This is a genomic window from Dehalobacter sp. DCA, assembly GCF_000305775.1.
Taxonomy (GTDB): Bacteria; Bacillota; Desulfitobacteriia; order Desulfitobacteriales; family Syntrophobotulaceae; genus Dehalobacter; species Dehalobacter alkaniphilus.
In genome coordinates this window covers 2757057-2872399 of record NC_018866.1, presented here as the reverse complement: position 1 = coordinate 2872399, position 115343 = coordinate 2757057, and the positions used below count along the sequence as shown (strand labels likewise).

General features: G+C 44.3%; 106 protein-coding genes and 1 pseudogene (1 of these 107 only partly in view). 78 read left to right on the top strand and 29 right to left on the bottom strand.

Features of this window, described 5'->3' with window-relative positions; all coding sequences use genetic code 11:
* From DHBDCA_RS13755 to phoU, 8 genes are all read left to right on the top strand, one after another.
* Positions 1 to 366: the end of an ATP-dependent DNA helicase gene (locus tag DHBDCA_RS13755; RefSeq protein WP_015044838.1), read on the top strand. Its footprint begins 1986 nt before the window's first position; the window shows 366 of its 2352 coding nt (coding positions 1987-2352); the start codon falls outside the window, past its left edge; its stop codon occupies positions 364 to 366.
* Positions 367 to 605: 239 nt separating this feature from the next.
* A complete protein-coding gene (locus DHBDCA_RS13750; protein WP_015044837.1) occupies positions 606 to 1442 on the top strand; it encodes a phosphate ABC transporter substrate-binding protein in 837 nt (278 codons plus the stop codon).
* Positions 1443 to 1875: 433 nt separating this feature from the next.
* Entirely contained in the window at positions 1876 to 2571 is a 696-nt protein-coding gene (locus tag DHBDCA_RS13745) for a response regulator transcription factor (protein ID WP_015044836.1), read from the top strand.
* Positions 2571 to 4340 carry a two-component system histidine kinase PnpS gene (locus DHBDCA_RS13740; protein ID WP_015044835.1) on the top strand — a complete coding sequence of 590 codons (1770 nt, stop codon included), beginning with the start codon at positions 2571 to 2573 and terminating at the stop codon, positions 4338 to 4340. The genes DHBDCA_RS13745 and DHBDCA_RS13740 overlap by 1 nt, the downstream gene beginning before the upstream one ends.
* A gap of 229 nt (positions 4341 to 4569) precedes the next feature.
* Entirely contained in the window at positions 4570 to 5436 is an 867-nt protein-coding gene (gene pstC / locus DHBDCA_RS13735; protein ID WP_015044834.1) for a phosphate ABC transporter permease subunit PstC, read from the top strand.
* Positions 5436 to 6281, top strand: coding sequence for a phosphate ABC transporter permease PstA (gene pstA / locus DHBDCA_RS13730; protein ID WP_015044833.1), 846 nt, complete (start codon positions 5436 to 5438; stop codon positions 6279 to 6281). The genes pstC and pstA overlap by 1 nt, the downstream gene beginning before the upstream one ends.
* A gap of 19 nt (positions 6282 to 6300) precedes the next feature.
* Positions 6301 to 7077 (top strand): phosphate ABC transporter ATP-binding protein PstB, encoded by a 777-nt coding sequence (gene pstB, locus DHBDCA_RS13725; protein ID WP_015044832.1) that lies wholly within the window; start codon positions 6301 to 6303, stop codon positions 7075 to 7077.
* A gap of 14 nt (positions 7078 to 7091) precedes the next feature.
* Positions 7092 to 7769 (top strand): phosphate signaling complex protein PhoU, encoded by a 678-nt coding sequence (phoU, locus tag DHBDCA_RS13720; RefSeq protein WP_015044831.1) that lies wholly within the window; start codon positions 7092 to 7094, stop codon positions 7767 to 7769.
* Positions 7770 to 7975: 206 nt separating this feature from the next.
* Here phoU and DHBDCA_RS13715 read toward each other — a convergent pair whose 3' ends face one another.
* The gene (locus DHBDCA_RS13715) at positions 7976 to 9871 is read right to left on the bottom strand and encodes an ASKHA domain-containing protein (protein WP_015044830.1); all 1896 of its coding nucleotides are present in this window, start codon (positions 9869 to 9871) and stop codon (positions 7976 to 7978) included.
* 300 nt (positions 9872 to 10171) lie between these two features.
* Here DHBDCA_RS13715 and DHBDCA_RS13710 point away from each other — a divergent pair, with 300 nt between their 5' ends.
* Positions 10172 to 11071: a DUF445 domain-containing protein gene (locus DHBDCA_RS13710; RefSeq protein ID WP_015044829.1), complete on the top strand. Its 900-nt coding sequence runs from the start codon at positions 10172 to 10174 to the stop codon at positions 11069 to 11071.
* Between the two features lies 1 nt (position 11072).
* Here the strand turns inward: DHBDCA_RS13710 and DHBDCA_RS13705 are convergent, their stop codons facing one another.
* Both DHBDCA_RS13705 and DHBDCA_RS13700 read right to left on the bottom strand, forming a co-directional pair.
* Positions 11073 to 12710 (bottom strand): putative manganese-dependent inorganic diphosphatase, encoded by a 1638-nt coding sequence (locus tag DHBDCA_RS13705; RefSeq protein WP_015044828.1) that lies wholly within the window; start codon positions 12708 to 12710, stop codon positions 11073 to 11075.
* A 15-nt stretch (positions 12711 to 12725) separates the two neighbouring features.
* A complete protein-coding gene (locus tag DHBDCA_RS13700) occupies positions 12726 to 12923 on the bottom strand; it encodes a DUF1653 domain-containing protein (protein ID WP_015044827.1) in 198 nt (65 codons plus the stop codon).
* Between the two features lie 271 nt (positions 12924 to 13194).
* Here DHBDCA_RS13700 and queD point away from each other — a divergent pair, with 271 nt between their 5' ends.
* The 5 genes from queD to DHBDCA_RS13675 all read left to right on the top strand — a co-directional run bounded on the left by queD (position 13195) and on the right by DHBDCA_RS13675 (position 18550).
* Positions 13195 to 13620: a 6-carboxytetrahydropterin synthase QueD gene (gene queD, locus DHBDCA_RS13695; protein WP_015044826.1), complete on the top strand. Its 426-nt coding sequence runs from the start codon at positions 13195 to 13197 to the stop codon at positions 13618 to 13620.
* A gap of 6 nt (positions 13621 to 13626) precedes the next feature.
* On the top strand, positions 13627 to 14295 hold the full coding sequence (gene queE, locus DHBDCA_RS13690) for a putative 7-carboxy-7-deazaguanine synthase QueE (RefSeq protein WP_015044825.1): 669 nt from the start codon (positions 13627 to 13629) through the stop codon (positions 14293 to 14295).
* Positions 14296 to 14299: 4 nt separating this feature from the next.
* Complete coding sequence (gene queC, locus DHBDCA_RS13685; protein ID WP_015044824.1) at positions 14300 to 14959, top strand: 7-cyano-7-deazaguanine synthase QueC; 660 nt, start codon at positions 14300 to 14302, stop codon at positions 14957 to 14959.
* 224 nt (positions 14960 to 15183) lie between these two features.
* Entirely contained in the window at positions 15184 to 16788 is a 1605-nt protein-coding gene (locus tag DHBDCA_RS13680) for a glucose-6-phosphate isomerase (protein ID WP_015044823.1), read from the top strand.
* A 13-nt stretch (positions 16789 to 16801) separates the two neighbouring features.
* Positions 16802 to 18550 (top strand): phospho-sugar mutase, encoded by a 1749-nt coding sequence (locus DHBDCA_RS13675; protein WP_015044822.1) that lies wholly within the window; start codon positions 16802 to 16804, stop codon positions 18548 to 18550.
* Between the two features lie 35 nt (positions 18551 to 18585).
* Here the strand turns inward: DHBDCA_RS13675 and DHBDCA_RS13670 are convergent, their stop codons facing one another.
* Positions 18586 to 19224 (bottom strand): putative ABC transporter permease, encoded by a 639-nt coding sequence (locus DHBDCA_RS13670; protein WP_015044821.1) that lies wholly within the window; start codon positions 19222 to 19224, stop codon positions 18586 to 18588.
* A gap of 169 nt (positions 19225 to 19393) precedes the next feature.
* Here DHBDCA_RS13670 and DHBDCA_RS13665 point away from each other — a divergent pair, with 169 nt between their 5' ends.
* From DHBDCA_RS13665 to DHBDCA_RS13640, 6 genes are all read left to right on the top strand, one after another.
* Entirely contained in the window at positions 19394 to 20332 is a 939-nt protein-coding gene (locus tag DHBDCA_RS13665) for a CorA family divalent cation transporter (RefSeq protein WP_242824923.1), read from the top strand.
* A 193-nt stretch (positions 20333 to 20525) separates the two neighbouring features.
* Complete coding sequence (locus DHBDCA_RS13660; protein ID WP_015044819.1) at positions 20526 to 21419, top strand: GGDEF domain-containing protein; 894 nt, start codon at positions 20526 to 20528, stop codon at positions 21417 to 21419.
* 212 nt (positions 21420 to 21631) lie between these two features.
* Positions 21632 to 22363, top strand: a complete 732-nt coding sequence (locus tag DHBDCA_RS13655) for a LytTR family transcriptional regulator DNA-binding domain-containing protein (RefSeq protein WP_015044817.1) — start codon at positions 21632 to 21634, stop codon at positions 22361 to 22363.
* A 22-nt stretch (positions 22364 to 22385) separates the two neighbouring features.
* Positions 22386 to 23951, top strand: coding sequence for a sensor histidine kinase (locus DHBDCA_RS13650; protein WP_015044816.1), 1566 nt, complete (start codon positions 22386 to 22388; stop codon positions 23949 to 23951).
* On the top strand, positions 23944 to 25137 hold the full coding sequence (locus DHBDCA_RS13645; protein WP_015044815.1) for an HDOD domain-containing protein: 1194 nt from the start codon (positions 23944 to 23946) through the stop codon (positions 25135 to 25137). The genes DHBDCA_RS13650 and DHBDCA_RS13645 overlap by 8 nt, the downstream gene beginning before the upstream one ends.
* Positions 25138 to 25254: 117 nt before the next feature.
* Positions 25255 to 25530 carry a histidine kinase gene (locus DHBDCA_RS13640; protein WP_015044814.1) on the top strand — a complete coding sequence of 92 codons (276 nt, stop codon included), beginning with the start codon at positions 25255 to 25257 and terminating at the stop codon, positions 25528 to 25530.
* 6 nt (positions 25531 to 25536) lie between these two features.
* Here DHBDCA_RS13640 and DHBDCA_RS13635 read toward each other — a convergent pair whose 3' ends face one another.
* The 3 genes from DHBDCA_RS13635 to DHBDCA_RS13625 all read right to left on the bottom strand — a co-directional run bounded on the left by DHBDCA_RS13635 (position 25537) and on the right by DHBDCA_RS13625 (position 30171).
* Positions 25537 to 27951, bottom strand: a complete 2415-nt coding sequence (locus DHBDCA_RS13635) for an ABC transporter ATP-binding protein (protein ID WP_015044813.1) — start codon at positions 27949 to 27951, stop codon at positions 25537 to 25539.
* Positions 27948 to 29675 carry an ABC transporter ATP-binding protein gene (locus DHBDCA_RS13630; RefSeq protein ID WP_015044812.1) on the bottom strand — a complete coding sequence of 576 codons (1728 nt, stop codon included), beginning with the start codon at positions 29673 to 29675 and terminating at the stop codon, positions 27948 to 27950. Before DHBDCA_RS13630 ends, DHBDCA_RS13635 begins: the two co-directional genes overlap by 4 nt.
* 64 nt (positions 29676 to 29739) lie before the next feature.
* Positions 29740 to 30171: a MarR family winged helix-turn-helix transcriptional regulator gene (locus tag DHBDCA_RS13625; protein ID WP_015044811.1), complete on the bottom strand. Its 432-nt coding sequence runs from the start codon at positions 30169 to 30171 to the stop codon at positions 29740 to 29742.
* Between the two features lie 304 nt (positions 30172 to 30475).
* Here DHBDCA_RS13625 and DHBDCA_RS13620 point away from each other — a divergent pair, with 304 nt between their 5' ends.
* The 5 genes from DHBDCA_RS13620 (at position 30476) to DHBDCA_RS13600 (ending at position 36896) form a co-directional block, all read left to right on the top strand.
* Positions 30476 to 31045 (top strand): DUF4342 domain-containing protein, encoded by a 570-nt coding sequence (locus tag DHBDCA_RS13620; RefSeq protein ID WP_015044810.1) that lies wholly within the window; start codon positions 30476 to 30478, stop codon positions 31043 to 31045.
* Between the two features lie 128 nt (positions 31046 to 31173).
* Positions 31174 to 31863, top strand: coding sequence for a response regulator transcription factor (locus tag DHBDCA_RS13615; protein WP_015044809.1), 690 nt, complete (start codon positions 31174 to 31176; stop codon positions 31861 to 31863).
* A complete protein-coding gene (locus tag DHBDCA_RS13610) occupies positions 31847 to 33271 on the top strand; it encodes a sensor histidine kinase (RefSeq protein ID WP_015044808.1) in 1425 nt (474 codons plus the stop codon). The genes DHBDCA_RS13615 and DHBDCA_RS13610 overlap by 17 nt, the downstream gene beginning before the upstream one ends.
* A gap of 794 nt (positions 33272 to 34065) precedes the next feature.
* A complete protein-coding gene (locus DHBDCA_RS13605) occupies positions 34066 to 34737 on the top strand; it encodes a 4'-phosphopantetheinyl transferase family protein (protein WP_015044806.1) in 672 nt (223 codons plus the stop codon).
* Between the two features lie 44 nt (positions 34738 to 34781).
* The gene (locus DHBDCA_RS13600; RefSeq protein WP_015044805.1) at positions 34782 to 36896 is read left to right on the top strand and encodes a condensation domain-containing protein; all 2115 of its coding nucleotides are present in this window, start codon (positions 34782 to 34784) and stop codon (positions 36894 to 36896) included.
* 40 nt (positions 36897 to 36936) lie between these two features.
* On the opposite strand, the gene DHBDCA_RS13595 is transcribed toward DHBDCA_RS13600, so the two are convergent.
* The gene (locus DHBDCA_RS13595; protein WP_015042633.1) at positions 36937 to 38379 is read right to left on the bottom strand and encodes an IS4 family transposase; all 1443 of its coding nucleotides are present in this window, start codon (positions 38377 to 38379) and stop codon (positions 36937 to 36939) included.
* Between the two features lie 62 nt (positions 38380 to 38441).
* Between DHBDCA_RS13595 and DHBDCA_RS13590 the strand changes: the two genes are divergently transcribed.
* From DHBDCA_RS13590 to DHBDCA_RS13545, 10 genes and pseudogenes are all read left to right on the top strand, one after another.
* A complete protein-coding gene (locus tag DHBDCA_RS13590; RefSeq protein WP_015044804.1) occupies positions 38442 to 40766 on the top strand; it encodes an SDR family oxidoreductase in 2325 nt (774 codons plus the stop codon).
* Positions 40760 to 42484 (top strand): methyl-accepting chemotaxis protein, encoded by a 1725-nt coding sequence (locus DHBDCA_RS13585; RefSeq protein ID WP_242824922.1) that lies wholly within the window; start codon positions 40760 to 40762, stop codon positions 42482 to 42484. Before DHBDCA_RS13590 ends, DHBDCA_RS13585 begins: the two co-directional genes overlap by 7 nt.
* A gap of 115 nt (positions 42485 to 42599) precedes the next feature.
* The gene (locus tag DHBDCA_RS13580) at positions 42600 to 44042 is read left to right on the top strand and encodes an IS4 family transposase (protein WP_015042633.1); all 1443 of its coding nucleotides are present in this window, start codon (positions 42600 to 42602) and stop codon (positions 44040 to 44042) included.
* 94 nt (positions 44043 to 44136) lie between these two features.
* Positions 44137 to 44472 (top strand): annotated as a pseudogene (locus DHBDCA_RS13575) (HAMP domain-containing sensor histidine kinase); the annotation flags it as partial.
* Positions 44456 to 45958, top strand: a complete 1503-nt coding sequence (locus DHBDCA_RS13570) for a DUF3369 domain-containing protein (protein WP_015044801.1) — start codon at positions 44456 to 44458, stop codon at positions 45956 to 45958. The pseudogene DHBDCA_RS13575 and the gene DHBDCA_RS13570, both read left to right, overlap by 17 nt.
* Before the next feature lie 162 nt (positions 45959 to 46120).
* Positions 46121 to 47170: a bifunctional glycosyltransferase family 2/GtrA family protein gene (locus DHBDCA_RS13565; protein WP_015044800.1), complete on the top strand. Its 1050-nt coding sequence runs from the start codon at positions 46121 to 46123 to the stop codon at positions 47168 to 47170.
* Positions 47171 to 47529: 359 nt separating this feature from the next.
* Positions 47530 to 48588 (top strand): energy-coupling factor ABC transporter permease, encoded by a 1059-nt coding sequence (locus DHBDCA_RS13560; protein ID WP_015044799.1) that lies wholly within the window; start codon positions 47530 to 47532, stop codon positions 48586 to 48588.
* Between the two features lie 82 nt (positions 48589 to 48670).
* Entirely contained in the window at positions 48671 to 49480 is an 810-nt protein-coding gene (gene cbiQ / locus DHBDCA_RS13555) for a cobalt ECF transporter T component CbiQ (RefSeq protein WP_193352132.1), read from the top strand.
* Positions 49481 to 50272: an energy-coupling factor ABC transporter ATP-binding protein gene (locus DHBDCA_RS13550; protein WP_015044797.1), complete on the top strand. Its 792-nt coding sequence runs from the start codon at positions 49481 to 49483 to the stop codon at positions 50270 to 50272.
* Positions 50273 to 50350: 78 nt separating this feature from the next.
* Entirely contained in the window at positions 50351 to 51565 is a 1215-nt protein-coding gene (locus DHBDCA_RS13545) for a S1C family serine protease (protein ID WP_015044796.1), read from the top strand.
* A 122-nt stretch (positions 51566 to 51687) separates the two neighbouring features.
* Here the strand turns inward: DHBDCA_RS13545 and DHBDCA_RS13540 are convergent, their stop codons facing one another.
* Positions 51688 to 52875 carry a pyridoxal phosphate-dependent aminotransferase gene (locus DHBDCA_RS13540; protein ID WP_015044795.1) on the bottom strand — a complete coding sequence of 396 codons (1188 nt, stop codon included), beginning with the start codon at positions 52873 to 52875 and terminating at the stop codon, positions 51688 to 51690.
* Between the two features lie 203 nt (positions 52876 to 53078).
* Between DHBDCA_RS13540 and DHBDCA_RS13535 the strand changes: the two genes are divergently transcribed.
* From DHBDCA_RS13535 to DHBDCA_RS13515, 5 genes are all read left to right on the top strand, one after another.
* Positions 53079 to 54257 carry a GGDEF domain-containing protein gene (locus DHBDCA_RS13535; protein WP_015044794.1) on the top strand — a complete coding sequence of 393 codons (1179 nt, stop codon included), beginning with the start codon at positions 53079 to 53081 and terminating at the stop codon, positions 54255 to 54257.
* A gap of 130 nt (positions 54258 to 54387) precedes the next feature.
* Positions 54388 to 55062 carry a response regulator transcription factor gene (locus DHBDCA_RS13530; RefSeq protein WP_015044793.1) on the top strand — a complete coding sequence of 225 codons (675 nt, stop codon included), beginning with the start codon at positions 54388 to 54390 and terminating at the stop codon, positions 55060 to 55062.
* Positions 55063 to 55078: 16 nt separating this feature from the next.
* Entirely contained in the window at positions 55079 to 56557 is a 1479-nt protein-coding gene (locus tag DHBDCA_RS13525) for a sensor histidine kinase (protein WP_034378415.1), read from the top strand.
* A gap of 22 nt (positions 56558 to 56579) precedes the next feature.
* Positions 56580 to 57095, top strand: a complete 516-nt coding sequence (locus tag DHBDCA_RS13520; RefSeq protein ID WP_015044791.1) for a hypothetical protein — start codon at positions 56580 to 56582, stop codon at positions 57093 to 57095.
* A gap of 339 nt (positions 57096 to 57434) precedes the next feature.
* A complete protein-coding gene (locus DHBDCA_RS13515; RefSeq protein WP_015044790.1) occupies positions 57435 to 58277 on the top strand; it encodes a DegV family protein in 843 nt (280 codons plus the stop codon).
* 267 nt (positions 58278 to 58544) lie between these two features.
* Here DHBDCA_RS13515 and DHBDCA_RS13510 read toward each other — a convergent pair whose 3' ends face one another.
* Positions 58545 to 59498: a helix-turn-helix transcriptional regulator gene (locus tag DHBDCA_RS13510; RefSeq protein ID WP_015044789.1), complete on the bottom strand. Its 954-nt coding sequence runs from the start codon at positions 59496 to 59498 to the stop codon at positions 58545 to 58547.
* A 361-nt stretch (positions 59499 to 59859) separates the two neighbouring features.
* Here DHBDCA_RS13510 and modA point away from each other — a divergent pair, with 361 nt between their 5' ends.
* The 3 genes from modA (at position 59860) to DHBDCA_RS13495 (ending at position 62298) form a co-directional block, all read left to right on the top strand.
* Positions 59860 to 60666: a molybdate ABC transporter substrate-binding protein gene (gene modA / locus DHBDCA_RS13505; protein WP_015044788.1), complete on the top strand. Its 807-nt coding sequence runs from the start codon at positions 59860 to 59862 to the stop codon at positions 60664 to 60666.
* A 271-nt stretch (positions 60667 to 60937) separates the two neighbouring features.
* Positions 60938 to 61630: a molybdate ABC transporter permease subunit gene (gene modB, locus DHBDCA_RS13500; RefSeq protein WP_015044787.1), complete on the top strand. Its 693-nt coding sequence runs from the start codon at positions 60938 to 60940 to the stop codon at positions 61628 to 61630.
* Between the two features lie 2 nt (positions 61631 to 61632).
* Positions 61633 to 62298 (top strand): ATP-binding cassette domain-containing protein, encoded by a 666-nt coding sequence (locus DHBDCA_RS13495; protein ID WP_015044786.1) that lies wholly within the window; start codon positions 61633 to 61635, stop codon positions 62296 to 62298.
* A gap of 123 nt (positions 62299 to 62421) precedes the next feature.
* Here the strand turns inward: DHBDCA_RS13495 and DHBDCA_RS13490 are convergent, their stop codons facing one another.
* From DHBDCA_RS13490 to sleB, 8 genes are all read right to left on the bottom strand, one after another.
* Complete coding sequence (locus DHBDCA_RS13490; protein WP_015044785.1) at positions 62422 to 63837, bottom strand: DEAD/DEAH box helicase; 1416 nt, start codon at positions 63835 to 63837, stop codon at positions 62422 to 62424.
* Positions 63838 to 64120: 283 nt separating this feature from the next.
* Positions 64121 to 65278, bottom strand: coding sequence for an ABC transporter substrate-binding protein (locus tag DHBDCA_RS13485; RefSeq protein ID WP_015044784.1), 1158 nt, complete (start codon positions 65276 to 65278; stop codon positions 64121 to 64123).
* Between the two features lie 134 nt (positions 65279 to 65412).
* Positions 65413 to 65709, bottom strand: coding sequence for a TerC family protein (locus DHBDCA_RS13480; protein WP_256364970.1), 297 nt, complete (start codon positions 65707 to 65709; stop codon positions 65413 to 65415).
* Positions 65710 to 65910: 201 nt separating this feature from the next.
* Entirely contained in the window at positions 65911 to 66168 is a 258-nt protein-coding gene (locus DHBDCA_RS13475) for a hypothetical protein (protein ID WP_015044782.1), read from the bottom strand.
* Positions 66169 to 66205: 37 nt separating this feature from the next.
* A complete protein-coding gene (locus DHBDCA_RS13470) occupies positions 66206 to 66898 on the bottom strand; it encodes a Crp/Fnr family transcriptional regulator (RefSeq protein WP_015044781.1) in 693 nt (230 codons plus the stop codon).
* Entirely contained in the window at positions 66880 to 67017 is a 138-nt protein-coding gene (locus DHBDCA_RS15535; protein WP_015044780.1) for a hypothetical protein, read from the bottom strand. The genes DHBDCA_RS13470 and DHBDCA_RS15535 overlap by 19 nt, the downstream gene beginning before the upstream one ends.
* 41 nt (positions 67018 to 67058) lie before the next feature.
* Entirely contained in the window at positions 67059 to 68426 is a 1368-nt protein-coding gene (locus DHBDCA_RS13465; protein ID WP_015044779.1) for a PepSY1/2 domain-containing protein, read from the bottom strand.
* A gap of 10 nt (positions 68427 to 68436) precedes the next feature.
* On the bottom strand, positions 68437 to 69132 hold the full coding sequence (gene sleB / locus DHBDCA_RS13460; RefSeq protein ID WP_015044778.1) for a spore cortex-lytic enzyme: 696 nt from the start codon (positions 69130 to 69132) through the stop codon (positions 68437 to 68439).
* A 138-nt stretch (positions 69133 to 69270) separates the two neighbouring features.
* Between sleB and DHBDCA_RS13455 the strand changes: the two genes are divergently transcribed.
* From DHBDCA_RS13455 to nifJ, 7 genes are all read left to right on the top strand, one after another.
* Positions 69271 to 70002 carry a FadR/GntR family transcriptional regulator gene (locus DHBDCA_RS13455; RefSeq protein WP_015044777.1) on the top strand — a complete coding sequence of 244 codons (732 nt, stop codon included), beginning with the start codon at positions 69271 to 69273 and terminating at the stop codon, positions 70000 to 70002.
* A gap of 217 nt (positions 70003 to 70219) precedes the next feature.
* Positions 70220 to 70384: a rubredoxin gene (gene rd, locus DHBDCA_RS13450; RefSeq protein ID WP_015044776.1), complete on the top strand. Its 165-nt coding sequence runs from the start codon at positions 70220 to 70222 to the stop codon at positions 70382 to 70384.
* Positions 70385 to 70574: 190 nt separating this feature from the next.
* Positions 70575 to 71279 carry a response regulator transcription factor gene (locus DHBDCA_RS13445; RefSeq protein ID WP_015044775.1) on the top strand — a complete coding sequence of 235 codons (705 nt, stop codon included), beginning with the start codon at positions 70575 to 70577 and terminating at the stop codon, positions 71277 to 71279.
* Positions 71272 to 72678, top strand: a complete 1407-nt coding sequence (locus DHBDCA_RS13440; protein WP_015044774.1) for a sensor histidine kinase — start codon at positions 71272 to 71274, stop codon at positions 72676 to 72678. The genes DHBDCA_RS13445 and DHBDCA_RS13440 overlap by 8 nt, the downstream gene beginning before the upstream one ends.
* A gap of 134 nt (positions 72679 to 72812) precedes the next feature.
* Complete coding sequence (locus DHBDCA_RS13435) at positions 72813 to 73229, top strand: hypothetical protein (RefSeq protein ID WP_015044773.1); 417 nt, start codon at positions 72813 to 72815, stop codon at positions 73227 to 73229.
* A gap of 19 nt (positions 73230 to 73248) precedes the next feature.
* The gene (locus tag DHBDCA_RS13430; protein WP_015044772.1) at positions 73249 to 73809 is read left to right on the top strand and encodes a hypothetical protein; all 561 of its coding nucleotides are present in this window, start codon (positions 73249 to 73251) and stop codon (positions 73807 to 73809) included.
* Between the two features lie 263 nt (positions 73810 to 74072).
* Positions 74073 to 77624: a pyruvate:ferredoxin (flavodoxin) oxidoreductase gene (nifJ, locus tag DHBDCA_RS13425; protein ID WP_015044771.1), complete on the top strand. Its 3552-nt coding sequence runs from the start codon at positions 74073 to 74075 to the stop codon at positions 77622 to 77624.
* Between the two features lie 241 nt (positions 77625 to 77865).
* Here the strand turns inward: nifJ and DHBDCA_RS13420 are convergent, their stop codons facing one another.
* The 6 genes from DHBDCA_RS13420 to DHBDCA_RS13405 all read right to left on the bottom strand — a co-directional run bounded on the left by DHBDCA_RS13420 (position 77866) and on the right by DHBDCA_RS13405 (position 84267).
* Positions 77866 to 80073, bottom strand: coding sequence for a YhgE/Pip domain-containing protein (locus tag DHBDCA_RS13420; RefSeq protein WP_015044770.1), 2208 nt, complete (start codon positions 80071 to 80073; stop codon positions 77866 to 77868).
* A gap of 58 nt (positions 80074 to 80131) precedes the next feature.
* On the bottom strand, positions 80132 to 80713 hold the full coding sequence (locus DHBDCA_RS13415; protein ID WP_015044769.1) for a TetR/AcrR family transcriptional regulator: 582 nt from the start codon (positions 80711 to 80713) through the stop codon (positions 80132 to 80134).
* Between the two features lie 193 nt (positions 80714 to 80906).
* The gene (locus DHBDCA_RS15090; protein WP_015044768.1) at positions 80907 to 81077 is read right to left on the bottom strand and encodes a CDIF630_02480 family spore surface protein; all 171 of its coding nucleotides are present in this window, start codon (positions 81075 to 81077) and stop codon (positions 80907 to 80909) included.
* Between the two features lie 15 nt (positions 81078 to 81092).
* Complete coding sequence (locus DHBDCA_RS15530) at positions 81093 to 81263, bottom strand: hypothetical protein (protein WP_015044767.1); 171 nt, start codon at positions 81261 to 81263, stop codon at positions 81093 to 81095.
* Positions 81264 to 81378: 115 nt separating this feature from the next.
* Positions 81379 to 83772: a vitamin B12-dependent ribonucleotide reductase gene (locus DHBDCA_RS13410; RefSeq protein ID WP_015044766.1), complete on the bottom strand. Its 2394-nt coding sequence runs from the start codon at positions 83770 to 83772 to the stop codon at positions 81379 to 81381.
* A 195-nt stretch (positions 83773 to 83967) separates the two neighbouring features.
* A complete protein-coding gene (locus tag DHBDCA_RS13405; protein WP_021315824.1) occupies positions 83968 to 84267 on the bottom strand; it encodes a zinc-ribbon domain containing protein in 300 nt (99 codons plus the stop codon).
* Positions 84268 to 84617: 350 nt separating this feature from the next.
* On the opposite strand from DHBDCA_RS13405, the gene DHBDCA_RS13400 reads away from it, so the two are divergent.
* From DHBDCA_RS13400 to DHBDCA_RS13385, 4 genes are all read left to right on the top strand, one after another.
* Positions 84618 to 84893: a DUF1294 domain-containing protein gene (locus tag DHBDCA_RS13400; protein WP_015044764.1), complete on the top strand. Its 276-nt coding sequence runs from the start codon at positions 84618 to 84620 to the stop codon at positions 84891 to 84893.
* 142 nt (positions 84894 to 85035) lie between these two features.
* A complete protein-coding gene (locus DHBDCA_RS13395) occupies positions 85036 to 86094 on the top strand; it encodes an HD domain-containing phosphohydrolase (RefSeq protein WP_015044763.1) in 1059 nt (352 codons plus the stop codon).
* A gap of 49 nt (positions 86095 to 86143) precedes the next feature.
* A complete protein-coding gene (locus DHBDCA_RS13390) occupies positions 86144 to 87763 on the top strand; it encodes a sensor histidine kinase (RefSeq protein WP_015044762.1) in 1620 nt (539 codons plus the stop codon).
* A complete protein-coding gene (locus DHBDCA_RS13385; RefSeq protein ID WP_015044761.1) occupies positions 87748 to 88131 on the top strand; it encodes a PaaI family thioesterase in 384 nt (127 codons plus the stop codon). The genes DHBDCA_RS13390 and DHBDCA_RS13385 overlap by 16 nt, the downstream gene beginning before the upstream one ends.
* Positions 88132 to 88212: 81 nt before the next feature.
* Here the strand turns inward: DHBDCA_RS13385 and DHBDCA_RS15085 are convergent, their stop codons facing one another.
* Positions 88213 to 88362 (bottom strand): DUF1540 domain-containing protein, encoded by a 150-nt coding sequence (locus DHBDCA_RS15085; RefSeq protein ID WP_015044760.1) that lies wholly within the window; start codon positions 88360 to 88362, stop codon positions 88213 to 88215.
* 166 nt (positions 88363 to 88528) lie between these two features.
* Between DHBDCA_RS15085 and DHBDCA_RS13380 the strand changes: the two genes are divergently transcribed.
* A complete protein-coding gene (locus DHBDCA_RS13380) occupies positions 88529 to 89230 on the top strand; it encodes a hypothetical protein (RefSeq protein WP_015044759.1) in 702 nt (233 codons plus the stop codon).
* 3 nt (positions 89231 to 89233) lie between these two features.
* Here the strand turns inward: DHBDCA_RS13380 and DHBDCA_RS13375 are convergent, their stop codons facing one another.
* On the bottom strand, positions 89234 to 89590 hold the full coding sequence (locus DHBDCA_RS13375) for a LysM peptidoglycan-binding domain-containing protein (RefSeq protein WP_015044758.1): 357 nt from the start codon (positions 89588 to 89590) through the stop codon (positions 89234 to 89236).
* A 271-nt stretch (positions 89591 to 89861) separates the two neighbouring features.
* Between DHBDCA_RS13375 and DHBDCA_RS13370 the strand changes: the two genes are divergently transcribed.
* The 14 genes from DHBDCA_RS13370 (at position 89862) to DHBDCA_RS13305 (ending at position 101455) form a co-directional block, all read left to right on the top strand.
* Complete coding sequence (locus DHBDCA_RS13370; protein WP_193352159.1) at positions 89862 to 90314, top strand: MarR family winged helix-turn-helix transcriptional regulator; 453 nt, start codon at positions 89862 to 89864, stop codon at positions 90312 to 90314.
* A gap of 101 nt (positions 90315 to 90415) precedes the next feature.
* Complete coding sequence (locus DHBDCA_RS13365) at positions 90416 to 91399, top strand: beta-ketoacyl-ACP synthase III (protein ID WP_015044756.1); 984 nt, start codon at positions 90416 to 90418, stop codon at positions 91397 to 91399.
* Positions 91396 to 91629, top strand: a complete 234-nt coding sequence (gene acpP, locus DHBDCA_RS13360) for an acyl carrier protein (RefSeq protein ID WP_242824921.1) — start codon at positions 91396 to 91398, stop codon at positions 91627 to 91629. Before DHBDCA_RS13365 ends, acpP begins: the two co-directional genes overlap by 4 nt.
* Positions 91630 to 91642: 13 nt before the next feature.
* A complete protein-coding gene (gene fabK, locus DHBDCA_RS13355; RefSeq protein ID WP_015044754.1) occupies positions 91643 to 92593 on the top strand; it encodes an enoyl-[acyl-carrier-protein] reductase FabK in 951 nt (316 codons plus the stop codon).
* A gap of 87 nt (positions 92594 to 92680) precedes the next feature.
* Entirely contained in the window at positions 92681 to 93619 is a 939-nt protein-coding gene (gene fabD, locus DHBDCA_RS13350) for an ACP S-malonyltransferase (RefSeq protein ID WP_015044753.1), read from the top strand.
* Between the two features lie 69 nt (positions 93620 to 93688).
* Complete coding sequence (gene fabG, locus DHBDCA_RS13345; RefSeq protein ID WP_015044752.1) at positions 93689 to 94429, top strand: 3-oxoacyl-[acyl-carrier-protein] reductase; 741 nt, start codon at positions 93689 to 93691, stop codon at positions 94427 to 94429.
* A 15-nt stretch (positions 94430 to 94444) separates the two neighbouring features.
* Entirely contained in the window at positions 94445 to 95686 is a 1242-nt protein-coding gene (fabF, locus tag DHBDCA_RS13340; protein WP_015044751.1) for a beta-ketoacyl-ACP synthase II, read from the top strand.
* Positions 95687 to 95690: 4 nt separating this feature from the next.
* Positions 95691 to 96149, top strand: coding sequence for an acetyl-CoA carboxylase biotin carboxyl carrier protein (accB, locus tag DHBDCA_RS13335; RefSeq protein WP_015044750.1), 459 nt, complete (start codon positions 95691 to 95693; stop codon positions 96147 to 96149).
* A 39-nt stretch (positions 96150 to 96188) separates the two neighbouring features.
* Positions 96189 to 96611 (top strand): 3-hydroxyacyl-ACP dehydratase FabZ, encoded by a 423-nt coding sequence (gene fabZ / locus DHBDCA_RS13330; protein WP_015044749.1) that lies wholly within the window; start codon positions 96189 to 96191, stop codon positions 96609 to 96611.
* A 20-nt stretch (positions 96612 to 96631) separates the two neighbouring features.
* Positions 96632 to 97981, top strand: coding sequence for an acetyl-CoA carboxylase biotin carboxylase subunit (locus DHBDCA_RS13325; protein WP_015044748.1), 1350 nt, complete (start codon positions 96632 to 96634; stop codon positions 97979 to 97981).
* A gap of 35 nt (positions 97982 to 98016) precedes the next feature.
* On the top strand, positions 98017 to 98913 hold the full coding sequence (gene accD, locus DHBDCA_RS13320) for an acetyl-CoA carboxylase, carboxyltransferase subunit beta (RefSeq protein ID WP_015044747.1): 897 nt from the start codon (positions 98017 to 98019) through the stop codon (positions 98911 to 98913).
* A 21-nt stretch (positions 98914 to 98934) separates the two neighbouring features.
* A complete protein-coding gene (locus DHBDCA_RS13315) occupies positions 98935 to 99882 on the top strand; it encodes an acetyl-CoA carboxylase carboxyltransferase subunit alpha (RefSeq protein ID WP_015044746.1) in 948 nt (315 codons plus the stop codon).
* Complete coding sequence (locus DHBDCA_RS13310; protein WP_015044745.1) at positions 99879 to 100697, top strand: biotin--[acetyl-CoA-carboxylase] ligase; 819 nt, start codon at positions 99879 to 99881, stop codon at positions 100695 to 100697. The genes DHBDCA_RS13315 and DHBDCA_RS13310 overlap by 4 nt, the downstream gene beginning before the upstream one ends.
* A gap of 128 nt (positions 100698 to 100825) precedes the next feature.
* Positions 100826 to 101455 carry a biotin transporter BioY gene (locus DHBDCA_RS13305; RefSeq protein WP_242824920.1) on the top strand — a complete coding sequence of 210 codons (630 nt, stop codon included), beginning with the start codon at positions 100826 to 100828 and terminating at the stop codon, positions 101453 to 101455.
* 266 nt (positions 101456 to 101721) lie between these two features.
* Here the strand turns inward: DHBDCA_RS13305 and DHBDCA_RS13300 are convergent, their stop codons facing one another.
* Positions 101722 to 102978 carry a CapA family protein gene (locus DHBDCA_RS13300; protein ID WP_015044743.1) on the bottom strand — a complete coding sequence of 419 codons (1257 nt, stop codon included), beginning with the start codon at positions 102976 to 102978 and terminating at the stop codon, positions 101722 to 101724.
* 235 nt (positions 102979 to 103213) lie between these two features.
* On the opposite strand from DHBDCA_RS13300, the gene DHBDCA_RS13295 reads away from it, so the two are divergent.
* Positions 103214 to 104596: a citrate/2-methylcitrate synthase gene (locus DHBDCA_RS13295; protein ID WP_015044742.1), complete on the top strand. Its 1383-nt coding sequence runs from the start codon at positions 103214 to 103216 to the stop codon at positions 104594 to 104596.
* A 115-nt stretch (positions 104597 to 104711) separates the two neighbouring features.
* A complete protein-coding gene (locus DHBDCA_RS13290) occupies positions 104712 to 106121 on the top strand; it encodes an IS4 family transposase (RefSeq protein WP_015044741.1) in 1410 nt (469 codons plus the stop codon).
* 479 nt (positions 106122 to 106600) lie between these two features.
* Here the strand turns inward: DHBDCA_RS13290 and DHBDCA_RS13285 are convergent, their stop codons facing one another.
* Both DHBDCA_RS13285 and DHBDCA_RS13280 read right to left on the bottom strand, forming a co-directional pair.
* On the bottom strand, positions 106601 to 107737 hold the full coding sequence (locus tag DHBDCA_RS13285) for an MGDG synthase family glycosyltransferase (RefSeq protein WP_015044740.1): 1137 nt from the start codon (positions 107735 to 107737) through the stop codon (positions 106601 to 106603).
* Between the two features lie 195 nt (positions 107738 to 107932).
* Positions 107933 to 108382 carry an Hsp20/alpha crystallin family protein gene (locus DHBDCA_RS13280; protein ID WP_015044739.1) on the bottom strand — a complete coding sequence of 150 codons (450 nt, stop codon included), beginning with the start codon at positions 108380 to 108382 and terminating at the stop codon, positions 107933 to 107935.
* A 376-nt stretch (positions 108383 to 108758) separates the two neighbouring features.
* Here DHBDCA_RS13280 and clpP point away from each other — a divergent pair, with 376 nt between their 5' ends.
* The 7 genes from clpP (at position 108759) to DHBDCA_RS13245 (ending at position 115252) form a co-directional block, all read left to right on the top strand.
* Positions 108759 to 109388, top strand: a complete 630-nt coding sequence (gene clpP, locus DHBDCA_RS13275) for an ATP-dependent Clp endopeptidase proteolytic subunit ClpP (protein WP_015044738.1) — start codon at positions 108759 to 108761, stop codon at positions 109386 to 109388.
* A gap of 290 nt (positions 109389 to 109678) precedes the next feature.
* Positions 109679 to 110635 (top strand): UTP--glucose-1-phosphate uridylyltransferase GalU, encoded by a 957-nt coding sequence (galU, locus tag DHBDCA_RS13270; RefSeq protein WP_015044737.1) that lies wholly within the window; start codon positions 109679 to 109681, stop codon positions 110633 to 110635.
* A 153-nt stretch (positions 110636 to 110788) separates the two neighbouring features.
* A complete protein-coding gene (locus DHBDCA_RS13265) occupies positions 110789 to 111568 on the top strand; it encodes a hypothetical protein (RefSeq protein ID WP_015044736.1) in 780 nt (259 codons plus the stop codon).
* A gap of 211 nt (positions 111569 to 111779) precedes the next feature.
* The gene (locus tag DHBDCA_RS13260; protein WP_015044735.1) at positions 111780 to 112058 is read left to right on the top strand and encodes an autorepressor SdpR family transcription factor; all 279 of its coding nucleotides are present in this window, start codon (positions 111780 to 111782) and stop codon (positions 112056 to 112058) included.
* Positions 112059 to 112075: 17 nt separating this feature from the next.
* A complete protein-coding gene (locus tag DHBDCA_RS13255) occupies positions 112076 to 112744 on the top strand; it encodes an SdpI family protein (RefSeq protein WP_015044734.1) in 669 nt (222 codons plus the stop codon).
* Positions 112745 to 112853: 109 nt separating this feature from the next.
* Positions 112854 to 113528: a hypothetical protein gene (locus tag DHBDCA_RS13250; RefSeq protein ID WP_015044733.1), complete on the top strand. Its 675-nt coding sequence runs from the start codon at positions 112854 to 112856 to the stop codon at positions 113526 to 113528.
* A gap of 95 nt (positions 113529 to 113623) precedes the next feature.
* Positions 113624 to 115252, top strand: coding sequence for a cell wall-binding repeat-containing protein (locus tag DHBDCA_RS13245; RefSeq protein WP_041225824.1), 1629 nt, complete (start codon positions 113624 to 113626; stop codon positions 115250 to 115252).
* Positions 115253 to 115343: the final 91 nt, after the last annotated feature.

Below are 115343 nucleotides of genomic sequence, written 5' to 3'. Positions count from 1 at the left end.
GGAATATTCTCCGAAGGCATTGATCTGAAGGGAAGCAGGCTGATTGGTACGGCGATTGTAAGCGTGGGACTGCCCCAGCTAAGTGTTCAGCAGAATATCATTCGGGATTACTTTAACAGCAAAAACGGTCTCGGCTACGAATATGCGTATATGTATCCCGGAATGAACAAGGTGATGCAGGCTGCCGGCAGGGTGATTCGCAGCGAAAACGATATCGGTGCCGTTTTGCTTATTGACGAGCGGTACAGCAACAAGAAATATATAAAGCTGTTTCCAAAACACTGGATGCGGCGCAGAAACATCAAAGACAGCAAGTCTCTTGAGAAAAACCTGGGATTGTTCTGGCAGACATGGCAGTATAGGTAATCCCTAAAAAGCGGGAAAGAATGAGAGAAGTAATATAAGACATAAATATAGGACATAAATATAGGACATAGTAAGATGACTCAGAATAAATCGGAGGCATTTTTTTTATGCAATATTTACAGAATCGTTACAATTACGCAAAGTCTACGCAATAATAAATTGTTATTGTATATATAGCAAAAACATTGGAAGAGATCAGTTTATACTGAAAACTTTAATAATGAGAGGAAGAATTGAAAATGAAAAAACTGTTTACGCTTATATTGGTAGGTATTCTGGCTTTAGCTTTCACCGGCTGCGGAAGCAAAGACAGCACTTCCCAATCCGACCAACAGCAGGCACAGACTGAGTCCGCAGAAATTACCATCGCAGGATCCACATCGGTTCAGCCGATTTCCGAAGCACTCACAGAAGCATTCATGGCGAAAAACCCTAACATTAAAGTTAACGTCCAGGGAGGCGGTTCCGGAGCAGGAATCAAAGCTGCCCAGGAAGGCACCGCGGATATCGGATCTTCTTCCCGTGAGCTGAAACCTGAAGAGACCGGTCTGACGGAAACCGTTATCTGTAAGGATGGCGTTGCTATCGTAGTCAATTCCAAAAACGTAGTCAAAGATCTGAGTATCGAGCAGATTAAAAAGATTTATAGCGGTGAAACCACCAACTGGAAAGAAGTTGGCGGAGCTAGCCAGACAATCAATGTGATTACAAGAGAAGCAGGTTCCGGAACACGCGGAGCATTTGAAGAACTGGTCATGGGCAAAGATAATCCGATCAGTGACAAAGCAATTGTCCAGAACTCCACTGGTGCTGCGAGAACTTCTGTAGCCGGTGATGTGAATGCGATTGCCTATATTTCGATGGCAAGCATTGATGACACTGTGAAAGCAGTAACCGTAGAAGGTATTGAGGCCAATGCGAAGAATGTCCTGAATGGCTCGTACAAAATCCAGCGTCCGTTCCTCTATCTGACCAAAGCGGCGCCTTCGGGTGCAGTGAAGACCTATATTGACTTTGTCATGTCGGATCAAGGACAAAGCATCATTCAAAAAGAAGGTCTTGTATTGGTCAAATGACCCAAGATTCGTCCAATGCAACAGCTATATCCATAGAAAGAGTGCAGCATACTCAATCAATACAAATGAAGATAATTTGGGTCAGACAGGGTAAGTAATTATTTCACCCTGTCTGACCCAGTTAAACGTTTATCCCGAAGATTTCTCCATTAGCACTCATCGGGTTACACGATCGCTCATATCGCTTAAAAAATATTTTGATGAAAATGGGCTAGCCAAATAAGATTAAATATAGGGGATTGATCACCGATGGAAAGAACAAAAGTTGCATTTAGTGATGAAGCGTTTATTCAGACGTTTTGCACCGTTACGAATACATGTTTTTTTCATAGAGATGAAATAGTTTTTATGCTGTTATATAATATGAAATAGATATGGCTTATTCTTATTGATGAAACGTTATAAATGCGAAGCATTTATCGAGGAGGACGATATGAGCAAAAGAATCTTGGTTGTGGAAGATGAAGAAGCGATTGCCCGCCTGATCAGTTATAATCTTCAAAAAGAAGGATTTGAAGTTCAGGTTTCAGGAGATGGACTTGAAGCACTGGGGAAAATTCGATCAGAAAAACCAGATTTGCTTATTCTCGATATTATGCTTCCTGGAATGGATGGCTATGAAATCTGCCAAGCAGTCAGGAAAGAAGACAGTTCTCTCCCTGTTATTATGTTGTCGGCGAGAGATGATGAGCTGGATAAAATTCTTGGTCTGGAACTTGGCGGGGATGACTATCTGACAAAACCATTCAGTCCGAGAGAGCTTATTGCCCGGGTACGCGCTTTATTGCGGCGGGCCCAAACGACTCAGGCAGCACCTGACCACGAGACTTTTTTGATCGACAGGCTGGCTGTTGATTTTTCCGGACGTGAAATTAGCGTGAATGATCAGATTGTACCGCTTACGCCAAAGGAGTTTGAACTGCTGGAGTATTTAATCCGCCATCGAGGAAAAGTGGTAAGCCGAGATCAGCTGTTAGACAGAGTATGGAACTATGATTTCGCGGGTGATACCAGGATTGTTGATGTTCATATCAGCAGGCTTCGAGAAAAAATTGAGCCCGACCCTAAAAACCCGTCTTATATCCAGACGGTTCGCGGGGTCGGATACAGGTTTAAGGAGCGAGGCTGATGTTGAAAAGTCTGAAAATGAAATTCACAGTTGGCTTTATTGCACTAGCACTGCTTTCAATGCTTGTATCAGGCGTTTATCTTATCAAGGTGCTCGATAACTATTTTATTGAAAATCTGCAGGCTAAACTTTTGGTTGAGGCGAAATTGGTCAGAGAAATGGTTATCGATGAATTTGGTTCGCTGAATATGGTCTCGGATATTGAAAAAATTACCGGTGATCTTGCAAACGTTACTAGCACCAGGGTTACGGTGATCGATGCAAATGGCGTTGTTCTGGGTGATTCTGAGCAGCTGCCGACGCTTATGGAGAACCATCTCGGGCGTCCCGAAATCCACCAGGCGATCAGCGAAGGTGTCGGGATAGCGGAGAGAGAAAGTACAACGCTTAATACGCAAATGATGTATCTGGCGCTGCCTGTTGAGAAAGACGGGGAAATTAAGGGCTTTGTTCGCCTGGCACTTCCGATGACCGAAATTACGACGGCCCTATCCAAACTGTGGAGCATGCTGTTCATAGCTCTCTTAATGGCTACAGTAATCGCCGGCATCTTAGGGTTTAAGCTATCGCAGCGTCTGACAAAGCCAATTCAGGAAATGACAGCCGCAGCTCAAAATATTGCTGGGGGTGATTTCAGCCTGCGTACCTACACGACCAGTCAGGATGAGATCGGGAAACTTGGGCAGGCTTTAAATCAAATGGCCCAGCAGCTGAAAGAAATGATTGACGAAGTCTCAACCGGGAAAAGTAAGCTTGAAACGGTCTTAGCGAATATGGTCAGTGGCGTTATTTTTCTCAGAGAAGATGGTAAGATCGATTTGATTAATCCGGCAGCCCTGAAGATTCTGGAGATCGAACCGAAAAATGTCAATCGGCATCAGATTGAGATTATCAACAATTACCAATTAAGTACACTGATTGATACGGCACTGAAAACGCACAAGGCCGCCAAGGATCATTTATTAATATTGTCTCCGCACGAAAAAAATATTGAAGTCAATATTACGCCAATTCTCGGAAAGGGAAATACCAACATCGGAGCCGTCATGGTGCTTCATGATATTACGGATCTCCGAAAACTGGAAACAATGCGCAGGGATTTTGTTGCCAATGTATCTCATGAATTAAAAACTCCTGTCACCTCACTCAAAGGATATGCGGAAACACTGCTCGATGGTGCGCTTGATGACCCTGAGACGGCCAGAGAATTTGTCAGAATCATCTTGACAGAATCAGAACGGCTGCGGATGCTCGTTGATGACCTGCTGGAATTATCCAGAATTGAATCCGGGAAAGATTCGGTGGAATGGCAGAAAATTGATGTGAGTGCTTTACTGCATTCACTGGAGGTAAAGTTAAGACCCCAGCTTGAAGCCAGGCAAATCGAGCTTACTGTCGTTTGTCCAGAGAAGTTGCCATATGCCTGGGGAGATTACAGCATGATTGAGCAGGTGTTGACAAATTTGACGGACAACGCTATAAAATATTCCGCAATAGGGGAAAAAGTCAAAATTGTCGCTTCCCAAGAGTCTGACGGAATACTGTTTGAGGTAATTGATTCCGGGCCTGGAATTCCGGAGCATGATTTACCCCGGGTTTTTGAAAGGTTTTACCGGGTTGATAAAGGCAGGAATCGTAAACAAGGGGGGACGGGGCTCGGATTGGCGATTGTCAAACATATTCTGGAGACCCATGGCACGAGGATACAGGTGGAGAGTACGCTGGGGCGGGGCTCACGATTCTATTTTATGCTGACCCAAAAATCATAAGTCTACGAATATCAGGTTAAACTTTGGCTTTTAACCTGGATGCTTTTCTGTTTTTTCCAAATTAAACATATTGTAAATAATAGAGATGTCTTGATTATAAGGCATCTATTCTTTATTAATGTGTATATTTCCATATCGTACATTTACAAAATCGTTACAATTCCGCAAAGTCTTCTCAACAAATAATTGCTATTGTATAACTAGGAAAATCATCGGAGGAGACCAATCCATGCAGAAAAGCATTCACCTTAAAAAAAGTGAAATCATCGTTGAAAAAATACTTCTTCTCAGTGCTGTTGCTGCCATTTTTATCATTGCGCTGATCGCTGTATTTGTCATCATTTCGGGTTGGCCTGTTTTGCAGAAAACAGGATTTTTCAATTTTGTCCTCGGAACAACATGGGATCCGACTCATGGTATTTATGGGATCCTGCCAATGGTGGTCGGGTCCATACTTGTAACCTTGGGAGCGCTTGTTCTGGGAATTCCCTTCGGGGTCGCAGGAGCCATCTTTATGGCTGAGATTGCCCCGCCTAAAGCTGCTAAGCTGATAAGACCTGCAATCGAACTGCTGGCTGGGATTCCATCGGTTGTCTACGGTTTTTATGGCCTGGCAGTCATCGTTCCTTTAATCCGGAACCATTTTGGCGGAACAGGTTTTAGCATTTTGGCAGGATCCCTGATTCTGGCCATCATGATCCTGCCTACCATTCTGAATCTCTCCGAGACTGCGCTGCGTGCGGTTCCCAGCGAATATAAAGACGGATCTTATGCGCTGGGAGCAAATTACTGGCAGACTATCAAATGGATATCACTGCCTGTAGCCCGTTCGGGCATCATCACAGGGGTCGTCCTTGGCATGTCAAGAGCAATCGGGGAGACCATGGCTGTCATCATGGTCACAGGCAACGTGACGCGTATACCCGGGACTCTATTTGACCCGATCCGTACGCTCACAGGAAATATCGTGATGGAAATGGGGTATGCCTCAGGGGAACATCAACAAGCGCTATTTGCCACCGGTATCATCCTGTTTATCTTTATCATGATCTTAAACCTGATCGTACAGTTTGGTGCAAAAGGCAGGTGGCAATAATGAAAGCATCAGCCCGGCTGGAAGAAAAAATAGCAAAATTATTGCTCTGGTTATTTGCGATCTGTACGCTTCTGGTTTTGTTCAGTATTATCGCGCATATTCTGATCAACGGAATCAGCGGGCTAAGCTGGGATTTTATCACCCAGGAACCAAAGCGAATGGGCAAGGAAGGCGGAATTTTTTCCATCATTATCGGCACCATCTACCTGACAGTAGCAGGCATTGTTCTGGCAACACCTATAGGAGTTGGTGCAGCCATCTACCTGACGGAATACGTAAAAAAAGGCCGGCTGGTACAAATTATCCGTTTTGCCACAGAAGCACTGGCTGCTGTACCTTCAATTATTTTCGGTTTATTTGGATTTGTCCTGCTCGTCATTACCCTGAAGATGGGATGGTCCATTCTATCAGGTGCGCTGACACTGGCTTTTATGGTCCTGCCAACCATTATCAGAGCTGCTGAAGAAGGCATCAAAACAGTGCCGGACTCATACCGTGAAGGCAGTCTTGCACTTGGTGCAACTAAATGGTATACCATACGAAAAGTTGTTTTGCCTTCGGCGCTTCCCGGAATTGCAACCGGTGTTATCTTGGGGATTGGGAGGGCAATCGGAGAAACAGCGGCAGTCATCCTGACCGCAGGCAGCTCCTTAGGATTGCCGACTTCAATACTTGAACCAACCCGGACACTTTCCGTTCATCTCTATATCTTAGCGTCGGAAGGAATATCGACCAAGAATGCCTATGCAAGTGCTACAGTGCTCATTATCGTTATCATTATCATAAATTTTCTGGCCAATAGTCTTATGGGGAAGCTTGCAGGGCGAAACGGCCAGAGTCACTGACAGAGAGAGGTGGTAATCAATGTTAGCTAACTTAACAGAAACAAATAATAAAATGGTAACCAAAGACCTGGAATTGTATTATGGAAGCTTTCACGCTTTACACGCAATAAGCTTACCAATCCTTGTGAATCAGGTTACTGCGCTGATTGGACCCTCAGGGTGCGGCAAGTCCAGCTTCCTGAAAACGCTAAACCGGATGAATGACCTGGTCGAAGGAGCAACCGTCAAAGGAAATGTTTATCTCGACAATAAAGATATTTATACCTCGGATATTGATCCGGTGACACTCCGCAAACGAATTGGAATGGTTTTTCAAAAGCCAAATCCGTTCCCGATGTCGATCTTTGACAATGTCGCCTATGGACCGCGGGCTCATGGCCTGAAAGATAGGCAGAAACTGAGTGAAATTGTTGAAAAAAGCCTTAAGGAAGCAGCTCTCTGGGATGAAGTCAAGGATCGGCTGAACCGTTCAGGGCTGCAATTATCCGGCGGGCAGCAGCAGCGGCTTGTCATTGCGCGTTTACTAGCAGTGCAGCCTGAAGTCCTGCTGATGGACGAACCGGCATCGGCTTTGGATCCGATTTCCACGGCAAAGCTGGAAGACCTGATCCTTGATCTTAAAGAACAATACACCATCGTTATTGTTACCCATAATATGCAGCAGGCCGCCAGGATTTCAGACTACACGGCATTTTTCCTGAACGGGGAAGTCATAGAATACGGCGTTACGAAAGAACTGTTTACCAAGCCTCTGGACAAAAGGACTGAGGACTATGTCACCGGAAGATTCGGATAAGGAGGAAACGTATTATGACCCGAAATTCATTTGCAACATCGCTGGAAGAACTGAGCCATGATGTCCTCATGATGGGTAATCTCGTGGAAAACATCATCACCTCCGCGATGAAATCACTCGAGGAAAGAGACTTGAAACTGGCAGAGAAGGTCCTGGCGGATGATGACATTGTGGATAATTTTCAGCTTGAGATTGAAGACAAATGTTTAACCATGCTGGCCCTGCAGCAGCCTATGGCCGGCGATTTGAGAACCATCGGGACCGCGCTGAAGATTGTTACCGACCTCGAACGCATCGCCGACCACGCTGTCGATATCGCGGAAGTAACGATTAAATTAAGCGATGAGCCTTTGGTGAAGCCGCTGGTTGATATTCCTAAGATGGCAAAGCTGGCGCGGGAGATGCTCAGAGAAAGTATCATTGCGTATACGAATAAAGATTTGAAAATGGCGCAAAGCCTGGCAGTGAAAGAAAAAGAAGTAGACCAACTATACAGGTTGGTCTATGAAGATCTATTGCATTTAATGCAAAAAGACCAAAAAAATATTTCACAGGGTATCAATCTGCTGCTCGTTGCGCTTTCCCTAGAAAGGGTAGCCGACCATGTGACAAATCTGGGTGAATGGACCATCTATCTGGCCAGCGGCAAAAGAAAAGACCTGAATGATGATAATCTTGTTGATATGGAATGATTGATGTTGAATGATAAAGCAATTGATTTATCATGGAATTGAAAGGAAAGTATACGAACTGTAGATGATATAATAAATCTTCCCGTATAAAACGGGAAGATTTTGCTTTCCTGAATAAATTCGCATGGAGGGATATTTTTCTACAAAGTTATCCACAGCTTAAACACAATTGTGAATAAGCGTATATACAGGTATATAGTTTTACATCAATAACGCTGTCCTAAAGCGAGAGATTCCATGTATTCATCCTGGAAAAGCTCTTCGGTGGACAGCTCGATATGTTCGGCATCCCGGGCGAGACGATCTGCTCTGCTCATTTCAATGGTCGAAAGCAGGGCCATCTGGGCACCGTTGCCTGCAGCGTTGCCAATGGATTGGATTTTTTCGGCGGGGACCTGCGGCAGGAGGCCAATGCCAAGGGCGCTTTCTTTGGCGATATAGTTGCCAAACGCACCTGCCAAATGAATCATTTCAAGATCGTCCGGTTTGACACCGAGATGGATCATCAGGATCCGGACCCCTGCGAGCACGGCACCTTTGGCCAGCTGAAGTGCGCGGATATCCATTTGGGTGATCGTGATATTTTCCCCAGTGGCCGATTCTTTCCAGGCCAGGACAAACTCTCGAATCCCATTGTCATTCAGGATTCTGTCCCGAAGTGCCGGTGGTAGTTCCGAGGCGCTTGCGTGGTCGATGATGCGTCCCTGCGAATTGATAATCCTGGCTTTGTGCATTTCGGAAATTGCATCAATCAAACCGGAACCACAGATGCCGCGTACAGATTCATTTTCTTTGCCGATGACCTCAAGTTCCACGTCGTCCGTGATCTTAACGCGTTCGATTGCTCCGTCGGCAGCCCGCATGCCAAATTTAATTCCGGCACCTTCAAAGGCCGGACCAGCTGCAGTAGAACAGGTCAGAATCCTTCCCTTTCCAGCTAAAACCATTTCCCCATTCGTTCCGATATCGATAAAGAGATGAATGCCTTTCAATTGGTCAATCTGCCCCGAAAGCATGACACCGACCGTATCGGAACCGACATAGCCCGCGACAATCGGCAGGACGGTGACTGGTGCATCGCTTAGAATCCGGAGTCCCAGCTCGGAAGCCTTGACAGTGACCGACTGGCGGAAGCCCGGGATAAAAGGTGCAGGGCCCAGATAGGTCGGGTCAATACCGAGGAATAAATGGCTCATTGTAGTATTGCCGACGACAACAGCTTGGTAGATCTCCTCGAGGGCAATGCCTTTCTGCCTGCACATATTGGCGATGATCTGATTTAAACCTTCGACAACTTGTGTCTGCAATTGGACCAAACCGTTAGGGTGATCCGAGGCATAGGTGATTCTGGAAATGACATCAGCTCCCGCTCCCTGCTGGGGATTGGTTATTGCCTCACGTGCAATAACTTTTCCGTTGTTTAAATTCATCAAATAGGCCACTACGGTCGTAGTTCCAATGTCAATGGCCAAGCCGAAGGTCCGGTCCAGCGTATTTCCGGATTGGACAGCCAGCAGGTCATTTCCGGAAGTAACGGCCGTAACCTGGAAAGAAGCATCACGCAGAATTCTGGGCAATTTGGCAGCAATCCCGCGGTTAAAACGCAGCGAAGCAGCCGATGCGGGAAGTCCTGCGGCCAAACGTTCCCAATCGGAACGCTGATCTGAAGTGCTTGGAACACTCACGTGTACAGCATGTTTGTGTACCAGCGGTACAAGTTCAAAGACACGGTTGTCATCTTCAAGTCGTGTTTTGCGGTCAAACACATCTTTTTGTTCGATCAGGATGATCTGCCTGTCGGATTCGACAGTTCGTTTGCAGGCCAGGACAACACCAGCGTCAATTTGTTCAGCACTTAAGAATTTTTTTTCTTCCGGCAGCGGTTCAGTACGGTCTTCCGGGGGCAGGATGACGCGGCATTTGCCGCAGGTTCCTTTGCCGCCGCAGGCGCTATGAAGATCTACGCCGGCAGTGATTGCCGCCTGAAGTATGGTACTGCCGGATGGAACTTTCCCGACGCATTCGTCCGCTTGGCAGGCGGATTTTTGAAAAGTGACATTGACCATTTTCACCATCTTGGAACGATGTTTATCCTGACTCATTTGCTGAAACCCTCCCCAGTTATTGAGTGTATTTCTTTACTGGTATTTATCCCCGCTGCAATGTTCTTCATTGATTGAAATAATATTGATATGGATTCGGTGAGGTACCCTCAAATGGTATAGAACGCAGCCCAATACCCCGAGGGGGTATATAAGAAGTATACGTCAAATTCCCTTTGTTTGTCAACAATTATAGCTGTACAATTATAGCTATACAAATAATTGAATAATCGCTAAAATATACATTGGTATTGCGAATCCGTACTTATTTATTCCAATTTATTCAGAGGAGAATCATCAATGAATCTAATTCAAATTGCAGCAGGCCCGATTATCGGCGCTATAATCGGTTATGTCACAAACTACATTGCGGTTAAGATGCTCTTTCGGCCCATCAACCCGATTAAAATTGGGAATTGGACATTGCCGTTTACTCCCGGCATTTTTCCAAAGAGAAAGGGGCAGCTTGCCAAAGCATTGGGCAATGCGGTCGGGAACAACCTTTTAACCAGTAAAGATGTAGAGAATATGTTCTTGTCAGAAAACATAAAAAACGCAATCGTTCAGGAAATTGGCAGCTCACTTTATGAAATGGATGAGCATCATACTCTAAAAAATATCTTCGCTGGGTTTGTTTCACAGGATGCCTATCAGGTTCTGAGAGAACAAGCCGAAAACATCATTTGCAGCAAGATCATGTCCGGAGTTTCCAGGATGGATATCGGGACAATCATTGCACGGGAGGGCAGAAGAGCAATTAAGGAAAAGATCCATGGGACGATGCTCGCGTTGATGGTCAATGACCAATTGATTGCGTCCGTGGCTTCTCCGATCGGAGCAAAGGTAGATGCATACATCCAGGAAAACGGTCAGGACATGATCCGGTCAATCGTGAGAGAAGAACTGGCGGTTCTTGAGAATCAGCCCTTAGCGACATTCATGCAAAAAATTGAGATTGAGGAGAAACATCTTACCGGTATGGTTGACAGAATCTATTCGGTATTCGTGCAGAAAAAGCTTGGAGGCTATATCAAACAGTTTGATATAGCCGGTGTTGTCGAAAAAAAGGTAAATGATATGGATGTTCTGGAGATTGAGAGACTTGTGCTTTCGGTAATGAAAAACGAGCTGAACGCCGTTGTTAATCTGGGAGCCTTGATTGGTTTCGTGATTGGGCTGTTGAACTTATTGTTAAAATAAATCATTTGTCAACAGCCGCTGAAATTAAAGGAACAACCTGTTTCTTTCTGGAAACGATGCCGGGCAGGCAGACGCTGTTTTCACCCAGATCAACGTTAAAAGCAAGCGAGATTAATTCTTTTTCTTCTCCGGAAAATAAGACTTCTGAGGCCTGGTCAAGAATATCGGTCACAAAAAGCATCAGCAAATGGTAGCCTTTTTCGGCACAAAGCTGTTTCATGAACGCAATCAGCGAATCTTCCATCTCCGAGATCTTTTCCCTGTCCATGGTGAAGACCTGCCCGATTCCAACCCTGTATTTGCCAAAGGTATAATCTTTAAAATCCTGATAAAATATCTCCTTTAGTGTTTTTCCCTGCAGAGAAGAGCCTTCTTTGAACATTTGATTGGCGTACTTGTCCATATCGTCAATCCCGGCTATTTCTGCCAGCTTTTCGGCCGTCATCTTGTCGACGTAGGTACTGGTCGGAGATTTGAATTTCAGCGTATCGGACAGGATGGCGGAGCAAAGAATTCCGGCGATGCTCTTCGAAGGACGAATTCCCATCTCAAAAAACATATTGGCAACAATCGTCGAGGTACTGCCTACCGGTTCGTTACGAAGGAAAATCGGACTGGCCGTCTGAATATCACCGAGTCGATGGTGATCGATAATCTCAAGGATTTCTGCCTCTTCAATGCCATTGACAGTCTGGGATTTTTCGTTGTGATCCACCAGAATTACGTTTTTCTTTCTCTGTGAAATCAGATGATATCTGGAGATAAATCCTTGGATCCGGTTATTGTCATCAACAATTGGATAGCTCCGATATCTGGTTTTTAACATTTTATCCTGAATATCATCAATAAAGTCATCAATGTTAAACGATATAAGGTTCTGGCTGGTCATGACGGCACCTACCGGTATGCTCTGATTCACCAGTCTTACGGTCGTATAGGTGTCAATCGGAGTCGTCAACAAAACAATATTCCTGCTGCGGGCTTCTTCGATCAGCTCCTGTGACGGATCCCCGCCGCAGGTGAGGATCAGGCAGGTGGTACCGTATTCCAGAGCTTTCAACTGGATATCCAGCCGGTTTCCTGTGATCACAATATCACCCGGCTCAACAAACGAATGCAAGTCATCGGGTTCAACAGCAGCAACCACAACCTTGCCGGTCGTCTCGAAATCTTCTTGGGAACCGCAGATCAATGTCGCATTCAGCGTTTCGGCTATATTGCGCAGGGTCGTTCTCGTTGAAGCGATGGTGTTGTTGTCCAAGGCATCCATATAATTATTGGTAATATCGGATAGGGTTACAATTCCTAAAAGCCGCTCATGATCATCAATAACGGGAATCGTTTTGATATTGTTCTTTTTCATAAGGTGCCAGGCTGTTTTAATTGAAATATCCGATGATACGGGAAAAGCCTGATCAACGTTTAAATCTGCCACCTGGGTTTTGACTGTAAAAAGATGTTCCGGAATTTCGACGCCGAAATGCTTCAGAACAAATTCAGTTTCCCGGTTAATATCGCCGAGCCTTTTGGGCACAGCATTCACGCCGAGCTTTTTTTTAAGTTCCGCGTAGGCAATTGCAGAACATATGGAATCTGTATCCGGATTCTTATGACCGGTGACAAATACTAATTTATCCATCCTTTATCCTCCTCTTTATTCCGAATCTATTTCCCCGAATCTGGGGACAAGTTCTCCGTTCACTAGAACATTTTCAAAGAACATTGCATAAGGCCGTGCAAAAATAATTCCTTCCGAATTTTTATAAATCACCAATTTTTCTTCGGTCTCTGAGTGAATGGCGGTGAAGAGAACTTCATAAATTCCGCCTTTAAAATGCTTATATTTTGGCATTCGGATACCTCCAGCAACAAATGCTATCCTATCATTGTATAATAAAAAGTGTAAATTCAAAAGAAGCAATCTTCAAAAGCCGTCTTCCCCAAATACTAACAAAGCTCATTTACAGATCAGCGTTGGCATGATATGCTTAATTTATGAATAAAATAAAGACAGTTCGAAATCCATCCTGTCTCTAAACAAAACTAGGACCACTACCGTCTTGGGTAGTTTTTTGTTTGGAGAGCAGTAGCTCTTTTTTTGTTTCTTGGGGAGGTTGCATGATATGTACATGTTGAAGGTGGAAAGCGGTTTTGACAGCGCGCACTTTCTGGCAGGCCATCCAGGCAAGTGCCGGAACATTCATGGCCACAGCTGGCGAGTGGTTGTGGAAATTGAATCTGAAACACTCGCAGATGAAGGAGAAGCCAGGGGTATGATTGTTGATTTTAGCCAGCTGAAAGCGGATCTCAGGCAGCTGGCGGATGACTACGATCATGCCTTGCTTGTGGAAGACGGAACGCTGCAAAAAAGTACGCTGGAACATCTTATTCGGGACGGTTTCCGGGTCATTGAGGTGCCTTTCAGGACAACAGCCGAAAATTTTGCCAGGTGCTTTTACGAGGCTTTGGCCGGTAAAGGATATCAAATGACCAGGGTTAGTGTGTTCGAAACGCCCGCGAATTGCGCGGTCTACGAAGGCAGACGGTGATTTAAGATGAAATACAGAGTTGCAGAAATTTTTTCAAGCATTAACGGGGAAGGACCGCGAGCAGGAGAACTGGCTGTTTTTGTCAGATTTGCGGGGTGCAATCTGCAATGTACTTACTGTGACACCCGCTGGGCTAATGAAGCGGATGTTTCTTACCGGGAAATGACGGGAGCGGATCTCTATAAACAGATCCTGGCCACAGGTATAAAGAACGTCACGCTGACAGGCGGGGAGCCGTTGATACAACCCGGTATTGCAGCCCTGACCGACTTGCTGTGCCAGGATCCGGCACTTTCCGTCGAGATTGAAACGAATGGCAGCGTCAGCCTGAAGCCCTTTTGCACAGAGGCTAACCGCCGTCCCGGATTTACGATGGATTACAAGCTTGCTTCGAGCGGTATGGAGGAAAAGATGGTTTTAGCGAATTTTGAGCTTTTGACATGCCGGGATGCCGTGAAATTCGTGGTTGGCGATCAAAGCGACCTGGCAAGAGCGCGTGAAATCATAAGTACCTACGGCCTGATCAAGAAAACTGCGGTATTTATCAGTCCTGTTTTTGCACACATTGCGCCATCTGAGATCGTTAAATTTATGATCGAGCATAAAATGGAGGGGGTGCGCCTGCAGCTCCAGCTACATAAAGTGATCTGGGATCCGGAAAAGAGAGGAGTATAAGCTCATGCAAAAAAAAGAAAAAGCTTTGGTCGTCTTTAGCGGCGGACAAGACAGTACGACCTGTCTTTTTTGGGCCAGACAGTTATTTACAGAAGTCGTCGCCCTGTCCTTTGATTATGGGCAAAGACACCGGCTGGAATTGGATTGTGCCAGAGAAATATGTGCTAAGCATCAGATTGAGCATCATCTGCTAGATCTCGGTTTATTAAATCAGCTTGCACCGAATTCATTAACCAGGCCGGAGATTGAAGTTGAAAAAAATCTGCCGGGCGACCGGCTGCCAAACACATTTGTAGATGGCAGGAATATGCTCTTTCTGTCGTTTGCAGCTATATTTGCCAAACAGAGGGGAATAAGACATTTGATTACCGGCGTTTCGCAGAGTGATTACAGCGGTTATCCGGACTGCCGGGATATTTTTGTTAAGTCCCTGAATGTAACCCTTAATCTCGCCATGGATTACGAATTTGTGATTCATACCCCTCTGATGTGGGTCGACAAGGCGGAAACCTGGAAACTGGCTGACGATCTCGGTGTGCTTCCGATTATTCAAGAAGAGACGTTGACCTGTTATAACGGTATTAAAGGGGATGGGTGCGGGGAATGCCCTGCTTGCCTGCTGCGGAAAGAGGGATATCAAAGATATTGCAGCGGAGTGAAATAAATGAGCTTGAAAATCAAACCATGGACAAGATGAGATAAGGCTGCTGCACAATGAAAATGATCATTAGGCAGCAACCTTTTATTTGCTGTTTGACACGACAAATTGCGCAATACTTTTTCATTCATTTCAGCTATAATTAAAATATTATGCCTTACATCGTGCGAGGTATAGAATCGGAATGTCCAGGGTAGAGTATCATTACCAGCGGGTGAGGTGATTGCATTGTGACGTCACAATGGCAGAAATTCCGGGAATACTTTTATTTTGATGATGAACTGGGAATCCAAGTGGATGTTAGCCGTTCAGGATTTTCGGATACGTATCTGGATGATATGGAAATACGCCTGCAGGACATGTATTGCCAGATTCAGGCCTTGGAACAGGGAGCGGTTGCCAACCCGGACGAGCAGCGGATGGTTGGGCATTATTGGCTGAGTGATCCTGAATTAGCTCCGCAGCCGGAAATAGGCGCGGCAATCAAAGATACCCTGCACCGTATTCTATACTTTGCGCAGGATGTTCATGCGGGTACTATATGTGGTCAAAAAGGACGCCCTTTCCGGAACGTCATTGTTGTCGGCATTGGTGGATCTTCTTTAGGACCGCGTTTTGTTTCCGAGGCACTCGGAAAGAAAGGTGATCCGTGTTCGCTGTACTTTATCGATAACACAGATCCTGACGGTATGGACCGTATTTTTGCTGAGCTGGATGCTAAGGCGGATGCAACATTAACGATCGTAATCTCCAAAAGCGGCGGCACGGTTGAAACCCGCAACGGAATGGAAGAAGTTCGTCATTTTTACGTAAGCCGGGGGTTGGACTTCAGCCGTCATGCGGTCAGTATCACTCAGCCAGGAAGCGGATTGGATCAGATCCGGATGAAAGAGGACTGGCTGGACGCTTTCCCGGTTTGGGAATGGGTTGGCGGGCGGACTTCTGTCTTGTCTGCTGTGGGGCTGCTGCCGCTGGCTTTACAGGGGATTGATATTAGCGGTCTTTTAGATGGAGCTAAGAAGTGTAACGCTCTGACCAGGAATCCAGATGCGAAAAACAATCCTGCTGCCCTGATTGCCTTGGCGTGGTACGTCTTGACAGGAGGCAAAGGCGGGAAGCAGATGGTTATCCTTCCTTATAAAGACCGTTTGGAGCTTTTCCCGAAATATCTTCAGCAATTGATCATGGAGTCTCTGGGAAAAGAAAAGGACTTGGACGGAAATATTGTCCATCAGGGAATTACAGTACTCGGAAATAAAGGAACAAGTGATCAGCATTCCTATATCCAGCAGCTGCTGGATGGGCCCGGTAACTTTTTTGTGACCTTCATAGAAGTACTGAAGGACAGGGATGGAGACTCAATCCAGATTGCCGAGGAAAGCACCAGTGGTGATTATTTGCAGGCTTTTCTGCTCGGGACGAGGAATGCCCTGTCAAACAAGGGCCGAAAATCAATTACGCTGACAGTGAGAGACCTCAGCCCCGTAACGATCGGAGTATTAATTGCCCTATACGAACGTACGGTGAGTATGTATGCCCAGCTTGTGCATGTTAATGCTTATCACCAACCGGCTGTAGAAATGGCTAAAAAAGGTGCGCAGGAAATGATTCAATTAAAGAACCTGGCCCTGCGTGTTCTAAGGGCGTGTAAAACTGGAGGATTAACGGTTGAAGAAATTGCATTGGAAATTGAAGCAGACGGGTCTGTAGTAGACCGCGAAATGCTCTATAAGATTCTTAAGCATCTTGAAGCGAATCGGGGAAACAGGATTATAAGTCAAAAGAGCGGCAGTGAATTTGAGGCTTTATACCAGGTTGCGTCTGATCAACAGTGAGGAGAAAAGTAACATGTATTCAGAGCAAAAATATGACGATACCTTGAAATTTTGGATGAAAAATGATTACTTTGACGAGCTCAGCAGGAGGGAACTGGCGGAAATAACCGATCTGAAGGAGTTGGAGGACCGGTTCTATACGACGCTGGAGTTTGGGACCGGCGGCATCAGAGGGGTTCTCGGCGCAGGAACCAATCGTCTGAATCGTTATGTTATTCGCAAAGTTACACAGGGGCTGGCCGACACGATCTTGGAGCATGGACCGGAGGCGTGTCAGCGAGGGGTTGTCATTGCGTATGACAGCCGCTATTTTTCCAAAGATTTTGCGCTGGAAACAGCGTTGGTACTGGCAGTGAATCAGATTAAAGTCTACCTGTTTGAAAGTCTGCGGCCGACGCCTGAGCTTTCATTTGCTGTCAGGTACCTGCGGACAATTGCCGGCGTAAATATCACGGCCAGCCATAATCCGAAGGAATACAACGGCTATAAGGTCTACTGGGAGGATGGCGGGCAGCTGCCGCCTGCTCCTGCTAAGCAGATCATTACCAAGATGGCTGAAAGAGAAGACTGGAGGATTGTGCCGGCAGACCGAACCAGAGCCCTGGAGGAAGGGATGGTCCAGATGGTCGGAGATCAGGTGGATGCTGCCTATCAGGCTGAGATATTCCATAGTCTGCTGAATACAGAACTAACGCAAACTTACGGTACAAAGCTGAACATTGTCTGCACGCCGCTTCATGGAACCGGCGGCAGGCCTGTCCAAAGCATTCTTAACAAAATGGGCTTTACGGCTTTCCGGATGGTTGCAGAACAGGAACAACCTGATCCGGAGTTCCCGACGGTGAAATCCCCGAACCCGGAAGACCCGGAGTCGTTTGCGTTTGCTTTAACACTGGCAAAGAAGACACAGGCGGACCTGGTACTGGCCACTGATCCGGATGCAGATCGCCTCGGAGCATATGCCCTGGACAGAAATGGTCAATATTGCCGTTTTACCGGTAATCAGATTGGCGTAATCCTGACGTATTATATCCTGGATCAAAGAAGACGGAACCACAGACTGCCGGACAATGGCGTGATCGTCAAGACGATAGCCTCTACGGACCTAGCCGAAGCAGTTGCAGCTGATTTTGGCGTCAAAACAGTGAATGTGCTGGTCGGCTTTAAATATATCGGAGAAAAGATCAAAGAGATGGACGTACAGGGCGGGGGGACATTTTTGTTTGGCTTTGAAGAAAGCCATGGTTACCTGGCCGGTACGTATGCCAGAGATAAGGATGCAGTCCAGGCTTCTGCGCTGCTGGCTGAGGCGGCATTGTATTACAAGCAGATAGAGAACAAAACCTTGCCGGATATACTGGCGGAACTTTTTGCGCGTTACGGCACTTTCCTCGATGAACAGGTCGCTTTTGCGCTGAGCGGCAAAGAAGGCCGGGAACGGATTGCCGCTGTAATGGACAGACTGCGGACGGCAAAGCCGCTTTCTGTCGCGGGGCTCAGCGTACGGTTTATTGATGACTATCAGCAAAATGTCCGATGGGATGCGCTGGAGAAAAAGACGGAAGAAACCAATCTTCCTCGGGAGAATGCGCTTCGCTTTTCCTTTGAAGGGGGAGGCTATGTCATGGCAAGACCTTCCGGCACGGAACCAAAAATACGTTTTTATTTCTGTATCAAAGGTTCTACCAGAGCTGAAGCGGATGCTACCTTGGCCCGTGTCAAAGCGGAAGTCTTCGCCCTGATTAATGACCTGATGGTTTGATTATGGTAGATTACAGCAAAGACAGGAATGAACAATTACGATACATGAACCATGTTCGGATATACCTGGTGAATGAACGAATCAGGGTAAGAACGGTCTAAAAAAGTCTGAATGGAATTTGTCGGTGGGATGCCGTCGTATCTTTGGTTTGCCCTGAATACGGCAGCGGCCGAAATGGATAAATCGAAGGTCATGAATAGAATGACAATCCATGTCACAAGGGTACTCATCTTCATGGGAAAGTTTTCGATTCTTTTACTGATAAATGGGTAAATATACTTAATGAAGACAACGCCCAAGGTTCCCCAGAAAAATGAGTATACCAGCGATGTCCTGCCAAGTATATCGAGCATAGAATAACTGTAGTCCCAGGATATAAAACCAAAAGCATATTCCTGTATCAGACTGCAGATAAGTTCATACAAGCATCCTATAAAAGCGCTTATAAAAAATAAGGACCATTTATTTTTGAAATTTGTTCTTTGCAGCAGCAAAATAACAATAACGGCTGCAAAACCGTAGATTTGACTGAAAGGACCATAAATCAGACCTGACCTGCTTTCGATATATCCATGCAGAATAAAACAGTAGATGGATTCAAAAACAAAACCAAGGATAGAAGCAATAAAAAATAGCCAAACCATTTTGTGAAAATGATAGGGTGTTTTCTTCATATCAAACGCTCCTAACGTTAGGTAATGTGATACAGGAGGCATTCAACAAGAAATTTGGAAAATCAAAAATCTGGAATTAATTATAGCATTTCATTACATAAATTGTAAGAATGATATAACCGTGGTTATCCGAATGATCAGTTTACAGAGAATTGTTAAGTGAATGGAGGTGAAGGGCTTGCAACACTATTTTGTCTCTCCGGAGGGCCTAAAAGAAATAGAATCACAACAGATTCTGGCAGAGGGAAAGTTTAGCATAACCCTCTTCGCTGCTGAGGAATGGAAGCTCCTGAACGGGCACTTGGCATCTGCCGGATCTGCAGGGATCGACCGTGTTCTGGGAAACCTGAATCCGCAGGGGAATAGCTTTAATCAAAGATTTGAACGTCTGCACCCTTCTCTGTTTTTTATTGGTTACAGCGATTTTGCTGATGACACTAAAGAATTTGCGATTTACTTTTTTCTGTCGGCGAATGATATGACGATATTGCGCAATGACCGGCTTGAGTTGCCGCAGATCAATGACTGGGCCCGGAGAGGGCTGCTTACGACACCTTCCGATCTGGCGCAGCTCCTCGGCATGGAAATACTGGAACACCATCAGCGCCAGCTGGAATTACTGGAAGATGATGTGGACCGGATTGAAGAAAATATCCTGGAAACTCCTGAAAGATGGCAAAGAAGTGAAATTATCAACCTTCACAAAAAAATACTCGGATTAAAGAAGTCACTGAATGCACATCAGACGATTTTCAGCAGACTGGCAGCCATGGATAATCATGATCAGGGGAAACCATCGTGGAAAGACCTGGTTGCCGATACCCAGCAGAAACTTGAAAATGCACGGCAGACCCATGAGCTGATTGAAATCCTGATGGAAGCCTACCAGCAGGCCATTGACAACCGGGCCAATGATATTATGAAAGTCCTGACGCTTCTGGCCACGATCCTGCTGCCGATTAATCTGGTTACCTCTTTCTTTGGAATGAATTTTGAAGCAATGCCGCTGATTCACTCGCCTTTGGGGATGCCGCTCTTTTTCGGTGTATCCGTGTTGATTGTGACAGCAGTACTTATCCTGTTTTGGCGTAAACACTGGCTGAGATGAAATCCGATGCACGCATGGAAAACCAAATCCATTCATTGAGAAAAAACAACCATTTAGGTTGTTTTTTTTACATTCTGTAGAAGATTCTCCCAACAGAAGACTTAATGAGATAATCTTATGTTATTGCAATGTAATTGAAAGAATCATACAACGGCTTTTGCTGAAAAGTAAGGTTTATATAGGGGGTCATATAATGAATTTAGTTAATCGAAAAGATGATCATGATTTTTTAGACAAACATAGACTGAGTCAGAAAAACAAATTTATCATCTGCTTGTTATTTATTGGGATCCTGGTTTTGGTGCTGTTTTTTGGTAATTTAAATACAGCTCCGGGAATTATTATAGGGAGTATAATGGCTGTCGTCACGTTGCTGATGCCGCTGATCTTTGGGTATACCGGCCTTATGGTTACGCTGATATACAGCATCATAGGAATCACTGCTCCATTCAGATTCGGAATAATGCAAGGTGACCCATATTATTTTGCTATTGCCGTGTTCATCCTGGCTAACTTTTTGGGATCTGCGATTATTGCCATTGAAGTTGAACGCAATAAAAAGACCCAAAAAGTACTTGAGACCCTTTCTGTAACAGACGGTCTGACAGAGATCTACAATCACAGGTATTTTCAGCAAAAGCTTGACGAAGAAATTGCGAGGGCGATCAGAGCAAATCGTACGCTTGTCTTGTGTATGATCGATATTGATAACTTTAAGATGTACAATGATTCCTATGGCCATTATTTCGGTGATGAAATACTAAGGAAAACAGCCGGGCTGATCCAAAACACAACGAGAAAGTCAGATATTGCCTGCCGCTACGGCGGGGACGAATTTGCAGTAATTTTGCCTGATTCCGGCGTCGAAGAAGTCCATTTTGTCATGGAAAGACTTAAAGAAGCATTTTACAGTCTGCGATTTTCTTTTCCGGATTGTCACGTTACAAGAACTTTAACGCTTTCGGTCGGTTTCTCAATTTTTCCTGATCTGGCGGAAAATAAAGATCAACTGATTACCCAGGCTGATGCTGCCCTTTACCGGGCCAAATATCAGGGCAGAAACACAATCCAGCTTTATAAAAATTAATACAAAGCATACTGTATATGGTTGCCCATTTATTTAAAATGCGCAGTACTAGAATGAATATTTGCCATTGATCGTTTAAGATGAAAGGGAAAATAAATAAAGCTAAAAAAGAACTCAAAAAAGGAATAAAAAAGAAAATGTCGAATATACCCGAGGATAAAAAGGAAAATTATTCATTTTCTGGTCCGGACAGATAAAATAGAAAGGAAGATATGGCAAGAATACTTTTGGTTGATGATGAACCGATGGTGCTCAACGCTTTAAAGCGTATCCTACATTCGCGGGGATACGAGCTGTTTGCCGCAACGACCTCGGAAGAAGCGCTGGATTTTCTGCAAAAAAGCGCGATAGACGTGATCATTTGTGACCAAAATATGCCGGGAATGCTGGGTATTGATCTGTTAAAACGTTCAAGAGAAGAGTACCCGGATGCCGTCAGAATTTTGATCACTGGTTCGTCAGACATTAATGTTGCAATTTCAGCGATTAACGAAGGCAGCATTTATTATTACCTCGCCAAGCCTTGGGAAAACGAAGAAGTTATTTCAGTGGTCGAAAAAGCCCTTGCCGATAAACCTGAACACTTCTATCCGGAACGCAAAAAGGAACAGGAGATCAAAAAAATCCCTGTATGGGAAGATGAGACCATTATTTTGATTGACCTGTCGGAGGTTATTTATTTAACGGCAGCTGAAGGGGATGTTGTTGTTATCACCGAAAAAGGAAGATATCAAAGTCCTGACTCTTTAAATTCGTGGGAGAAGAAGCTTGGATCCGGCAGCTTTTTTCGGTGCCATCGAAGCTATATTGTCAATATCGATAAAATTGAAAAAATCAGTCCCTGGTTCAACAGTGCGTATAATTTAAAGTTGAAGGACACGAAAGAAACTATTCCTGTCAGCAGAAACTCTACTAAAAAACTGAAAAGTTTATTTGGGTTATAAAATAAGAGTATAGGAATCAATTATGAATCAATATCTAAAAAAAAGAACGATACCTGGTGTTTTATCCGCCCTTCGTGAAACGGAAGATGATAACCTGACAAGCTATTATGAAAATACCATGGTCAGTATGTATATGTCTGTGCTGCTCTTTCTGGCAGCATTTGTTAGTTTTTTTCCCCGTTATTTTTATCTTGCCAGTGACTGGCAGACGTGTTTCGTAGACAGTTTAATTTTGCTGGTTTTGGCTCTGGGATTTAACATTGTTCCGAAATTAGACTTTGAGATGAGATATGCTACCTGGATGATCTCGGGGCTGACCGCCCTGACACTTCTGTTTTTAACGGTCAGAATGTATGATCTCATCGGACCGGCTTTGTACACTTTTGCGTATATACAGCTTATACTGGCTACGATCCGGGTTACCCGGGTTATGATGGTCACAACAACGGTCGCCATACTGTTTTCGATATGCTATGTCATTTTCCATTCCTATCATGTTCAGTTCTACCAGATGACGACATTGTCTTATGTTTCCCAGCTGATCCTGTTTATGGTCTTAGTGGTCGTTATGGCGGCTATAAATAATGTCAGTATCGGCCGTTACCGCAGGCTGGAAAAACAGCTTCAGGAAGCAATCCGCCAGAATGAAAAAATTACCGGATTGTTTAAACAAAACGTTGCCTCAGATGAAGAATTGAAAACAACGATCAGCCGTTTAAAGAGAACGCAGGAACAGCTTGTCCAACAAGAGAAGCTTGCTGCGATTGGACAGCTAGCTGCCGGGGTTGCTCATGAAATCAATAATCCGCTTGGTTATATTTCCAGTAACTTTGAGACCTCTCGTCTTTATTTCAATCAGTATACGAATATGATCAGCGCCTATCACAGCTTTTTGGAGCAGCTGCACCCAAACGAGAAGGATTTGCTTGCCTCGCAGATAGAGAACTTGAGAAAGCTTGAAGAAACCAACAACCTGAAGTATATCTCAACAGACCTGGAAGATTTGTTTTTTGATATTGAGGATGGCCTCAAACGGATCAGTGAAATTGTAACCGGACTTAAAACCTTTTCCAGAGCGGATCAAGGCAACGAGTTTGAAGATTATGATCTGAATAACGGCCTGAAGAATACGCTTTTGGTGGCCAGAAATGAGATTAAGCACCATGCCAGGGTAATTGAACTGTTTGGGGAGCTTCCTTTGATCCAGGCGAAGGGCAATCAAATTAATCAGGTGCTCTTGAACATCATCCTGAATGCAGTCTACGCCATAAAAACAAAAGAACCGAAGACACTTGGCTCTATCATGGTTAGTACAGAAGTCGCGGGTAATTTTGTGCGGTGTCAGATCGAAGACAATGGGACAGGGATCAATAAGGAGAACCTGAAAGAGATTTTTAATCCATTCTTTACGACAAAACCTGTTGGGCAGGGTACAGGCCTTGGGCTCAGTATTACCTACGATATTGTTGTTAATACGCACGGGGGGCAGATTTCCGTTCAAAGCACGCCGGGCGTAAGTACGAGGTTTATCATCCTGCTGCCTGTCAGGCAGCAGCCGGAAGCCGAAGCAGGTGAAGAAAATGAATGAAGCGATTTTGTTTGTAGATGATGAAAGAGCAATCTTGCGGGCACTGAACAGAGCTTTTTTTAGCAGCGGCTACGAAGTCCTTACTGCGGAAAGCGGTGAAGAGGCTCTGGAGACTCTTCAAAGGAAGAAAATTGATCTTCTTGTAACGGATGTCAAAATGCAGGGTATGGACGGCTTTCAACTTTTAACACAAGTCAAAGAAAAATATCCATCTACGATCAGATTAGTTCTTAGCGGGCATGTCGATAAAAACATGCTTCTGAAAATACAGCAAAGTTGTCTGGCCAAACATTATCTGTTTAAGCCATGGCAAAACAAGGATCTGCTTAGGACCATGGAACAAATCTTCGAAGTGGAAAAGATCTTGAAAAACCGAAACCTGCTGGAAGTAATCAATAAAATTGAATTTCTGCCATCCCCTCAGAATGTCTTCAATAAATTTAATTTTCTGATCGAACAGGATGCGGGCATGAAGGAAATTGCCAAAACGATTGAAAGTGATCCTTCCATAACGGCGAAAGTATTACAGGTAGCAAACTCTGCCCACTTAGGGGTAAAAACAGGTTCGGTCATCCAGGCTATTAATTATTTGGGGCTAACGGATGTCAAAAATATTGTTTTAAGCGCCTGTCTGCATCAGGAAACCAAAGGAGAAAAGAATGCGCGTTACCAAAGAGATATCGCGATGCTTTGGCTTCATGCCGTAACGACCAATACCATTCTGAATGTTTTTTACCAGAAGATCCATCACAAGAAAATGCCAGAATCGAGTTCAATGGCCGGATTACTGCATGATGTCGGCAAAGTGGTTCTGCTGAATAATTTTTGGGACGAATATATGCGGGCAGTTGAGAAGAACATGGGTAACCGGGATTTATTCCACTATTATGAGCAAATCGAATTTACGGATGTATCCCATGGGGAGATTGGCGGCCATTTGTTGGATTGGTGGGAGCTTCCATATTCGATTGTGGAGTCCGCTCTATTTCACCACTGTCCGCTTGATGAAAAGGTTATCGACAAGGAAATGGTTGCCTTAGTGCATATTGCCGATATTTATTCCTGGAAAAGCATCCACAAGGCGGAGTCTGCACAAGTCGATCCGCAGGTGCTTGATTTCCTAGGTATTAACAAAGACGATCCTGATCGTTTTTTGGACGAGGCTGGGATTCGCCATCCATCGTAAAAAAACAACCATTCAGGTTGTTTTTTTACATTTTGCGGCAAATTGTCCATCTGAACAAAATGCCATGGTATGCTATTGACAGAAGCGAGTTACAAGGAAAGGCGGGAGAAGTTCTAAATGAGCTGCGTTCATGATGTCGTCATCTATTTTGAAGAGGGAAGCGAAACACAAGATTATAAAGCTCTAGCCGTGATTTCCAGCTTGAAAAAGATCGCAAACATCATTGAGTTTTATCCGAAAGATATCGGCAGCAATCATCAGAGTGCAGAAATCATCAAGGAAGAAGGGTTAAGAATCAGGTTTTCTACGGAATGCAATCTCGAAAAAATCCAAAAATTCTTCTTTGAAACCATCTCCCTAAAAGATTACGAATTGGGGACTTCAGACCACTAGGATGCGTTATCCCGCAATATCCGTGTCTTCTGAGAACTGGCTGTTATATAATTCGGCGTAGAATCCGCCTTTAGCCAGCAGTTCTTTGTGATTGCCTGTTTCAATGATACTGCCGTTATTCATGACCAGAATAAGTTCAGCATCGCGTATGGTGGAAAGCCTGTGAGCAATTACAAAATTCGTTCGGCCTTTCATCAGGTTCTTCATTGCTTTCTGGATCAATACTTCAGTCCGGGTGTCCACGCTGCTGGTTGCTTCATCGAGAATCAATATTGCCGGATCGGCCAAAATAGCCCGGGCGATAGTGAGCAGCTGCTTCTGTCCCTGCGAGATATTGGTCGCTTCCTCATTCAGAATCGTATCATAGCCATCAGGAAGTGTCCGGATAAAATGGTCGGCATGGGCTGCTTTGGCCGCGCGGACGATTTGTTCCATCGTCGCGCCTTCTTTGGAGTAGGTGATATTATCTTTAATGCTGCCGTTAAACAGCCAAGTATCCTGAAGGACCATCCCAAAGAGTTTACGCAGCTCGCTGCGCGGCATATCCTTGATGTCCACACCGTCAATACTGATTTTGCCTGAGCTGATCTCGTAAAACCGCATCAGGAGGTTGACCAGGGTAGTTTTACCTGCACCGGTTGGTCCGACGATGGCGATGGTATCTCCCTGCCTCACTTCAAGGTTCATATCTTCAATCAGCGGGACATCTTCTGTATAGCGGAAGCTGACATGGTCGATGCGGATATTTCCTTTGGGCATATCCAGAATCACAGCTTCAGGACTGTCTGGAATTTCTTCCTGTTCGTCTAGAACTTCAAAGACGCGTTCAGCGCAGGCAATAGTAGACTGGATAACGTTGGCGATATTGGCAGTTTGGATGATCGGCATAGTAAATGAACGTGAATATTGGATAAAGGCCAGAATATCACCTAATCCTAACAGATTGCGCGTGATCCAGATGCCCCCGACAATGCTGATGCCGACATAACTGAGATTACTAATAAAGTTCATCAGCGGGAACATAATCCCGGAAACGAACTGGGCTTTCCAACCTGCGCCATAAAGCCGGTTATTGATGGATTCGAATTTTTCGATGGCATCCTTTTCATGGCCAAAAGCCTTAACGATCTTATGCCCGGTGTACATCTCTTCCACATGGCTGCTGAGGTCCCCCAGCTCTTTTTGCTGGACGGCAAAGTATTTTTGGGATTTCTTGGCGATCATTGTGGTGGACAGCATATACAGCGGCAATGAGGCGATAATAATCAGGGTGAGAACCGGACTGATTGTGAGCATCATGATAATATAACCTATGATTGTTATCACGGAGGTAATGATTTGGGTTAAGCTTTGCTGTAGGGTAGTGGCAATGGTGTCGATATCGTTGGTCACGCGGCTTAAGATATCGCCATAAGGGTGCATATCGTAATATTTTAAGGGCAATTTGGCCAGCTTGTTATCTACTACCCGGCGTAGATCCCGGACTGTACGCTGGGAAACGCCTGACATCACAAGACCCATGATCAGGCTGAACAAGGCGCTGATGAGATACATGCCGATCAGGATCAAGGCGATCATACCGATATAATGGAAATCGTATTCACCGTTCGTTTCTCTGATCGCTGTAATGGCGCCATTGATTTGATCATCGGTAAACTCGACATTTTGCTGGGTATTCGGCATATCCAAGCCTGTCGCGCTGGTTGCGGACATCTTTTCCCCTAAATCAATAATCTTTTGGCAAACATCCGCTTTTTCTTCGGCATTCGTCACCGAACTCAGCATCGGTAATTGCAGGAAGGTTTTGATCGTATTTATGCTGTCCGCATCAATCTTTCTAACTGTCCCATCCTGCGTGTTGTTGAGACTGCTTTCTCCCATATTTGGCAGTGCATTGAGGAGATCCAACATTTTAATGACGGTATTGGCTTTTTCCTGCGGATCTTGAATTGTATTAATTGCAGGTAGCGTGATCAGCGCTTTGACTGTATTCAAAGATTCAGGGTTGGTGGGTTTACTGGTTGCGGGGTTTGCGATCTGCTTGCTGATCTGGTCGACTGCTTTCAGCTGGACATCGGCCATCTGGGTATAAATGCTGTCAACGCCCTTTTCCTGCGCCTCAGACATTTTTTGCAGCATCATTCTCGCCATATAAGCATCCTGCAGTTTGTTGATTGCTTTACTGCTTACCTTAGGAGCTGCAATTGTAAAAGATGTACTGGCGATTGCAAAGATCAATACAACAATTAAATGGACTTTATGGGGTTTTAAATACTGAAGGAGCCTTGCCAGACTTCCGCGGAAATTCTTAGCTTTTTCTACGGGAGCACCAAAGTGGCTGCCCGGTCCCCCCGGTCCCCCCGGCCCTCTTTGGCCCTGCCGATTGCGCATCGTGTTTTGGTTTTTATTTTCGCCGCTCATGCGATTTCCTCCTCTGACAGCTGGGATGAGACAATTTCACGATAGACTTCGCAGCTATTCAACAGTTCCTTATGCGTCCCAATGCCTGCGATTTGACCATTGTCCAGGACAATGATTCGATCCGCGTCCATGACGGTGCCTACTCTTTGGGCGATAATAAGGACGGTTGCCTCGGCAATCTCCTGTTTCAGGGCTGCTCGCAGACGCGCATCCGTTTTAAAATCCAGGGCAGAAAAACTGTCGTCAAAAATATAGATTTCCGGCTTGCGGACCAAGGCCCGCGCAATAGCCAACCGCTGTTTCTGACCGCCGGAAACATTAGTGCCGCCTTGGGCGATGACATGGTCATACCCACCGTCCATTTTGGTGATAAATTCAGCGGCTTGGGCAACTTCTGCAGCATGCTGAATTTCTTCTTCAGTGGCCTGTTTGCCGCCAAACTGGATATTCTCGGCAATCGTTCCCGAAAAGAGGACCGCTTTTTGCGGCACAAAACCAATTTTCTGACGAAGGTTTTCCTGGGATATATCCCGGACATCCACGCCGTCGATCAGGACGGAGCCGCTGTCGACATCATAAAACCTTGGTATTAGGTTGATAAGCGTTGATTTCCCTGAACCGGTGCTGCCAATGATCGCTGTGATTTCACCAGGCCGGGCGGCGAAAGATATATCCCGGATAGCGGGTTCTTCTGCGCCGTGGTAACTAAAGGTGACATCCTTGAATTCCACATAGCCTTTACCGCTGAAAGTATCCTTCAGGTCCTTGGCATCTTCAATTTCAGGTACGGTTTCCAGGACTTCATTGATTCTGACAGCTGCAGCCTGAGACCGGGGAACCATAATGAACATCATGGCCAGCATCAACATGGACATCATAATCTGCATCGCATACTGCGTAAATGCGGAAAGGGCTCCCAGGTTCATATCGCCGATACTGATGCGGATGCCTCCAAACCAAAGGATTGCCAATGAAGTTAAGTTCATAATCAGCATAATCGTCGGCATCATAAATGCCATGATTTTATTTACTTTAATGTAGTTGTCTGTGAGATCGACGTTGGCGGCATCAAAACGCTTTTTTTCATGTTCAATCGTATTAAAGGCGCGGATGACCCGGACGCCGGTAAGTTTTTCCCTGAGTACCAGGTTGATCCTGTCAATTTTTACCTGGACTAATCGAAACAGCGGTATCATTTTGGAAGCAATCATCACAATGACAATTGCTAGAACCGGTATGGCGACAGCAAGTACCCAAGTAAGGGCCTTATCTTCCCGGTAAGCCAGGATGATTCCGCCGATCGCCATGATCGGGGCGCTGATCATCAGGCGCATAATCATGATGGTAACTGTCTGGACCTGGTTGATGTCATTTGTCGTCCGGGTAATGAGCGTCGCGGTACCGATTTTATCAAATTCATGTAAAGAAAAACTTTCGATTCTCCCAAAAATTTTGCTCCGCAAAACGGTTCCTAACCCTACGGCAGCCTTGGCGGATAAAAAGCTGGCCAGGATGGAAAATACAGCGGCTACTCCGGCGACCAGAAGCATGACTCCTCCTATATGCAAAATCTTCTGCGTATCACCATTCATGACGCCGTCATTGATGATATCTGACATCAGCGTAGGCAGATACAGATCACCGAGCGTTTGGAGAAAAACGAGGATCAATACGCCGTAAACCAGATGTCTAAAAGGTTTTAAATAACGGTATAATTTCAGCATAACCAAAAATCCTTTCTCACTTATTAATGTTTAGAGTGTCTTTTGTTTAAGAAGATCAGGTACATCATTGACCCAGGATCTTCTTTAAAGCAGTCAAACCCTCTAATATTTTTCTCATATCTTCAGGGGTAGCTCTGCTCAGTATTTTCTGCAAGTCTTTTTCGGCTTGGTGATGAAATTCCCGGTGAAAGTCAACATACTTTGGACTCACTTTTACATAGACAATGCGTCTGTCCTGTTCGCTTCTGGTCCGAATGACCAAATCATGCTTTTCCAGACGGTCAATAATACCTGAGATCGTGCTGTTGGAAAGATGCAGTTCGCTACTTATTTCGGATATCTTCATTTCACCGCGTTTTATCAGGGTGCTCATCACCATGCCTTGCGGCATCGTTAAACCGTTGCATTCAAAACTTTTACGCATTGTTTTCTTCAGAGATCTGCCAATTTCGGAAAAAAGTTGAACAATTTCCACTTCGCTGGGGTTATTCTGCATAGAAACAGGCCTCCTTAAACCCGTATAAAAATACTGATATTTCTCATGCAAATGTTTCGCATAGAAATTATTATATTGATCCGGGAAAATGTTGTCAACTATATTTCGAAGACTATTTTGTCTTATTTTGACGTCCATGGTTGGACTAATGCCGAACGAAGATCATTCATGAGCGAAGTGCCTTGTTTATACCATAACCATAATACTGTGTATGCAAAATTCTAATCAAGTTTTAATCCTGAATTAAGCGTAGTCTCATCTGACGTTATTACAATAGAGCTATAGTTTAGAAATGGAGATGAAAATGATGAGTATCAGTATGGAACAAATTGATGAGATGAGAAAAAGGACCAACTGCAGTTATCAGGAAGCCAAAGAATTATTAGAAAAGTATGATGGGGATTTGATTGATGCGATCATTGCCTTTGAAAAAATGCATGGGAATAAATCAAATTCAAGCTCCAATCAGAAAACCTGTCAAAAAGAACAGAGCTTTGGCAAAAAAGTGAAGGCACTGATTCAAAAAGGTTGCGTCACAAGATTTATAATTGAAAAGGATCAGAACATTATCCTAAATATACCGATCATTATTCTGATTGTGGCGGTGTTGATCACAATGCCGATCATAGGGCTGTATGTTGCAGCTTTTATCCTGCTGTACGTAATGGGCTACCGGATTAGGATCAGAAAGGAAAAGGGGCAGGATGTTAATATCAACGAGTTTGTCGACGGTATTGGCAGCAAAGTGAGAACCGCGGCTGATAAAATGAGGGAAAAGCCGACTGCAGAACAAGAAAACAGTCCGCAGGCCGAGGCCGGCCCCAAGAATGAAGATAAAAAAGAAGACGGCTACAATGAGATCACGATTGGTTAGTATCAATGAATGGTCAGGGTGCCAGTGATGAGATAGGAGCTGATGAGAAATGAACCTGTGTTGTTTGCAGGTTCATTTCCGATTATAATGGAGTCGTCGTAATACTTTGATTGAGGGCGGAGGAAAGGATGAAAACCAGAATTCTGGTCATTGAAGATGAAGTGAAAATAGCCAGGTTCCTGGAGCTAGAGCTTGCTCATGAAGGTTATGAGGTAGAGCTTGCTCACGATGGAAGAGAAGGCTATGAAAAAGCAGTCTCGGGAAAGGCAGATTTGATCATTCTGGACCTGATGCTTCCCGGCCTCAGCGGTATTGAAATCTGCCGGAGAGTAAGGCGGGTATCAGATATGCCAATTATTATGCTGACAGCCAAAGATGATGTTTCCGACAAAGTGATGGGGCTTGATAGTGGGGCAGATGATTACATGACCAAGTCATTTGCGATAGAAGAACTGCTAGCCAGAATCAGAGTGATCCTGAAGCGTAGAGGAAAAAAGGAAGATCAGAATAATGTGATCACGGCTGGGCCGTTGATTTTGTTTAAGGATGAATATCGGGTTACCTATCAGGGGGTAGACATATCCCTCTCCAAGAAAGAATTTGAGCTTCTAAAATATTTGATGGAGAATAAAGGCATTGTATTGTCGCGCGAAAAAATTCTCGACCATGTCTGGGGATATGACTACTATGGAGACACCAATGTCACCGATGTCTATATCAAGTACCTGCGCAATAAAATTGACCAAAAATATAATGCCGTACTGATTCACACCGTAAGAGGGGTCGGGTATCTTTTTAAATATGAAGACGAAAAATAAAGCGGATAAGGGCATATCCAAAAACATTCTCAAGGTGATCTTTTTCCCGGTTTATCTTTTTATGCTTCTTTATGCGTTTATCCAGGAAAGGATCGCTTATTCCATTCGCTTAAAGCTTTCCTTGAGGTATACAGGCATACTTTTGCGGACAGTGTTGGGAGCCGGCCTTATCGTTATTTTGATCTATGGCGGATTTAGAATCCAGGAAACGGTTAAGCAGGATTATTTGGAGATCCAGAAGGTGCTCAGCACGGACAGCAGCGGTTTTTCAGAACTGGAAACCTATTCCCGGGAGCATCAGACCCCGCTTCGTATCTTTGAACGGGGCCAGCAGACGCTCATGGCTACGGACCAGAATTTGAGGGAATATGGTTCTGAGTACTGGCTCGGATTGGCCAAGGATCAAGGAAACATCTACATATCCGTTAACAGGGATTTTGAAACAGCCGGAACTTCAGGCAGAATGATTATCTTTTCCAACATTCAGGATGAAATTACAGATATCCTGTTCATCACCAGGATTATGCTCTTCGTCTTTTTACCGTCCTTGTTCCTGGCTCTGATTGCGATTGCCTTATCAGGGAGAGGAATTTTTGAACCGATACGCGAAATGACCCAGACGGTAACGGGAATTTCCGAACAGAATTTGAACTTAAGGCTAAATGTAGGCGGGTCAAAAAATGAACTGAAGGAACTGGCACTTACTTTTAATGAAATGATGAACAGAATAGAGGACCAATATAATAGGCAGAAACAGTTTGTATCCGATGCTTCGCATGAGCTAAGGACACCGATTGCCGTGATACAGGGCTATGCAGTTATGCTGGACCGCTGGGGAAAAAACGATCAGGAAGTTCTTCAGGAATCAATAACGGCTATCAAAAATGAAGCCGGGAATATGCAGGAGCTGATTGACAAACTGCTGTTTCTTGCCAGACATGACAACAGTACGCTCGCCTATCAAAAGGAAGAATTCAGCCTCACGGAAATGCTCCTGGAAGTCATCAAAGAGACCCAGATCATCGATTCCGGGCATCAAATCAATGATGAGCTCAATCAGGAGATCTCTATGTTTGGCGATCGAAACCTAATGAAACAGGCCTGTCGGATCTTTATGGACAATGCGATGAAATATACACCGGCTGGCGGGCAGATAACGGTTTGTCTTAGCAAAGAAGGTGAGTCCATTGCGATAAGTATCAAGGATACCGGCGCAGGTATGACAAATGAAGAGTTGAAGCACATCTTTGACCGTTTCTACCGCTCCGACCAGTCCAGAACGAAGGAGCGGGGTGGTTATGGCTTGGGACTCGCGATTGCCAAGGTCATTATCCTGGGCCACAATGGTAGAATAACAGTCCGAAGCAAAGTCGGAGAAGGTTCTGAATTTATTATTCTGCTCTCCTAGCACGACAATACGTGATTTACAATAGTACTAACCCGAGAGATAGGGGGAGACATATGTCTTTCCCTTTTTACTATGCATAAAGTAATTAATAGAAATATTGGAAAATTAAGGTTGCAATTTACCTGGCTTCTGAATAAGATATCTCGAAGTCAGTTCTTAAGAAGTTAAGATACGAGGAGGGGGAAAAATATGTACGGTTCTTATGGTTATGGCCGTGGTTGCGGAATGGGTGCCGGGGTTGGCATAATCGCTATTGCAGTACTGATCCTGATTGCTCTGGGCGTTATTTTCTAAATTGAATTTTGGCATGCAGTGTTCATCAGATATTCTTTGACCAGGAGGTGAAAAACATGGCAGTTGGAGCAGGTACTTTCGGCGGAACATTCGGCGGTGGCGGTTGCCTCTGCGGCATCGCGATCGTAGTGGTTATCATTCTCCTCTTAATTGCAATGGGGATCGTTTTCTAAATGATCTGAATAACATTTTTCTTATTCAATCTAAGATGGTTGGGCAATCAACGATTCTTCGATAGACAGAAAGACAGCATGAGCCATAAGCGCCACGCTGTCTTTCTGACCTTCTGCAGCAACTTCAAGGAAAATGTAAAAAATGACTTATATTGTCGAAAAAAATTGCTTATCACATTTTCAAATGTTAGAATATGACTCAGGGCGTCCTGCTTTTTTTGATTTACAGGTTTTTAGAAAGTTTACTACCTAATTATATACTTGAAAATTACACGTAATATGGATTTTGTTAAAGGAATTTCCGGAAAAATAAAGAATTAATGTTCCATGATTAACCTATTTGGTTGTAATTTAGCATGTATCTGCGAAAATGAGATTAATGCCTATACGCAATTGATCTCGGGAAAAAGAAAAAGCAGTTTGGCCAGGTTGAAGTACATAGATGATGTAAAAAGATCTTTACTGGGAGAACTGCTTATTCGCAAAATCGTCAGGGAAAATTATTTTCGAGGAAATGCTGAAATTTCTTTTGGTGTAAACGATTATGGCAAGCCTTATGTTAAAGATCTGGATGCATTTCATTTCAGTGTTGCCCATTCCGGGAAATGGGTTGTTTGTGCGACAAGCAGTCAAGAAGTAGGTGTTGATCTCGAACGAATCAGACCGGTTGACCCAGAGATCGCCAGGCAGCATTTTACCGAACAAGAGAACAGTTTCCTAACGAACCTTAGCCTGGACAGGAAAACAGAATACTTTTTTAAACTTTGGACGCTTAAAGAAAGCTATTTTAAAGCAAAGGGTACAGGCCTTGCGGGTAATCTTAAAGAAGCTGATTTTTCCAGTATGGCCGGAGCCAGTTTTTCTTATCCGAATGAAGGGCTGTACTTTCATATTTACCCATTTGATCCAGGTTACGCTGTGGCAGCATGCGGCTGCGAAAAAGAATTCAGTCCCAAGGTTCATGTAGTAACCATCCGATATTCAGATTTTTATGGCTGACAGAGTAAGGGGAAATTTGCAGATTTATGGAGGGCTGCTGTTTTATGGTCGAGTATTATCCATTATCAATCCCGCAAAGAAGTATTTGGTATTTAGAGAAACTTCATCCAGGAACCAGTATCGGCAATATTGCTTCAACCCTGAAAATTAAAGACAGCATAGATCTCAGGCTTCTCGAAAAGTCCATCAACCTTGTGATCGAGAAAAATGAAGCGCTCAGGCTCAGGTTTAGGGAAAAAGACGGACAGGTATTCCAATATGTTGCCGAATTTGCATATGCGAAAATAGATTTATTCGATTTCAGCGAAGGCGGCGGCCTCAAACGGCTGTATGCCTGGGATCAGGAGGAAACCAAAAAACCATTTACCATTAACGACAGCCCACTGGTTTATTTTTCTATCATTAAAATCAGCGAAAAAGAGAATGTGATATACTGCAAAATCCACCATCTGATTTCTGATGGGTGGACTGTTGTTTATATAGGCAATAAAATTATGGAGAATTACAATATGCTGGAAGAAGGCGTTTCCTATGAACAGGAAAATGATCCTTCTTATTTAGAATATGTCAATAGTGAGCTTGAATATCTGCATTCTCCCAGGTATATCAAAGATAAGGAATACTGGGAGAATGTCTTTACGGATACACCAGAAATGACCACGCTGAAAAGCAAAGCAGCCAAGATGAACCATACTGAAGCTGTCAGAAAAACGTTTAAAATTCCAAATAAATTGTCCAGAAAAATTTCTCAATACTGCCTGGAAAATAAAACATCGATTTTTACCCTTTATATTTCCGCGCTCTGTATTTATATCAACAGAATATCCAATAAAGAAGATATTGTTCTTGGGGTGCCAGTACTGAACCGAGCCAATGCTCGGGAAAAGAAAACAGTCGGAATGTTCATCAGCACGATACCGCTTAGGGTTAATATCGATAATGATACGAATTTTCAGGATTTCTGCCATAAGCTGACCAGAAACTGGATGGATATTCTGAGGCATCAAAAATATCCGTATGATGAAATTTTAAAACATGTCAGAAAACACAACAGAAGTATCGAAAAATTATATGAAATTGCCGTATCTTACCAAAATGCCAAATTTATTAAGAATAGTGATATCAATAGCTGTGAGGGCAGATGGCATTTTTGCGGTCACCAGACAGAATCACTTTATATTCATATTAACGAACGCGAAGACGACGGCAATATCATTATTGACTATGACTATCTGACGGATCTTTTCTATAGTAAGGAAATTGAATTTATTCATGACCATGTGCTGAGGATTCTCTGGCATGCGCTGGACAATTCCCTGAAAAAAATCTCCAGACTAGAGATGATTTCAGAGAAGGAAAAGCAGAGAATCCTGTGTGAGTTCAATGACACCGGATTATTCTTCCCTCACAACAAAACGGTTGCCCAGTTATTCGAAGAACAAGCAGAAAAAACGCCGGCCAAGACAGCATTGGTTTTTGAGGAGAGCAGTATTTCCTACTATGAGTTGAATCAAAGAGCGAACCGGCTTGCTAAAGTGCTCAGGGACAAAGGCGTTGGGCCTAACAAATTTGTAGGAATCTTTGTTCCGCGTTCTCTGGAGATGATGATAGCGATCCTGGCAGTACTGAAAGCAGGCGGTGCTTACCTGCCGATTGATCCGGACTATCCGTCCCAGCGAATTGATTATATGCTCGAGGATAGCCATACTGCTATTCTGTTAACCTGTCAGAAACTCATGAAAGAGATCCATTTCAACGGGGAAATTATCGACGTTTTTAGTAACAATGAACAACTGACCGGAGTAGCTAACCTGCAGAAAGTCAATACACCACAGGATATTGCCTATCTGATTTATACCTCCGGTTCGACTGGAAAGCCCAAGGGTGTCATGGTCCAGCATTCAGCCGTCGTGAATCTGATTTCAGCAATAACGGCAAAGATTGACTTTTCTCCCGAGAAGGTCATGCTGTCAGTCACAACCATTTCGTTTGATATTTTTGTTGCGGAATCTTTACTGCCTCTCAGCAGGGGGCTCACAATCGTAATCGCGAACGAAAAGCAGCAGATTATTCCGGAAGAACTTAATAAGGTAATGTATGATCATGATATTAATACTGAAGTTTTCGCACCCCTCAAAACCCTTGTATCTCTAATTTAAAGGTATCCTAATGCCAGTGGTTCCTTCTGATTATTACCGATTAACTGGCATTTTTAAGGGCTATAAGCTGATTACTAAGAAAAGAATTCTCAAATAGTTCTTTCAAATGTTCATATTCACTGGAATTCCTAAATTCCAAAATGTCCACTAAACCAGACTTGGCGATGCTGGTGATCACCACTTGCAGCAAATCATCAAATAATTCCCAGAGCCGCTCCGCTACATTCTTCTCTATGAGTTCGTCCTTGATTTCCGCAAATAATCCTTCTAAGGATTCGTAGGCGTTTACTCGTCGAAAATAGGCTAGGAGTGTATAGAGGAGATAGCAGGTCGTGATATGGGCAATCTGCGCATCGAAATCCCTCGATTGACAAGTCCCGAGCTTCAAATGCTGCTTGGCTTCCTTAAAAAAGACTTCGATGGTCCAACGGATACTGTAAATCTCCAACATACTCAATAAACTAAGAGATATATCCGTCGAGAGGAACAGTCTAAATTTCTTTTGATAGGGAAACCGGCAAAAATACAGTTTGATTTGTCCGATTCCTTCATAATCAACAAGGACTTCGAAATAACGGATATTCCGTTTCCTACAGCGTTTTTCGTTTCCCTCACTTTTGAGGACCGATTTTAATTGGCTGGCATTAAGGGAAGTCTCTTTGTAGCGATACTTCCTCGTATCTTGCCGAACACCACAGACCAAATGCATCGATTTTTTGTCTAATCCTCGAATCGTTTGAATGAACTCGTAACTGCTGAACCAGCTGTCAACCAGGACATATTTAGCCTTAAACCCCTGTTTTACCGCCCGTTTTATCATATCCAGACCGTTCGAAATTTTGCTAACATGGCATTCTCTGATCCGTTTAGCCCCAGCAGATTTGGGGTCTCGTTGCTTTTTGAACCGTTCTTTACGGTGCCTTGCCTTTTTTAAGGGCTTTTCCACTTGTAAAGTGAAGTCTATAGGCGTGAGGCTTTTACCATCGAAGAAACCAAGGGTTAAATTTTTAAAGCCTAATTTGCTACCTTTCTTCCCTGCAACATGGTCAAACACCTGGGTCATTTGTTCAATTCTTCGACCTGTCTTAGCAAGAGTTGTATCATCTAGAATGAAAGCGGACTTTTCATCCACTTCGTTCGTAGGATTAACCAATCGTTGAAACTGTTTGGATATACCGATCAGCAATGCTCTCCAAGGCATTTTTTCATTGTTCTTCAGTCGATATATGGAATCTTTCTTCATAGTAGTAACCTTTTGGAAATCGCTTTTATATAACGCGTGGACACTTTTCAGTAACATTAGGGGCAACATCAACATTAGTGAGAGGATTTCCGCGGAACTGTAACCATCCTGTTTCAGAAAACCAACTTTGCGGCAAAGCGTTTTAAGCTTGAACGTCTTCATAACTTCACATATAATATTGTTAATCGAATAGCCGTGATTTTGGAGTACGTTTTCAATTTCTTTGACAGGTTTCCGCATGATAACACCTCATTTTTGGTTGATTTGGAGTAGCATCTTATTATACCAAAAACCTAGTGTTCATGCGGATTTTTATCGTTTTTTCGTCTTATTCTAAGCCGAATTTTCGGCTGTTTTATGGGTGCGAAACTTCAGTTAATATATTTCAAGCTACACCTTCGAGGATTCAGCTGCTGCTGAGCAGCGATCTGGATCTTACGGGGATAAGAAATCTTACTGATATTTTAGTGACTGGGGAAGCAATGTCTGGTGCTGTATTAAACGATTTAAAAAGAGTCGTATCGTCCTCAGCAAAAATATATGATTTATATGGGCCGACCGAAACTACGATTTGGTCGACTATGGCCGATGTTACTTATGAAAGGAAGCCTCATATCGGTAAACCTATTGCTAATACGCAAGTTTATATCCTTGACCACCATATGAATTTACTGCCAATTGGAATTCCAGGGGATCTGTTTATCAGTGGAACGGGTGTCTCGAAAGGCTATTTTGGAAAAGACGATATAACCGCTGAACGCTTTATTGCCAATCCTTTTCTTCCCGGAGAAAGAATTTATAAAACAGGGGACCTTGCCAGGTGGTACCCGGAAGGGGATATTGAATATCTGGGAAGGACTGATTATCAAATAAAAATCAGAGGATACCGAATCGAGCTTGGTGAAATTGAAGACAAACTTCTTCAACATCCTAATATCAGGGAAGCAGTTGCGGTTGTCAAAGAAAATTCAAACAATAGTAAAGTAATATGTGCTTATATTATTGCAGATACTGAAATAGGCAGTATTGAGCTAAAGGCCTATTTAGCACAGTATCTGCCTGACTATATGATCCCAAGTTATATTATCCCGGTTGATTTTATTCCCAAAACCCCAAATAATAAGATTGACAGGAATTCACTGCCTGAGTATGAAGAAAATGCAGCAAAACCTGTTCCGCCAAGAAATTCAACAGAAAGGACAATTGCGAAAGTCTGGTGCTCTTTGCTGGGCAGAAAATCTGTTGGTATTGATGATAATTTTTTTGATCTAGGTGGAGACTCACTTACGGTTGTCCAGCTTCAAGTCCTGTTGATGAAAAAAGGGATTCATATCGGGATTCAGGATCTTTATGAATATCAGACGATCAGACAAATATCCGATGGCATGGAATCAGCTAAAAACATCATAGATAGCATGAAAATCAAGGATGATCCTGTCAAAGATATTGCACTTGATTATGATATTAAGCCCTGCATCAAGAAGGCACAACATGTCCTGCTTACTGGAGCTACCGGCTTTCTAGGGATACATTTGCTTGAACAGCTTCTTAAGCAAAAAGACTGTAATATTTACTGTTTACTGAGAGGAAAAACGATTTACGAAGCGGAAGATAAACTGCGGAAACAACTGGACTTTTATTTCAACGGAAGATACAGTCAGGAGATAAACCAACGGATTATTATTATTCCCGGTGATATTGCGCAGGATCAGTTTGGGCTAGACGGCAATAGTTATCAATACCTTCTGGAAAAGATTGATCTGGTCATTCATTCGGCCGCAATCGTGAAACATTACGGATTTTATGAAGACTATATGGATGTCAACATTAAAGGTACGGAAAGAGTGGCGGCCTTCTGTCTGCAGGGGAATATCCGTTTGAATTATATTTCCTCGATCACAGTCTCCGGAAACTATCTTACAAATAATATCCACGAGGAAAAGGTAGATTTTACAGAATCTGATTTATATATCGGACAGGATTACAGCGGGAACGTTTACGTAAAAAGCAAGTTTGAATCGGAACGATTTATTTACCAGAACGTCAAAAATGGTTTGAAGGCGGATGTTTATCGCATCGGCGTTTTGACTGGTCGTTACAATGACGGACAGTTTCAGAAAAACATTCAGGAGAATGGTTTCTACGAGAGGATCAAAGCAATTACTGAGCTTGGTTTTGTTCCGAGAATCTGGGCGGATGAACAATTGGAATTTACTCCGGTTGATTGTTGCAGTGAAGCGATAGCCAGGCTAATCAATTTATCTGCCGGAACACGTATTTTCCATTTGTTTAATCATAAAACGGTCAGCCTTACCAATATAGTTGAGATGTTAAATAGCCTGGGCATTGATATTGAAGTTGTTCCAAATGATGTTTTTGTTCAAATTGTTGAAAAGAATATGAAAGAGCATAACATCAGTCCTGCTGTCAACGAGCTGCTAAAGGGAAATCTTTCTGCTTATTCTCAGACAGTCAATGTTAAATCAGAAATCACTCGGAATGTATTGGGTCAAGCGGATTTTGACTGGCCGGATATTGATCAGGCTTATATTTCACAAATTATTCGTTATATGAGCAAGATCAATTATCTAAATAAAAATCAGATCAGAAGGAATATTGTATGTTAAAAAAGATGAAAGAATCTTTTCAAAAGAGGATAAGTCTGCAGATAACGCTTATCTATACGCTCGTCATTCTTTGCACGGTACTCGCGTTATATTTCCTCATTCCATTTATATTCAACTATCCGCCAGGGTCCATAAATTCTAACTTTGATGTTGACGTATCGTATATATCCTATAATACCCAGTTCATTATCATTACGTTCTTAATTATTATTCCAAGCTTCATATTTTTTAAATTGTCACTTTCCAATATTGATCAGTGGGATTCTTTAGCAGCAAATAATTCTGAGGAGTCACGTCTGAAACTGCAGAAAATCAGGAAAAAATGTATTAACATGCCCTATACTATTTATTTCGGGCAAATCGTCGTATCGCTAATTGTCTTGTTTATCATACTATTTATAACAGGAAGCCACCCGTTAACACTGATCTATAGAATTGTTATTCTGGTGTTTTCTTTCGCAACACTGGCAGCACTTTTTTCTTTTATTTTCTCTAAAAGGATGTTTACCAATGTCCTTTTAAAAACTTCTGTCAATAATGAGCTTCAAGGAATCAATCTAAGCATTCGAAGAAAAATCATGCTTCACGTTTTGCCAACAATTATCATTGCAATATTATTCACATCTCTAGTGGGTTATTCCAGATTGATCACTGAAAAAGGCGATCTTATCTATAGAATGTATTCAGAGAAGCTAAAAACGAATGTCACCATGAAGACTTATGATGAAAAAAAGGTAAAAGAGGCTTTAAGCCAGATTGTCTTGTTGAATAAAGAACATGATTCCAGATTTATTATTACACCGGCGGGAGAATATATTTCCCTAGATGATAAAAATGCGAGTGATTTCTTTATTAAATATGCCATTGAAGTATCGAGCAATTACGAGGGAAGAATTTATGAAGACTATACAGTCGAGTCTCAGGGAACATCTGTAAGAGTTCCAGGTCCTAACGGCGATTATATTATTGGTATTAAATATGACATTTCTTCCTATAATACGATTGTTTATTTTTCTGTAAGCTTCATCCTGCTGTTCATGATTAACTTTATCGTCTTAAACTACTTTTCCAGGTCCCTCGGTGAAGACGTTTCAAGGGTGGCCAAAAACCTCTCCGACATTTCGCATGGCGTTAACGTTGACCTCGATCAGAAGCTGGCGATCACCTCCAATGACGAAATCGGAGATCTAATTATTGCCTTCAATAAAATCCAGGAAAAAGAAAAAGCGAATATTGAATCGATGAAAGAAAATCAGGCTATCATTCTGGAACAGGAGAGGCTGGCTTCGCTTGGCCAGCTGATCGGCGGAATCGCCCATAACCTGAAAACACCGATTATGTCGATTGCCGGAGGTATCGAAGCACTCAAGGATTTAACGAATGAATACAAGGAATCTATTGAAGATCAAGCTGTATCACCTGCCGATCATTATGAGATTGCGAAAGAGATGCAGGAATGGCTCGATAAGATGAAGCCATACTGTTCCTATATGACAGACATTATCAGTGCAGTTAAGGGTCAGGCGGTACAGATGAACTACGCAGGCTCAGATAAGTTTACCGTGGAAGATTTGGTCAAAAGAATTGATGTTTTGATGAAGCATGAGCTGAAAAAATACCACTGCAAGCTTAAACCTGATTTTCAAATTGATCTGCAGACAGAAATACGAGGAGAACTGAACAGCCTGGTACAAGTATCTGAAGTTTCGCACCCATAAAACAGCCGAAAATTCGGCTTAGAATAAGACGAAAAAACGATAAAAATCCGCATGAACACTAGGTTTTTGGTATAATAAGATGCTACTCCAAATCAACCAAAAATGAGGTGTTATCATGCGGAAACCTGTCAAAGAAATTGAAAACGTACTCCAAAATCACGGCTATTCGATTAACAATATTATATGTGAAGTTATGAAGACGTTCAAGCTTAAAACGCTTTGCCGCAAAGTTGGTTTTCTGAAACAGGATGGTTACAGTTCCGCGGAAATCCTCTCACTAATGTTGATGTTGCCCCTAATGTTACTGAAAAGTGTCCACGCGTTATATAAAAGCGATTTCCAAAAGGTTACTACTATGAAGAAAGATTCCATATATCGACTGAAGAACAATGAAAAAATGCCTTGGAGAGCATTGCTGATCGGTATATCCAAACAGTTTCAACGATTGGTTAATCCTACGAACGAAGTGGATGAAAAGTCCGCTTTCATTCTAGATGATACAACTCTTGCTAAGACAGGTCGAAGAATTGAACAAATGACCCAGGTGTTTGACCATGTTGCAGGGAAGAAAGGTAGCAAATTAGGCTTTAAAAATTTAACCCTTGGTTTCTTCGATGGTAAAAGCCTCACGCCTATAGACTTCACTTTACAAGTGGAAAAGCCCTTAAAAAAGGCAAGGCACCGTAAAGAACGGTTCAAAAAGCAACGAGACCCCAAATCTGCTGGGGCTAAACGGATCAGAGAATGCCATGTTAGCAAAATTTCGAACGGTCTGGATATGATAAAACGGGCGGTAAAACAGGGGTTTAAGGCTAAATATGTCCTGGTTGACAGCTGGTTCAGCAGTTACGAGTTCATTCAAACGATTCGAGGATTAGACAAAAAATCGATGCATTTGGTCTGTGGTGTTCGGCAAGATACGAGGAAGTATCGCTACAAAGAGACTTCCCTTAATGCCAGCCAATTAAAATCGGTCCTCAAAAGTGAGGGAAACGAAAAACGCTGTAGGAAACGGAATATCCGTTATTTCGAAGTCCTTGTTGATTATGAAGGAATCGGACAAATCAAACTGTATTTTTGCCGGTTTCCCTATCAAAAGAAATTTAGACTGTTCCTCTCGACGGATATATCTCTTAGTTTATTGAGTATGTTGGAGATTTACAGTATCCGTTGGACCATCGAAGTCTTTTTTAAGGAAGCCAAGCAGCATTTGAAGCTCGGGACTTGTCAATCGAGGGATTTCGATGCGCAGATTGCCCATATCACGACCTGCTATCTCCTCTATACACTCCTAGCCTATTTTCGACGAGTAAACGCCTACGAATCCTTAGAAGGATTATTTGCGGAAATCAAGGACGAACTCATAGAGAAGAATGTAGCGGAGCGGCTCTGGGAATTATTTGATGATTTGCTGCAAGTGGTGATCACCAGCATCGCCAAGTCTGGTTTAGTGGACATTTTGGAATTTAGGAATTCCAGTGAATATGAACATTTGAAAGAACTATTTGAGAATTCTTTTCTTAGTAATCAGCTTATAGCCCTTAAAAATGCCAGTTAATCGGTAATAATCAGAAGGAACCACTGGCATTAGGATACCTTTAAATTAGAGATACAAGGGTTTTGAGGGGTGCGAAACTTCAGAAGTATTTGACAATCTAATCATCAACGCAATGCATGCCTATGAAGGGCAAACCGGAGAAATCGGTTTCAGCATTTACAAAGAAAGACATAACCTCAAATTTGCTTTAAGCGATCATGGTAAGGGTATTCCTGAGGAAGTGCAGAAAAGACTGTTCAAGGAAATGTTTACGACCAAAGGTAAAAATGGGACAGGTCTTGGACTATACATGTCGTATTCTACAATTAAAGGACGATTTTCGGGCAATATGAAGTTTGAATCGCAGGAAGGCGTTGGCACTACATTCTATATCACGATTCCTTATCTATCCGCACACGTACAGGAGGCTAACGATGAGACGTTCAACTAATCGCGTTAATCTAGACTACAAAATCTTAATAGTTGATGACGAACCAGGAATCATTGATTCGCTGTCCGTCGTCCTGAAAAGAAGCGGCTACCAATTCGTCGGCCTGACCGATCCACTGGAGGCTATCGAAAAAGTCCGTGAAGAGAAGTACGATTTGTTGATTCTTGACTATTTAATGTATCCGATCCATGGAGACAAGGTCGTAGAGAGAATCAGAGAGTTCAACAACGAACTGTATATTCTTTTGCTGACAGGACACAAGGATCTTGCTCCGCCGCTGGAAACCATCAAAGCATTGGAAATCCAAGGTTACTGTGAAAAAGGTGACCGCTTTGACCAGCTGCTCCTGCTCGTTGAATCCGGGATCAAATCGATTTCCCAAATGCGGACGATCAAGAAGTTCCAGGAAGGCCTGAACAAAATTCTGCAGTCTGTTCCTAAAATCTATCAGCTTCAGCCGATAGATAACATTCTGGAGGATATCCTGGCTGAAATTCTGCCTTTGGTCAATAGCAAGAATGCTTTTATTCTGATCGATGATATCACCAGGATTAGTTCCGGCAATAACAGCATATTTAAAGGGATCGGGAAATATAAGAAAAAAGTGGCCGATTTCATGGAAATGCTTGATCCGGAACTGATGGAGTTTATCGGCAGCGCCAGGATCAATAAAAAGGTCGTTAAGCTTGATAAAAAAGTAATTATTCCTCTGATCAACGAATATCTTCAGGACATTGGCATCATTTTTGTAGAAGGGGACGATCTTGAGGATGGACTGAAACTGCTTGAGATCTATTCCAACCAGGCCTCCTCGTCCATCAATAATGCGTTTCTGCATTCCCTGGTGAATATTAAAAATGATGAGCTGAACAAAACGTATGACCAGCTCAGAGAAACCTACATGGATACGATTGAAGCCCTGAGAATGGTCGTCGATGCGAAGGATATTTATACCCGCGGTCATTCCGACAGAGTGGCCTATTTTGCCGTTAAGATCGGAGAGGCTTTTGATTTCTCCAAGGAGGAGCTTGAGTTGCTGCGGATCAGCGGTATTTTCCATGATGTTGGGAAAATCGGTACTTCAGATGATATTTTGTTTAAGTCCCAGAAGCTGAACGAGAAAGAGTATGAAGAAATTAAAAAACACCCCTTGAAAGGGGCGAGGATCCTGTCGGCTGTATCGATGTTCAAAGAGGTGGTTCCGATTGTCAAATGCCACCATGAACGCATGGACGGCAAAGGATATCCGGAAGGGCTGACAAAAGATGAAATCCCGTTCCTGGCGAGAATTATTTCTGTTGCCGATGCTTTTGATGCGATGATTTCTGACCGTCGCTACCGCTCCAGACTGAAGTTTGAGGAAGCTAGGAATCAGCTTATTCAGGGATCCGGGACCCAATTCGATGTGGAAGTGGTTGAAAAATTCATCCACCAGCTGTCTGATTTCGAACAAATGGCTAAGGAAGTTGCTTCAACATTTGAATAAAATCATTCGAGCATACTCGAAAAAGGTAAGGCATTTACTATTGTTTTACCAATGATATTGACGTTTGAATTCATAAAACCGTAATTGAAAGTTCACGAAACGGACATAATGAATCCTTACAATAATAGATATTATCGTGCAGTTATGTAAGGAGGGAATTCGATGACGATACTTATACCGGCCTATGAACCGGATGAACGGCTTCTCAGGTTGATAGAGGATATAAAAGAAAAGTGCGATTTTCAGATTGTGATTGTAGACGACGGCAGCGGTAAGCCTTATAGCAAGATATTCCAGGCCGCAGGCAAATTGGGCTGCACCGTGTTAACACATCCGGCCAATGAAGGCAAAGGGGCTGCCCTGAAGACGGGATTTCGATATATCAAGGAAAAAGGTGAAAAAGAAGGGGTTATCTGTGCCGACAGTGACGGACAGCATTTGCCTGAAGATATCATCAGAGTTGCCCAGGTTGCCAAAGAACGCCGCGAATTTATCGTTCTTGGCTCCCGGAAGTTTTGCGGCAAAGTTCCTCCGCGCAGCCGTTTTGGAAATACGGTAACCCGGGCAGTATTTTCTGTTTCTTCGGGTTCGCATTTGACGGATACGCAAACAGGTTTAAGAGGGTATTCAGCCGATATGCTCGACTGGTTAGGCAGCATCCAGGGGAAAAGATTTGAATATGAAATGAACATTCTGCTCGAAGCGAAGGCAGCGGGCTATTTGTTCTACGAAGTATGGATTAATACAGTATATGACGAAAAAAACAGGTCTTCCCATTTTCGGACCTTTTCAGATTCAGCCAGAGTATATTACCCGATCCTTAAATTTTGTACCTCTTCTTTGATGTCCGGAGCGCTTGACTTTGCTCTGCTGCTGTTGTTTCAATTCTCTACATCAAATCTGCTGATCGCTGTAGTCGGGGCAAGAGTCTGCAGTTCTATTTTCAATTACAGCATGAACCATTACTTTGTCTTTTCCCGGAACAAAAGCACGGAACATCATAAATCCGCCCCGAAATATTTTTCACTCGTCGTATTTATCATGGCCTGCAATTATGGGCTGATGTATCTCTTCCACATTCTGATCGGCGCACCGTTAGTCTTTGCCAAAATCATCACCGAATTAACACTTTTCTTATTCAGTTACTGGTCTCAGCGCAACTTTGTGTTTAGTTCGGAAAAGAAACCCCTGATCACGGCAAATAAAAAATAACACTGACCCACTGACGAATGTTCATAAAAAGGAAAAAGAAGATTTGCTTTGCAGTCCGTGGCCACGCCCGGTTTTTTTGTTTTTGTGCAAGGTTTGATACCTTAATGGGCATTGGTTTGAACATAGGACCTCCTGCGTAATTAATTGAACAGCTGGATATAGGGTTTATTCTTAGTTCAACGCACAAATAGAATAAATGATGAAGAAGATATGCGATGTATCCCCCCTACCAGGATTGTAAAAATTGAAGAGTAATTTATAATTGATCTAAGCAAGATTGCTTTGCGATTACAAAGCAGAAATTGATGCCTTGTTGAAAAGTCTGTGAAAAATATACAGAAATATAGAGGTGTTGGGGAATGCATATGGCAGATGCTTTGATTTCGCCGGTCATTGGTGGAACCATGTGGGTTGCTACCGTAGGGGTAGCGGCTTATTCGATAAAAAAAATTCAAGACGATATGGAGGAAAAAAAGGTTCCTTTGATGGGAGTTATGGGAGCTTTTGTTTTTGCAGCCCAGATGATTAATTTTTCGATTCCAGGAACGGGTTCCAGCGGACATCTTGGAGGAGGGCTGATTCTAGCTGCTATGCTTGGACCGTACGCCGGGTTCCTGGCCATGGCATCAATACTGTTGATACAGGCCTTGTTTTTTGGCGATGGCGGACTTTTGGCCTACGGCTGCAATGTATTCAACCTGGGATTCTATACCTGTTTTATTGCTTATCCGCTGATATCCAAGTGGTTTATTAAGAAAGGGATTTCGGCTAAACGTATTATGGCCGGCTCGATGATTGCAGCGGTTGTCGGGCTTCAGCTGGGGGCTTTCAGCGTTGTCTTGGAGACGGTTTTTTCTGGAAAGACTGAGCTTCCGTTTTCAACTTTTGTACTTATGATGCAGCCTATTCATCTTGCAATCGGGATTGTAGAAGGGTTGGTTACGGCCGCAGTGCTCACTTTTGTATGGAAAGCGAGGCCTGAACTTATTGAGAAGCAGGTATCGGGAAAAATCTCAGGCAATACTTCCATAAAAAGGATCATATACGGACTTGCTATTGCAGCAGTTATTATCGGTGGAGGACTTTCCTGGTTTGCATCGTCAAATCCGGACGGCTTGGAATGGTCTATGGAAAAGACCGCCGGGACCACGGAACTGGCAGAGTCTGGCGGAATTTATGGCATATTGGCCGATATTCAAAGCAAAACAGCATTTTTGCCGGATTACAGTTTCAAAAATGATAGCAGCGTGAGCGAAGAACAGGTCTCAGAGACAAGCGCTGAGGTCGCATGGCCAGCTGTAGATGCAGGAACAACCGTATCCGGATTGGTGGGCGGTGCGATGACACTCATATTAGCGGTCATGATAGGGTTCTTTATCCGTTCCATGAAGAGAAGGAAGAAGAAAGTTACTGCATGAACTATCCTGAGGCGGGGAACGATATCAAACGATATCCTTGCCTTAAACTAGTATATTCCGGAAGTAGGATTGAAAAGCAATAATGGCTGACTTTACAAGTTCATTGTACAACATGAGGCTTATGGATGAACTGGCCTGTAAGGACACGTTTGTCCATAAGCTTCATCCGCTGATTAAGATATTGACGACTATCGCCTACTTATTCGTCGTGGTCTCATATGACAGGCACGAAATTATCGGTTTGCTGCCCATGATTTTCTATCCGGTGGTAGTTTTTTTTCTTGCAGAGCTGCCGGTCAAACAGGTGCTGGCAAGATTACTCCTGATCGAACCGTTTATTATTGCAATCGGTATTTTAAACCCGTTTTTTGATTCTCAAGTCATTACAGTGGGTGGACTTGCATTGTCCAGAGGGTGGATTACTTTCGCTTCAATCCTGCTGAAAAGTCTCTTAACGATCACAGCTGCTCTAATTCTTATTTGTACGACAGGAATGGATAAACTTGCCGCCGGTTTGCGTATGCTGAAAGTTCCGCGGCTTTTTGTTTTGCAGCTGCTGCTGACATACAGGTATATTTCCGTATTAATCGAAGAAGTATCCAGAAGCATAAGGGCATATAAGCTTCGGGCCCCCCAGCAAAAAGGCATTCACCCCAGTGCTTGGGGAACGCTCGTTGGTCAGCTGCTCCTGCGGACCATTGACAGGGCGGAGAGAGTGTATCAGGCAATGTGTGTACGTGGTTTTACAGGAGAATACTATGCAGGAGCCGACACCAGGATAACTGTAAGGGACGGAGCTTATTTTGGCGGCTGGCTGTTGTTTTTTATTTTTGCTAGAATGATTAATATCCCATTGATGATCGGTCTATTAATATCAGGAGTGATAAGCTAAATGAGCCATCATAAGTTAGAGGCCAGAACAATTAATTATGTTTATCCAGACGGTAACAAGGCGGTTAAGGATATCTCGTTCACGATTCATCATGGGGAGTCGGTCGGCATTGTCGGTGCAAACGGCGCAGGAAAATCCACCCTGCTCATGCTACTGATGGGCGTTCTTTTTCCTAGCAGCGGAGAGGTGCTGGTAGGCGATATTCACGTTACCAAAAGAACACTGCCGTTAATCCGCCAAAGACTCGGAATGGTTTTCCAGGACCCGGATGACCAGCTTTTTATGTCGACGGTCTATGACGATGTGGCCTTTGGTCCCCGGAATTACCGTTATGATGAAAAGGAAGTAGAAAGCAGGGTTCTTCAAGCTTTGCAAATGGTCGGCATCCTACATCTGAAAGACCGGCCGCCTTTTAAACTGTCCGGCGGCGAAAAAAGGGCAGCGGCGATTGCGTCTGTTCTTTCCATGCAGCCCGATGTCCTGATCATGGACGAGCCAACTGCATCGCTTGACCCGAGATCCCGCCGCAGAGTCATCAATCTACTGAATTGTTTTGAACATACCAAAATCATTACGAGCCACGATCTCGATATGATCCTGGACATCAGCCAGAGAGTCATCGTGATCAAAGACGGCGAAATTGCTGCCGACGGAGAGGCTGCCGAGATATTGGCAGATGCTGAACTGCTTAACCAATGCGGGCTTGAGGTGCCGATTTCATTGCAAAGATGTCCGAAATGCGGTGCTGTTTTTTCACAATTTTGTAAACAAAAGTTCACAGAATTGTCATAAATAATGATTATAATAATAAATAATCTGTAACCCGATTATTTTGCATAAGCAAGTTTAATTTAAAAGGTGGGGAATGACGTGAACTTTAACAACGATAACCATTATAAAGACTATAACGCTTATCACGACTATCCGTACAATGGGGAGCGGCCGCAGAGAAAGAAACCAGGGGTTATGGTTATTGCGGTTGTCGCGATCGTCAGCGCCTTGTTGGGTGGGACAGCCTCTCTCACTTTAGCCCCGGTAATCTATCCGGAAATCATGAGTATCCAGAACCAGAGTGGCAGTTCGGCTAACACAAATTCACTCGTCACAACCTCGGCGGTCGCGAACACCAGTACAGACGGTAATGGCAACACGTATCCGGTGGTAGAAATTTCGAAAACAATAGGCCCGGCTGTCGTGGGGATCGCCAATTTTCAGAGCGGCGGTAATCTATTTGGCCGGTCAAGTGAACTTGCCGAAGTAGCCAGTGGATCGGGCTTTATTGTTGATGCGCAGAAAGGGCTTATTGTGACCAACAATCACGTTATTGAAGGGGCCGAAAAACTGGTGGTAAGTCTCGCTGACGGACGTAATATCACCGGAAAACTCGTAGGAGGAGATTCACGAACGGATCTGGCCGTCGTTCAAATATCAGCTGATAATCTCACCGCAGTCAGTCTCGGAGATTCCAGCAAGCTCCAGGTCGGTGAACCTGTGGTTGCGATTGGAAATCCAGGTGGAGAAGATTTTGCCCGCTCTGTGACGACGGGTGTGATTTCAGCGACGAACCGTTTTCTGGAGCTGCAGGGAGAAGCAAGTTTTAATCTGATTCAGACCGATGCGGCGATCAACCCCGGAAACAGCGGAGGACCGCTGGTAGATTATCATGGAAAGGTCGTTGGTATTAATGCAGCCAAGAACCAAGATGCTGGTTATGAAGGAATGGGTTTCGCGATCCCGATTACGGACGCCTGGCCGACGATCCAACAGCTGATCAAGAAAGGCTATGCTGCTCATCCAGGCATCCTGGTCTCGATCGACGAACGGTATACTGTTGAATGGGCTTCTCAGCAGGGCTGGCCTGCTGGCGCCTATATCTCAGCGGTCTCAACCGGAGGGCCTGCCTATAAAGCCGGGATTCGTGCCGGAGACGTCATTACGAAAGTCAATGGGGTTGAGATCACCAGTTCTCTTGAAATGACCCATGAATTGTTTAAATCTGAGGTCGGAAAGACGGTCACCATTACCTATTACCGTGAGGGGAACACAAAAGACGTTAAGGTTACACTGACAGAATTAAAATCCTGAGCAGCCGGCCTTAGCGATGAGATAAGAATAAACCTCGCACCGTTTCTTATGGAACGATGCGAGGTTTATTCTTATGTCGCTTATACGAAAGCAATTCCTTTACAGGAACTCGTTTCGATCAGTTATCGAGATCTGAATTCCTGCACCAGTTTTTCGAACGCGGAAATGGAATTTACGATGGTATCCATACTGACGCAATAAGAGATTCTGATATGACCGGAACAGCCAAATCCTCTTCCTGGGACAAGCAGTAAATTATATTTAACGGCTCTTTTGACAAATTCAACATCGTCCTCGATCAGTGCTTTCGGGAAAAGGTAAAAGGCTCCCTGCGGTTTGACGCATTCGAAACCAAGCGCAGTCAAATGCTCATATAAATAATCTCTTTTCTTTTGATAATCCGCGGCATCTGTTTTGACATCAAGGGAATCACCGATCACTCTCTGGAACAATCCGGGAGCATTGACAAACCCAAGTGTTCGGTTGCAAAAGCTTAAAGCGTTATTCAGTATGTCAGCGTCTTTAATTCGGCTGCTCGATGCAATATATCCTATTCTTTCTCCGGCAAGGCCGAGCGATTTACTGAAGGAATTGACAATGATGCTGTTTTCAAAAATGGACAGGATGTTTGGGACTATCATCCCGTCATAGACAATCTGGTCGTAGGGCTGATCGGAGATGATATAAATGATCGTACTGTATTCGTTTTCTTTTTTTCGCAGGACTTCTTTGATTTGTTCCAGCTTCTCCTTGCTGTAGACAATACCGGTGGGATTGTTCGGGGTATTAATAATAATCGCCTTTGTTTTGGGCGAAATCGCTTTTTCTAGGGCATCTAGGTCCGGCTCGAGTGTCCGGGGGTCCGGCGGCACAATGACCGGTTTCCCACCATGGTTATCCGTATAGAAAATATATTCCACAAAATAAGGTGCAAAGATAATTACTTCTTCACCGGGATTCAGAAGTGCTTTCAGGATAACATTCAGCCCGCCGGCAGCCCCGACAGTCATAGTGATATTATCTTGTGTAAGTCCGATCTGGCTGTCACCCTGGAGCGACTGGGCAATTTTTTCTCTGACTTCGGGATAGCCGGCATTGTTCATGTATTTATGGATTCCCTTATAATTCCCGGTGACATAATTTTTCAGAGATTCAATGACCTCTTCTGGCGGCTCAGAAAAGGGATTACCCAAACTGAAGTCATAGACGTTTTCGCGTCCATAAATTTTGGCGAGTCTTTCGCCTTCCTCAAACATTGCTCTAATCCAGGAGGCATTCTTTAAATTATTGATTACTTTTTCCGAAAACACGCACATTTCTCCTTTAGGACATCATCATATTGTTACTGGTATTATTTTACCTCATTTCATCTTGACAAAAAAGTCTATTTGCTGAAGTCCGGCAAAATGTTCGTATCGATGAAAAAAACGTCAGGAATAAAAGGAAACAGGAATATAGAAGAAAATGTCGAATTTTACAGTTAATCAGACGAGAAAAGATTAGAGGGATTAAAATGTTCTATGCCTATTTAAATGATCAGGCTGCAGTCATTATTATTTTATGTTTTTCTTTTCTGAATTTGGCATTTGTATTTACCATGAACAAGGAGAAGAGTTTTTCGGCTCTTTTTGGATTCAGTTTTATTGCGCCGTTTCTCTTGGCGCTGCTTAGTATAGCCTATCCTGATATGGTACTGCGTATAAAAGTGCTTCATCATACAAATTTTGCTTTTCTTTGCTTGTTGCTTATACTGATATTATCGTGGCGGTGGAAGAATTACGCTGCATCTGCCGCTTTGAGCGTGATTTTCCCCTTTCTGGTACTTTTCACGGTCATGAATGCGGACCACCTGCCGGTTATTCTGACGATGACGGAATTCTTAAGCGGAGCGGCTGTCGTCCTGGCCGCCGGCATTATTATATTGCTGCATAAATTCCTCGGTGAAAAGCAGATATCATTGACCTGGGGAGTCATATTTATGGGTTTTGGACAGCTGCTCCAATATGAGTTTCCTACCAATTCCTCTTTCTTGATTCCGTTATGTCAGTTTGCCGGGTACCTGCTGTTTTACTGTTATATCCAAAAAACATTAAAGGAGCCGTATCGTTTAAAATTGGCGAACGCTGAAGAGAAGCTAGTGAACATCAATAAGACCATCAACTACGAAGTAAAGAGAAAAATGCTGGAAATGGAATTGCACAATGAACACCTGCTCAACATGGTCCAGAGAGATCCCCTGGTCGATGCATATAATAAAAAGGGGATTATGAATTATTTTAAAAACCTGATTGATGATCCCAAGGCAGGAGAATTCACTCTCATGCTTTTTGACATTGATAATTTTAAAAGAATTAATGATAACCGGGGACATGTTGTCGGGGACATGGTTCTCAAAAAGGTCGTAAGTATTGCCAAGGAAAATATCAGGGAGTTTGACATACTTGGTCGTTACGGCGGAGATGAGTTCCTGGTCATTTTGCCGAAAACTAAAATAACGGATGCCCTGATTATCGCCGAACGGTTCAGAAAGAGAGTCAGTGAAGAACCGGATATTTCGGTTTCTATAGGACTAGCTGCTTATCCGGAAGATGGCAGGACAGCCCAGAATCTGATTGAGACCGCCGATGCTGGCCTGTATCAGTCCAAAAGGGTCGGTAAGAACGCAATAAGCCATGTCGGCTCAAAGATCTGAAGTTCACAGAATATTAATCGATTGTTCACGAAATGTACACATTCATTCCTTAGAATATCATCCAGGGATACAATCCCTCCTGAAACAATAGAATCATGGACTGTTGGGAAAACCTAAAGGGGGTTAGGCAATGACTGCAGGGAATATACTTATCGCAGACGATGAAATCAGAATGAGGAAACTGGTTGCTGATTTTTTAAAAAAGGAAGGGTATACCGTCATCGAAGCGGAAGATGGGAAACAGGCCCTGGATATTATTCATTCCGGACAGCATATCAGCCTGGCTATCCTGGATGTCATGATGCCCGAGACGGATGGATGGACGGTATGCAGGGAAATCCGAAAGAGCGGCCAGACTCCGGTCATCATGCTGACGGCAAGATCTGAGGAATCGGATGAGCTGTTCGGTTTTGATCTGGGCGCAGATGAATATATTACGAAACCTTTCAGTCCGCTGATCCTGGTCGCGCGGGTGCAGGCCCTTCTTCGCAGAACCAGTGATCCGAAGGCTAGCGTTAAAAACCTTGACGGCCTGGAGATCGATAAAAACAGGCGGGTCGTAAGTATTGACGGAGAACGGGTAGATTTAAGCCCGAAGGAATATGAACTGCTTTTATATCTGGTAGATAATGAAAGCCTGGCTGTATCGAGGGAACAGATCTTGAATTCAGTCTGGGATTACGATTATTATGGCGACGCCAGAACTGTGGACACCCACATCAAACGGTTAAGGTACAAATTAGGGATCAAAGGAGACTTTATTCAAACCGTCAGAGGACTGGGATACAGATTTGAGATAATCTGAATTTGAGGTAATTCTAATGAAATCATCAATCAAACTAAAATTATTCACTGCCATAAGCTGCCTGACTGTATTGTATGTTTTGCTTTCGTGGTTTTTAAACGACCAGTTTCTTGCGAAGTATTACTACTTGAACAAGGAAAGCACCTTGAAGGAGTACTACCATGAGATCAATGAAAACTACGATGGCGAGCCATTCGATATTTTACTCAATCTGGAGAAAATTGAGAGGACCGAGGGTCTGAACATTACGATTCTTGATTCATCCATGTATATCAAATATATTTCTTCATTAAAAGAAGAAGGATTTTTTCATGAGCCGCTAAAAAAGCCCGGAGGCTCGGATTATTCGTTTATTCCTGATATTTCGATCCTTAAAGATGCCCAGAATTCCACGCAGCCCGTGATTGTTAAATCCACTGACCGCAGACTGAATTCCGATTTTATTAATCTGGTTGGACAGTTAAATAACGGAGATTATCTGTACCTAAACACTCCGGTGGTCGCAATCGAGGAAAGTGCGGCAATTGCCAATAAGTTTTCTCTTATTACGGGTTTGTTTATTATGGTTATCGGGGTGCTGATCGTATTTTTCTTTACAGATAGATTTACCAAACCCATTCTTCGTCTGAATGAGATCGCCCAGGCCATGGTCAAACTGGATTTTGGCAAAAAATACCCAGTGCGGACCTACGACGAAATTGGCGAACTTGGGTCAAGCATTAACTCGCTTTCCACCCAATTGGAGAAATCGATCAATGAACTCCGGCAGGCCAATGAAAAGCTCATGGAGGATATCGAAAGAGAAAGAAAAATAGACGACATGAGAAAAGAATTTATTTCCAATGTTTCACATGAGCTAAAGACGCCGATTGCACTGATCCGGGGTTATGCCGAGGGGCTCAAGGTCAATGTCAATGAAAGTGAAGAGGATAAAGACTTCTATTGTAATGTGATCATTGATGAAAGCGCCAAGATGAATAAGCTTGTCAAACAACTTCTGGAGTTATCGCAGATCGATGCGGGCTACACCCGACTGGAAAAAACAGATTTTGACTTAAACGAACTGGTTGAATTTGTCCTCAGAAAGAATATACTGCTGATCAAAGAGAAAAATATTCAGCTGACCCAGGAAATTCAGGATAAATTTACGGTTAATGCCGATATCGACAGGATTGAACAGATCATCGTGAACTATCTGGTCAATGCGATCAATCATGCAGACCAGCGCAAAGAAATTAAAGTCAAGCTCGAAAAAACAGGACAAAAAGCCAGAGTAAGTGTTTTCAACTCCGGCACTCCCATTCCTGAAGAAGCTCTGGATAAGATTTGGACCAGCTTTTATAAGGTAGACAAAGCAAGAACCCGCTCTTATGGCGGCACAGGCCTTGGCTTGTCGATCGTCCGGGCCACTCAGGAACAGCATGGCAATGCATATGGGGTTCAAAACGTGGAAAATGGCGTCGAGTTTTGGTTTGAAGTAGATCTAGCGGAATAAACAAGAAAAGAGGAATTTGTGAGTGAAAAAGAAGTTATTGGTTGTGGGACTTGTTACCTTACTGATCGTGTTGACAGGGTGTTCAGCAAGTACTTCTTCGACGGCGACGGACGACACGGTAACAGCACAGATGGAAAGCACACAGACCGAGGGAGTCCGGCCAACCCGGCAGATGGATTTACTCGGAAAAGTGGTCAGTGTGGGTGAAAAACAGCTGGTCGTCGCAGAACTGCAATCTTCGGATTCTTCACAAAGCGAACAGAAAGCGGCGCCGCTGGAACAAGGAGATACGAGTGCAGGAACTTCGCCGGCACGGGAAATGAATGATAAGGCGACCGGAATGAACTATACAATTGTCATTGCTGAAGATACACCAATTTTCAGTAGAACGGCGGGCGCAGATAGCGCTCAGGAAACCAGCATTAATCTGAGTGATTTAAAAGCAGGCGATATCCTGAGAATATGGGTGAATGAACTGAATACTTCAGAAGAATCCAACGCAGTATACGTGGAATTAACGTCGCAGCAAACGACGTAAGTCAGAAATAGGCTTTGCGAGCGAAAGAAATTTGGTTTGCTTTCGAATCAAAAAAGTGAGGGATACATCCAATCACAAGGATGCATCCCTTTTGACACCGATTTATTCCAAACGGATTGCTCGATTTTAAAGGGATAATGGCGGAATACAGAGAATAATACAAACGGACAAACGTATGAGCTTAAGTTTATCATTGTCAGAGGTGCCCGGGTCGGGGAATCTAATGTTGCGGCAGTGAATCTTCCGTGATTGATATATTGGGATGATATGGAGAGATATAAGAAGAGACATATAAAGAGATGGAACAGATTATATTTCAAGAGAGAAAGTAGGAGAAGTATGAAAAAAATTGCTTTGGTCACTGACAGCACTGCGGATTTGCCGGACGAACTATCGAAAAAATGTCTGGCCCATGTTATTCCTCTTAAAATTCTATTTGGGGAAAAAAGTTTTGTGGATGGAGAAATTAGCCCCAAAGAATTTTATCGGTGTCTAGAACAGGAAGAAGAGCTTCCGAAAACCTCTCAGCCTTCCCCGGAACAGTTTGTTTCGTTATACTCGATGCTTCTTGAAGAATATCAGGAGGTTATTTCCATTCATATTTCTTCCGGCTTAAGCGGTACGTTGAACGCGGCCCATCTGGCCAAAGAGAAAATAAAAGGTGCCATTCATCTAGTGGATTCTAAGACCATAAGCCTCGGTCTGGGCTTGATGGTAATGGAGGCATCCAAAGCTATCAAAGAGGGTTTGGAATCAGTTCAAGTTTTGGATAAGCTTCAACAGGCCAGAAATAGCATTGAAACGCTTTTTACCTTAAATACGCTGGAATACCTCCAAAAAGGCGGAAGAATCGGCAGAGTATCAGGGTTTATGGGGACACTGCTGAATATCAAACCGGTAATCCGGGTAGGTGATGACGGAGTTTACCAGAATTTTGGCAAAGTCCGGAGTCAGGAGAAAGCTTTAAAAAGCATTGTCAAGGCATTTCAGGACTTTGCTGGGAAAAGGACAAATATTAAATTTGCCGTTGCGCATGGAGCGGCTCCCCAGGCAGGACTATATTTGAAAGAAGAACTGGAGAATGCTTTTCAAAAACCGGCAGAGATGTTTGCGCAGGTTGGAGCCGTAATAGGTGCCCATACAGGACCGGGAACAGTTGGAGCAGCTATCCAGCTGGAGTAACCGGGTGACAATACGACATCTGTCAAGTACCATGTGACCCCTAAATCTTATATATCCTGGCGGCGGATTTCTTTTCATACTGCGTTGTCGTCAATCGCCATACACTCGGTATGGCTCAATCCTCCGCCTTGTCTTAAAAGAAATCTGCTCACCATTATATTACAATTTTAGGGGTTACAAGGTACTAGTAAATTTTGAAGAAAAAAGACTTCCTGCTGCCTTTCGAAAGGCAGCAGGAAGTCTTTTTTCTTTGTTTATATGTTTTGACTACTCCATCATTTCGCCCATCCGCGAGACATCATAGCCGCCTAATCCCTTGACTTCCTTACGGTAGGCTTCAGAACGGATAATAGCCAGCAGGGCCTGGAAATGCGGTTTATTCAGGTCTTCCTGGCGCATCACGAGGTCATATCTTTCCGTTTTCAGTGGAATAAAGTCAAGACCTGACACCTGCATAGCTGCTTTTTCAATGCCCAGCCCTACATCGGCTTCTCCCCGCGCAACGTTGCTGGCCACGGCCATATGGCTCATTTCTTCATCGTAGTAGCCATTGATCAAGTGATGTGGGATACTCTCAATGCGCAATTTTTCATCAAGCAAGACTCGGGCTCCCGACCCGCGTTCGCGGTTAATAAACCGGACGTCCGGTCTGGTCAGGTCTTTCCAGGATGTAATATCTTTAGGATTGCCGCGGGAAATATAAAAGCCTTCCTGGCGATAGACCAGATTAATCACGATTGTTTGGTGTCCGGGCATAAGTCTTCGGATATAAGGAAGATTATAATCATCGGCATCACTGTCCCAGAGATGGACAGTAACAATGTTAGCTTCACCTCTGTAGAGTGCCAGCAGACCATCAATGCTGCCGATATAGCTTCTTAAGAATTTGATATTCGGATATTGTTTCAGAAGATGACGGGTTAGAATATCCAGTATGATATCCTGGCCACAAATAACGACCGTATCCGATATAGAGACATCCGGAGAGCGGCCGGGTTCTGAAGAGCGCTCTAAGACTGGATAAGTAAAAACGTCGGTCGTCATTGAGGCACCTTTGCTTTTCTGAATATAGGCTTCGATATCTTTGTCCTCTACTCTTACCTTACGTCCAACCCGGTATGCAGCAAGATCCCCGCGTTTGATCAATTCATAGACGGTATACTTGGATATTTTAAGTTTCTGGGCTACTTCTTCAGGAGTATAGGAAGTGCTTTCGAGCAATGCCAGTCACCTCAATTTAATGATATTGTTTATTATATCACAGGACAAAACAGTACTCAAAATAAAAGAACAAAACTAAACTAAACACGGAAGAGTTCAGTCGCGTAGATAAAAAATTACGCCTATTATACAGATTTAGGCGCATTATAACGTAATATAATAAATAGCATAAGACAGAAAGCAATGGGATGTTAGGTTATGTTAAATAATTATATTGGTCTATATTGGTTTTAAATTAATATTGAAGGGCCGAATTATATACTGTATAATCATTTATGTTAGTTTAATTTGGCTTATGTTTGTTTATCTTGGATAATAATAGGAAAGTCAACATATTATTTATTTTTAGGAGAAAAATTCAATGAAAAAGTTTGGTGGAATTCTGATTATGGTTTTGGTTGCATGTTTGGTACTTGTTGGCTGCAGCAGTTCGGGTAGTTCAACAAATCGTACTGAACAAAAAGAAACGGTTCCGGTCGAGAAAAAAGAGATTCTTGTATCAGTAGCGGCCAGTTTAAAAGATGCCATGACGGAAATAGAAACACAGTACGAAGCGAAAAACGCAGGGATTAATCTGACGATTAACTATGGTTCATCTGGTTCTTTGCAGCAGCAGATTGAGCAAGGCGCGCCGACCGATTTATTTATTTCAGCAGGAAAAAAACAAATGGATGCATTAGAAAAAGGGAATTTTTTAGCGGAAGGGACCCGGATTGACCTGCTTGGGAACGATCTTGTGCTGATTGCAGGGAAAGATAATAAAGGTTTTACCAGTTTTCAGGATCTTGCCAAGGCAGGTAAAATCAGTATTGGTACTCCCGACAGTGTGCCGGCAGGGAAATATGCCCAGGAAGCTTTAACCAGTATGAAATTATGGGGCACGCTGCAAGCCAAATTGGTTTTGGCCAAAGATGTCACACAAGTACTGACATACGTAGAAAGCGGGAACGTTGATGCTGGTATCGTCTATCAATCTGATGCTCAGGGATCTGATAAAGTAAAAGTCATTGCAATTGCACCGACTGACAGCCATAGTACCATTGTTTATCCTGCATCTGTAATTGCCAATACCAAAAATCTGACTGAAGCGAAGGATTTTTTAAGTTACTTAAGCGGTGACAATGCTCAACAAATTTTTGTGAAATACGGTTTCAAAATAATCAAATAAGAAGAATCATCAACATTCAATGGAATTTGATAGCATGATAAATATTTAGTTGTTGATATTTAGTTGTTTTATATCTAAATAATAGATATGATAATACTTGCCCGAAATAAATATGTCAAATTATCAAATTATGGCGAGCAGATTTTTAGCAGTAAAGGAGCGGTATGTTAACGCAGTATTGCTTAAAATCTGCTGTCATGTATTTCATATTTTGGCTTGATAGAGTTACAGTAACTAGGATATTTTTCTGTACGGATCAGGAGAGACGCTAATGGGCTTTGACTACACACCAATTATCTTATCCCTAAAAGTTGCAACGGCAGCAGTTATCATTGTTGTCTTGTTGGGGATCCCTTTAGCTGGTCACATGGCCAGACGAAATTTTCCGGGGAAGGATCTGGTAGAGGCTTTTGTCACTTTGCCGCTGGTTCTTCCTCCTTCGGTCGTTGGCTTTATCCTGCTTTGGCTGTTCGGTAAGAATGGGCCTTTAGGTCAATTTCTGACCGGTGTTTTTCATGTCAGTGTCGTGTTCAATCTGGCAGGAGCAGTCATTGCTGCGGCTGTGGTGTCATTTCCTATGATGTATCAATCGGCCAAAGCGGCAATGGAAGGAGTCGACAAAACGCTGGAGAATGCTGCCCGTACTTTGGGTGCAGGTGAACTGCGCGTTTTTCTTACCATCACGATCCCACTTTCCTGGCCGGGTATTGTCTCGGGATTCATCCTATCCTTTGCGCGTTCTCTTGGGGAATTCGGAGCCACACTAATGATCGCGGGCAATATTCCCGGCAGAACGCAAACCATGCCGATTGCGATTTATATGGCCAATGAAGGCGGGGATGCTGCAACGGCGATGATCCTGGTTGTGATCATGACGGTATTCAGCTTTTTGGTGATCTTTTGGCTGAACCGTTGGTCAAAAAGGCAGCAAAAAGGATTTATTCAGGAAGAGGGGGGTGAGTAAGTATGCTAAAGGCTAAATTCAGTTTAACGCTTCGCCATTTTGAGCTTAAGGCCGAATTAGAAGCTGAAAATGAAATACTGGTCCTTGTTGGACCCTCGGGCTCGGGAAAAACGACGATCTTAAAATGCCTGGCTGGACTGAAAGCTCCTGCCCAGGGGATCATTCAAATCAACGATCGTATCGTCTACTTCTCGGAGAATAAAATTAATTGTCCTTCAAAAGAGAGAAGGGTGGGATACGTATTCCAGGAGTATGCCTTGTTTCCTCATATGTCGGTCAGAAGGAATATCTTGTACGGAGTAAGCAAGGAAAAGCGTCATGCCAAACCGCGGGCGGCTGAGGAGATGATGGAGATGTTTGGTATTCTTCACCTCCAGAACCATTATCCGCAGCATATTTCGGGAGGAGAAAAGCAACGGGTCGCTTTGGCCAGGGCGTTAATGACTGAACCTGAGATCATGCTGCTTGATGAGCCTTTGTCAGCTCTTGACCAGGAAACGAGAAGCGGACTGCAGCAGGAACTAAAGAAAATCCAAAGACAGTGGAAAATTCCTTTTGTTTTGGTTACTCATGATCTTGCTGAAGCAGAACTGCTGGGGGATCAGATCATCCGCATGGATAGAGACCAAAGCGTTTCCAATGAGAAGACAAAGCTTTGGAGACATTAAAGGCTAACCCTGTCACCTGTTTTTTGAATAAATCGCAAAATCCTTCCCGCTAAAAACGGAAAGGATTTTTTAAATGCTACCAAAATGTTTATAAATTGTAAACCATCTTATGGGTATATTCGTTTAGAATTTCCGTTTCGGAAACCTTGAAGGATATTTGCTGTTATCGCGGTTTCGGTGGAATCCTTGCTGCTGATCAAACCTGCGGGGCTGCCTACTACGCAAAGGCGCTTCCTCAGTCAGCACGATCGGAGCAGTACTTGGCTCCTTCGTCAGTAGTTTCAGTGCAGCGGATAACAAAGTGATGGAATCGTTGTCCTCCAACAATTCTTCCGCCATTTCCTTGTAGCGTAAAATATCTTCGTCCTCGGCCGCTTTAAGAATTTTATCCATGGTCAGGCGCTGCTGACCGACCAGTACGTCATTAAAGGTTGGCAAGGGCTTGCGCGTAATTCTTCTTTTGGCGACCTGCTCAATCAGTCTTAAATGGCCGATCTCTCTTGGAGTAACAAATGTAATTGCCTGTCCGCCTTTGCCGGCTCGGCCGGTACGTCCGATTCTGTGGACATAACTTTCTGGATCCTGGGGAACGTCAAAATTGTAGACGTGCGTCACGCCGCTAATATCGAGACCTCTGGCCGCAACGTCCGTAGCAACCAGAATCTCCGTTAAACCTTCTTTAAAATGACGCATAACCATATCGCGCCTGGCCTGGGTCAGGTCGCCGTGGATTCCCTCGGCGGAATAACCTCTTTTGCTTAAAGCCTCAAACAGCTCATCGACCCGCCGCTTTGTCCGTCCAAAGACAATGGCCAGATCGGGAGACTGAATATCCAGCAGGCGGCAGAGTACATCAAACTTTTGTTTTTCCTGGACTTCCACGTAACACTGTTCGATTTGAGGAACTATGATCTCTTTGGTTTTCATGCTGATATATTCCGGATTCTGCATAAAGCGCTGGGCCAGATCCAGAATCGATTTTGGCATCGTTGCAGAGAAAAGCAGTGTCTGCCTTTGTTCAGGAACTTCCTTCAGAATATTTTCAATATCTTCCACGAAACCCATACTGAGCATTTCGTCTGCTTCATCAAGCACGACCGTTTCAACCTGTTGAAGACGGATGGTTCTTCTTCTCATATGGTCCATCAGCCGTCCGGGAGTCCCCACAATAATCTGCGGCCGGTTCCGCAGAGACCGGATCTGCCGGTCAATATCCTGTCCGCCGTAAATTGGCAGGGACCGGACACCTTTAAACTGACCAATACGGTTCAGTTCTTCAGCTACCTGGATAGCCAGTTCCCGGGTTGGTGTGACCACAAGGGCTTTGATACTTTCTCTGTCAGGTTTCATACGCTCAATCATCGGAATTCCGAAAGCGGCTGTCTTGCCAGTTCCGGTCTGAGCCTGCCCGATAATATCCTTGCCTTCCAGCACAAGCGGAATCGTTCTCTCCTGAATCGGTGTGGTCTCTTCAAAGCCCATTTCAGAAATAGCTTGGGTCAGTACACTACTAAGGCCTATTTCAAAGAAATTTGACATGTAAATGATTCTCCTTTTTATCGCGTTTACTATTTTATTATGACAAAAACTGCTTCATATCATTTATTCATTTTTATAAATAATAAAGAATAAATGAAAAAGCAATCGTTATAATATCTAATCAAATCTATCTAAACATTTTAACACATAACTGAAAAACAGGGAAGTTAAATACAACTGTTGAAAGAAATAGGAAACAGAATTACATAAAAATAGAAGTATAAAAGAATAGAGAACCACTTTCGTTCATTACTCTATCTATAATTACGTTCACAAATTTCCTTTATTGAAGATCCACGCGAGCAGCAAATACTTTTTGGCCTCCCACAAACTTCAAGATGGCAGCACTTTTCTCAGGATTATGAGTTGCAGAATTCACGGTGATTGTACCGGTGATTCCTTGGAAATCTGTCAGGTTCTCGAGGGCTTCCCTGATCTTTTCCGTATCCATGCTGTTCGCCTGCTCAATGGCTGTGATGATCATGTTCGCAGCGTCGTAACCAAGTGCGGCAAACATATCAGCATCCTGACCGTATTCCTTTTTGTAAGCAGCTGCAAAGTCTGCCAGGACTGGATCATCCAAAGCGACCTGATCTACATAATAAGCGTTGTTCAGCGCGGTTTTGCCGGCAATATCGCTAATCGGCCCTGTTCCCCAGCCATCACCGCCGAGGAAGACCGTGTCAAGTCCCATTTCACGGGCCTGCTTTATAATGGCCCCGGCTTGATTGGCCCATCCGGGGACAAAGATCACATCAGGGTCTTGAGCTTTAATTTCTGCAAGCATGACCCGGAAATCTGTATCCTGGCCGAAAGTGTATTCTTCGGAAGCGACAATTTGTTTGCCTGCTTTTTCAAAAGTATCCTGAAAACCTACTGCCAGACTCTTGGCATAGGTGCCGTTCTGATCAATAATCAGTGTGGCTTTGGACGCATTCAGTGTGTTCAGCACATAGGATGCAGCGATTTCCCCCTGGAAAGTGTTGATAAAGCAGCTCCGGAATACCCATTTGTTCAGCCCTTCATCGCCAACGGTAATGCTTTCGTCTGTGCTGGTCGGCGTAATCAGCAGCACATTGTTGGCGGACGCAACAGGGATTGCTGCAAGCGTATTCGCATTCGTCATCGGACCGATGATCGCAATGACTTTATCCTGTGTAACCAGTTTGGTGGTCGCTGCGGTTGATTCGGCAGCATTGGACTGATTGTCGGTACTGATGTATTCAATTTGACGTTTAAGTACACCGCCATTTTCATTCGCTTCTTTGATTGCGAGCTTCGCCCCGTTTTCACCCATGATTCCAAACTCGGCAATTTCCCCGGTTAATTCAAAATTGCCGCCGATTTTTATTGTTGCTGTTTTTTGGGCATTGCAGCCGGATACAAGCATCAGACATAGTCCTGTAATCAAGGTGGCAGAACAGATTTGTTTAAATTTCATATCTTCTGATCCTCCTACGTTTCCAACCATTTTAATCGTATAGTTTATCGAGGAAAGTGTCAATAAGAGAATCATTTTAACAATGAAGTTTGCTTTTTACGATGTTCCTCAGCGCACAAGCAAAATTTAAGCTATTACTTTGCCGAGCAGGTTTTTTGTTTCTTCCATTGTCCAATCAGCAAAACTCCGGCAGTAACCAAAGCAATCAAACTATATTTAAGTACTGGATCGCTTAAAAAGCTTGCAAGCAAAGGCTCACTGGTAATCATTTTCCCTGCAGTAAAAGCAATAATGGCTGCACCCAGACTAATAATAAACGGAAAACGGTCCATCAGCTTAATAATTAACTTACTGCCGAATACCATAATGGGTATGCTGATCATTAAGCCAAGTACGACCATGATATAGCTTCCATGAGAAGCTCCAGCAATTGTCTTTCAATTTAGTTTATTTAATTCCTTTAAAATCACGGGGATCAATTTCGTTAACCTTAAAAGCAAAATAAAAAGAGACTTTAACCAAAGTTAAAGTCTCGCTAACAACTAAGTTGCCTCAGGACCGGGACATCATCTGTCCGTAATGACGGTCTTGAGTATTAAGCTACTCCCTATAACAAAGCTATTATAGCAAAGCTACTCAAAATTCGCAAGAATATTTTGATTGTCTCTTAGCTGTTTCAGATAAGCCTGGGCTTCATTTTCTGTCAAGAATACTTCAACCCGGTCGTCCCCGATTTCAGCATCATCCCAGGTAAGAAATTTATCCTGCGAGAGTTTGGTGATATTCCAGCAAGTATCAGTATCGTTGTCCTTAAAGACAGTCGTTGTACTTGCAAGCATATGGCCATAATCCTCGAAGCCAAATGTTCTTGCAAAGGTGTCCTTCGTCATTACAACACTCCTTCAGGTATCGTTTAAATCAACAACTTCATTCGCTAAATTTTTTTAAAACCTCATAATCTTTTATTTTAACCGTTGTACTGTGGAAATCGATCATTCCTTCGTCTCTCATTTTGCAGAGTTCACGGGAAAGGGAAGGGCGGGAGACGTTAATGAAATCGGCCAAATCATTCCGGTTGAGGTTTAATTGAAAGGTATGATTGCCGGTCTTCTCGTACTCGTCAAGTAAATAGGTGCTGACCTTGCCCCGGAGACTCTTGATTGAAAGGTACTCTACCTTTTTATTGAGCATTAATGCCCTGTTCGATAAGACCTTCAGCATATTCATGATCAATTTCTTATGGCTGATGCATACTTTCTCACAGCAGCCGACAATTTTGTCCTGAGGAAAAAACATCACCGTACAGCTCGATTGGGCGATGACTGTGACCGGCCAGGACTTTGTAACGGAATAGGCGGCCATTTCTCCGAACATTTCTCCGGGGCCAAGAACACTGATTAAAACCCTGTTCCCGGAAACCGTTTCTTTGGTGGAGGAAACATTCCCGCTCAAAACTACACCAATTTTGGAGAGCGTTTCCCCAGCTAAGGTCAGGCATTCATTCTTTTTATAATCATAAATTTTTATATTCATACAATGAAGAATACCAAGAATTTCGCTGGGTTCAATCTTGTCAAACAGCGCACAGCTGCTCAACGGCTTCAGCCATTTTTCATACATGTCCCACACACCTCTGAATCGATATCCTGTAGCGCATCTTTCATTTTTGTCAGGATTTCTGTGACCATACCGGCGGATTCTTTGCTTTGGGCTGCCGGTTTGCGCATTTTTTTATACAAGAATTATAACCTTTTTGGCGGTGTATTTCCAGTGATTTACCTTACTCCAGATATTCTCCTCGTGGAGTTTGGATAACCCGCTGGATTTTTTCCTCGTACCCACTGACCGCATTGATATAGATCATGAATTCCTCCCCGCCTTTTTTTACCCGGAATTCATAACAGAAAGCTTCGGGCCAGCCGGGAAGGGATATGACGACCGGCCTGTACTCCTGGATGGAGACGTCAGAACGGAGACGAGATTTGGCCTGATCTATTGTGATTTCAGGCAGAAGCGTGCGTTTATGGTGAAACAGCCAGTACGATGTTGCATCATAACCTGTTATTCTGCCGTTATCTTTGGCAACAATCAGCCGGATTTTATCAGGATAGATTCGAATGCCTTGTTCTTCAACGACTGCGTCCAGCTGTATCGTTCCGCCAAAATCATTGACTGAAGTCTGAACAAGATTCTTCCATCCAAGATTTTGTAAAGTTTTCAAGGCCCGAGATGCTGTATTGTCTGCATCAAATCGCTGCAGACCAAGCGCTCTTTCATCCCGGAAGTACGTGATTACGCCGCCTTTTTTAGCCACGTCGACCGTGGTGCTGCTAAATTTGAAAACATAAACGCTGAAAGTACCGTTGGAGATGCCGGAAGACTGCGGATCAACGTTCGTATAGCCAAGGGTCTGCAAAAAATCAGTGGCTGCAGCTTTTGCTTCCTTCTCTGTTACAGTCTTTTCAGGAAGGCCAAGCGGTTCCGACACAAAATGCGTATCCGCCTGACCCTCATAAGAATATGGGGGGTATTTCTGCAAGCTGGCATCAAGCTGCTCAAGCCCAGAGCTGACTGAGTCAGGGACTGTAGCAGCACCTTCTTCTCCAATGGCTGAGGCAGGAGCAGCATTGGAAAAATTAGTTGAAGCACTCCGCTTATTTTTACTGAGCCAGGAAATACTTTCTGTACTAAGACTGACATTGAGTTCTTGAACGGTCCGGTTAACAGAAATAAGCCTTTCCTGCATATTGGTCAGCGTTTTTTCCTGGGAAGCATTCATCTGCTCCCCTTTGGCAATCTGCTGCGTCATCAGATGGGCATATTCGCCAATTTGATTCAGAAACTGATCGACATAATTTAACCCGTATTCATCTGACGGCAGCAGAGAGAGATCCTTCACGGACGTTTCACTCTGCTGCCAGGATTGGCTTAAATATAATACCTGCTGGGTCGGGGTCCCTGCAGCCCTGCTTTTGGCCAGAGTAGTTTCTAAACCGTCAAGGTGAGTCACCAGGTCGGCAAAAGATCTTTGATATTGGTTCTCGGCGGCGAGGTCCAAACTTTCAGCTCTTTGAAATTGATTCACCCCCCAGATCAGAGAGAGCGCGAGTCCCGCAGCTAAAGCCCACGGCCAAAATCTTTTCTTCATATTTTTCCTCCTAACGACAAAAGATGTGTTTGCCAATTTGAATAATTTGAGGTCGTGACCAGATATAATTGTTGCTGGTTTTGGCAGGGTTAAAAAAGAATAATGCTCCGTAGGCAGGGTCTGTTCCGTGTAATGCTTCATATACTGCGTTATAGGCCGAAGGAACAGGCTCATTCCAAATGGACCCGTCTGCCACTGGAGAAAAAGCACCGGGTTGGTAAATAACATCTGGAATCGTATTTGGAAATGAGGAACTTTGAACACGGTTTAACACAACGGAGGCAACGGCAATTTGCCCGCGATAGGGCTCTCCTTTAGCTTCGGCACTGACCAGACGGGCTAAAAGATTAATATCCGAATTCTTATATCCAATCGCTGTGCCGCCGACTGTCACACTTTCCCCGGTCAAGCGTTTGAGCTCGCGTATAGTTCTGGTTCCGGCTATACCATCTGCGCCTAGTCCGTGTTCTTTTTGAAACAAACGGACCCTGGCCTCGGTTTGGCGTCCATAGATTCCGTCAATTGAACCGATCACATATCCCAGCATAGACAGCCTTTTTTGGAGTTCCGCTACCTCCGGCCCGCGGGATCCGCGTGAAAGATTGCGGTCTCCCAAGGCAGCATTGCTCAAGGAGGATGCACACAGCATAAGGGCCATCACTACAACTAGAATTCTTTTATACGTTGGATGGGGAGATAATGACATACAACCACCTCGTGATTCTTTTTTCCATAGTCTGGCTTAAGATACCGAATATTATCCGCTTTCCCATATTTTGAAGTCATATGTTATAATACAATCGTATAACTATATTTTGTCGGATACCTGTGAGGGAGTATGGGCATGGATATCAAGCCGATCAAGAGCAGGAGAACTACAGAGATTATTCTTGAACAGATCAAAAACTTTATGATTCAGGGTCAGCTGAATCCGGGTGATAAGCTACCGACAGAAAGTATTCTTGCCGAAAAGTTTGAAGTAAGTAGAACTTCGGTCAGGGAGGCATTATCAGCGCTGAGCCTGACAGGGATTCTCGATATCCGGCAGGGAGAGGGAATCTTTGTCAAACGTTCTCCATCCAATGCAGTGATTGAACCTCTAAGTTTTATTTTTCTGCTGGAAAATGATTTCGAAAAAATTATTGATGTCTGTATTGCTCTGGAGACCCAAGCCGTTGATCTTGTTGCCCGAAACAGGGATAACGACGATATTGCCGCCATGCACAAGCTGTTTGAAAAGATGAAACAGGATCTGCCGGAGGGCAAAAATGTCCAGAAGGATGATGTCTCTTTTCATCTTGCTTTAGCTGGGATGTGCAAAAACCCGCTTCTGGAACGAATGGTTAATACCGCTCTGGATATATCCGGTCAGGTTTTGCGATCGACGTATCAGCAGTGGGTGCGGACCTATTATTTTGAAAACAGACAGATGCTTTATCAGGAACATCTGGAGATCTTTCAGGCTGTGGAGAATAAGGATAACGAATCAGCTAACCGGCTGATGAATGCCCATCTTTCCAAAACCCAACAGGAACTGAAAAGATTTGAAAGAATTAGGAATATCCTGGAGTATTAAGTATGCCCGGTATGCATCTATTTCCTGATTGTAGTGCTGCTGTTTTACAAGCTGGATAAAGAGTATTCGCAAATCGTTCAGGATTTATGGACCGCTGCGCAGCTAAGAGAGTGCAGGAATAACCGCGAAAATTCAGTAAACATTTTAGTTGAAAGCCCCTTGTTTTCAAGAAAACCTCCGGTTATAATGAAAAAAATTGACAAAGGAGGCGCTTTAAATGCAAAAGTACGAATGTACAGTATGCGGTTATGTTTATGATCCGGCTGAAGGAGATCCGGATGCTAGGATTGCTCCCGGTACGGCTTTTGAAGATTTACCCGATGACTGGGTTTGTCCTTTGTGTGGGGCTGCTAAAGACGAATTCGAAGTTGCTGTTGAATAGAAGAATTGCGATTATTTTTTCACTTTGATTTTAAATAAAGACTGACCAGAGAGGATGTTATTCGGCATCCTCTTTTCATTTGAAAAACCATGACAGAATTGGAAAAAAACTGATATAATAGCATCAGGTATAGTTGTCTGGTCTATTGGCAATTTATTTTTTCTTTCTGAAGTGTGGGGGTGAACGATGGATGACAAGCATACTTGTCGTTGATGATGATCACAATATCTGCCAGCTGTTAGAACTTTATCTTTTGAATGAGGGATACCAGCTTTATATGGTTCATGATGGAAGCAGTGCGCTCGATGTCCTGCGAACAGAAAAAACAGATTTAGTGATTCTCGATATCATGCTGCCGGTCATTAACGGGTGGGAAGTCTGTAAAATGATCAGGCAGATCAGCTCTGTTCCGATCATTATGCTGACTGCCTGTGATTTGATGGAAGATAAGATTCAGGGGTTTGAACTTGGTGTCGATGATTATATTGTGAAGCCTTTTGAACCGAGAGAACTAGTGGCCAGGGTCAAAGCCAGACTAAAAAACGTTCAAGGAAATGAAACGAAGGATAGAGCAGATCAACAAGCCGAAACCAATGTTCTGAATATCGGAAATATCCAGGTGGATATGAACCGTTACGAGGCCAGACTGGAAGGCGAAAAAATAGAACTGAAGCCGAAAGAGATCCAGCTGCTGTATTTCCTTCTCAAGAACAGAAATATGGTTTTTACCAGAGATCAGCTACTGGAAAAAGTATGGGGCTACTCATATGAAGGAGATACCCGGACTGTTGATGTTCATATCAACAAACTGAGAGAAAAACTGGAGGGTGTTTGTTCTAACTGCCGGATCAGTACCGTCTGGGGAGTAGGATACAAGCTGGAGATTGATGGTTAAGAAAACAATTTTCTCAAAACTGTTTTTTACCTATCTGATCTTGATCATTGCGGTGATGGCTGTCATTGCCGTTCTTCTCTCCTATGCGTTTAACAACTATGTATTCGGGGAAAAGCAGCAAGAAATGCGTGCCGCGGCAGCCGAAACGGTTCTGCTGCTCGGGAAGTATGAACAGGCCGAAATAACCTATTCGGAACTAAATGATTCGCTGGATATCCTGGGTTCGATGACGGGTTCACGGATTTATGCAATCCGGCTGAATCCGGAGGTTCTTGCGAATAAGAATCTGGTACTGGATAAGGAACTGCTGGATGCGTACCTGTTTGAAGATTTAAAAAGCATCCTGCAGGGCAAGGAAGTTTCCCGGAAAAAGCAATACTCGGACAGGTTTGCCGCAGATGTAGCCTTTTTAGGGGTCCCCTACGGCCAGGATAATATGATTGAAGGAGCTATTTTGTTTTTTGCTCCGCTTGACGAAATCTACGCTTATATTCAAAAGATCAATATGATCATATGGTGTTCTGCGCTGGCGGCAGTTATCTTAAGCGGTATCATGATTTATCTGGCAGCCCTTAAAATTACCAAGCCGTTGAAAATCATGGAAGAGGGAGCGATACAGCTGGCCGCCGGAGAGCAGATCAATGATTTGGCAGTTCATTCAGGTGATGAGCTGGAAAAGATGGCAAAAGCCTTCAATAATATGAAAAACCAAATCAGTACGGCCGAAAATATGCGGCGTGATTTTATGGCAAGTGTGTCTCACGATCTGAGAACTCCGCTGACATCGATCAACGGTTTTGTCCAGGGAATGCTGGATGGATTGGTAAAACCTCAGGACTATCCAAAGTATTTGAATATTATTAAAACGGAAACAAACCGTTTAATGGGGCTGACAGGTGAAATCCTAGAATCAGCGAAAATTCAGTCAGGGGAGATTACACTCGCCAGGAAGTATTTCCTGGTCGGGAATACCCTGGAGGAGATTCTGGAAAGCACAGGGATGAGGGAAAATCCTAAAAATATAGAGCTGATGATGGATTGTCCGGACGGACTGGAATTATACGCGGATCAGTATCGTTTTAAACAGATCCTGATCAATATCCTGGATAATGCGCTGAAATATACCGGAAAGAACGGAAAAATCAAACTGACTATAACGCCGGAAGACGGCGGGATCAAATTGAGTGTTCAGGATAACGGGAAGGGAATCGCACCACAGGATCTGCCATTTATTTTTGAGAAATTCTACCGGGCAGATAAATCCCGGCAGGAGGTGGAAGGCGGAACCGGTCTTGGTCTTAACATCACCAAGATGCTGGTTGAGCAGCACGGCGGCAGAATTAGCGCTTCCAGCACCTATGGGCAGGGAACGGAGATTGTGATTTTTTTCCCTGGCTAATACCTAGAATTTTAAAAAGTACAGTCATAATTTTACGTATTATTTACAACTCATCTGTTTTGCTTTGATATTTTTTCTTTAAAATAAGGCTGTAGACCGATGGTCTGCCTGCCTGAAGTACCAGGAGGGTAGTGATGAAAGGTAGAGTGTTCTTAACGACATTCCTAATTCTTTCCTTCTTTGTCACGCTGAGCGGCTGCTCGGGCCAAACGGATCAATCGAAGAATTCCGAAGTGCCGCGAAACGGTGTTCAGACTGAAGACCAGCAATCCGCGAACAAAGACGATCAGGTGCAAAGTGATGGAGCAGGAATCGATGGAGCGGGGACAGACAGAACGGGGACAGACGGAGCGGGGATAGACGGAACGAAGACAGACAGGAAAGAAAACAAGGAATCCGATAATCAAGAAATTTCGGTGGTGGCAAAATCAGGCACACGGTCGGCAGATGAAGAAAAAGAAGCTGTATTGGACGAGATTTCCAGAGAGCTTGATGAAATCATCAACACTGTGAATGCGATGGATGATATTGAAGAAAATGATCTGAAATAACATTGTGGGGAGGAAGCATATGAAAAGAATAAAAGTTGTGCTGCTGGCTGTTATGAGTGTTTGCTTAATCCTTAACAGTGCGCTGGTTTTTGCCAAGACAGACAAAACAGCGGATGGCACATCAAGTAAACAGAATTCCCAAAGCAACAAACAGATGAATACTGAAGCTAAGGGTATTACTGTCCAGCAATGGCAGAAGGAACTCAAGCCCTTATTTGATGAAATCCGTGCCAATAAAACAGAGACGATTCATTTGCGCAATCAATTGATTCAGCTTCGCAGTAATGCAGTTGCCAAGATTAATGATCTTAGACAACAGAATGAGAATCTGACCGATGAACAGATGGAAGCCCTGCTTGCTCCGCTGAAGAACTTTTTGCAGACGCTCAAGGAAGATAAAACTGAGATAGAAGGCCAGTTGGGCGACGTTCAGCAGCAAGTCGTTGATCTCAGAAAGACAAAAAAAGAACTGGATATTGCTCAGGCCAAAATAACGCTGCATAATATTATTATGGTACAGGAACAAAGGATTACGGCGCTGAAAGCGACGATTGAAGATTTAGAGGATTTTCTGGATTAGACATTCTCAGTAAATGTCCGATGAAAGATCAAAAATGATTAACTATAAGCCTTTGAGAGCTGCTAATAGTAACGCACTATTGGCAGTGTTTTTTTTGTAATTTTTTGCAAAGTTGACTGGTTTGCACTTCTGTGCATTTTTCGCTGGAAAGTATCAATAATATAGATTATAAAGCTTAGTACCGAGTTGACGAGGTACTGGATCATCAATTTAATAACAGATCACAAATATGGATCAAGCTTAAGCTAAAAGGAGGTTTTTTGATGCCAATGAAAACGGCCACGATGGATGGCAATGAAGCTGCAGCACTGGCGTCCTATGCCCTGACTGAGGTTGCCACCATCTTTCCGATCACTCCGTCATCTCCGATGGCCGAAGGTGTTGATGAATGGTCGGCGCACGGTAAAAAGAATATTTTCGGTCAGCCTGTAAAAGTGGTGGAGATGGAATCCGAGGCAGGTGCTGTGGGAGCCCTTCACGGATCGCTTGCTTCGGGAGCGTTGACAACCACTTACACCGCTTCTCAGGGTCTGCTGCTGATGATACCGAATATGTACAAGCTTGCCGGGGAACTATTGCCGGCCGTATTTCATGTCAGCGCGAGAGCGTTGGCGACCCATGCACTGTCCATCTTTGGCGATCATCAGGATGTCATGGCCTGCCGGCAGACTGGTTTTGCGCTGTTGGCATCAACCAACGTCCAGGAAGCACATGATTTTGGATATGTTGCTCATCTGAGCGCTATCCAATCCAGAATCCCGTTTCTGCATTTTTTTGACGGATTTCGTACTTCGCATGAATATCAAAAAATTAACTTGATCGAACAGGCGGAGATCCGGGAAATTGTAGACGATCAGGCACTCCAGAATTTCAGAGATCATTCCTTAAATCCTGAACATCCTGTGGTAAAAGGATCTACGCAGAATCCGGATGTCTATTTTCAGTTCAGAGAAGTTTCCAATCCGTTTTATGAAAAGGTTCCAGATATTGTGGAAGGCTACCTGCGGGAAATAGAAAGAATTTCGGGACGGGCCTATCATCCGTTTAATTATTACGGAGTACCTGATGCCGAGAACATCATTGTGACGATGGGGTCAGTCTGCGACACCGTTGAAGAGACAATTGATGTTCTGCAGAAGAGAGGCGAAAAGGTCGGGATGGTGATTGTTCATCTTTACAGGCCATTCTCGGCAAAATATTTCTTTGATGTGCTGCCCGCTTCCGTTAAAAAAATTGCAGTTTTGGACCGTACCAAGGAGCCGGGAGCTTTAGGCGAACCACTCTACCTTGATATTCTGGAATTATTCAGGCACACCTCGGATAGGACTTCAGAACAAGCAGCCCATCAGCCGATTATCGTGGGGGGGAGGTACGGACTGGGGTCCAAAGATACAACGCCGTCTCAGATTCTGGCGGTATATCAAAACCTGAAACAGGACAAACCAAAGAATCATTTTACAATTGGGATTGCGGATGATGTCTCCGATACTTCTTTGCCGGATGGTGAATGGATGGATGCGACTCCGGAAGGGACTATTAGCTGCAAGTTTTGGGGGCTGGGTTCCGACGGGACTGTCGGAGCAAACAAATCAGCCGTAAAGATTATCGGGGACAATACTGACCTTTATGTCCAGGCCTATTTTTCCTATGACAGCAAAAAATCAGGAGGGACAACGGTTTCCCACCTCAGATTCGGCAGAAGTCCAATTAAGTCCCGCTATTTGGTCTTCAGCGCGGATTACATTGCGTGCCATAATCAATCGTTCATTTACCATTATGACCTCCTGAAAGGAATCAAAAAAAATGGCACTTTTGTTTTGAATTGCCCGTGGAGGAGCCTTCATGAACTTGAAGAGCATCTTCCAGCATACCTGAAGAAAACGATCTTTCAAAACAACATCCATTTCTATGTCATAGACGCAATTGATATTGCTTCGCAGATTGGCCTGGGCGGACGGATCAATATGGTGATGCAGGCCGCATTCTTTAAGCTGGCGAATGTCATACCGATTGAAGATGCCGTCCGGTATCTGAAAAATTCGATCGAAAAAACCTACGGCCGGAAAGGGCAGAAGATCGTTGAAATGAACAAAGCCGCCGTAGATCAAAGCATCAGCCGGCTTATCCGTATTGAGGCGCCTGCTTCCTGGGAGAGTGCCCAGGATCAAAAAACGGAGCTCAAAGAAGAACCCGAATTTATCAAGAAAATTCAGCGGCCGATTGCGCGCTCTGAGGGAGATGAGCTTCCTGTCAGTACCTTTTTGGGGATGGAGGACGGGAGCACGCCTCTCGGGACAACAGCCTATGAAAAGCGCGGTATTGCAGTCCAAATTCCAGAATGGCAGATAGATAAATGTATTCAGTGCAATCAGTGCGCCTATATTTGTCCGCATGCGACGGTCAGACCCTTTTTATTGGATGATCAGGAAAAAGCCCAGGCACCGGAGACGTTTATAACGAAGGAAGCTTCCGGAAAAGGACTGGAGGGTCTGCATTACCGTATACAGATTGCCCCTCTGGATTGTACAGGCTGTATGAACTGTGCCGACATTTGTCCTGCTCCAGGAAAAGCATTAATCATGAAACCAGCCGAACACGAAATCGAAATGGAAGCGGAAAACTGGGAATATGCGTTATCCATTCGGACCAAGGAAGACCGTATGGACCGCAATACCTTAAAAGGAAGCCAGTTTATCCGTCCACTTCTGGAGTTTAACGGTGCCTGCCCGGGCTGCGGGGAAACGTCATATGTCAAACTGCTGACGCAGCTCTTCGGTGAACGTATGATGATTGCGAATGCGACAGGCTGTTCCTCGATCTGGGGAGGAAGTTACCCTTCCATTCCATATACGACCAATGCCGAGGGCAGAGGACCGGCTTGGGCCAATTCACTTTTTGAAAATAACGCGGAGTACGGATACGGCATGTACCTCGGCGCTTTGCAGATCAGAGAAAGAATTTCCGCCCTGATGCAGGAAGCCCTGACAATGGAACTGTCCGAAGAAATCAAGACTGCTTTCAGAGAATGGCTCGATGCGTACCATGACGGAGAAAGGTCGCTGGCTGTCTCCGTCAAAGTGCTTCAGGCATTGAACAGCAATGCTACACCGAGTCATCCGGTCATCAGTGAAATATTGAAGAGAAAGGACTATCTCGTCAAACGCTCGGTATGGGCAATCGGCGGGGACGGCTGGGCGTATGATATCGGCTATAACGGTGTTGATCATGTCCTGGCCAGTGGGGACGATGTAAATCTGTTGGTTATGGATACGGAGGTCTATTCCAATACAGGCGGGCAGTCCTCCAAAGCGACCCCGACGGCCGCGATTGCCAAGTTTGCCGCCGCAGGCAAAAAGATCCGGAAAAAGGATCTTGGCATGATGGCGATGTCCTATGGCTATGTTTACGTCGCTCAGATTGCAATGGGCGCGAATATGATTCAGACGATCAAGGCGATTACAGAGGCTGAAAGATATCACGGACCGTCCCTGATCATTGCCTATTCCACCTGCTTCAATCATGGCCTTAAGAACGGAATGGGAATGAGCCTTGCTCAGCAAAAAAAAGCAGTAGAAGCAGGATACTGGCATCTTTACAGGTACAATCCGGATCTTAAGCAGCAGGGTAAAAATCCGTTTATCCTCGATTCCAAAGAACCCAAAGGAAACTTTAAAGAATTCTTGGAAAGCGAGATCCGTTATGCTTCTTTGAAAAACGTTTTCCCTGAGATTGCCGAAGACATGTTTAGCTTGGCGGAACAACATGCTGCTGAACGTTATGAGAGCTACAGGAAGATGGCAACCTCCCAATCCTAACATACAATTATCCGGCCCAAATTGGTGCCTAAAGCTTGAAAATAGGTACGTTTACACCGCAGGATATAGGTTGTCAAACCTTCCGGCGTAAATCTTCGATACGAAATATTTCTATAACCGGAGAATTCCCAAGCGCTCGGGAATTCTTGGTTATAGAAATATATGGGGCCGTTACAGACGAATTTAATTTCATTCGTTCTGCAACGGCCCCTTCGGTTATTGAAAGAAGATGAACTCCTGTCTATGAAACAACGGTCATTTCAACAGAGGATTTTTCCCTTTGCTTTTTCGTTGCTCTGATGCTCAGCAGTAGATTTACTGCAAAAATTATAACTGTGATGCCTCCCAATATGGACAGATTCTCATACAGAAAGCTGTAGTTGACACCGGATATTACTTCTTTAAGTGCATTGATTGCGTATGTCATTGGTAAATATGGATATGCGTTATCAAAGAATTTCGGTACAAGCTCCAGTGGGAAGGTTCCTCCGCAAGCCGTAAGCTGAAGGATCAGTAAAAAAAGTGCCAAAAATTTGCCGACATCCTTGAGGTTCGCAATCAAAAAATCCACAATGGCGGTGAAGCATAAAGCAATCAGAATGCACACGACATAAAACATGAAAACATTCTTCACCACCAGATGCAATCCGTGCTGTAAAACAAGAGCTAATGCCACCGCTTGAACTGCAGCTACCAGTGAGAATCCAATAAACCTTGGATCCGCAGGCAGATATTTTGAAAGACGGCGTTCAAAATTGATTTCCGGATCAAGGTAAATAACAATTAGCATGAGGATTGCTCCGATCCATAATGACAACGAAATAAAATACGGTGAAAATGCTGTTCCATAATTCGGCACTGGATCAATGCTCAGCTGATTAAGCTCAACAGGTGTTGCTGCGTAGGTGTCGAGTCCAGCAAGATTCGCCGTTTTGTCATTTGCTGTTGTGATTGAATCCGCAACCGCAGTCTTTGCCTCGTTGATGCCATCATTCAAGGTCTGACTGCCGTTTAGAAGCCGCTGTTCGCCATCCGAAAATTTAGCCGCACTGGCGTTCAGTTCACTGCTTCCTTGGGCAGCTGCCGCTATACCCATGGCAGCCGTCTGGATACCAGAATTTAGTTGTGGATACGCAGCTACCAATTCTGCGGAACCTTCCGCCAACTGTCCTACACCACCAGATAGCTGATTTAAGCCGGCCCCTAACTGATTTGCCCCACTTGCCAATTGCGTTGCACCATTCATGAGTTCTTTTGACTTGCTATCGATCAATGCGATGCCGTCATTTAATTGTTTACTTCCTGACTGCAGCTGTTGGGCACGGCTGACTAAAGTGGCGGTGCTGCTTTTCAGTGTGTCAGAAGCAGTGTTTAGCTGATCCAGGGAGCCTTGTGATTTTTTGTATGTTGCCAAGATACTCTGCATATTTTTATCTGCCAATGCTTCAGGATGTGCTGTTACGTATGATGTCAGAGAATCAGCGATACTTTCATCGGTAGATGTTAAGTTTTTAACGCTTGCCAGGTACTGGCCCATACCATCGGCGTATTTTTGCATATTTGCAGCACAATCTGTTGTTCCTTGGTATATCTGCGCTGAACCAGCTTTGGCTTGATCGAAACCGCTTGCAAATTGTTGAAGCCCTTGAGCAAAGCTAAGTGAACTCATGGCGAAAGTCGAAAGCCCTGATTGTGATTTTGTAAGACTTGCATTCAATGTTGTCAGTCCAATATTAAATTGCGCCCAATTAGCATAAAACAGGTTGGAACCCTCAGCCAATTTGTTAAACGCCAGGGTGCCTGCATTTAAACCATCATTTAGTTCAATGATGCCGGCATTCAGTTTTTCCTGATTATTTTTCAGCACACTGATTCCATTCGACAGTTGACTGGAACCAGCAGATATTTTCCCGAGCCCATCATTCAGTTCAGTTAAATCCTCAGGAATCGTTTTCATTTCGGTCGTCATTTCACTGACGATTTCTTTGGTTACCTTTTGTGAAACCTTATCTTTAAATTCGAGCATGACTCTGTTCAAAACCTGGACAGCAAGGAAATTTCTTTTCTCTTCCGGTTGATAGATAATGATGCCCTCATTCTTATCTGATTTATCTGCCGAAGCTATTTTTTCTGAGAAATCGGGCGGTATCGAAACTTCAGCATAATATTCTCTGTTTTGTATTCCTGTCTTTGCATCTGCGTCCGTGGTCAAAACCCATTTGATGTTTTCATCGGATTTTAGTTCTTCAGTGATCTCATTTCCTAAATTTCTTGACTTACCATTGATGACTGCGCCCTGATCCTGATTGACAAAGGCCACAGGAAGCTTCTCTAATTTGCTGTACGGATCCCAGAACGCTGAAAGAAAAAATACACTGTATATGAGGGGAAGAATGATTACAGCTGCAATAACTGCTCGTTTTCTCCAACGTTTTTTCTCTAATGCCATGACATTTCCTCCAACTGCTATTTATAACTAATTAGCTACTGCAGCTTCTATTGTTTTTTCAAAGATCTTCTGATAATTTGATCCCAGTTAACCAATACCCTTTGATTTCTTCTACGGTGGCTTCGTAAGAGATCTTCTGATTGGATAATAGGATGCGAAGACTTGCTGCCGCCGTCATGCCAAATATGGAGACAGCCAGAAGTTCCGGGCCCAAAGGTCTGATTTCCTTCTTTTCTATTCCTTCTTGAATAATTTTTTCAATAAATTGCAAATATTCTCTTAAACTTTCACGCAGCAGGAGTTGCCTGTCTTGTCTTCCCCAAACTTCGCTTAAAAGTACTTTTGCAAACTCAGGATGTTCAAAGGAAAGCTTTGTTTGAACCTCAATCAACTTTTCTAACTGTTGGATTGCTCCTTCTACATTTTCGGCTGATTCTTTAACCGTTGCGACAAATTGGTCGATAGTCCAGCGAATCATACTGACAAATAATTCTTCTTTGCTTTTGTGCCGGTAAAATAATGTCCCTTTAGCAACTTTTGCCTGAGAGGCAATGTCTTCCATTGTCGTTCGTTCAAACCCATTGACAGCAAATAATTGAAGTGCAGCCTGAAATATTGCTTTATCTTTTTGGTTTGTCATTCCTTTCTCCTTTACATTTTATACTGACTAGTCAGTGTAAATACTATGTCTTAAGGACTTATTTGTCAAGAAAAAAGTTTATCATTCACAAGAAAAAAGCATTTTTCTACATTAAAGTAATTAACAATAGGAAAGGAGCTGCTGCATGCGAATGATTATTATTCGTTTGCAACAGCCCCTTAACCCAAATTGTTTATTTTTCGTTGGAATCCACATATTCTTTGGCATTGCGAACTTCAAGTTCTCCGGGAATGCCTACATTCGATACAGGCTTTTTTGTTTCAAAGCGGCTGTCCCAGGCAGCGGTAGTATGTTTCTCAACAGGGTTCGCCATAAAAGTTTCCTTCTTTTTATTATTGGCCACTTTTCTATTCCTCCGCTACGCTTTATCCGGGTACCGTCTTCTATCTTCAGCCATCCGGCCAATCGCCTGCGGACTGGCAAAAGCAATCGAGCCTGCCGGCATCGGATGCGTGTTGTTCAGGTGACCCCAAGCAAGCGAGTTATTGGTTGTCAATACTTCTTTGACTTTGCGTCTGTCTTTCGCCATGGCGTGATTCACCTCACCAAGAATTATTCGCTGCCTGTAGTTTTTGATATTTTTTAGAAAAAAATACACAGTCATCAATGGAAAATGATGACTGTGCATTTTAAAAGTCGTTATTTTACCCGCATTTGGAATAGCCGCAGTGGATGCAGACCATGCAGCCGCCTTCGTGATTCACGGGCATTCCGCATTCAGGGCAGGCATTGTCAATCGCGACGGCGGCCTGAGCTTTTTTAATTACGGCTTTTTCAGTTTTCTTCAAATCATCCGAAAGGACAGGTTCTTCCGTTTTATTGCGATTGATAATCGCAGAATTACCGTTTACGCCGATATCCTTATACTTTTTGATTACCCGCGAGATTGCATCCGGGCACGAGGTGACATTGACACCTTCTCTTCGGATGCAGGCGGGGCAGCGGATTCCGCGGATCTGCTCTATAATAGCATCAACAGAGATGCCCGAACGCATCGCGATCGAGATTAGGCGGGAGGTTGCTTCCGATTGGGAAGAACAGCCGCCGGCTCTTCCCGTATTGGTAAACACTTCACAGATACTGGTTTCATCGGCGTTTACGCTAACATAGAGATTACCGCAACCAATTTTAATCTTTTCAGTGACGCCGACAGTCACCGGCGGGCGGGGCCTCGGCTTGATGGTAGGCATCGGTGCAGAAGCGGTTGTTTCAGATTCAGCGGTGGTCTTGGGCTTTGCAGTCGTCTCAGGTTCAGCTGTGGCTTTGAAATCAACCGCCGGATTGGCAGTTTCTTTCGTTCCGGCAGACAGCACCTGCTGTTCACGACTGCCGTCCCGATAGACCGTAATTCCTTTGCAGCCAAGCTCAAAGGCTAGGCGAAACGCTTCGGCAACATCTTCGCAAGTAGCTGTATTTGCAAAATTAATAGTTTTGGAGACCGCATTATCCGTATATTTTTGAAAAGCAGCCTGAATTCGGATATGCCATTCAGGAGAGATCTCCTGCGCGGTAACAAAGACCTTCTGCACCCATTCCGGGACTTCCGGCAAACCGAAGACGTTACCTCGTTCGGCAATTTTGGCCATAAGCTCCTTTGAGTAAAAGCCATACTTATGCGCATAATCTTCAAAAAGCGGGTTGACCTCAATCAGCGCCGTACCGTCCATGACCGTCTTAGTATAGGCCACGGCAAAGAGCGGCTCCACGCCGCTGGAAGCACCGCAGATCATCGATATCGTCCCTGTCGGGGCAACCGTAGTCAGTGTAGCATTGCGTAATTCGATCTTGCCGTCATAAATGGAACCCTGATAATTAGGAAAGGTACCGCGTTCCTTGGCCAGTCGCTGGGACTCTATACGGGATTCGGTACGGATGAATTCCATAATCTTTCCGGCGAAGGCTGTACTTTCTTCGGAAATATAGGATGTCTGCAGAAGAATCATCAAATCTGCAAAACCCATAACACCCAGGCCAATTTTCCGGTTTCCTTTGACCATTTCTTCGATTACGGGAAGAGGATATTGGTTGACATCAATCACATCATCGAGAAAACGGGTCGCGAGCCTTGTGACATAGCCCAAACGCTCCCAGTCAATTACGGTCTTTCCGTCCTTTTCCGCCGCCATAAGCTTTAAATTAATGGAGCCAAGATTGCATGCTTCATTGGGAAGTAAGGGTTGTTCGCCACAGGGGTTGGTGGCCTCAATCACGCCAATATGCGGCGTCGGATTATCGCGACTCATCCGGTCAATAAAGATCATGCCCGGTTCGCCGTTCCGCCAAGCGTGGTCAACAATTTTAGCGAAGACTTGTTTGGCGGGGAGCTTGCCTGCCGACTTTCCAGAGTGAGGGTCAATTAGGTCATATTCCGTGTCATTTTCCACAGCTTTCATAAATGATTCCGTTACAGCAACCGAAACATTGAAATTGTTAATATCCCGGTTATCTTCTTTGCAGCTGATAAATTCCAGAATATCCGGGTGGTCGATCCGAAGAATGCCCATGTTGGCGCCGCGTCTTGTTCCTCCTTGCTTGACAGCTTCCGTAGCGGCATTAAAGACTTTCATAAACGAAACCGGACCGGAAGCAACCCCTCCGGTGGAACGCACCATGCTGTTCTTCTGGCGCAGCCGGGAAAAGTTAAAGCCTGTTCCGCCGCCTGACTTATGTATAATTGCTGCATGTTTCAGTGCATCAAATATATCCTCCATACTGTCCCCGACCGGCAAAACAAAGCAGGCACTTAACTGTCCAAGGTCACGCCCGGCGTTCATCAGTGTCGGCGAATTCGGCATAAACTCCAAATTAGCCATGACGGTGTAAAATTCTTTGGTCAAATCCTGAATTTCCTGCGGATTCTTACCATATTTTTCTTCAGCGCCGGCAATGACCGAAGCAACCCGGTAAAACAGCGCTTCCGGCGTCTCGCATTTTTGGTCATTTTCCTGCTTCAAATATCTCCGTTCCAGGACAACTCTGGCATTCGGCGAAAGATTGGCTTTGGGCCACTTTTTCCAAACTTCCGTATTGTTACGCAACGTTTATACCTCCAAAATTCATTCGGACTGTAAATCCGGTTAGTAAACTACAAGTAGTACTATATAAAGTTTACAGATACTATATCTGGTAGTCAAGGGGGTAAAATGGAAAAATTAATCATAAAAAATAAATAGGCTCTCAAAAACAAAAACCCCCCCGGGTAAGATACCCGGAAGGGTCTGATAACAATTAAATTACCAGTTGTTTCTGGAGCGGGGTTGGTAGCAATCCCGGCAATAAACAGGTTTGTCACCAGTAGGTTGGAAAGGTACTGTGGTTTCTTTGCCACAAGCAGAACAAACAGCAGGGAACATTTCACGTTGAGGGCGCGAATAGCCACCATTTCTGCTCTGTGCTTTTCTTGCTGAACGGCATTCGGGGCAGCGGCCTGGTTCGTTCGTGAATCCTTTTTCAGCGTAGAATTCCTGCTCGGATGCAGAAAAAGTGAATTCACGGCCACAGTCTTTACAACTTAGTGTTTTGTCATTATACATAAATGACCTCCTAGATTTATTACCCGCCTCATTGGAAGTTGATTCGACATCTTCCCTGAGCCTGAGGCAGTCGAGAAGGTCTTCTAATCCCTCAAATATTAACGAGCAATACTTAGTATAACTAAAAAAATACAAATTGTCAAAACAAAGTATAAAGTATTCTGTCTGATTTTTCAAACTTCTCAGTATTTTTTCTATTAATCTTTATGTTTTGTCCTATAATCTTTATATTTTGTCCTATTTAGTCCTAATATCTTTCCAAGCATTTCTCTGCGTATTTTTTTCCTGTCTCATTCATGGTATGATTTTGGTCATAAATGGTTTTTGACTGAGCAAGGGAGGCTGCAGATATGGAATATATCTGGCTTATATGGGGATACATTGTCCTTGTAAATATTTATGGTTTTTCCGTTATGGGGTGGGATAAATATAAGGCCAAACGGGGAGGCCGACGGGTCTCTGAACGCCGTTTCTTTCTTATAGGACTGATATTTGGTGCTCCGGGGATCTATCTGGCCATGCGTTTCTTCCGACACAAAACCAAGCATAAGGCCTTTGTATACGGTATCCCTGTTCTGATCATATTGAATATATCTGTTCTTGTCTATTTTCTGCAAAAATTTTAGAGAAAAAATTGTAGAGATTCCAAGGATAAACATTTTTTATCTAGAATTTCCCATAAGAATAAGGTATATTAAGATATAGTGGCTGGCTGACCGGAAATTTCCTCATTAATAAGCAGTTGATTTGTGAAAGATTGGGAGGCGGATGAAGATAAATACTGATAGTATTTCAAGGGCCAGAATACTAATCGTCGACGATAATTCAGTAAATATTTTGTTGCTTGAAAAACTGTTAAAAATGTCGGGATACAGCAATATCATGTCCACCACTGATTCCAGGGAAACCCTGTCCTTATATCGGGAGCATAATCCCGATCTGATTTTAATGGATTTAAGGATGCCTTACCTTGATGGATTTGAGGTAATGGAGCAGTTGAATGCAGTCAAAGAGGATGACTTTCTTCCGATCATTGCCATTACAGCCTACAACGATCAGGAGCACAGACTGAAAGCCTTGACGCTCGGCGCCAAAGATTTTATTGGGAAGCCCTTCGATTATGCTGAAGTTCTGATGCGAATCAAAAATATACTGGAAATACGTTTACTGAACAACGAAATCAAAGAGAACAACCGCAGACTGGTCAATAAAGTCCACCAGAGAACAAAAGAACTGGAAGATTTGCAGGTTGAACTGATCCACAGGCTGGCGAGAGCCGCAGAATTTCGGGACAGCGAGACAGGAAATCACATTCTGCGAATGAGCAAATACACGTATGAACTTGGTAAAGCCTTCGGACTGCCGGAAAAAGACTGTGAACTAATGTTTCATGCCAGTACGCTGCATGACATTGGAAAAATTGGCATTCCCGACGAAGTACTGCTGACACCAGGAAAACTCACTCCTGATGATTGGGAAAAAATGAAAACCCATACCGTTAAAGGGGCTCAGATCCTGGCCGGCAGTTCAGCGGAAATGATTAAGCTTGCTGAGCAGATTGCGCTGTATCATCATGAAAAATGGGATGGAAACGGTTATCCGAGCGGGCTTCAAGGAGAGGAGATCCCGTTGGTGGGACGAATCACAGCCATCTGTGATGTGTTTGATGCTTTGATTTCGGAGCGTCCTTACAAGAAGGCGTGGGAAATCGACGAAGCCTCAGCTGAGATAGAAAAAGGCAGAGGCACACATTTCGATCCTTCTCTTGTCGATCATTTTCTGAAAATTATGCCGGTAATCAGGGAAATTACGGAGATCTATAAATAACAAGTTCTGCCCATGGTCATCGAATGTAATAAACGGCGGCGGTGTTGGAATGAGGTCAAAAGAGTTAAAGAAAAAGCTACCGCTTTTCCAGTGGACTTGGCGCACCTATGTTTGCGAAGCACTCATTCCATTGATCATCATGGGATTGGTGCTTATTGCTATTTTCATTCTCGGGCACTTCTGGCTGCATAAAGAAGTATCAGGTATGTCGATTGCTGGTCAGGGAGAAAAGCTCTATGCCACGCTGAACGGTTTAAGTGATCAATTGTACCGTATTGGCCGTTTTATCATTGTAGGTCTTCTTATTTTCTATAGTATATTTATCATCATGTTTTACCGGAAAGCTCATCGAATAAACAAGGCGATCTCGGAGCCTCTGACCAGGATTAAGCAGATGGTCCTTGATATCGGCACAGGACAGTACCTCCAGGAACAACCGGATTTCTTCATTGAAGAGCTGCAGGATACGGCAGTCTCAGTCGTACAATTAGGTAAACGGCTGCATCATCTCGATGCCAATCTGACAGTTTACCAGTCTGAAATCAGGAAAAAGGAAGAAAATCTGCAGGCTCTGGTGAAATCCATTGATGATGCTATTTTTGAAGTAGATGAATCCGGAATCATTCGGAATGCTTGGACAAATGATCAGAGTATTTTGATTAGACCGGCTGCTGAAATCATTGGTTCCTCCTTTTATTCCGTTATGGATGAGGAGACCGCAAAAATCAACATGACCTTGATCAGTCGTGCTATTCAAGGCAAGGAACCGGAGGTATTTGAATATTTCCTGAGCACTTCAAAAGGCGTCCGTTGGTATCAGGCACGGATAGCCCTTATTGACAATGATAGGCATAGTGTTTCCATCTCCGTAAGGAATATTACCGATAGGAAGGCCCTGGAGAATTCGCTTATTTCAGCCAAGATGGAGGCTGAACGGGCCAGTCTGGCCAAATCGGAATTCCTCTCGAGTATGAGCCACGAATTTAAAACACCCCTGAATGCGATTATGGGTTTTGCCCAACTCCTGGAGATCGATACGGAGGCTCCTTTAAACGAATTTCAGAAGCAGAGTGTCAAAGAAATCTATAAAGCAGGGAACCACTTACTTGACCTGATTAATAAAGTCCTTGATCTCGCGAAGATTGAAACAGGCAAATTTGATGTCGTGATTAAACCGGTAGAAATAAAACCTGTCGTAGAAGCTTCGATCAATTTAGTCAAGCCTCTGGCTGATCTGAAAGGAATTGCGATCACGGCAGCGTATTCCGGGTGTGAGAATTATTGTGTGGCGGCAGACCAGATCCGTTTGAAACAAGTGCTGCTGAATATTTTTTCGAATGCGATTAAATATAGTTTTGATAATGGAATCATTGAATCCAGCTGTCAGGAGTTTGATGGGTGGCTGCGGTTCAGCATCATCGATAGTGGTTTAGGCATTCCGTTGGAAGAACAGGGTAAGATATTTGATCCTTTTTTCAGGGCATCGAATATCAACCATTTAATCGAAGGTACCGGGATTGGGTTGTCGGTTGCCAGAGAATTGATTGAACTGATGGGCGGAAATCTTGGATTTGACAGTCAAGAGGGAAAGGGAAGCCATTTCTGGTTTGAACTTCCTTTGGTTCATGCCGGCTCGGCAGAAAGGATGACAAAATGGATAACATATTAGAGGAAATGAGTAAGGATATTTTTGCAAAATATGTTGGGATAGAAATACTCAAAGCCGAAGCCGGAACGGCTGAGGCCAGGTTAAAGATAGACGAGCACCATTTGAATGCGCTTGGGATCGTTCAGGGAGGAGCCATTTTCACGCTGGCGGATTCGACACTCGCTGCAGCGTCGAATTCCCGGGAGGGTACGGCAATTGCCGTAAATGTCAGTATTACCTATTGTCAAGCTGCCGGTCTGGGAATACTCACCGCCAGAGCCAAAGAAGTATCCCTAAACCGGAAAATAGCGACCTATCTGGTTGAAGTCACAGATGAGAAAGACAATCTCATCGCCATGTTTCAGGGAACGGTTTACAGAAAACAATAAAATAGAAAGCCCATGTTCGTACCATACTAACGTTGACATGGTGCGAACATGGGCTCTGGAATTTCATACGCCTGGCATTCATTACTTCTGAGGTTTGAAGGTATCACACTGTGTTTCTTCCGAGCCTTGGGTATACTTGACTCCGCTATGATTCACCTGAATCATCGGCGCATCGCACATGACATCTTTATTGTAATGACACTCGGTGACTGTACATTTAATTGAACCCATTTTTTTCACCTCCTTGGGCGAGTATCTTATTAACGCTAAAGCTTTGGCGTTTATACTTCTTATTATTATGAACAAAAATTAATTTACTATGTGGTTAGCAAAATCAATAAATTTCTAAAGACGCCTCGGCGTCTTTTTTTATAAGGCTTGCATAAATGGAAAATTATTGAAGGAGGCCGCATATATTATTATTGCCATGATCATTTTTTGGAATGGGGTGACTCACACGAATGACTTTAATTACAGATATGCCGTAAACCACAGCAATCCGGTAAATTATTATTATCAACCGCAGCCGGGCAATCCCAGAAAGCTTTGGGGCTGTCCTATGCAGCAAAATAGCTGGAATAGCGGCATCCATCCTCTCTTTGAACCTCCGGTTCCCTCCGGGGCCAATCTGATATTGCTTACGCCGGCAATTTTCGGAGCTGCGGCCGCGCTTACGGTCGGATTTAGTTTGTACGGCCGCAGTTTCAGCAGAGGATATTCAAAATTTATTTTTTTTGTTAATATCTATGCGATCATTGCTTCTCTGGGCGCCGGGACTTATATCTTCGAAACGTTAACCCTCGAGGAAAGGAAAGACGCCAAACTAAAGGATATTATTCTTCCGCTGATCACAGTCATTTTGTTTTTTGCACTGCTCTTTAATCTGGTCTACACGCTTTATCCGTCTTCCTTTTCCGGAACAATCGGAAAAACGCCTGTAACTCAGCTTATTTCGTTTCTTTCTTTAAGCATTGGTAGTATTTCAGTGGGGGAAACTTTTAATGTGACACCGGAAAAAAGCGGGACGCAAATCATGGCTGCTGTGGAATCCTTCTGGAATCTGTTTGTTCTGTCACTTCTTATATCTTTGATCACATAGTCCTTAGTGGGATCTTCTCCGTCTCTTGACAGGAAGACAGATCATCTGGCCGATCCGCAGGTTCGTGGGATCAACTCCGGGGTTCAGTGAGATAAGCGAAGCTGTTGAAAGGTGGTATTTACCGGCTAATTTAGAAAAGGTATCACCTGCTTTGATAACATAACGGTTCGCCGGCGGACATGAGACAACGCTCCTTCTGATCGGAATGCAGATCAAGTCCCCCGGTTTCAGGTTATTCGGGTTTACTCCTGTGTTCACCGATGCAATTGCCTCTGCAGTTGTATTGAATTTGCGGGCAAGGCTATAAAAAGTATCACCCGGCTTGATCTGATATGAGATTGTTCCTTTCGGACAGGTCATGAAAGCTCACTCCCAGCAGATATTTTTTCTCTTCTCATTTCTCATTGTATGAAAGGATTACCTGTCCGCTGGACAGAAGGACAAACCCGACCTTAAATTTTTTTCGTCTTTAAGGCTAAAATAGGAAAATCCATAAAGGGATAGTGGAAATCCTTCTAAAAATATTCAGACTAAACCAGGAGATGTACAAGTTGGTTTGAATACTAAAATATTTGACAACCAAATTAAAAATGAGGTAAACTTTGATTATGCGCTGAGAGGAAGTGAGAGGTTGGAAACAAATATTCGTACTGTTTTAAATGAACTTCTGATTGGAACATTTAATCAAATTCTAGATGTAGAGCAGAATGAGATTAAGAAAGGACCATTGAATAATCTGTCTATCTCAGAACTGCATGCGATTGAAGCGATTGGAATGTATCAGGATAGGACAATGTCTCAGGTTGCCGCCGATTTGGGTATCACTGTCGGAGCGCTTACTTCTTTCATCAATAACCTTGTTAAAAAGGAGTACGTTTCCAGACAAAGGGATGAGGCAGACCGGAGAATTGTCAGGATCAGTCTGACCCGAAGGGGAAAGCTTGCCTACAGGATTCATGAAAAATTCCATCTGGATATGGTCAAGCATATGCTTCTCGGATTAGGGGAACAGGAGAATATTTTAATCGAATCATTGCAGAAACTCACCGAATTTTTTGATTCGAAGTATTCCTTTAATCATTAACAAGAGATACACAAAAGATATATGAAAAAGGTAAACGAACAGAAGATTCGTAATGGATGATAATAAACGAAATAATATGAGAGAAAAGGAAATTTGGAAATATGTATGACGTCGAGATAATTGGCACTGGCAGCTATGTTCCTGAAAACAGGGTGACGAATGATAATCTGTCTAAGATTGTTGACACAAGCGATGAATGGATCCGTACCCGGACAGGGATCAAAGAACGCAGAATTTCACTGACGGAAACCACAGCGGATCTGGCAGTTGCAGCCGCCCGCAGAGCGCTTGATGATGCCGGAGTTGCAGCTGAGGAGCTTGATCTGATTATTGTGGCCACAGTTACACCGGACTATTTTTTCCCGTCAACGGCATGTTTTGTCCAGAATAGTCTCGGAGCCAGCCGGGCAGCTTGTTTCGATATCAGTGCAGCCTGTACCGGTTTTATTTTTGGACTCAGCATTGCCTCCCAGTTTATCAGAACAGGGATGTATCAGAAGGCACTGATCATTGGTGCTGAGGTCCTTTCCAAAATAACGGACTGGGAAGACCGCAGCACTTGTGTTCTGTTTGCAGACGGGGCGGGTGCGGCGGTTATCAAAAGAGGAGATCAGGGCATTATTTCTGAAGTAATTGGTTCTGATGGTAGCAAAGGTGAATGTTTGGAATGTCCTGCCCTTCCGCTCAAGAACATCTTTATTGAGGCCGGGGAAGCAAAGCCCCCGTATGCCAAAATGAACGGACGGGAAGTTTTTAAATTTGCAGTCAATATTTTACCCGAGTGCATTTTAAAGACGCTTGAAAAAACACCCTATACGCTGGAAGACATTAACCATATCATACCGCACCAGGCAAACCTGCGAATTATCGATTCAGCGGCCAAAAAGCTGAAGGTGGATCAGGCGAAGTTTTATGTCAACCTTCCCAATTATGGAAATACTTCGAGTGCGAGTATCCCAATTGCCCTGGATGAAATGGCCAAAGGGAAGTTAATCCATAAAGGGGATCTGCTCGTTCTTGTCGGATTCGGAGGAGGGCTTACCTATGGCGCAATGCTGATTAAATGGACCATAGGGGGTAAATGATGTCTTTTGACACGATCTGCAGGATTATCGCTTCCCAGTTTGAGACTGAACCGGAGAAAATTCAGTTGTCCACCAAGTTCCAGCAAGACCTCGGAATTGACTCTCTAAGCATTTTTGAAATTGTCATGGAGCTGGAAGATGTATACAGGATTGAAATTCCGACTGAAGATCTTGAAGAATTAATCAGCGTAGCAGATCTGGTTGACTATATAAATAAGCGAACAAATTGAAGGAGAGAATGGCATGAATAACTTTGGTTTTTTTCATAAACTGGGCGTAAAATACCCGCTGATTCAAGGCGGTATGGCTTGGATTTCGGACAGCTCACTTGCTTCGGCCGTATCGAACGCCGGCGGAATCGGTATTATTGCGGCGGCCAATGCACCTGTCGAATATGTCAAAGAAGAGATTAGGAAGGCCAAAGCTCTGACAGACAAGCCTTTTGGCGTAAATATCATGCTGTTAAGTGAGAATGCCGAGGCCATTGCCCATCTCGTCTGTGAAGAAGGGGTAAAAGTAGTGACGACAGGCGCCGGAAGTCCCGGGAGATATATTAAAATGTGGAAAGAAAACGGCATTACGGTCATTCCCGTAGTTCCTTCCGTTGCGCTGGCCCGCAGGATGGAGAAGGAAGGGGCAGATGCCGTTGTGGCGGAAGGCGGAGAGTCCGGCGGACATGTCGGTGAACTGACGACCATGGCCTTGCTTCCTCAGGTGATTGACGCTGTAAATATTCCGGTGATTGCTGCTGGGGGAATCGGTGACGGCAGAGGGATTGCCGCAGCTTTTATGTTGGGTGCAAGCGGTGTCCAGGTTGGCACAAGGTTCCTAACTGCCGAAGAATGTACCGTGCATCAAAATTATAAGGATAGAATCCTGAAAGCTAAAGATATCGATTCAGTCGTTACAGGCAGGCCAACAGGTCATCCGGTCAGAGTCCTCAGAAATAAACTTACCCGGCAGTTTGAAGAGCTGGAAAGGACGGGGGCACCTCTGGAGCAGTATGAGACGCTTGGTGCCGGTGCGCTGCGTAAGGCTGTCAAAGAGGGAGATACGGATTACGGATCGGTAATGGCCGGGCAAATTGCAGGTCTGATTAAAAAAGAACAGACCTGCAAAGAGATTATTGAAGAAATGTTTGCCCAGGCAGAGGAACGTCTGAAAGCTATTAAGCTTGACAGTATTACCCGCTAAAGGGATACGTATGGGGACAAAAGATTACATCCCTTTGTCCCCCATATTCGGATGATTATCGGATGATTATTGGAGGATACGGAAAGAATGGATAGAAAGACAGCGTTTATTTTTGCGGGTCAGGGTTCACAGTATGTTGGCATGGGCAAAGAACTTTATCAGCATAACGATGTTTCGCGGGCGGTCTTTGACCTGGCGGATCAGGAGCTCGGATATTCGCTGAGTGACCTGTGTTTTTATGGCCCCAAAGAGGAACTGGATAAAACGGAACATACGCAGCCAGCCATTCTTACGGTCAGTGTGGCAGCCGCAAGGGCGCTGATGGATCAGGGGATCAATCCTGATCTGACAGCCGGATTCAGTCTGGGTGAATATTCTGCCTTGGTCTTGAGCGGTGTATTGCCATTTGAGGCGGCTGTGAAACTGGTCCGGAACAGAGGCAGGTATATGCAGGAGGCTGTGTCTCAGGGTGTTGGAGGAATGGCTGCAGTCCTCGGTTTGGAAACATCCGGGGTCGAGAAGGCTTGTCTTGAGGCTGAAAGTCTCGGGGTTGTACGGATTGCCAATTATAACTGCCCAGGTCAGGTTGTGATATCCGGGGAAAACAAGGCCTTGGAAGCTGCTTCGGCCAGGGCTATGGAGCTCGGGGCCAAAAGGGTGATCCCGCTTGAAGTCAGCGGACCGTTTCATACGGGCTTACTCGAACCGGCGGCCCGGAAATTGGCTGACGAGCTGGCAGGCATTGGATTTTCTGATCCCCGGATTCCGGTGATTTCCAATGTTACTGCAGATTATATGGCGGATAAGTCGGCGGTCAAGGAACTATTGCCACAACAAGTCATGCGTTCCGTCCTTTGGGAGATGTCCTTCAGAAGGATGCTTGCCGACGGCGTAGATACCTTTGTGGAACTGGGACCTGGAAGTGTCTTAAAGGGCTTTGCGAGAAAGATTGACAAGAACGTGAAGGTTCTGAATGTCGAAGACCCGTCATCTCTCGAAGCTGTGGTGAAATACTTTAATGATTAAGAACGTACTTGAAATCTAGGGTACAGGTCACGGTTTCTATCAATATTGGATTTCAGGAGGAGGTCGGATATGCTAAAGGGGAAAACAGCAGTTGTTACAGGTGCCAGCAGGGGTATTGGCAGAGCCATCGCTTTAAAGCTTGCTGAACAAGGCGCGAATATCGCGGTGAATTATGTAAGCAGCGAGCAGGACGGGTTAAAGCTTGCCCAGGAAATCGAAAATCTCGGAGGGCGGGCCTTGGTCTTAAAAGCGGACGTCAGTGTATTCAGTGAAGCGGAACAATTGATTGCGATGGCCAAAGCGGAATTTGGAACCATTGATATTCTGATCAATAACGCAGGGATAACCCGCGACGGTTTACTCATGAGGATGTCGGAAGACGATTTTGACCGAGTCGTAGAAGTAGACCTCAAAGGGGTGTTCAATTGTACCCGGCATGCCGTTCCTATCATGGTCAAACAAAGAAGCGGCAGGATCATCAATATCACTTCTGTCGTTGGAATTCTCGGAAATGCAGGACAGGTCAATTATGCAGCGGCCAAAGCCGGCGTTATTGGACTTACCAAATCCCTGGCCAAGGAAATTGGCAGCAGAAACATCACGGTGAATGCCGTAGCCCCTGGCTTTATTGAGACGGATATGACGTCAGGATTATCGGATAAAGTAAAAGAACTGACCAAAGAGAGCATTGCTTTAAAGCGGTTTGGCAAACCGGAGAATATCGCCGATACGATTTTATTTCTGGCTTCAGACGCCGGTGAATATATTACCGGCCAGGTCATAAGCGTTGACGGCGGAATGGCATTTTAGGAGGAGACCAACAATATGAGAACACGCGTAGTTATTACTGGAATTGGGGCGGTTACTCCGCTTGGCAACGATGCAGCCACATTCTGGCAGGGCATCAAAGAGGGGAAATGCGGAATAGGTCCGATCACAGCCTTTGATACGACGGACCATAAAGTAAAAATTGGTGCCGAAATCAAAGATTTTGATCCTGAAATGCATTTGGACAAGAAAGAAGCCAAACGGATGGACCGCTACTGCCAGCTGGCAGTGGTGGCGGCAGAACAGGCTTATGAAGATGCGGGTGTGAAAGAAGCCGAGATCGACCCGGAAAGATTAGGTGTTTTGGTTGGATCGGGGATAGGCGGTCTGCTAACGATTGAAGAACAGCACAGCAGGCTGACCGAGAAAGGGCCCGGCAGGGTTTCCCCTTTCTTTATTCCGATGGCGATCAGTAATATGGCTTCAGGGAATATTGCGATCAAGCTTGGTGCCAAAGGAGTTAACTACAGTATTGTCACAGCCTGCGCTTCAGCAACGCATTCCATCGGTGAAGCTTTCTGGAAGATCAGAGACGGTCAGGCGGATATGATTGTTACCGGTGGTGCCGAAGCCCCGATTACGCCTCTGGCGGTAGCCGGATTTACTTCCATGACCGCTTTGAGCAACAGCAATGATGTCAACAGGGCTTCCATCCCGTTTGACAAGGAGAGGGACGGGTTCGTGATTGGTGAAGGTGCGGGTATTTTGGTTCTGGAATCTTTGGAGCATGCTAGAAAGAGGAATGCAAGAATCTATGGCGAAGTAGTTGGTTATGGAGCTACCTGCGATGCCTACCATATGACCGCACCTGCACCGGGAGGGGAAGGCGCGGCCAGAGCCATGAAGCTTGCCTTAGCTGATGCCGGAATTGGTCCGGACGAAATATCCTATATCAATCCGCATGGAACAGGTACACCGTACAACGACAAGTTTGAGACGGAAGCGATCAAAGCCACATTTGGAGAAAAAGCTTATCAAATACCGGTGAGTTCGACTAAATCAATGACCGGTCATCTACTGGGAGCAGCAGGAGCTATAGAGGCGATTATCTGCGCCAAAGCACTTCAGGAGGGCTTTGTACCACCGACGATCGGCTATCAGGTTAAAGATGAGGAATGTGACCTGGATTATGTGCCAAATTGCGGGCGTAACATGGATTTGACCTACGCCCTATCCAATTCGCTTGGGTTTGGCGGCCATAATGCTACCATTATCTTAAAAAAATGGTTAGAGGGATAAAGTGATGGATTTAAAAGAAATTCAAGAACTGATAAAAATGGTGGATGAATCCGGGCTGACTGAATTTGAGCTTAAGCAAGAGGATTATAAAATTGTTTTGAAGAAAGAAAAGCTTCCGCCTATGTTTCAGCCTGCGTTTCAGCCGGTACAGAGCTTTATGACCGGGGCTGCAGCCGGAAGAGAGACTGTGACTCCGGAACAACCAAGTTCTAAAATTGAAGCGTCGCAGACGATTAATGCACCGATTGTTGGAACCTTTTACCTGGCACCGTCGCCCGGAGAGAAACCCTTTGTCAGCGCGGGTAGCAAAGTCAAAAAAGGAGATACGCTTTGTATTGTCGAGGCGATGAAGCTGATGAATGAGATTGAAGCTGAAGAAGACCTGCAAATCTTAAGCATTCTGGTTGATGACGGGCAAATGGTTGAATTTGGCCAACCGCTGTTTGAAATTAATACCAAGTAGCGGCAAGGATGCAAGCGGAACTATTGTGGAGGTAAAAAGATGCTGAACATCAAAGAGATTCAGGAGATCATTCCGCATCGATACCCGTTCCTTCTTCTGGACCGAGTCGAAGAGCTAGAAGAAGGTAAAAGGGTTGTTGCTTATAAAAATGTTACGATCAATGAGTATTTTTTTCAGGGACATTTTCCGCAAGAACCGGTAATGCCCGGTGTACTCATTATTGAAGCGCTGGCTCAGGCCGGTGCGGTAGCTTTATTAAAAATGGAAAAATATCAGGGTAAGCTCGCTTACTTTACCGGAATTGATAATGCCAAGTTCCGAAGGAAGGTATTTCCTGGTGATGTGCTGAGGCTGGAAGTAGAGATTATAAAAATCAAAGGCCCTGCCGGCATCGGCAAAGCTCTTGCCACGGTTGACGGGGAAAAAGCTGCCGAAGCCGAAATTAAGTTTTTTATCAGTTAATAAAGTTGGTGGGTGAAAACTTGTTCAAAAAAATACTCATTGCCAACAGAGGCGAAATAGCGGTCCGGATTATTCGGGCCTGCCGGGAAATCGGAGTTGCAACAGTTGCGGTTTATTCGGAAGCCGACAGGAACTCCCTGCATGTGGATCTTGCTGATGAGACGGTTTGTATCGGTCCGGCCAGAGCAAGGGACAGCTATCTGAATACCAAGAATATTATCAGTGCAACGGTTCTGACGGGCGCGGAAGCCATTCATCCGGGATTTGGCTTTTTGGCGGAAAACAGTAAATTTGCCGAGATGTGCAAAGCGTGCCATATCGCATTTATCGGTCCTGATCCCGAAGTCATTGAAATGATGGGGAATAAAGCGAAGGCCCGGCAGATCATGGGCCAGGCGGGTGTCCCTATCGTTCCTGGTATCGAAGGTGTGTTGGCTAATTTTAAACAGGCAGAGGCTTCTGCAGAGCGTATTGGTTATCCAGTCATGCTGAAGGCATCGGCAGGCGGCGGAGGCAAGGGTATCCGGATTGTCTGGAGCCGGGATGAACTGAAAAAGGCTTATGATATGGCCAAAAAAGAAGCTCAGGCTGCCTTTGATGATGATTCAATGTATTTGGAGAAATATCTGGTGGAGCCGAGACATATCGAATTTCAGATCCTGGCGGACCACTATGGAAATGTCATTCACCTTGGAGAAAGAGACTGTTCAATCCAGCGCAGAAATCAAAAAGTCATTGAAGAGGCTCCTTCAACCGTCCTGAGTGACGAGCTCAGGCGGGAAATGGGGGATACAGCTGTCCGCGCTGCTCAAGCGGTAGGTTATAAGAGCGCCGGGACCATCGAATTTTTAGTTGACAACAACGGTGGCTATTACTTTATGGAAATGAATACCCGTATCCAGGTCGAGCATCCCGTAACCGAGCTGGTTACAGGAATTGATATTGTGAAGGAACAACTGAAAATTGCCTCGGGAGAACAGCTAAACATCCGGCAGGACGACGTGCATATTCAAGGCCATGCCATAGAATGCCGAATCAATGCGGAAAATCCCGCACTCGGGTTCAGGCCGTCTCCCGGCAAAGTGAATATCCTTCTCTGGCCCGGAGGAAATGGCGTAAGACTGGATAGCGCACTCTACAACGGCTATGATATTCCGCCGACCTATGATTCGATGATTGCGAAACTGATTACGCACGGTCAGGACAGGAATGAAGCCATCAGTAAAATGCGCAGGGCCCTTGATGAGTTTATTATTGAAGGTATTGACACGAATATTGAATTCCTGTTTCAGATTTTGAATAACCCGAAATTTAGGAGCGCAGAAATTGACACATCCTTCATTGCCAAAGAATTTGACTATGGAGCGTAATGACAGCCATAAAAAAATGATTACGGTTGGTGCTCATGTTTAAATTAAACAGGGTTTTTAAGAAACCGCGTTATCTAACGATACAACAGAATAATAGTCAGCCGGCACCGGCGGAGATAGAGGGGCAGGGGGAAAAGAGTGTTTTGCCTGCCATTCCGAACGGACTGTGGACAAAATGCCAGAATTGCGGAGAGACAGTTTACACGAAGGATCTCAGTAATAATAACAAGGTCTGTGTCCGCTGCGGCTACCATTTCAGGATGGGAGCCTGGGAAAGAGTCGACTTGATCATGGACACCGGTACATTTAAAGAAACTAATCAGGATATGAAAAGCGTCAATCCGCTGGACTTTGAAGGCTATGCAGAGAAAATCCGCACTGGCCAGGAGAAGACGGGCCTTTCGGAAGCCGTACTAACAGGGTATGGCAAGATTCATGGCCAGGATGCTGTGATTACGGTGATGGACAGTAACTTTATGATGGGCAGCATGGGTTCGGTCGTTGGCGAGAAAGTGGCCCGGGCCTTTGAATTCGCTGCTGAAAGGAAAATGCCGATCATTGTTTTTACTGCTTCAGGTGGGGCCAGGATGCAGGAAGGAATGTTTTCCCTGATGCAGATGGCGAAAACATCTGCAGCCGTTGGCAAACACAGTCGGCAGGGAGGACTGTATATCGCGGTTCTGACAGACCCGACAACGGGCGGCGTCACGGCCAGCTTCCCGATGCTGGGAGATATCATTTTGGCGGAACCGGACGCGCTGATCGGCTTTGCCGGCAAGAGGGTCATTCAACAGACCATCAGGCAGGAGCTGCCGGAAGGTTTTCAGAAAGCAGAATTTCTTCTGGAACACGGTTTTATTGATAAAATCGTGGCCAGAGAGGACCTCAAACTAACCTTGTCTCGCCTGATTAAGCTTCATTACAGGCGTTAAGCAAAAAGACGGAGTGTGGCTATGCTCGAGCGGGAAAAAGAATTAGCGGAACTGAATAATAAGCTGAGTGATTTAAGGAAGCTTGCTGAAGATAAGCAAGCCGACTTTTCATCAGAGATTGAGGGATTAGAAGAGAAGCTTACCAGGATGAAAGAGGAAGCATTTTCAAATTTGACGGCGATGGATAAGCTGACCCTGTCCCGAATGGTGGAAAGACCCACCACGCTCGATTATATCGAGAGGATTTTTCACTCCTTTATTGAGCTGCATGGAGACCGGATGTACCGGGATGACCCCTGCATTGTCGGCGGCGTTGCCAGACTGGGGGACCTGCCGATAACGGTCATTGGCCAGCAAAAAGGCAGAAATACCAAAGAAAATGTCAAAAGAAATTTTGGGATGACAAATCCCGAAGGTTACCGTAAAGCGTTAAGGCTCATGAAGCAGGCGGAAAAATTTCACCGGCCCGTGATTTGCTTTATTGATACACCAGGCGCTGATCCTGGTATCGGGGCGGAGGAACGGGGCCAGGGGGAAGCGATTGCACGCAACCTGATGGAAATGGTCAGTTTGCGGACGCCTGTTATTTCCATTGTTCTGGGAGAAGGAGGCAGCGGCGGGGCGTTGGCCCTGTCGATCGCAGACGAGATCTGGATGCTGGAGCATTCGATCTATTCCATACTGTCTCCTGAAGGTTTTGCCAGTATCCTTTGGAAGGATTCCTCCAGAGCAAAAGAGGCAGCCCAGATCATGAAGATTACTGCTCAGGATTTGCAGCAAATGGGCCTGATCGACAAGGTTCTGCCGGAGCCTTTGGGCGGTGCCCATCATGATCCCGAGGCGATGGCTGCCGTCATCAAGGAACATTTGTTAAAGGTTCCGTTCAGAACCATGCTGGAACAAATCGATGATGTTCTTGAAAGGCGTTATCAGAAATACCGCAGGATAGGGGCTTATACCGAGTCATGAACGAATCTCTCAGCCCTGAAAAAATAACACAATATCTCCGGACAACTTTTCTGGGAAGAAAGATCCTCTGTTTTGACGTGCTGGACTCCACCAACTGTGAAGCAGCCCGCAGAGCTTTGACTGAAGAAGAAGGAACTGTGATCATCAGTGAACAGCAGACGACCGGCCGGGGACGTTTTGGCCGAAAGTGGCAGTCACCGGGAGGCAAGGGGATCTGGATGTCAATCATTTTGAAACCTCAACTTCCGCCGGATGTGATACCCCAGCTGACGCTGGCTGGCGCAGCGGCAGTATGTCTGGCAGTGGACGAAGCAGCTATTTCTTTCCCAGGAAGAGGAATCACCATCAAATGGCCAAATGATCTATTCCTGAACGGAAAGAAGGCCGGAGGGATTCTGACGGAAATGTCGGTCAGCAGCAGGCGGACCCCGGTAGTGGTGATCGGCATCGGTCTGAATGTGAACCTTGCTGAAACGGATTTTCCTGATGAACTGAAATCCACAGCGACTTCTTTACGTCTCGAGACGGGCAGGGAACACGACAGGGCCAGGCTGACAGCCGGAATCCTAAATGGATTTGAACCGCTTTACCTGGAATACCTCAGCACGGTTGATCTAGGCAGGACCTTAACCATCTGCAGGGAGCGTTCCGAAGTCATAGGCAGAAAAGTGGTCCTCGAAAACAGGGAGGGGCCGGTGCAGACCGCTGAGGTAATCGACCTCGGGCCTAAAGGGGAACTGGTCGTAAGGCTGGCGCAGACCGGGGAGATCAAAGCGATCATTTCGGGAGAAATTTCTGTAGCCCTAGACGATTAAACGAGAAGTACGGTCGCGGTTCCCAAAATGAATACAGTATTTACATGGAAAATGGCATTGAAAACGAAGCGTCCTAATGATATAGTACTGAGAATATAGTTTATTACATGAAAGAACAGAACGGAGGAATGATGATGATTCAAAATTTGCATACGCTCGAAGTTTACCGTCAAAAACGTTTGTCCTATTTTCAATGGCGCACGCAGTCAACGACGTTTGCCAAAATTGCTCTGGCAGTAAGTCTGGCCTGCCTGACCGGCCTGCTTGCTCAGGTGAAAATCTACCTGCCATTTACCCCCGTGCCTTTGGTGGCTTCCCAGATTGGGGTGATCCTGGCTGCTGTGCTGCTGGGTAGAAAATGGGGCGGTATCAGTATGGCAATCTATGCTGTCGGCGGTTTGGCAGGAATTCCGTGGTTTGCGGGTTTCAAAGGCGGAGCGGCGGCGCTTGCCGGGCCGACAATTGGTTATGTGTTTGGTTTTATCCTTGCAGCGCTGTTTATCGGCGGTATGATCGATTCCAGGACCCAAAACCGTAAAGCTTTGCCGCTGACCGGCATTATCCTTTTTGCCCAGCTTGTCCTTGTTTATGTTCCGGGGTTAATATCCCTGGCCATATGGCTTTGGTCGACCGGACAGACAGTTACCCTGGCCGGAGTCCTCTTTATGGGCTATATACCCTTTATTGTCGGAGATATTCTGAAGTCACTGGTCGGAGCAGCAGCTGCCAAAGCCATTGTCCCGATGGAAAAATACTAGCACAGCATCGATTTGGGTTAATATTGGGCTAAAGCAGCACTTCAAGAGTAATAAGTACCAGAATAATGACAACAAAGAACGCTGCACGCTGACCATATTTAAATGTATAGGCGTACATGCCGGATCCCCCCCCGCAGGCTGATTTGTAAGATATTTGATTTATTTTATTCTATGAAGTCCGGGGAGGCAAGGTGATAAAGAAATAAACCTATGGACATATGAACATATGCGCATAGGTTTATTTTTACGGTTCTAACCCTTTTATTTCAGTTGGATTGGGATTCGAGTTCTTTTCCTGCTTCTGGCATTAGTTTCTGCACAGTGTCCCTGCAGAACCGGATCCGTTCCAGATCTGCATCCTTCAGAAGGGGATACAGTCCGGGATTGTCCAGAGCAGCTTTGGCTGGTATAACCTCATAAATCAATTGATTATTCAGGCGTTTTTTATTCACCCAAGTAGGAACGGCGTCCGCCTGGAGAACATGATGGGTGTGATCTGGATATACCCTGATCGTCACATTGGCGATGATTCCCTGTTCGGTATAAATGTTATCAACGGTTTCCTGACGCTGATCTGAGATGAAATTTCCCTGAGAATAAAAAACCGGAACATTTCCATTGTTGTCTGTGGCCAAAAATACGAAGGGCTGGAGCACATGCGGATGGCCCCCAAAAATCACATCTGCGCCGCAGTCAGCCAGTACGGAGGCCAAGTCCTGCTGAAAAGTACTAGGAAGTCGCTGATATTCATCTCCCCAGTGCATGCACAAAATGACAATTTCCGCGCCGGCCTGTCTTGCTTCAGTAATTCTCGCCTTAATGGTTTGCACAGAACTGTCAAAATCTTGCGGGTCAAAGGTATCCATCAGTCCGGTCATGTTGACGGGAAGGATAAGACCATTGATGCTCAGGCTGCCGTCGTTTTGCGGATAGCCGTAGCCAAAATTGACAAATGCCACTTTAACACCTTTGATGTCCTTGATGACATAGGTGGTTTCCTTCTCGGTAGCCTTGACACCGATAATATCCAGTCCCTTGTTTTTGACAACGTCGATCGTCCGGTAGAATCCGGTGATATCCTGATCTAAACGGTGGTTGTTGGCTGCGGTAACAATGTCAACGCCCGATTCCTTCAGAGCATCAACGATCGAATCGGGGGTATTGAATTTGGGATAACCGGAATAGCCCTGCTCAGGCCCGGCCAGCGAGGTCTCCAGGTTGGCCACGGTAATATCGGCATTTTCAAGATAGGATTTAACATACTGAAACTGGCTCCTGAAATCATACAGACCTGTTGAAGAATCGTAAGCGGCCATATAGACCGTGTTATGAATCAGGATGTCGCCGACGGAAGCGATAGAGATATCCACATAGGAAGGCTCCGGCTCCGATTCCGGAAGCGGCGAAGGATCTGGAGGATTTTGAAAAGAAATCTGGTTGGCATATTGGTAGGCGATCACACCGCCCGCAATGAATACGGCAGCGACTGTGCAGAGGAGCATAATCAGGAGTCTTCTTTTCATAAGCTTGACCTCAAATGATAATTTATAATAATTTTTTGATCATAGAATTTTTGATTTATAGTCTGGCTTTGTTAGACTTGTCTGCGAATAGGATGGTCGCTCTTAGTCATTATAATACATTTACTTCAAAGCGAAAACGAATTATAATGACAGGAAGAATAAATGGAGAATGTTATCGCTGAAGGCTTGGTGCCAGCCGAGCTTTCTTTATGATTGATCCAGAGGAGGTAGGGAAATGGAACAAACAGAGTTCGTACAATTCGAACAATTTGAAACAAAAATGTTTAAAGAACTGACGCAGAAAGCGATAGACAGCAGTAAAATCAATCCTGAGCTATATAGTAAATATCAAGTAATGAGGGGCTTGCGCGATCTTGAAGGCAAGGGCGTACTCGTCGGTCTGACCGAGATTGGTGAAGTGCACTCCTATATCATAGACGAAGGAGAAAAGATTCCTGTTCCGGGAAGATTAACCTATAGAGGTATCGATATTAATGACATCGTCGACGGCTTTATCAAAGACGAAAGATACGGCTTTGAAGAAACGAGCTATTTGCTTCTGTTCGGGCATCTTCCGAACGCCGAGGAGCTGAAGGATTTTGAACAGGTGCTGTCGGCATATCAAAAACTGCCCGAGGACTTTGTCCGGGGTACTATCCTGAAAAGCCCGGGCAAGGATATCATGAATATGCTGGCCAGGAGCATCCTGAGCCTATATTCCTATGATGACAACCCCGATGACAATTCCATCGAAAATGTCCTGAAACAATGCATGAAACTGATTGCCTGGATGCCTTTGCTGGCCGTGTATGGCTATCACTCCTGTGCGCACTATCATGGAAACAAGAGCCTGTTTCTGCACAGTCCACTGCCTCATCTCAGCACAGCGGAAAATATTCTTCACATGCTCCGGCCGGACAGCAAATACACGAAGCTTGAGGCTGCCCTGCTGGATATTTCCCTGGTCCTGCATGCCGAACACGGCGGTGGGAATAATTCGACCTTTGTTACGCATGTCATTACCTCGACCGGTTCGGACACTTATTCGGTCATGGCTGCTGCTATTGGTGCTTTAAAAGGTCCCAAGCATGGAGGCGCCAATATTAAAACCTACAATATGCTTGAAGACATTAAACAAAATGTCACAGACTGGCAGGATGAGGATGAAATCAAGGCTTATTTGATGAAGATTATGAATAAACAGGCTTTTGACAGGTCTGGTCTAATTTACGGGATCGGCCATGCGGTTTACTCGATTTCTGATCCGAGGGAAGTCCTGCTTAAAGAATATGCCGGGAAGCTCGCCCAGGAGAAAGGTCTGGCCGAAGAGTTTGATTTATTCTGTAGAGTGGAAAGACTTGCTCCGGATATTGTCCTGGGCCATAACAAGTCAGGCAAAGTCATCAGTGCCAATGTGGACTTTTATTCCGGTTTTGTATATAAAATGCTGGGACTTCCGCTGGAACTGTTTACCCCGATCTTTGCGATCTCCAGAATGTCAGGATGGAGTGCCCACCGGATCGAAGAGATCGTGAATAATGGGAAAATCGTCAGACCGGCCTACAAGAGCGTTGTTCCAAGACGGGAATATATTCCGCCTGAAGTTTCGCACCCATAAAACAGCCGAAAATTCGGCTTAGAATAAGACGAAAAAACGATAAAAATCCGCATGAACACTAGGTTTTTGGTATAATAAGATGCTACTCCAAATCAACCAAAAATGAGGTGTTATCATGCGGAAACCTGTCAAAGAAATTGAAAACGTACTCCAAAATCACGGCTATTCGATTAACAATATTATATGTGAAGTTATGAAGACGTTCAAGCTTAAAACGCTTTGCCGCAAAGTTGGTTTTCTGAAACAGGATGGTTACAGTTCCGCGGAAATCCTCTCACTAATGTTGATGTTGCCCCTAATGTTACTGAAAAGTGTCCACGCGTTATATAAAAGCGATTTCCAAAAGGTTACTACTATGAAGAAAGATTCCATATATCGACTGAAGAACAATGAAAAAATGCCTTGGAGAGCATTGCTGATCGGTATATCCAAACAGTTTCAACGATTGGTTAATCCTACGAACGAAGTGGATGAAAAGTCCGCTTTCATTCTAGATGATACAACTCTTGCTAAGACAGGTCGAAGAATTGAACAAATGACCCAGGTGTTTGACCATGTTGCAGGGAAGAAAGGTAGCAAATTAGGCTTTAAAAATTTAACCCTTGGTTTCTTCGATGGTAAAAGCCTCACGCCTATAGACTTCACTTTACAAGTGGAAAAGCCCTTAAAAAAGGCAAGGCACCGTAAAGAACGGTTCAAAAAGCAACGAGACCCCAAATCTGCTGGGGCTAAACGGATCAGAGAATGCCATGTTAGCAAAATTTCGAACGGTCTGGATATGATAAAACGGGCGGTAAAACAGGGGTTTAAGGCTAAATATGTCCTGGTTGACAGCTGGTTCAGCAGTTACGAGTTCATTCAAACGATTCGAGGATTAGACAAAAAATCGATGCATTTGGTCTGTGGTGTTCGGCAAGATACGAGGAAGTATCGCTACAAAGAGACTTCCCTTAATGCCAGCCAATTAAAATCGGTCCTCAAAAGTGAGGGAAACGAAAAACGCTGTAGGAAACGGAATATCCGTTATTTCGAAGTCCTTGTTGATTATGAAGGAATCGGACAAATCAAACTGTATTTTTGCCGGTTTCCCTATCAAAAGAAATTTAGACTGTTCCTCTCGACGGATATATCTCTTAGTTTATTGAGTATGTTGGAGATTTACAGTATCCGTTGGACCATCGAAGTCTTTTTTAAGGAAGCCAAGCAGCATTTGAAGCTCGGGACTTGTCAATCGAGGGATTTCGATGCGCAGATTGCCCATATCACGACCTGCTATCTCCTCTATACACTCCTAGCCTATTTTCGACGAGTAAACGCCTACGAATCCTTAGAAGGATTATTTGCGGAAATCAAGGACGAACTCATAGAGAAGAATGTAGCGGAGCGGCTCTGGGAATTATTTGATGATTTGCTGCAAGTGGTGATCACCAGCATCGCCAAGTCTGGTTTAGTGGACATTTTGGAATTTAGGAATTCCAGTGAATATGAACATTTGAAAGAACTATTTGTAGAATTCTTTTCTTAGTAATCAGCTTATAGCCCTTAAAAATGCCAGTTAATCGGTAATAATCAGAAGGAACCACTGGCATTAGGATACCTTTAAATTAGAGATACAAGGGTTTTGAGGGGTGCGAAACTTCAGATTCCGCTTTCCGGCAGGAATTAGATAGAGATTTTAAAGAAATACGCGGAAAAATACAGGACAATCTTCAAAAATAAATGATTACATAAGACCAGAGACTAGGCTAATGCAATGTACATCCGGCGACAAGCGGAGCACGGATTGCGCAGCGCGGCAGTTTGCGCCATGGAGGGCGCAACTGCCGAAAGCGGTTGTACATTGCATAGCCCTACCTTTTTTGGTTTCTTGTCTTTTATTAAACTATTATTTATTAGATTCGGGATAAATAATATGGCATAACTGGCTTTCTTTAATATTAAGAAGGCGGTGTCGCCAACTACTTTAGTAGTATTGCGCACCGCCTTGCTTTTTGCTTAGAAAAATTAACTTTGATGTGCTCTCTGATATTCTTTGACTTGAGGGCTTTCATACAGCAGCTGATCAGCCAACCCTACGATACTGCCTGGAGAAAGCTGTCGGGCCAAGTCCGAAGCATTCTTACGCATTTCTTCAAGTAAACCGGGATTTAGACAGAAACTGTCGATCAGGGGATTAAGTTCGGAGATCCTTGATGTTCTGACAGCAACACCTGCTTTAACTAGAATCTCAGTATTTTCTTCTTCCTGTCCCGGAATAAAAAATGGAATAATGATGGGAATATTTTTATTGATCGCTTCTGAAACAGTCAGACCGCCGGGTTTTGTAATAATCACATCGGACTGGTCCATCAGGTCATAGATGTTCGATGTGAAACCGTAAATGACGACATCTTTGTCGTTAAAGGTACCTGCATACTTTTTCGCAAGATCAGTCCAAAGCTTGCGATTGCTTCCGCATACGACCAGGATGCGAAGATGATGCCGGTTCTCCATAAGCGTTTTCAGGCATTTTCTGATATAGGGGATGCCCATGCTCCCACCCATGATCAGCAGTGTAAATACGTCATTATTTCTGATAAGGCGGGGCTGGCGAAATTCTTCCCGTACCGGAATACCGAAAATGTGTATTTTGTTTTCAGGAACACCTTTTTCCGTAAGCGTATCTTTGGTGTAAGGTGAACCAACAATGTAGGCATCAACAAAACTATTCACATAAAACTGATGGGCCATATAATCTGTAACCAGCGAAATAAAAGGCAGATTTAAGCGTCCGGATGCTTTTAAATAGGAAACAACACCGACATGAAGAGGATGGGTGGTAATAAGCAGGTCGGGCTTGTACTCCTGAATCAGCTGTTCGATGACACTATCCATGGCCCTGTTTAAAATTCTTTTGACATTTTTATTTAAGAACTCGTTATAGGTAATCTTATATAGTTTACCGTACATTTTCGGTAATCTTGTTGCGAGTATATGATAACCGTCATCGATAAGGGCTTCCATGATCCAGCTTTCCTCTTTTTTTAAGGGTTCTACAATCCGGACGGAATAGCCTGAAGCTTCAAGCTCCTTTTTCAGACAGTCTGCGGCCTGATTGTGTCCGTGTCCTGTAGACGCAGAGAAAATCATTACTTTAGGCACGAATATTCTCCCTTCAAATAAAAGCATAAGATGTGAAAGTTATCCTTATACATTATAACAGTTTATTGTCGATAACCAACAAAAATTTATTTATTATTTTTTGGCAAATAGGAATAACCACACAAGCAATCTTCTGGCAGGAAGACATACTTAAACGACCTTATGATAGTCTATGGGCCACAGTTTCGCGATCTACTAATGCTGAAACTCAATCTGCACAGACTTTTTCTCCCTGCTGTCTGTCTTGGGCAGGAATACATTCAAAACACCGTTTTTATAAATTGCCCTGACATTATCAATGGAAACGGCCGCCGGAAGAGAGACGGAGCGGCGGAATAGACCGGTATACCTTTCTTTTTTGTGTAGGCGATCTTCCTGAATCACGTGCTGTTCGCGGTTTAAAGTGCCGCTGATGGTTATCATGTTGTTTTCAATCTGAATGCTTACATCTTCTCTTCTTTGCAGTCCTGGCAGATCGCAGGAAACAATGATCTCTTCGTCGGTTTCATAGACGTCGGTAAATGGAACGGCCAAGCGCGGAGCGAACTCGTCTTCGAAAAGATCAAACGGCAGACTATAAAGCCTATTGATTTCACGGCGCAATTGATCTGCATTCCGCATTGGACGGAACGGTAAAAGATTCATACTTTTCAAGCCTCCAGTACATTTATGGGATTGATAAATTGACGCTGGAATTGTGGCCCCCAGACCTCATTTAGGGTAATCAAGCTTGTATGAATGATTTGAGCAGGGAATTTGAGAACGTCGTACTAGGATTATTTTAACCGGAAAGATGATATGTATTCTGTTCGGATGTTTAGACAAACGCACGATTGGTAATTAATCAAAATAACTATGAAAAAAATCATCATAAGAAAAAAATTATTATTAAGAAAGAAATCAATGATAGAACATAAACAAAGAAATGACCAAAATTTGCCCAAATTATTTGACCTTTATTGACCTTTGTAATAAAATAGAGACATATCAAAATTAACAATCAATGATGGAGGGAATAAATATGAGTTATCTTATCCCGATGGTAGTTGAACAAACGAATCGCGGTGAACGTTCTTACGACATCTATTCTAGGCTCCTCAAAGACCGTATTATTTTCCTGGGTGGAGCAATCGATGATAACGTTGCCAATGTTGTCGTTGCGCAATTGCTTTTCCTCGAGGCGGAAGATCCTGAAAAGGACGTTTTTATCTATATCAACAGTCCCGGAGGGTCCATTACTGCCGGGATGGCCATCTACGACACGATGCAGTACATCAGGCCTGACGTACAGACCATTTGTATTGGAATGGCTGCCAGTATGGGTGCCTTCCTGCTTGCCGCCGGCACGAAAGGTAAGCGTGCTGCCCTGCCGAATGCTGAGATCCTGATTCACCAGCCGTTAATTGCCGGGGGAGGTTTATCGGGGCAGGCTACAGAAATTGAAATTCACGCCAAACAGTTGCTGAAAACGAAAAACAAAATGAACAGGATTCTTGCCGAAAGAACCGGCCAGCCTTTGGACAAAGTCGAGCAGGATACGGACCGTGACTACTATATGTCCGCTGAAGAAGCTAAAGAATACGGGATTGTTGACCGGGTACAGGAAAATGCAGCATTGCCCGAGCAAAAGAAGAAAAACCCGCTAAAATAGAATCTCTTAAAAAGTTTTAATTTTCATAAAAAACCCTGAAGAAAATCCTGGATATCGAAAACGCCTCATTTGAGTAGTCATTTGAGGCGTTTGACGTCCACGGATGGACTAATGCCGCGGTTCCATGGAGGGAAAGGAGCGGCAAGTCCACGGATGGACTAATGCCGCGGTTCCATGGAGGCAAAGGAGCGGCCATTAAGAAAAAAACATAAAAGTAAGATAAATTCGGCATACTAAACTCGGATTGTTCAAAAACAACCAAAGCAACAACAAAAAAAGGAGGAAAAATCTTGCAGAAAATTCGTAAAGCAGTCATACCCGCGGCTGGATTGGGTACAAGATTTCTTCCTGCGACCAAAGCTCAACCCAAAGAAATGCTGCCAATCGTAGACAAACCGACCATTCAGTACATCATTGAAGAAGCGGTTCAATCCGGTATTGAAGATGTCATTATTGTCACAGGAAGAAACAAAAGAGCCATTGAGGATCATTTTGACCGTTCTGTAGAACTTGAACTATTTCTAAAAAACGGAGAAAAGTCCGAATTGCTCGATATGGTCAAACATATTGCTGAGATGGTCGATATCCATTATGTCCGCCAAAAAGAAGCTCTGGGGCTTGGTCATGCCGTATACAGTGCCAGAAGATTTATTGGCAATGAGCCGTTTGCCGTTCTTTTGGGAGACGATGTGATCTATTCGGATGAGCCTTGTCTGAAACAAATGATTAGGTACTACGAGCTGTATAACAGCAATCTGATTGGCGTACAGGAAGTACTGCCGGCAGAAGTGTCCAAATACGGGATTATTGATGGCAGCAGAATATCTCCGAGACTGTACAAGGCGGAAGCCATGTTTGAAAAGCCGGCCCCGGAGGAAGCGCCTGATATTCCGCTTGCGATCATGGGCCGGTATATTCTTAATCCGGAAATTTTTGATATCCTCGCGGAATTGCCTCCGGGAAGAAATGGAGAAATTCAGCTAACGGATGCAATTGCGCAGTTGAGCAAGGTTCAGGATGTGTATGCCTACAATTTTGAAGGGAAAAGATATGATGTCGGGGACAAACTTGGTTTTGTCAGAGCAACCATTGAATTTGCGTTAAGACATGAAGAAATTGGCGAAAGCCTGATGGATTATCTGACCGATATCGTCAGCCGGTATCAGAAAGAAGGTCAGGAGCTTCGCCTGCTTTCAGCAGGCAATAATTTGGACAAACTTTATGATATTAAGAAGAATTACAGTTAACCGGGTAAGTAAATGGATGCTGCCCGGAAAAAACGGCGGAAAATAAAGTACTTTCACAGAAAATAGGTTGTTTACTATCCTCAATGTGACAAGCTTTTCTCTTTGCTATTGGTAATATTATACAGAAAATACCTATAGTAAGGAGGAAAAAGGATGAATTTCAGCCGCAAAAGCATCCTAACTCTTGCAGGGGCTGTTGTTCTGGCGGGGGTAATCATTATTGGCGGAATTTATGGGCCCACTGCCTGGAAAGTATTCCGTGGCCAGGTAGTTGGACCAGAGGACCAAGTGGTTATCCAGACGCCGCCGGTCAATTATGCCGGTGGAGAGACGGATGCTGATCAGACCACTGCTCAGGGTGAAGACAGTACGGTTTCAGCCAATACCGGGGGAACACCGGCTGCAGAAAGTACTACAGGAGATACCGTTACAGCACCCAATCAGGCTGACGGCACAGACAATTCTGCCAGCAGCACGAATGAAGTCAAAAAGTACAGGGAACCGGATCTGAGTCTTTTGAATATTGCGCCTTCGCTTGAGGAGTATTTTGGCGAGGGAGCGCTAAGCGATGCATCCAGGACTCTTGCCTTCGGAGCCGCCTGGAACATCCACCAGTACACGGATGGTTATCTGTACGGTGTCACAGCAGGGCCTCAGATGAACGAACAGGATATTAAGAAGTACATTGTTTTCCATAAGACCTTATGGGAAAAGCAAATGGAAAATGAGGTCAATTCCAGTCAGGCGTCAACCTTTGATGTGTATCTCAGAAATCTTCTGAACAGAGGGATCGATGCCTTTGACAGTAAGGACAAAGTAAGAATTGAACAATTCCATCTCGAGATTCATGATTTGGACGCGCATCTGCTGCGGGATGATATGAGTTCCAAGGTTTACGGGGCAACTCCTTTTGCCACGAAACGTTCTGAATAGCATTCCTAATGCATTGATAGGTGCCTGAAACAACATTTGAAGAGCTTCTAAAAAAGTTATCCTGTCTCAAACCTCCATGAGATTAGGATAACTTTTTTGATCTTTAAACGTTGACAATTCTAACAAATCATGTACAATAATAAATACTTAGATAATTGTCTAAATATCTAAATATCTAAATATCTATTAAAATTAAGGAAGTGGATCACAAATGTCGCCGTATAATGATACGTTTAAAGCTTTGGCTGATCCGACCCGAAGAGAAATGATCCGCTTTTTGAAAGAACGAAATATGACGGCAGGGGAAATTGCAGATCAATTCAAGATCTCCAAACCAAGCATCTCCCATCATTTAAATATTTTGAAGCAGGCCGGGCTGGTTACAGATGAAAGAAAAGGGCAGACCATCGTCTATGCATTGGATACCTCTGTGTTTGAAGAAGTCATGCGGATGATGTTTGATTTGTTTTCCAGAAAAGATGAATCATAAGAAAGGGTGCTGGTGCAATGTCGGAGAATAAAGAATTATGGATGCGCAGAATGCTTATTTTTGGCAGTCTGATGGTTCTCATAAGTTTGGCGGTTAGCTTGGTCGTTTATCCCCGTCTCCCGGATAAAGTTCCGGTGCACTGGAATGCAGCCGGAGAAATCGACGGCTGGGGCAGTGCTTTTCAGGGAGCTTTCCTGTTTCCGCTGATGATGGCAGCTATGCTGATCCTGCTCGTTTTCCTTCCGAAAGTGGATCCTAAGAAAAAGAACTATAGCCGGATGAGCAAACCGTATACCATCATTGTGCTTGTCATAATGCTGTTTTTTATGTTGATTCATTTTGGCTCGCTGGGCACGGCGCTCGGGTATTTTAACAGCTTTCCTTCCTTCATTCAATTGGGAGTCGGTGCCTTGTTTGTAATTATTGGGAACTATATGGGCAAACTAAAGCATAATTACTTTGCCGGAATCAAGACGCCATGGACGCTGGCCAATGAGCAAGTCTGGTACAAAACGCACCGGATGGCAGGACCGCTCTGGGTCATTGGCGGACTGATCTTTATGGCGGCAAGCTTCCTGCCTTCCCAGTTTCTGACCGTCACAGTGATGATTGTCATTGCAGTCCTGCTTATCGTTCCAATTGGATATTCTTATTGGATCTTTAAGAGATTGGATAAGGAAGAATAGGTCCACAGTCCTGTAATAAAAACAGGCTGAAGTATGTTTAAAATCCCCGCAGAACGGATAGAATGGAAATAGTTACCATTCTATCCGTTATTGAGGGGATTGTGATTTTATGCGTAAAAAATTTTGGTTGATTACAGTACTGGTATTTGTTCTGGGGGTGTGCCTCGGCGCAGGAGGACACTTTTTATGGTCAACGACATTGAACCCGGAAGTAAATTCTCCGGCTGAAAAGGACAACGCAGCCAAAGTAGGCACCGTTCAGAGCGGTGATGCTGTTCAGAATGTTCTTCCGGACCTGTTTGCCGAAGGAAATAGCATTGTTGATGGTATAGCTGATGGTACAAATGACGGTACAAATAACAGTACTGACGAAAGTACAAGTGCCTTGACTGAGGCAGAACAGGAAGCAATTATTGCACAGTATAAGCAGGGGCTGGGAATGCTTTTTGATGCCTGGAAAGCCAAAGATATGACTGCGTTCAGAACTGCGATCGCCAATGCTTACACTGGAGACTTGATGGAAAAGCATATCCAGAAGGCAGAAGAGTTTATTTCCAGAGGAATCGGACTGGATGTCAGCAACATCATTTTTGATGACGTGCAAATCGAATCTGCCGACAAATTCTCAGCAACAGTCAATGCCGTTTACTGTTACACTGCCAGAGATTATGACTTGGACGAGCAGTACCCGTTGGGGGAAGAGCAGGAACATCAGGTCCATGTCAGGGCAAACTTGATTAAAATTGGTCAAAACTGGCTGATTACGGGCGAAACGGCAATATAGCAGGCGGAGTATTGCAGGATTTAACTGAACGATGGCGAATTCTAGGAGATAAAAAAATTTTGTCTCCAAAAAGATTAAGACAGGGAGAGAAACAGATGTTCAAAAGAAAGCCAAGGGCGCTTGCGGTTCTGTTGATCGTATTGTTGGTTTTGCCGGTCTATAGTTCCGGTGCATCTGGGGCAGAGATTCAGACGTACCAAAATCCTGCCCTGGAAGTCATTGCCCAGAAGCTTGAAACGATTTCCAGAAGCAAGGGAATTCCGAGCGTACTGCTAAAAACAATTGCCTATTGTGAATCGGGTTGGAGACAGTTCGATCAAAATGGTGAAGTGGTAACCGGCAGCACCGACGGAACTTCGAATCCTGCCCTCGGAATCATGCAGATTACAAGTTATGATTCCGGAGATACCGAAGAAGTTAATAAGCTTAAATATGATATCGACTATAATATTTCCCGCGGCGCGGATCTGCTGAATCAAAAATGGCAGATAGTGCCGAAGATTGGTGATGGGGACCGCAACAAGCTGGAAAACTGGTATTTTGCGCTTTGGGCCTATCATGGCTGGTTAGCGTACAACAACCCGAATAATGCTGCTGCCAGAGGCGAGGTAGCTTATCAGGACGCGATCATTCGCAAAGCCGCGACAGCATATTTTCCGGGTTTGGTCGCGCCTGTCCAAATTACGCCGGTTCCCGCCGAACTTTTGCCGCTTGGCACGCGGCCGAGCAGCAGTCAGATCTGGAATACGCCTGAACCGTATACCCTGGGAGACTTAACTTCCAGCACAGTTGGCACAACTACCCGAATCTCAGGTCAGAACAGGATAGACACGGTCAATCAAATTGCCTTGAACGGATGGCCGAGTGGTGCCCAGACCGTCATTCTTACCCGTTCAGATGCATTTCCTGATGCTCTGGCCGGCGTGCCTCTGGCTAAAAAATATAACGCACCGATTTTGCTTACGAGCCCGGATCAACTTGATCAAGGTGTCATTGAGGTGTTGAATACCTTAAAGCCGGCAAAAGTGATTATTCTGGGTGGAGAGAAGGCTGTCAGCAAATCAGTTGAGACTAGACTCAAGGCCGTTTTGACCTGGACCTCTGATGTTTCCCGGATTGCCGGGGCGGACCGTTATCAGACAGCGGTACTGATTGCCGCTGATTTCCCCAAAGATGCCAGCGTGGCTATTGCTACGGGTCTGGATTTCCCGGATGCGTTAAGCCTGGCCACAGCTGCAGCTGCGAACGAAATGCCTCTGCTGCTGACTTCAACCCGGAGCCTGCCTGAGGTTACCAGACAGGACTTAAGCAAACGTTCACCGGGAAAGATCTATATTGGCGGCGGGGAAAAGGTCATTACCGCTGAAGTAGTGACAGCCCTGACGCAGACAACCGGATTGTCTGCGGGGAATATTGTGCGTTTTGCCGGGAGCAACCGTTATGAGACTTCGGTGATGATTGCGGAAGCGTTCTTTCCCAGTACGCAGGAGATTTATATGGTTACCGGACTCGATTTTGCAGATCCTCTCGCCGCTGGCGCCCTGGCCGCAACGAAGAATGCCTGTCTATTGTTGATTTCTCCGCAGGGATTCACGACAAACGGGCCAACAGAAAATTATCTAAAAAAGATGGCTTCTTCTACAAATGTTAAAGTGATCGGCCCGGAAGCTTCCATTTCGGAATATACGGTTACCCGCGTAAAATATTTACTTAGACAGATGTGATTCAATCCATAAATCAATGATAGATTAGTCAAGAATCTGTTAATAATCAGTCCATAACCAGTCAATTTGATGAGAAGGGTTTGCAAGCAAG

Bases quoted from the DNA above. Each gene is read 5' to 3' on its own strand.
- DHBDCA_RS13750 (WP_015044837.1), top strand. From the start codon at position 606: ATGAAAAAACTGTTTACGCTTATATTGGTAGGTATTCTGGCTTTAGCT.
- DHBDCA_RS13745 (WP_015044836.1), top strand. From the start codon at position 1,876: ATGAGCAAAAGAATCTTGGTTGTGGAAGATGAAGAAGCGATTGCCCGC.
- DHBDCA_RS13740 (WP_015044835.1), top strand. From the start codon at position 2,571: ATGTTGAAAAGTCTGAAAATGAAATTCACAGTTGGCTTTATTGCACTA.
- pstC (WP_015044834.1), top strand. From the start codon at position 4,570: ATGCAGAAAAGCATTCACCTTAAAAAAAGTGAAATCATCGTTGAAAAA.
- pstA (WP_015044833.1), top strand. From the start codon at position 5,436: ATGAAAGCATCAGCCCGGCTGGAAGAAAAAATAGCAAAATTATTGCTC.
- pstB (WP_015044832.1), top strand. From the start codon at position 6,301: ATGTTAGCTAACTTAACAGAAACAAATAATAAAATGGTAACCAAAGAC.
- phoU (WP_015044831.1), top strand. From the start codon at position 7,092: ATGACCCGAAATTCATTTGCAACATCGCTGGAAGAACTGAGCCATGAT.
- DHBDCA_RS13715 (WP_015044830.1), bottom strand. From the start codon at position 9,871: ATGAGTCAGGATAAACATCGTTCCAAGATGGTGAAAATGGTCAATGTC.
- DHBDCA_RS13710 (WP_015044829.1), top strand. From the start codon at position 10,172: ATGAATCTAATTCAAATTGCAGCAGGCCCGATTATCGGCGCTATAATC.
- DHBDCA_RS13705 (WP_015044828.1), bottom strand. From the start codon at position 12,710: ATGGATAAATTAGTATTTGTCACCGGTCATAAGAATCCGGATACAGAT.
- DHBDCA_RS13700 (WP_015044827.1), bottom strand. From the start codon at position 12,923: ATGCCAAAATATAAGCATTTTAAAGGCGGAATTTATGAAGTTCTCTTC.
- queD (WP_015044826.1), top strand. From the start codon at position 13,195: ATGTACATGTTGAAGGTGGAAAGCGGTTTTGACAGCGCGCACTTTCTG.
- queE (WP_015044825.1), top strand. From the start codon at position 13,627: ATGAAATACAGAGTTGCAGAAATTTTTTCAAGCATTAACGGGGAAGGA.
- queC (WP_015044824.1), top strand. From the start codon at position 14,300: ATGCAAAAAAAAGAAAAAGCTTTGGTCGTCTTTAGCGGCGGACAAGAC.
- DHBDCA_RS13675 (WP_015044822.1), top strand. From the start codon at position 16,802: ATGTATTCAGAGCAAAAATATGACGATACCTTGAAATTTTGGATGAAA.
- DHBDCA_RS13670 (WP_015044821.1), bottom strand. From the start codon at position 19,224: ATGAAGAAAACACCCTATCATTTTCACAAAATGGTTTGGCTATTTTTT.
- DHBDCA_RS13660 (WP_015044819.1), top strand. From the start codon at position 20,526: ATGAATTTAGTTAATCGAAAAGATGATCATGATTTTTTAGACAAACAT.
- DHBDCA_RS13655 (WP_015044817.1), top strand. From the start codon at position 21,632: ATGGCAAGAATACTTTTGGTTGATGATGAACCGATGGTGCTCAACGCT.
- DHBDCA_RS13650 (WP_015044816.1), top strand. From the start codon at position 22,386: ATGAATCAATATCTAAAAAAAAGAACGATACCTGGTGTTTTATCCGCC.
- DHBDCA_RS13645 (WP_015044815.1), top strand. From the start codon at position 23,944: ATGAATGAAGCGATTTTGTTTGTAGATGATGAAAGAGCAATCTTGCGG.
- DHBDCA_RS13640 (WP_015044814.1), top strand. From the start codon at position 25,255: ATGAGCTGCGTTCATGATGTCGTCATCTATTTTGAAGAGGGAAGCGAA.
- DHBDCA_RS13635 (WP_015044813.1), bottom strand. From the start codon at position 27,951: ATGAGCGGCGAAAATAAAAACCAAAACACGATGCGCAATCGGCAGGGC.
- DHBDCA_RS13630 (WP_015044812.1), bottom strand. From the start codon at position 29,675: ATGCTGAAATTATACCGTTATTTAAAACCTTTTAGACATCTGGTTTAC.
- DHBDCA_RS13625 (WP_015044811.1), bottom strand. From the start codon at position 30,171: ATGCAGAATAACCCCAGCGAAGTGGAAATTGTTCAACTTTTTTCCGAA.
- DHBDCA_RS13620 (WP_015044810.1), top strand. From the start codon at position 30,476: ATGATGAGTATCAGTATGGAACAAATTGATGAGATGAGAAAAAGGACC.
- DHBDCA_RS13615 (WP_015044809.1), top strand. From the start codon at position 31,174: ATGAAAACCAGAATTCTGGTCATTGAAGATGAAGTGAAAATAGCCAGG.
- DHBDCA_RS13610 (WP_015044808.1), top strand. From the start codon at position 31,847: ATGAAGACGAAAAATAAAGCGGATAAGGGCATATCCAAAAACATTCTC.
- DHBDCA_RS13605 (WP_015044806.1), top strand. From the start codon at position 34,066: ATGATTAACCTATTTGGTTGTAATTTAGCATGTATCTGCGAAAATGAG.
- DHBDCA_RS13600 (WP_015044805.1), top strand. From the start codon at position 34,782: ATGGTCGAGTATTATCCATTATCAATCCCGCAAAGAAGTATTTGGTAT.
- DHBDCA_RS13595 (WP_015042633.1), bottom strand. From the start codon at position 38,379: ATGCGGAAACCTGTCAAAGAAATTGAAAACGTACTCCAAAATCACGGC.
- DHBDCA_RS13590 (WP_015044804.1), top strand. From the start codon at position 38,442: ATGCGGATTTTTATCGTTTTTTCGTCTTATTCTAAGCCGAATTTTCGG.
- DHBDCA_RS13585 (WP_242824922.1), top strand. From the start codon at position 40,760: ATGTTAAAAAAGATGAAAGAATCTTTTCAAAAGAGGATAAGTCTGCAG.
- DHBDCA_RS13580 (WP_015042633.1), top strand. From the start codon at position 42,600: ATGCGGAAACCTGTCAAAGAAATTGAAAACGTACTCCAAAATCACGGC.
- DHBDCA_RS13570 (WP_015044801.1), top strand. From the start codon at position 44,456: ATGAGACGTTCAACTAATCGCGTTAATCTAGACTACAAAATCTTAATA.
- DHBDCA_RS13565 (WP_015044800.1), top strand. From the start codon at position 46,121: ATGACGATACTTATACCGGCCTATGAACCGGATGAACGGCTTCTCAGG.
- DHBDCA_RS13560 (WP_015044799.1), top strand. From the start codon at position 47,530: ATGCATATGGCAGATGCTTTGATTTCGCCGGTCATTGGTGGAACCATG.
- cbiQ (WP_193352132.1), top strand. From the start codon at position 48,671: ATGGCTGACTTTACAAGTTCATTGTACAACATGAGGCTTATGGATGAA.
- DHBDCA_RS13550 (WP_015044797.1), top strand. From the start codon at position 49,481: ATGAGCCATCATAAGTTAGAGGCCAGAACAATTAATTATGTTTATCCA.
- DHBDCA_RS13535 (WP_015044794.1), top strand. From the start codon at position 53,079: ATGTTCTATGCCTATTTAAATGATCAGGCTGCAGTCATTATTATTTTA.
- DHBDCA_RS13530 (WP_015044793.1), top strand. From the start codon at position 54,388: ATGACTGCAGGGAATATACTTATCGCAGACGATGAAATCAGAATGAGG.
- DHBDCA_RS13525 (WP_034378415.1), top strand. From the start codon at position 55,079: ATGAAATCATCAATCAAACTAAAATTATTCACTGCCATAAGCTGCCTG.
- DHBDCA_RS13515 (WP_015044790.1), top strand. From the start codon at position 57,435: ATGAAAAAAATTGCTTTGGTCACTGACAGCACTGCGGATTTGCCGGAC.
- modA (WP_015044788.1), top strand. From the start codon at position 59,860: ATGAAAAAGTTTGGTGGAATTCTGATTATGGTTTTGGTTGCATGTTTG.
- modB (WP_015044787.1), top strand. From the start codon at position 60,938: ATGGGCTTTGACTACACACCAATTATCTTATCCCTAAAAGTTGCAACG.
- DHBDCA_RS13495 (WP_015044786.1), top strand. From the start codon at position 61,633: ATGCTAAAGGCTAAATTCAGTTTAACGCTTCGCCATTTTGAGCTTAAG.
- DHBDCA_RS13490 (WP_015044785.1), bottom strand. From the start codon at position 63,837: ATGTCAAATTTCTTTGAAATAGGCCTTAGTAGTGTACTGACCCAAGCT.
- DHBDCA_RS13485 (WP_015044784.1), bottom strand. From the start codon at position 65,278: ATGAAATTTAAACAAATCTGTTCTGCCACCTTGATTACAGGACTATGT.
- DHBDCA_RS13475 (WP_015044782.1), bottom strand. From the start codon at position 66,168: ATGACGAAGGACACCTTTGCAAGAACATTTGGCTTCGAGGATTATGGC.
- DHBDCA_RS13470 (WP_015044781.1), bottom strand. From the start codon at position 66,898: ATGTATGAAAAATGGCTGAAGCCGTTGAGCAGCTGTGCGCTGTTTGAC.
- DHBDCA_RS13465 (WP_015044779.1), bottom strand. From the start codon at position 68,426: ATGAAGAAAAGATTTTGGCCGTGGGCTTTAGCTGCGGGACTCGCGCTC.
- sleB (WP_015044778.1), bottom strand. From the start codon at position 69,132: ATGTCATTATCTCCCCATCCAACGTATAAAAGAATTCTAGTTGTAGTG.
- DHBDCA_RS13455 (WP_015044777.1), top strand. From the start codon at position 69,271: ATGGATATCAAGCCGATCAAGAGCAGGAGAACTACAGAGATTATTCTT.
- rd (WP_015044776.1), top strand. From the start codon at position 70,220: ATGCAAAAGTACGAATGTACAGTATGCGGTTATGTTTATGATCCGGCT.
- DHBDCA_RS13445 (WP_015044775.1), top strand. From the start codon at position 70,575: ATGACAAGCATACTTGTCGTTGATGATGATCACAATATCTGCCAGCTG.
- DHBDCA_RS13440 (WP_015044774.1), top strand. From the start codon at position 71,272: ATGGTTAAGAAAACAATTTTCTCAAAACTGTTTTTTACCTATCTGATC.
- DHBDCA_RS13435 (WP_015044773.1), top strand. From the start codon at position 72,813: ATGAAAGGTAGAGTGTTCTTAACGACATTCCTAATTCTTTCCTTCTTT.
- DHBDCA_RS13430 (WP_015044772.1), top strand. From the start codon at position 73,249: ATGAAAAGAATAAAAGTTGTGCTGCTGGCTGTTATGAGTGTTTGCTTA.
- nifJ (WP_015044771.1), top strand. From the start codon at position 74,073: ATGCCAATGAAAACGGCCACGATGGATGGCAATGAAGCTGCAGCACTG.
- DHBDCA_RS13420 (WP_015044770.1), bottom strand. From the start codon at position 80,073: ATGGCATTAGAGAAAAAACGTTGGAGAAAACGAGCAGTTATTGCAGCT.
- DHBDCA_RS13415 (WP_015044769.1), bottom strand. From the start codon at position 80,713: ATGACAAACCAAAAAGATAAAGCAATATTTCAGGCTGCACTTCAATTA.
- DHBDCA_RS15530 (WP_015044767.1), bottom strand. From the start codon at position 81,263: ATGGCGAAAGACAGACGCAAAGTCAAAGAAGTATTGACAACCAATAAC.
- DHBDCA_RS13405 (WP_021315824.1), bottom strand. From the start codon at position 84,267: ATGTATAATGACAAAACACTAAGTTGTAAAGACTGTGGCCGTGAATTC.
- DHBDCA_RS13400 (WP_015044764.1), top strand. From the start codon at position 84,618: ATGGAATATATCTGGCTTATATGGGGATACATTGTCCTTGTAAATATT.
- DHBDCA_RS13395 (WP_015044763.1), top strand. From the start codon at position 85,036: ATGAAGATAAATACTGATAGTATTTCAAGGGCCAGAATACTAATCGTC.
- DHBDCA_RS13390 (WP_015044762.1), top strand. From the start codon at position 86,144: ATGAGGTCAAAAGAGTTAAAGAAAAAGCTACCGCTTTTCCAGTGGACT.
- DHBDCA_RS13385 (WP_015044761.1), top strand. From the start codon at position 87,748: ATGGATAACATATTAGAGGAAATGAGTAAGGATATTTTTGCAAAATAT.
- DHBDCA_RS15085 (WP_015044760.1), bottom strand. From the start codon at position 88,362: ATGGGTTCAATTAAATGTACAGTCACCGAGTGTCATTACAATAAAGAT.
- DHBDCA_RS13375 (WP_015044758.1), bottom strand. From the start codon at position 89,590: ATGACCTGTCCGAAAGGAACAATCTCATATCAGATCAAGCCGGGTGAT.
- DHBDCA_RS13365 (WP_015044756.1), top strand. From the start codon at position 90,416: ATGTATGACGTCGAGATAATTGGCACTGGCAGCTATGTTCCTGAAAAC.
- acpP (WP_242824921.1), top strand. From the start codon at position 91,396: ATGATGTCTTTTGACACGATCTGCAGGATTATCGCTTCCCAGTTTGAG.
- fabK (WP_015044754.1), top strand. From the start codon at position 91,643: ATGAATAACTTTGGTTTTTTTCATAAACTGGGCGTAAAATACCCGCTG.
- fabD (WP_015044753.1), top strand. From the start codon at position 92,681: ATGGATAGAAAGACAGCGTTTATTTTTGCGGGTCAGGGTTCACAGTAT.
- fabG (WP_015044752.1), top strand. From the start codon at position 93,689: ATGCTAAAGGGGAAAACAGCAGTTGTTACAGGTGCCAGCAGGGGTATT.
- fabF (WP_015044751.1), top strand. From the start codon at position 94,445: ATGAGAACACGCGTAGTTATTACTGGAATTGGGGCGGTTACTCCGCTT.
- accB (WP_015044750.1), top strand. From the start codon at position 95,691: ATGGATTTAAAAGAAATTCAAGAACTGATAAAAATGGTGGATGAATCC.
- fabZ (WP_015044749.1), top strand. From the start codon at position 96,189: ATGCTGAACATCAAAGAGATTCAGGAGATCATTCCGCATCGATACCCG.
- accD (WP_015044747.1), top strand. From the start codon at position 98,017: ATGTTTAAATTAAACAGGGTTTTTAAGAAACCGCGTTATCTAACGATA.
- DHBDCA_RS13315 (WP_015044746.1), top strand. From the start codon at position 98,935: ATGCTCGAGCGGGAAAAAGAATTAGCGGAACTGAATAATAAGCTGAGT.
- DHBDCA_RS13310 (WP_015044745.1), top strand. From the start codon at position 99,879: ATGAACGAATCTCTCAGCCCTGAAAAAATAACACAATATCTCCGGACA.
- DHBDCA_RS13305 (WP_242824920.1), top strand. From the start codon at position 100,826: ATGATGATGATTCAAAATTTGCATACGCTCGAAGTTTACCGTCAAAAA.
- DHBDCA_RS13300 (WP_015044743.1), bottom strand. From the start codon at position 102,978: ATGAAAAGAAGACTCCTGATTATGCTCCTCTGCACAGTCGCTGCCGTA.
- DHBDCA_RS13295 (WP_015044742.1), top strand. From the start codon at position 103,214: ATGGAACAAACAGAGTTCGTACAATTCGAACAATTTGAAACAAAAATG.
- DHBDCA_RS13290 (WP_015044741.1), top strand. From the start codon at position 104,712: ATGCGGAAACCTGTCAAAGAAATTGAAAACGTACTCCAAAATCACGGC.
- DHBDCA_RS13280 (WP_015044739.1), bottom strand. From the start codon at position 108,382: ATGAATCTTTTACCGTTCCGTCCAATGCGGAATGCAGATCAATTGCGC.
- clpP (WP_015044738.1), top strand. From the start codon at position 108,759: ATGAGTTATCTTATCCCGATGGTAGTTGAACAAACGAATCGCGGTGAA.
- DHBDCA_RS13265 (WP_015044736.1), top strand. From the start codon at position 110,789: ATGAATTTCAGCCGCAAAAGCATCCTAACTCTTGCAGGGGCTGTTGTT.
- DHBDCA_RS13260 (WP_015044735.1), top strand. From the start codon at position 111,780: ATGTCGCCGTATAATGATACGTTTAAAGCTTTGGCTGATCCGACCCGA.
- DHBDCA_RS13255 (WP_015044734.1), top strand. From the start codon at position 112,076: ATGTCGGAGAATAAAGAATTATGGATGCGCAGAATGCTTATTTTTGGC.
- DHBDCA_RS13250 (WP_015044733.1), top strand. From the start codon at position 112,854: ATGCGTAAAAAATTTTGGTTGATTACAGTACTGGTATTTGTTCTGGGG.
- DHBDCA_RS13245 (WP_041225824.1), top strand. From the start codon at position 113,624: ATGTTCAAAAGAAAGCCAAGGGCGCTTGCGGTTCTGTTGATCGTATTG.